Genomic DNA, 115,343 nt, shown 5'->3' with positions numbered 1-115,343 from the left:
TGCAGTTGCCAGCTTGCGATACCCCAGGGAATTCAGGCCACCGCGCGGGAATGCCAGGTAGCGCACTTCGATACCGCGCTTGTTCAGCTCGGGCACATCCTGGTGCAGCTTGCGGCAGTAACCGCAGTCCACATCGGTAAATACATAAACGCTTGCCTTGGTTTCACCTTTTGGGGAGAAGACAATCATATCTTCTGTATCAAGGGCGCCCATAACCGCAGCGCGGCGCGTCGCTCTACGCTGCTCGGAAAGGTTGGCAACACCGCCAGCCTTCACCTGATAGAGATCGCCGTAAACAAAGTGATTACCATCAGCAGAGACGAACAGGGTCGTGTTGCCATCATCGACATCCACTTCGTAAAGCCCCTCAATTGGACTCTCCCGCACCTCTCCATAGGTTGCTTTGGGATTACTCGCCTCAAGGCGTGTCTTGATGGTTTTTACAACGTTGGTATCGACTTCTGCCAACGCTGCAGAGCCCACCAGACTGAGTAGCGCGCCAGCGATTGCCAGCGGCTTCTTGATAAGCGTCATTACCAATTGCTCCTTAAATTCTCATTGGGCTTCGACTTAATCATCGGCCTTCAGTTCCAGCCAGTATGGCAGCTCTTTGCCGCTGCGAACCTAATTGGCACGTTTTAACATATCCAGTCACCTTGGACTACGCAAAACACCGCAAGACGTGAGCGCTTTAGCGAAATTGACTGTATCCCCGCGCCAGGGCAAGCCCGTGTCCATTTATGTCAGTTAAGGCAAGCAGACCCAATGAGGGGCACCAAATATGCTGCTCGTAACCCACATACAAAAAAGGCCGAAGCGTACGCTTCGGCCTTTTTCTGCGATCAAGGAGAGCTTAGTTGAGCTTCTCTTTGATACGTGCAGCTTTACCAGTCAGGCTGCGGAGGTAGTACAGCTTGGCCTGACGCACGTCACCGCGACGCTTAACCTTGAGGCTGTCAACCATCGGGCTGTGAGTCTGGAAAGTACGCTCAACGCCAACACCGTGGGAAATTTTACGCACGGTGAAGGAGGAGTTCAGACCACGGTTGCGCTTACCGATAACCACGCCTTCGAACGCCTGCAGACGCTCACGGTTGCCCTCTTTTACTTTTACCTGAACGATTACAGTGTCGCCCGGTGCGAAGGGAGGTACTTCGCTCTTCAGCTGTTCCTGCTCCAGCTGCTGGATAATTTTGTTAGTCATTTGGATCGCTCCCAAATACAGATTGTGTAGCTTCTCAGCTAGTTCACCGAACTACTCGCGCCTCCCGGCGAATTCGGCCTCAATTTTCTTCGAGCTTCTGTTCCCGCTGGATCTCATCCAGCAACAACTTCTGCTCATCGCTCAACTCCAACCCTTGCAATAAGTCCGGGCGTCGCTGTTGCGTGCGCGCCAATGCCTGCTTCAGGCGCCAGCGGCGTATTCTTTCATGGTTGCCGGAAAGCAAAACTTCCGGTACCGCTACTCCCCGATATTGCTCCGGTCGGGTGTAGTGTGGGCAGTCCAGCAGGCCAGAGGAGAAAGAGTCCTCAACCGCCGATTGGTTGTGTCCAAGTGCGCCGGGAATCAAGCGGGTAATAGCATCCACCATCACCATAGCAGCCAGTTCGCCACCGCTGAGGACATAGTCACCAATGGACCACTCCTCGTCGATCATAGATTCGACGATACGCTCATCCACACCTTCATAGCGCCCCGCCAACAACACCAGGTTGCCAGCTGCAGACAGCTGCTCCACTCCACCCTGATCGAGCTGTCGACCCTGGGGAGACATGTAGATACTGCGTACAGATTCACCATCTTCACCAGCCCAAGCTCGAGCAGCCTCGAGAGCCTGGTAAAGAGGCTCAGCTAACATCACCATTCCCGGTCCGCCGCCGTAAGGGCGATCGTCCACAGTCCGGTGCCTGTCACTGGTAAAGTCCCGAGGATTCCAACAGCGAACTTCTAATAGGCCATCTTTCACAGCCCGTCCACTGACGCCATACTCGGTCAATGCGGCAAACATTTCCGGAAAAATGCTTACCAGAGCGATTCGTTTTGTCATCGCTCCTACGCCTTAAAAAGCCGGGTCCCAGTCGACGGTTATTACACCGACTTCCAGGTCAATATTGGTAATAAACTGATCAGGTAGATAGGGAATCAAGCGCTCGCGCTTATCCGCTCCACCGCGCACCACCATTACATCGTTGGCGCCAGTTTCCATCATGCGAGCGACGGTACCAAAGTCGTGATCTTCGCCATCGAAATGGCTGACAACCTTTAACCCTTCGAGCTGGTGCCAGTAATACTCACCATGCTCAAGCTCAGGCATCAGTTCACGAGCTACAGCAATATCGCGCTGGCAAAGTCGAGCCGCCAAATCGCGGTCATCAATGCCTTTCACATGTACAATCAAGCCCTTGCCGTGACGCTTACCAGCGTCAATTTCGAGAGCTTCCCAACCTTTCGGCCCCTGCAAGCGCCAATTAGGGAACTGCAGGATGTTGTCCATCGGCTCGGTATAGGAGTGAACCTTGACCCAGCCGCGCACACCATAAACGGTAGTAACGCGCCCAACCGTGACCAACTCTTCGGAAGGTTTTCCGTTATCTGTCACAGGAGCACCACTTACGCGCAAATTAAGCAGATTCTTTCAGAAGCTTGCCGACGCGGTCAGAAACCTGTGCGCCACGACCCAGCCAGAAATCAACACGCTCGCGATCAACACGCAGACGCTCTTCCTGACCACGGGCAACCGGGTTGAAGAAACCAACACGTTCAATAAAACGACCGTCGCGAGATTTGCGGCTGTCGGTAACGGTCAGATGATAAAATGGGCGCTTTTTAGCACCACCACGGGCCAAACGAATGGTTACCATGTAACTTTCCTATAGGTTCAACACTAGGCAACCGCACTAAGCAGTCACCACAACAACTTTTTACCGGCAGCAGGGCCGGCAGAAAGGCGGCGTATTCTAATGTACCACCCCAGATTTGTATAGGGTCGCCAAGCCGCCCGGAGAACCGCGGTTCTCTACTTCTTTTTGAGGCCCGGTGGCAGGCCTCCAGGCATACCACCCATGCCGCCCATACCACCGCCCATACCGGGCAGGCCGCCGAGTCCGCGCATCATTTTGCCCATGCCGCCGCCTTTGAGCTTCTTCATCATCTTGCCCATCTGCTTGTGCTGCTTGAGCAGGCGATTCAAGTCCTGCAGCTGGGTGCCGGAACCGGCAACGATACGGCGCTTGCGCGAACCGTTAAGAAGGTCAGGATTGCGGCGCTCGGCCGGCGTCATGGAGGAAATCAGGGCATCCATACGCTTAAATTCTTTGCCCATATCGGCCTGTTGTGCAGCCTGCGCTACACCGCCCATGCCGGGCATTTTCTCCAACAGGGAGCCAAAGCCACCCATGTTTTGCATTTGCTGCAACTGATCGCGCAGGTCTTCCAGGTCAAAGCCTTTACCCTTCTGGACCTTCTTAACCAGCTTTTCGGCTTTCTCTTTGTCAATCTTCTGCTCTGCTTCTTCAATCAGAGACAGAATGTCACCCATACCCAGGATACGGGAGGCGATACGATCCGGGTGGAAGGTTTCCAGGGCGTCGGTCTTTTCACCAACACCGATAAACTTGATTGGCTTACCGGTGACGTGACGCACGGAGAGAGCGGCACCACCACGGGCATCGCCATCGGCCTTGGTGAGAATCACACCGGTCAGCGGCAGTGCATCATTAAAGGCACTTGCGGTATTTACCGCATCCTGACCGATCATTGCGTCGATCACGAACAGGGTTTCCGCCGGGTCCAACTCGCTGTGCAGCTCACGGATCTCATCCATCAGCTCGGAGTCCACATGCAGTCGACCAGCGGTATCCACAATCAGCACATCGGCAAATTGTTTACGGGCAGCGTCCACAGCACCCTTGGCAATATCCAGCGGTTTCTGCTCAGCTGTAGAGGGGTAAAACTGTGCCCCCACTTCACCGGCCAAGGTCTCCAGCTGCTTGATAGCGGCGGGGCGGTAGACGTCCGCACTCACCACCATGACTTTTTTCTTTTCACGCTCCTGCAGGTATTTGGCCAGCTTGGCCACACTGGTGGTTTTACCAGCGCCCTGGAGGCCCGCCATCAGGATTACCGCCGGAGGTTGCACGGCGAGGTTGAGAGGCTCTGCAGCCGCACCCATCACCTTAACCAGCTCATCCTGAACAATCTTGACGAACTGCTGGCCCGGGTTGAGAGCCTTGCTAACCTTCTGTCCTACCGCAGCGGTGCGCACTTGCTGAACAAATGCCTTAACCACTGGCAGAGCGACATCCGCCTCCAACAGCGCCTTGCGCACTTCGCGCAAAGTATCGCGGATATTGTCATCCGTAAGGCGCGCTTTACCGGTAACTTTCTTTAAGGCCGCCGATAAGCGGTCACTCAGGTTATCGAACATAAATTCGTCTCGATCTCTCCGTTTACGGACTCAACCCCAGTGCGGAGGGGCGCGAAATTAGGGGGGAGCAAACTGCAACTCCCTCTCTGAGGCGCGGCAGTATAGCCCAGGTCTCGCCACAGCCGAAATATCGCAAGTCTTCCTTGTTTCAACTGGCTATGACACACTCCTGCCCTAACGCAATAATGAAGACACGGATTTACCCATGGCGGCTTTCGCCCACTGGACAGCTATCGCTCTCTACCTGGCCACAACCATAGTTGCAGGTGCGGCTCTGGCCCGAAAACAACAGCCGAATTCCAAACTGCTTCTCAGCCTTTTGGCGGGTGCACTTGTCACCCACGGAATATCCCTGGGACACGTTCTCTTTTCACCCGAAGGCTATCGCTTTGACCTGCTGGCAATGCTCTCGCTGATTGCCTGGGTAGTTAACTTTCTATTATTGATCCTGGCCGTTGGCCGGCCACTTACGCTACTTATTCTTATTTTCGCACCAGTGGGAGCCGCCACTGAATTTGCCGCATCCCATATTTGGGGCACCGTAACGCCACATCAACAAATCTCTGCCGGCATTGCGGTACACGCTCTATTGTCTATTTCTGCCTATTCGCTGCTGACCCTGGCTACCCTTCAGGCGATCTATCTTTATTACCTTAACCAGCAACTGCACAACCACAGGCCGGTAGGCGCCACCCGTCTTCTGCCACCATTGCAGAGCATGGAATCACTGCTGTTTGGCCTGATCACTTTCGGGCAACTACTGCTCACCGCCTCCCTGCTGACCGGTTTCGTCTTTGTTGGCAATTTGTTTGAAGAGGGGCCAATACACAAAACCATCCTCTCTATGGTCGCCTGGGTTCTTTACACCATACTCCTATGGGGACACTGGAGGTTGGGCTGGAGAGGCAATACCGCTGTGCGTTGGACCTTAAGCGCTTTCGCCGCCCTACTACTTGCCTATTTTGGTAGTAAGCTGGTTATGGAAGTCATTCTCCAGCGCGGGTAATCGAATATACGACTGCAAAGCTTGCGGAGGTCGGCAATATGTTCCAATATCTCCGCTTGGAAATAAAAAGAGTTCTCCCTTGAACGAGATGCCCACGGGCCTGCTATTCGGTTTGCTGGCCCTATTGATACTGATATCCGCCTTCTTCTCCAGCTCCGAAACCAGCATGATGGCGCTTAACCGCTATCGTCTGCGGCACCAAGCCAAAAGCGGGCACCGCGGGGCAAAGCGCGCCACCGAGCTACTCGCACGCCCGGACAAGCTGATCGGTTCAATTCTAATCGGCAACAATCTCGTTAACGTTCTTGTGTCTGTAATCGCCGGCTCGGTATTCGCGCAAATTTATGGAGAAATACTCACCACCATAGTCTTAACTCTTGCCCTGCTGATTTTTGCTGAGGTCACACCAAAGACTATTGCCGCTCTACACCCGGAAAAAATTGCTTTCCCCGCCTCATTTATTTTGCGCCCACTGCAATGGCTGCTCACTCCCCTGGTGCTGTTGATTGGTGGCATATCCAACGGCCTGGCGCGTATGTTGGGAGTCGAAACAAAAGCGAATAGCGAAGCGGAACACCTGGCCCCCGAAGAACTCCGAACCGTTGTATTCGAATCAGGCGCCCTGCTTCCCAGCAAGCACAAGGGCATGTTGCTCAACGTGCTGGACCTGGACCAGGCAACCGTTGAAGACATCATGATTCCGCGCAATGAAGTCATGGGCGTTGACCTGGAAAACAGCGCCGAACAGATCCTGCAGCAGCTAGCGGAAAGTTCCTACACTCGCCTCCCCGTATATCGCGGTGACATCAATCGAGTAGTAGGCATACTTCACCTGCGAAAAGCGGCGCAGATACTGCGCGACGGACCGGAAAATTTAACAGCAGAGCGGCTCCACTCCTTCACCGATGAACCTTACTTCGTACCCGAGGCAACACCACTCCCCACACTGCTGATGAACTTCCAGAAAACCAAGCGCCGCATGGGGCTGGTAGTTGATGAGTACGGAGAGGTAATGGGTATCGTTACCCTAGAAGATCTGCTGGAGGAAATTGTCGGCGACTTCACCGCAAGTCCAGTACCCAGCGATGACGAGGAGATAGTCGCCATAGAAGATGGCTGGTACATGATCGAAGGCGGCACTTCTATTCGCGATATTAATCGTACCCTGGGCTGGGAACTGCCCACTGACGGGCCAAAAACTTTTAACGGCCTGGCAATGGAACACTTGGAGAGCATCCCCGACGGCAATATCAGCCTGTACATCCTCAATTACCTGGTGGAAATTGAGGAGGTCTCAGACAAGATGATTACCCGGGCCAGAATCAAGCGAATCGATAAATAGCGCTACAACCGTTTATCTCTCAACCTCTTCTAGCAAGCGCCTTACCGGTGCAAAGCTGGTGCGGTGTATTGGAGTGGGCCCCTGCAACTGTAAAGCTTCCATATGCGCCTTGGTGGGATACCCTTTATGACCTGCAAGGCCGTAACCGGGATATTCAGAGTCCAGCACCACCATTTCCCTATCACGGGTCACCTTAGCCAAAATAGATGCCGCCCCAATTGCAGCGACACGACCATCGCCCTTTACAACGGTATCGCAAGGGTAATCCCAGTTCGGTTTTTTATTGCCATCCACCAACACAAATTCAGGCTGCACGGATAGCTGTGCAACTGCACGATGCATCGCCAGTAAACTTGCCTGCAAAATATTTAGCTGGTCAATTTCCTCAACTGTTGCACGAGCTATGGAGTAACTGAGTGCTCGCTCACAAATCTCATCAAATAACTGCTCGCGCTTTTTTTCAGTCAGCTTTTTGGAGTCTGCAAGCCCGGCAATTGGCTTGCCGGGATCAAGGATCACAGCAGCTGCAACCACATCACCAGCTAAAGGGCCGCGCCCAACCTCATCGACACCTGCAATCAAATCACCCTTGAAAGGGCAGACATAGGGGGGCAATTCTGTTTTACTACTCATAATTTATTACTACTCGGCAGATTCCGGCTTAGCTTCCAGTAGCCCCACCACGGCATCGGCAGCCCGCTCAGAAGCATTTCGCCTCAACTGTTGATGCATCTCGAAAAACTCGCGCTCTAAATGATCCCCAAGAAGCGGGTCTTCAAAGTACTGCATCACTGCCGCACCAAGATTCTCTGGAATGGCATCATTCTGCAAAATTTCTGGCACCAGTTCTTTTTGGGCTAATAAATTTGGTAGCGAAACCCATGGGGTGTGCAGCATCCGTGAGACGATCAATGACGTCAACCTGCCCAGCTTATAGGTAACGACCATGGGCTTTTTAAGCAACATTGTCTCTAGGGTTGCTGTACCCGATGCAATGAGCACACAGTCTGCCGCAGAAACGGCTCGTCTCGATTGCCCCTCAAGTAAAGTAATAGGGAGTTCTGGATAATCTTTTAGCTGCTCTTGAATCTCATCCATACGCTGCTTGTTAGCAGCGGGAATAACAAATTTAATATCCGAGTGACGCTGGTGGCACCATCGGGCCGTCTGCAGAAACAACGGCCCCAGCATGCGAACCTCACCTCCACGGCTGCCAGGCAAAAGGGCAATTACCCGGTCGTCTTTCTCAAAGCCCAATGCTTTGCGTTCGCCGGCGACATCCACTTGCAGGGGAATTTCATCAGCCAAAGGGTGGCCAACAAAGGTCACCGGTACTTGGTTATCTCGGTAGAAATTCGCTTCAAATGGAAGCAGGGTCAACATGTGGTCGACAGCCCGCGCAATCTTTTTAATTCGACCCTGCCGCCAGGCCCAAACCGAAGGACTGACATAATGGACGGTGGGGATACCCTCAGCCTTGAGTGCAGCCTCAAGAGTCAATGTAAAGTCCGGGGAATCTATACCAATAAATAGATCGGGCGGGCTATCAGTAAAGTGGCGACGGAGAGATCTGCGGATTTTCAACAGTTCCGGAAGGCGCTTCAAAGGCTCTACCAGCCCCATTACCGACAGCCGCTCCATAGGAAATAAACTTTTAGCACCCAGTTCCAGCATGCGCGGCCCGGCAATCCCCCCAAACTCTACATTGGGAAGCCGAGTTTTTAATGCGGCCATTAAACCAGAACCGAGGATATCTCCTGACGCCTCACCGACAACGATACCAATTCGTATCGGCTTATTTTTTTCTGACACGCCTATATCCCTCCTCTTGGGGAGCTGTTTATGTTGGAATTAAATGGGAGTTGCATAAAGTGCAATCGGAGCTGCACAAAACAGCTCCAAAGAGAAGTGAATTAGCGAACAATGCCGCGAGTGGAAGACTGCAAAGACTCTATCCACGGCTGAATAACTGGAGATTGTTCGCGCAACTCCATCAAGGCCTGCAGCGCCTCTTGCATAGTGAGACCGCGACGATAAACGGTCTTGTAAGCCTTATTGATCAGGGCAATATCTTCTCTAGAAAAGCCCCGTCTGCGCAGCCCTTCTGAGTTAATGGTCTTTGCTTCGGCAGGGTTTCCGGCAACCATAACATAAGCAGGAACGTCTTTACCGATAGCAGCGCCCATTCCCAGGAAAGCATGCTCTCCCACAGTACAGTTCTGGTGAACCAAACTATAACCACTCAGAATCGCCCAGTCCTTAACAACAACATGACCGGCCAAACCACAGTTATTCACCATAATAGTGTGATTACCAACGACGCTATCGTGGCCAATATGGGCATAGGCCATGATCAGGTTTTCGTCACCAATAGTGGTCTCACCTCGGTCCTGAACGGTACCACGGTGGATCGTAACCCCCTCGCGAATCACGTTATTATCGCCAATAACGAGTGTCGTCTCTTCACCACGATACTTTTTGTCCGGGGTATCCTGCCCTACGGAAGCAAACTGGTAGATTCGGTTGTTCTTCCCCAGTTTGGTCGGCCCACTAAGCACCACATGAGAGGCAATATCACAGCCATCACCTATCTCTACGCCGGCTCCAACAATGGTGTAAGCACCAATACTCACCCCGGAACCAATTACTGCCGTAGAGTCGACAATAGCTGTAGGGTGGATACTTGTCTGCATTCTGGGATCTACTCCTCGGCATTAATCGTACTGGGTAACCTGTACCCTTAAAAACAAAGGCTACCCGGAAAATCCTGAACCTAACTCTCCAGCGAGCTTTACAGAATTACTGAACCTTTTTCACGGCACATAGGATATCAACAGAAGCCGCCAGCTCGCCATCAACACTGGCTTTACAAGCGAATTTCCAGATATTTCTGCGAACAGATACCGCTTCAGACTCGAGCTCAAGGCGATCACCCGGGATCACCTGACGCTTAAAGCGCGCCTTATCAACCCCACCGAACAGATACAGATATCCATCTTCCGGTTTTTTGCCAAACGTTTTAAAGCCGAGGATTCCCGAGACCTGAGCCAGGGCTTCAACAATCATCACTCCCGGGAAAATAGGCATTTCCGGAAAGTGGCCATTAAAAACTTCTTCATTTCCAGAAATGTTTTTATAGCCCTTTATATACTTCCCTTCTTCGAGTTCTACTACACGATCCACCAACAAAAAAGGATAACGGTGCGGCAGATACTCGCGAATTTCACGTACATCCATCATTCCAAATGCCCCCAGAAACCACTTCGGGGCGTAAAACGCCCCGAAAACAACAAAGCCAAATTAATTAATAACTAAAGTTCAATCGTCTGTCCCACTCTTTTGGGACAATGCCTGAACCTGTTTTTCCAAATCTTTCAATCTGCGCGCCATTTGATCCAACTGACCAAAACGCACAGCATTACGACGCCAGGTAGAACTATCGGCAAAGGATAGCGCTCCAGAGTAGCTACCAGTATCCTTTATCGACTTAGTAACAAACGTGTTACCCGACACCTGACTGCCATCTGCAATCGTTATGTGTCCGTTAATACGGCTACAGCCACCGAGAAGACAATGCTTCCCTATCTCAGCACTACCGGCAATTACGGCACACCCAGCTATGGCCGTGTAGTCACCAATCTTCACATTGTGCGCGATTTGGACCAGATTGTCGATCTTGACTCCTCGCCCAATCACCGTATCGCCCAAAGCCCCACGGTCTATACAGGTATTGGCTCCAATTTCCACATCTTCGCCAATTTGCACTCCACCAAGCTGGTGAATTTTCACCCAGCTGCCTTTATTGGGTGCAAACCCGAAACCATCGGCTCCAATAACCGTCTGGCTGTGAATAATACCGTGTGCACCGATAGAGCAGTTATGATGAAAAACAACGCCGGCATACAGGCGTGTTCCTGCACCGACTAAACTGCCCTCGCCAACATAGCAGTTAGCACCAACAATCGCTCCAGGCTCCAATTTTGCGAAGGCCTCGACCACAGAGCCGGGTCCCACGCTGACACCAGCACCAATCTCTGCCGTAGGGTGAACTACTGCAGAGGGGTGAATACCAATGGGGGCTTCGGGAGTTGTATCGAACAGGGCTGTTGCTCGAGCAAAGGCCAGGTAGGGGTCCGCAACACATAAAGCCGTTACCGGGCACTCTTCAACAAACTCTTCCGACACCAGCACTGCGGCGGCCTTGGTCGTTTTCAGAAAGCGTCGATAATTGGGACTTGCGAGGAAAGCCAAGTGCTCTGCACCGGCATCCTGCAGTGTATTTAAACCCTGAACTTTTTGATTGGAATCTGAACCGGGCGCCAACCGCAAGTCGGCCCCCAGCTCTTGCGCCAACTGGGCAAGAGAAAAGCTATCTTTCATAGAAGGCTATCGACTTACTTGGCTGCGTTCATACGCTTAACAACAGCCTCTGTCAAGTCGACGCTGGGGCTTACATAGTAGGCAGTATTGGAATCGAGCACTACGTCAAGCTTCTGCTCTTTAATCAGTGCGTCCAGGGCATCTCTGGCCTTTGGTCCCATAGAAGCCTGGATCTCTTGACCCACTTGAGCTTCCATTGCACGCAATTTTTTCACCGTTGTCTCAAAATCTGAGCGCTGGAAATTCATCTTGCGCTGGTACTCAGTCTTTTGCTCATCGGACCAGGTCACACTATTTTTCTTGGCATCTTCAGCCATTTTTTGCAGTTCAGAACGAATTGACTCGGCACTGCTCTGCAGCTTCGAATATTCAGAGCTGGTCTTCAGGGAGTTTACTTTGGTCTTAGCTGCATCAGTGCTCATGATCGCAGCCTGTAGGTTAAGTACCGCGACCTTGGTTTGCGCCAGCGCTGCGCCGGACAAGGTCATACCTGCAAGTAATACTGCAACAATTTTTACATTCTTAAGCACGTCGGTCTCTCCAATAGATTTTATTTTAATTGCGCTGATATACGCCTAATTCATTTTATCTGACAAATTTAGAAGCTGTTACCCAGAGTGAACTGGAATACTTCCACATCGTCATCATCATTTTTCTTGAGGGCTTTCGCCAAGCTAAATGTCAGCGGGCCAAAACCGGTAATCCAGGTCAAGCCTATCCCCGCAGAGACATTCATCTTACCAAAGTCCACATCGTAACAGTTGATTTGGGTATCACCACAGTTGGTATCGAATACATTACCCGCGTCAACAAAGAAAGCGGTTTGTAAGGAGCGCTGATCTTTAACAAAGGGCAATGGGAATATAACTTCTGCACTACCCTCAACTAAGATATTTCCACCAGCGGGGTCGGCATCAGCGCCAAAATCAGTAACAAGTAGATCCCCATCAGAGTCTACTAAATAACAATATTCGGTAATTTCTCCATCCGCCGTCGCACAGGGCAAGGTGCCATCCACCTGGCCTTCGTAATTAAGTCCGGAGAGAAATTCAGCCGGGCTTGAACGAGGGCCCAGAGTGTTGCGTTCAAAGCCGCGCACTGAGCCAAAACCACCGGCATAGAAGTTCTTAAAGAACGGCAGCTCATCAAGATCCCCAAAACCATCACCATAGCCCAAACGCGTACGTAAACGCAGAGTCAAACTCTTCGTTAATGGACGGAAATACTGGCCGGTATACACAAGCTTATAATACTCAAGGTCACTACCCGGAAGCGTAAACTCGAGAGATAGATTCTGGGACGCACCTCGCGTTGCCAAAATACCTCGATTCAAGGTAGAACGCGCATAAGAAGCTGTTAATCCAAGATTATTAAACGCATCCCCATAGCGATCAATAAAACCATTAGCGGTAGGGAAAAGATCCTCCATCGCAGTCATGGAGAGATCAGCTGTAACTCCATTTTCTTCATCTAAAAGGATTTGCTCGTAATCATCTAAAGTAACGGTTTTGGTAACCCCATCCACAGGAGTAGGAGAAGTTACTATTTCTTGAACGGAAGAACTCGAAGCTGACAATTCCAGGTGACTGAAATTAATATTCAAGCCGACACGGGAAATTTCTGACATCGGGTAACCAAAATTAACGCCACCGCCATAAGTCGTAGTGTTGTAATCAGAGAGGTTAACCTCAGAGTAATCGTTCTCTGTATAGAAAACATTAAAGCCCCGACTCACACCATCCGGTGTGAAATATGGGTCGAGGTAAGAGAAATTAACAGAGGTCTGGTAAGTAGAAGCATTTAACCCAATACCTACGGATTTACCCGTACCTAACCAGTTATTTTCCTGGACATTGGCTCCCAGTACCAAGCCACTGCTCTGGGCCCAGCCTATAGTGCCGCCGATAGAGCCTGAGGGTTGCTCTTCAACCGTGTATTCAACATCAATTTGGTCAGAAGTACCCGGCACCTCACTGGTTTCCACCTCTACTTCCTTGAAGTAACCCAGGCGCTCAAGGCGGACTTTAGACTGCTCTATACGGGCAGAGGAAGCAGAAGCTGACTCCATCTGACGCATCTCGCGGCGCAAAACCTCATCCGTAGTGCGAGTATTACCTCGGAAATTAATTCGGCGAACGTAAGCCCGCTTGCCGGGGTTGATAAAGAAGGTAATTTTTACCGTTTTCTCTTCTTTATTCGGCTCGGGGATGCCATTAACCTCAGCAAAGGTATAGCCCTCATTCCCCAGGCGCTTGGTAATATAATCCGAGGTTGTTGTCATGCGAACCTGGGAGAAGGTCTGCCCTTCCCGCACCAGTAGCAAGCGCTTAACTTCTTCCTCTGGAACTACAGGATCACCGGCCAGGTCCACTTCACTAATGGTATAAACATCGCCCTCAAACACATTGACGGTGATAAATACACTCTCTTTATCGGGGCTCAGGGAAACCTGTGTGGAATCAATTTTAAAATCCAGGTACCCACGATCCAGGTAATAGGATTCGAGACGCTCCAGGTCGCCGGTCAATTTCTCTCGGGAATACTTGTCATCACTGCGCAACCACGACAACCAGCCGGTGGTTTGCAGCTCAAAAATCTCTCCAAGCTCTTCATCGGAGAACGCTTTATTGCCGACAATATTGATGTGCTTAATTGCGGCTACTGAGCCTTCATCAACAATTACGCGAAGCTCAACCTGGTTGCGCGGCAACTCTTTTACTTCAGTTTTAACACTGGCGTCATAGCGTCCCTGGCCAACATATTGACGCTGCAGCTCCTGAGCCAACCCCTCAAGGGTTGCGCGCTTGAAGATCTGCCCCTCTGAAAGGCCATTCTCCTGCATGCCTTTCAACAAGTCTTCTGTTGCAATCGCCTTGTTACCCGTAATTTCAATCTTGGAAATTGCAGGTCGCTCGCGCACAGTGATAACCAGGACACCATTCTCCTGGCCAATTTGAATATCCTCAAAGTAACCAGTGCGAAACAGCGCCCGAGTGGCACTCTGAATTTCCAGAGTCTCCACCTCATCCCCCACTCGCACAGGGAGAGCTGAGAATACGGTACCGGCAGAGACGCGCTGCAGCCCTTCCACACGGATGTCATCAACTACAAATGACTGTGCTAAAGCACTGAGAGGCAGTGCCAGACTAAGAGAAGCCGCTTTCAGGAAATGTTTCATCTACTAATTCCAGGTGTTTTTATTCGCAATCCAGGAGTTACAGCGCCAACTAGCGCCCCGCTCCCCCAGAATCAGAGGGTTGCCCCTCTACCATGTAATCAACATCGGGCCGGTCTGAGGTGCCGGACACCTTAGTTGTTTCAACTTTCACTACCTTCAAGTATCCAAGGCGCTCAAGACGCACTTTGGATTGCTCTATACGCGCAGAGGAAGCCAAAGCTGACTCCATCTGGCGCAGTTCACGCCGCAAGACTTCATCTGCGGTGCGAGTGTTCCCGCGAAAACTAATACGTCGCACATAAGTGCGCTTTCCCGGATCAATAAAGAAGGTAATTTTTACTGTACTCTCGTCTTCATTGGCCTCAGGAACACCATTCACTTCGGCAAAAGCGTAACCTTTGTTGCCCAAGCGTTTAGCAATATAGTCTGAAGTGGTCGTCACCCTCGCTTGGGAAAACCGCTGACCTTCTCGCACCAATAGCAGGCGGTTGATTTCCTCCTCCGCTACTATCGGGTTTCCAGCAATTTCCACCTCACTAACCGTGTAAACACCACCCTCAACCACGTTAATAGTAATGAATACACTCTTCTTGTCCGGCCCTAGAGATACCTGAGCCGAATCAATCTGGAAACCAAGATATCCACGATCCAGGTAATAGGACTTTAAGCGCTCCAAATCACCAGTGAGTTTCTCACTAGAATACTTATCATCGCTGCGCAACCAAGAGAGCCAGCCAGTAGTTTTAAGCTCAAAAATCTCTTCCAGCTCTTTATCAGAAAAGGCTCGATTTCCTACGATATTAATATGTTTTATCGCAGCAACAGCCCCTTCATCGACAGCAACCCGTAGTTCAACCTGGTTGCGTGGCAGCTCCTTGAGCTCCGCTTTAACACTGGCGCCATATCGACCCTGCGCCACGTACTGGCGTTCAAACTCCTGGGTCAACCCCCTGAGGGTCGAACGCTTTAGGATCTGGCCTTCGGCGAGACCGTATTCCTTCATCGCCTTCAGTAGATCCTCAGTGGCAATCGCCTTGTTCCCGGATATATCTATCTTTGATATAGCCGGTCGTTCTCTCACGGTAATAACAAGAACGCTGTTTTCGTGGCCAATCTGAATATCTTCAAAAAAACCAGTGCGAAACAATACTCGGGTTGCATCCTGAATCTCGCCAGGCTCAACTTCGTCGCCTACCCGAATCGGAAGCGCTGAAAAAACTGTACCTGCAGAAACCCGCTGTAACCCGTCTACTCGGATATCGCTGAGAACGAACGACTGTGCCAAAGCGCTGAGAGGCAGCACCAGGCCCAGAAAGATCGCTTTCAGCAAATACTTCATACCGCTTCCGAGTCGCTTTTACTCACAACACAATCGTGCCAAGACAAAACGTCTCACACGTATAAAAATCTCACTCACATTATCAGCCCGGAAAAAAGCCAATCCAGGGCACTACAAACGTAAAATATCGTTGTACAGAGCCAACCCCATAATGCAGAGCACCAGGGCCATGCCCACCTGTAAACCAATCACCTGCACCCTCTCTGACACAGGGGACCCCTTGATCGCCTCAATACCGTAGTAAAGGAGGTGACCACCATCGAGTACCGGGATAGGCAACAGATTGAGTACACCAAGACTAATACTGAGCAACGCCAGCAATGACAGGAAAGACTGCCATCCCGCTTCCGCGGAAGTACCCGCCACTTTAGCAATGGTAATGGGGCCACTCAAGTTTTTGGTCGAAAGTTGACCAAATAATAGTTTCTTCAAACTATTCAGGGTAAAGACTGTTTTATCCCAGGTCTCCTGCAAGCCCTTTACTAAAGCGCCGCCCACCCCATAGTGGTAAATCCGTACTCGATCATCCGGCCAAGTCTCTGATACCGGCTGCACTCCGACCTGCCCTATGGTTTCACCGCTGTCCAGCTTGATCTCCGCCGGTGTTACGGACACCGTCAGCGGTTCGCCTCCACGCTCGACAGTGATATCCATTGGAACACCAGCGCGGGCTCTCACATAATCGGTCCAGCTTTGAAAAGATGAAAAGTCACGGCCATCGGTCGAGACAATCTTGTCTCCAGCCTTTAGTCCAGCTGAGGCTGCCGGGCTTCCCTCCACCACATTATGAAGAGTCATACTCACCGGTGGAGTCCAGAGCTGCAGTCCAATCTCCCCGAGCGGATCGGGAACTTCACGGCCGGCAAGCCAGCGATTGATATCCGCCACCATATGGTATTCGAGGTTGGAATCCGGATAGCGCACAGAGAATTCTATGGTGCCACTATCACCCAGGCGGTTTGCCAGGCGCCAATTGAGGGCCTGCCAAGTAGGGGTAGCCTCACCATCAACAGCAACAATTTCCTGCCCGGACTCAAGGCCTGCCGACGCAGCAATACTCCCGGGCTCAACGGATTTCACAATAGGAACCGGGCCCGCTGTTCCACCGAGGAACACAGCCCAGAAAAAGACTACCGCCAAAAGAAAGTTAGCGGCAGGGCCGGCAGCGGCAATCGCCATCCTCGCCCATACGCTCTTGCGGTTAAACGCCTGATCCAGCTCTTCAGCCGCTACAGGCCCCTCGCGCTCATCGAGCATTTTTACGTAACCACCGAGGGGGATAGCGGAAATAGTGAATTCGGTACCGTGGCGATCATAGCGGGAGATCAACCGGCGGCCGAACCCCACAGAAAAGCGTAGCACCTTAACACCACATAGACGTGCTACAAGAAAGTGCCCAAACTCGTGGAAAGATACCAGTACACCGAGAGCCACCAAGGCCCAGATTACCGTCTGAATTAGATCCATACTCAGCTACAACTTCTTGTCATACGCAATTTAGCGGCCATTATACGCCGGGCAATGTGTTTAGAGGGCGGCAAGCGCCTGCTTGGCCAGTTCTCGCGCATTGAAATCAATGGCTTCGACTGCCTCGAGCCCCGACAGTTCAACAACGGGAGCCCTATTCATCACTTTTTCTATCACCAATGCAATATCAGTAAATGCTAAACGCCCCTCCAAGAAGGCTTCTACTGCAATTTCATTCGCTGCATTTAAGACTGTTGGAGCACTTTTTCCCTCATTTACAGCCTCTCGCGCCAAACGCAGACAAGGAAAACGATTAAAATCCGGGGCCTCAAAATCCAGCCTGCCTTGCGCAATCAGGTCCAAAGCTGGCACCCCTGCATCAATGCGCTGGGGAAAAGCCAGGGCATGGGCAATAGGCGTGCGCATATCCGGATTACCCATCTGCGCCAGTAAAGAGCCATCCCGGTACTGTACCATCGAGTGAATAATACTCTGGGGGTGCACGACTATCTCAATCTGCTCAGGGCGCGCATTAAACAAATAGCACGCTTCTATAAATTCGAGCCCTTTATTCATCATTGTGGCGGAGTCAACAGAAATCTTCCGGCCCATCGACCAATTGGGGTGTGCACAAGCTTCATCCGGCGTCACCGCCCCCAACTCATTCGCAGCCCGTGTGCGAAATGGCCCGCCCGAACCCGTAAGCAGTATTTTTTCCACGCCCGCAGCTTCGAGATCCTCACAGGGGAATGGCAAACATTGAAAGATTGCATTGTGCTCACTATCAATCGGCAATAGTTGCGCACCACTCTTATTCAAGGCCCTCTGAAATATTGGGCCCGCCATAACAAGCGCCTCCTTGTTCGCCAGCAACACTTTCTTGCCCGCGTCTGCTGCCGCCAAGGTTGGGCGTAATCCCGCAGCTCCTACGATCGCCGCCATGACTGTATCGACCTGAGTATCGGAGGCAACACGACACAAGCCCTCCACCCCACTGAGGACTTCCGTATCCACTTCATCGCCAAGCAGTACTCGCAACTCTTCAGTTCGCGCCTCATCGACAACAACAGCATATTGAGGATTAAACCTCCGACACTGCTGAGCAAGGTCGGCAACCCTTTCACGGGCGGTAAGGGCAAAAACAGAATATTTTTCCGGGTGTCGCGCCAACACATCCAGGGTGCTCACACCGATCGAACCAGTGGAGCCGAGAACGGTAATTTGTTGCGGGGGAATTACTTGCATAGGCCCTTTTCGTACCTCTGATAGCAATATTGCTGCCACCAAACAATTGCACGCCCAGCATTAAGCTGGGCGCTAGCGAATAAAACACAAAGCTGGAGCGGAAACGCCTCTACAAGTATTTCGGCAGCTCGCTCGCAAGTGCGGCCATCGTAAACACTGGAAGAGCCGCGGAAAGGCTATCTATCCGATCGAGGATGCCACCGTGCCCCGGTAACATATGACTACTGTCCTTAACCCCTCTGTGCCTCTTAAACATGCTCTCCACCAGGTCCCCAATAACTGAAGCCAGTGCAGTAACCAAGACACCAAAAGTGAATAAGACAGTATTTTTCAGTGGAAGCTCAAATAGGTAGGAAGTTACGAGGGCCAAAATCAAGCAAGCACCCAAGCCACCGAAAAAGCCCTCCCAGGACTTGCCCGGACTAACTTCTCTAGCCAACTTCCGCTTACCAAACTTGCGGCCGACAAAATAAGCACCGACATCCGCCGCTGCAACGATCGCTACCACATAAAGAACCAGCCAGGCGCCGTGATCCAAGCCCCGCAAAACTACCAGTGACAACCAGGTTGGAACTAACACAACAAGGCCTATCAGGCCGCGTACCCACCGGTTGCCCCACAGAGCAGCACTGGACGGGTAGCTCTGCACCCACAAGAAAGCGAGCGCCCACCAACCACAGGCCACGGCCAGAATCTGGCGGCCGCGGTCGATATCTGGATCATCAAAATTCATTGAAAAGACGTATTGAGCCGTGACCATTAGGGTTAACCCCAATGCGGCCAAAAAAACGAAGCGCAAGGCTCGATTCAAATTCGAGAGGTTGGCCCACTCCCAGCCCGCCAGCAAGATAACCGCCACAAATATCAGTGAAAACCACTGCATTGGAAGTAAAAACAATACCCCCATAAACAGTGCCAATAGCACCAAAGCAGTAATTATTCTTTGTTTTAGCACCGCAAACCCCTTTGTTAGTAACTTGACCACTCTGTCTGGATACTCTGTACAGATCAAGAGCGTGTCGGCAAAGATTTCCAACCAATTTGTATCGCAAGCCTGGCGCCGCAGACTTGCCCGGATCACGCCTGAGCGATCGCGTCATCCCCCTCCGCGCGACCGCCGAAGCGGCGATCACGTAACTCATATTCTGCGATAGCCTTATCCAGCTCGGCTTCGTCAAAGTCGGGCCAAAGCGTATCAGTAAAATAGAACTCACTGTAAGCGGCCTGCCAGAGAATAAAGTTGCTAATACGCTGCTCACCGCTGGAGCGGATCAAAAGGTCTACCGGTGGCAGATCTTGAAGTCGTACGTACTTACCAAGTACATCCTCAGTAATCGACTCTGGGGAGCGCGTACCATCGGCAACCTCTTGAGCCAATCTGCGGGCCGCCTGAGCTATATCCCAGCGCCCGCCGTAATCAGCAGCAATTATCAGGTCGCCCTCAGTCCCTTCGCGGGTGATATCTTCCGCTTCGGCTATAGCGCGCTGCAAGCGTGGAGAAAATCGGTCCCGTCGACCAATAACTCTCAGGCGAACCCCCTCCTCCCGCATCCGCCGGGCCTCTTTGCGCAAATAGGAATTAAACAGGCTCATCAGCAGCTCGACCTCCTTCGGAGGGCGCTGCCAGTTCTCGCTGGAGAAGGCGAACAGAGTAAGCGCTTTAACGCCGCGAGCTTTACAAGCTGAAAGCAGGTCGCGGATACGCTCGACACCAGCCTTGTGGCCGGCTGAAGGGGAAAGGCCCTTTCGGGCAGCCCAGCGCCCATTGCCATCCATAATAATGGCGATGTGACGTGGGCCGGGAGCATGTAGCTCGGTACCACCGATGCTCATTAAATTTCCATCAGATCTTTTTCTTTCGCTGCCAGTGCTTTGTCCACATCAGCGACAAACTGATCGGTAATTTTCTGAATGTCGTCACTTGCGCGACGCTCATCGTCCTCAGAAATTTCCTTATCCTTAACCAGTGATTTCACGTCCGCCAGCGCATCGCGACGAATATTGCGAATGGAAACCCGCGCGGTCTCTGCCTCACTTTTTGCCTGACGAGTGAAGTTCTTGCGAGTCTCTTCGGTCAGCATAGGCATTGGAATACGGATAACCGCACCAGCTGTGCTGGGGTTGAGGCCCAAATCGGACTTCATAATGGCCTTTTCGATGTCCGGGACCAGGTTTTTCTCCCAGGGAGTTACGGAGAGAGTGCGCGCATCCTCAACAGTAACATTGGCAACCTGAGATAACGGAGTATCAGAACCGTAATAGGAAACGTGGATGCCATCGAGAATACTCGGGTGTGCACGGCCGGTGCGAATCTTGTTGAAATTTCCAGCCAGGGCATCAAGTGCCTTACCCATACGAGCTTTCGCGTCTGTTTTTATATCTTCAATCACGATTTCACTTCCTCTTCAATTAAGGTGCCTTCCACGCCGCCAACCACAATATTCAACAGCGCCCCGCTCTTATCCATGCGGAATACACGTACAGGCATATTGTGCTCGCGACACAGGCAGATAGCGGTCAAATCCATCACGCCGAGCTTCTTGTCGAGAACCTCATCGTAAGTCAACTGGTCATAGCGAGTTGCTGTCGGGTCGAGCTTGGGATCAGCAGAGTAGACGCCATCGACCTTGGTGGCCTTCAAAACCAGCTCAGCCTCAATTTCGATACCACGCAGGCAAGCTGCAGAATCAGTGGTAAAGAAAGGGTTGCCGGTACCGGCAGCAAAAATCAGAACTTCGCCACGCTCCAGGTAGCGAATAGCCGCACGGCGATCGTAGTGATCGACAATACCGCTCATTTGAATCGAGGACATCACTCTTGAGGAGATGTCAGATCTTTCCAGGGCATCGCGCAGCGCCAGGGCGTTCATTACCGTGGCCAGCATTCCCATGTGATCACCGGTCACACGATCGAGGCCGGCCGCACTCAGCGCAGCGCCACGGAACAGGTTACCACCGCCAACAACCAGGCCCACCTGGACCCCGATACCAACCAGCTGCCCAATTTCCAGGGCCATTTTGTCCAGCACCTTGGGACTGATACCGAAACCCTGATCACCCATCAGCTCTTCGCCGCTGAGCTTTAACAAAATTCTCTTATACTTGCGGTCTTTAATACCGGGCATTCGTTAGTCCCCTTCAATGTACCTGTTAGTGGCCAGGCCTTGCCGCTGAACATTACAACAATTTCAGTCATTTACACAGAGGGGTGCTCCACTGTGGGCAAGAAACCCCAGCGGAAGCACCCCACTGCGATTGAGTGCCCGAGGGCACCCAATAATATGCGATTAAGAAGAGGACTTAACCTGGGCCGCAACTTCCGCTGCGAAATCCACCTCTTCCTTCTCGATACCTTCACCCACTTCGTAGCGAACAAAGGAAACCACATCGGCACCGGCATCTTTAACCAGTTTGCCAATGCTTACGTCCGGGTTCTTAACAAAAGGCTGCTCTACCAAGCTGTTCTCTTTCAGGAACTTCTTGATGCGGCCACCCATCATTTTCTCTACGATTTCAGCCGGCTTGCCTTCCATATCCGGCTGAGCCTTGATGATGTCCTTTTCTTTTTCCAGGACGTCAGCAGGCATATCTTCCGGCTTGTTCACCTGCGGGTTAACCGCAGTCACGTGCATGGCAACATCTTTAGCCAGCTCGATCTCTCCACCGCTCAGAGCTACCAGGGCAGCGATGCGGTTGTTGGAGTGAACGTAAGCACCTACAACTGGAGCTTCAACCAGCTCGATACGACGCACGCCGATGTTCTCACCGATTTTCTGAACCAGTGCTTCACGAGCAGCTTCCAGCTCGCCTTCCATCAGGGCAGCTACGTCTTGCTGGCGATCGGCAAATGCCTTCTCCACAACCTTGGCAACAAACGCCTGGAAGTTTTCATCGCGAGCAACGAAGTCAGTCTCGGAGTTCACTTCAACCAGTACGCCGTAGCTGCCATCTTCTGCAACTTTAGCGGCAACAACGCCGTCAGCAGCGGTGCGGCCAGCTTTCTTAGCGGCCTTCAGGCCGGAGGCTTTGCGCAGGTCTTCAATCGCCTTTTCGATGTCACCATCAGCAGCCGTCAGAGCTTTCTTACACTCCATCATCGGCAGGCCGGTACGCTCGCGCAGTTCTTTTACCATAGACGCGGTAATCGCCATGATTCAATCCTCGGGGTTCTGTCACTAAAAATTAGAAAAAAGGGGCCGTAATTCGGGCCCCTTTTTGAGTTCGCAGTGTAAAACGACTGTGTTACACCACTTAGCCCTGCAAATTACTCTGCAGCGGCTTCGTCATCGTTAGCTTCGACGTACTCGTCCTTCGCAACGGTGTTACCAGCTTCTGCAGCGCCAGCAAGTACTGCGTCGGCTACAGCTGTGGTGTACAGCTTGATTGCGCGGATAGCGTCGTCGTTACCGGGGATCACGTAATCAACACCAGCGGGATCGCTGTTGGTGTCGACAACACCGATTACGGGGATACCCAGCTTGTTAGCTTCCTGGATAGCGATGCGCTCATGCTCAACGTCGATTACGAAGATCGCGTCAGGCAGGCCACCCATATCCTTGATACCACCGATGGAGCGCTCAAGCTTATCCATGGCACGGGTACGCATCAGAGCTTCTTTCTTGGTCAGCTTCTCGAAAGTACCGTCCTGAGACTGGGCTTCCAGCTCACGGAAACGCTTGATGGAAGCGCGGATGGTTTTGTAGTTGGTGAGCATACCACCCAGCCAGCGGTTGCTGACGTAAGGCTGACCACAACGCTCTGCCTGCTCTTTGATAGACTTCTGTGCAGCACGCTTGGTGCCAACAAACATAATCTTTTTCTTTTGAGCAGTCATGCCCTTGATGATCTGCAGGGCTTCGTTGAAAGCCGGTACAGTGTGCTCAAGGTTGATGATGTGAATCTTGTTGCGGGCACCAAAGATGAATTGACCCATCTTCGGGTTCCAGTAGCGGGTCTGGTGACCAAAGTGAACACCAGCCTGCAGCATATCGCGCATACTTACTTGCGGCATAATAAACCTCTATATATACGGGTTAGTCCTCCACGTATCCCATGCGTCAACCCCTTTCAGGGCACCCAGACACATGTGTCGATGCGTGTGCGGCTTTTACTCGCCCAGGGAGCATCCCCAGGCGGCGCGCTTTATACCACAAGTGCACCCCATAGTGAAGAATTGGCGCCGATTTCGCGCAAATGATCACGCCTCAATGCTATTGGCGGGACGCCTGAGCCATCCTTGCGCCAATAGCGGCAAAATGTGTCCTACAGCCAGCAATCCGCTACAATAGCCCGCCTCTTGGGCGCTACCCGCCCCAACCCAGAAACAAAGGATACGCATGACCTCAGCCATTAAGACCCCAGAACAAATCGCCAAGATGCGCACCGCAGGCCGCCTCGCCGCAGAGGTGCTGGAAATGATTGGCGAGTATGTCGTTCCAGGAGTCACTACCGAAGAACTGGATCGACGCTGCCACGAACACATCGTGAAGGTACAGAAAGCGATCCCGGCCTGCCTCGGTTATCGCGGCTTCCCAAAATCTATCTGCACTTCCGTCAACGAAGTGGTCTGTCACGGTATCCCCTCCGAGAGCAAAATTCTCAAGAAGGGCGACATCATTAATATCGATGTGACCGTTATCAAAGATGGCTGGTACGGTGACACCAGCAAGATGTTCTTTGCCGGCAAGCCCGCCGCCCACGCTGAACGCCTGGTACAAATCACCCAGGAGTGCATGTACAAGGCCATCGAAATTGTCCGCCCCGGCACTACCCTCGGCGATATTGGCCACGTCATCCAGCAGCACGCTGAGAAAAACTATTACTCAGTGGTACGCGACTTCTGCGGACACGGCATCGGCGATGTCTTCCATGAAGACCCACAAATTCTTCACTACGGTCAGCCGGGAACTGGTGAAGTGCTCAAAGAGGGCATGACCTTCACCATTGAACCCATGATTAACGCAGGCAAAGCGGCCACGCGCGTGCTGGGAGATGGCTGGACTGCGGTAACCAAGGACCGCCGTCTCTCTGCCCAATGGGAACATACCATGGCAGTGACTAGCGACGGGGTAGAAGTACTCACAGCACGTAGCGAGGAGAACTTCTAAAGCCGTACTGACAGTGCCGCGAGGAATAATTGCAATACTCGCGGCACCATAGTAGCGAATCTCCGCAAACCGAACCCAAGCCGCCCCCACCTGCGGCAGCCCAAGAGCCAAACGGACTTCCCATGCAGCCGGTCAGCCCTCCCTACTTTGAACGCCCCCTGTTTTTCTTTGATCAGTCTCGTTTTCGCAGGGATTTAAGCTCCGGCGACAAACCCACTCTGGAGATATTCAAAGATGCTGTCGGCGCAGCCGAACGGCAAATGGCAGAGCGTTTTCGCGAGGGAGAGGACGTTGTCACACTGGTACACGAGCGCGCCCTGTTTGTGGACTGCCTTCTGCATTACGCCTGGCACCAGTTCGAGTGGAGAGACGGTATAGGGCTTCTCGCTGTGGGCGGCTACGGGCGCGGAGAGCTACACCCCCACTCCGATATCGATTTACTCATCCTCTCCAACGATCACCCAACCCCGGATACCATCGACAACATAGAGCGCCTGGTGGCCTTTTTATGGGACCTGGGCTTGGATATCGGCCACTCCGTACGAAATATCGAAGAGTGCCTGGAGCTGGCCGCGAAGGACATCACCGTGGCCACCAACCTCACTGAATCCCGCACAGTTGTCGGTGACAGCACTGTTGGCGAGCAACTAACTGCACAAATGGAACACAAAAGGCTCTGGCCTACCGAAGAATTCTTCAAAGCCAAGCTCGCCGAACAGAAAAAGCGGCACAGCAATCAGCAGGCTGCTGAATATATTCTCGAGCCCAATATTAAGAACTCTCCCGGGGGCCTGAGGGATATCCAGACAATTGCCTGGGTTGCCAAATATTTTTTCCAAGTGCGCACCCTGAAGCAACTGCAGGGAAAGGCATTTTTTACCGAGGAAGAGTTCGCCATATTACAGTCCGGGGAAACCTTCCTCTGGCGTGTGCGCTACGGCTTACACCTGCTCGCCGGCCGTGCGGAAGAGCGACTGCTGTTTGACTACCAGCGAGAACTGGCGAAGCAATTCGGTTATGTAGATAGCGACACCCAGCTCGCCGTTGAGCAGTTTATGCACAACTACTACCGCATCGTGATGGCACTGCAGGAATTGAACGATGTACTTCTCCAATATCTCGGCGAAGCCATCCTTCAGCGCAAAGGCAGCCAACTGGTCATTCCGCTAAATGAGCGATTCCAGCTGCGCGACGGCAATATTGAGGTTACCCACCCCCAGGTATTTAACCAGGAGCCCTCGGCCCTGCTAGAGATCTTCGTGCTGATGGCCAACAACCCGGATATTAGCGGAGTACGGGCCTCCACCATCCGCCTGATTCGCGAGCACCGACACCTGATCGACGACCAGTTCCGCGCAGATCCGAAAAATACCCAGTTGTTTATGCAGCTGCTTCGCTCGCCCCGGGGCTTGTCAACCCAGCTATCCCGAATGACCCGCTACCGCATTCTCGGGCGATACCTACCAGAATTTGGGCAAGTAACCGGGCAAATGCAGCACGACTTATTCCATATCTACACCGTGGACGCCCACACTTTGCAAGTTGTGCGCAATATGCGCAGCTTCCGGAGCCCCGAGGCGCGGGAAAAATTCCCGATTGCAGCGGAAATTCTCGAGCGCATGCGCCAACCGGAACTGCTGTATATCGCCGGTCTCTACCACGATATCGCCAAAGGGCGCGGTGGCGACCACTCCAAGCTGGGCGTTGTGGATGCGGCGGAATTCTGCCAGCGCCACCACCTGCCCGCCCGCGACCGGCGTCTGGTTTGCTGGCTGGTAGAAAAGCATCTATTGATGAGCCAGGTTTCACAGAAGCAGGACATCAGTGATCCCGAAGTCGTGCACGCTTTCGCCCGCGAGATGGGTGACCGCGAACACCTGGACTACCTGTACGCCCTCACAGTCGCAGATATCAATGCCACCAACCCGGAGCTCTGGAACAGCTGGCGGGCCAGCTTGATGCGCCAGCTCTACCAGGCCACCCGGCATGCCCTGCGCCGAGGCCTGGAAAACCCCATCGACCGGGAAGAAATTATCGAGGAAACCCGCTGCCAGGCAATGGAAAAACTGGACGCTATGGGACTTCCGCAAGTTTCGGTGGAAAATATCTGGGCGCAAATGGGGGATGATTATTTTGTTCGCGAGACCGCTGACAATATCACCTGGCACACTTCGGCCATCCACGATCTGCACAGCAGCCCCGACACCAGCCAAAAAGACACCCTGGTTTTAACGCGAAACTCAGGGCCTGGCGAGCACGACGGCGCTACCCAGGTTTTTGTCTACACACCTGATAGAGCCAACGTATTTGCCGCAGCGGTTACCGGGCTGGATATGCTCAACCTGAACGTTCACGATGCGCGCCTGTACAATTCTGCCTCCGGTTATACGCTGGATACTTTTTACGTGCTGGATGAAGCGGGCCAACCGCTACTGGACGAACCCCAGCGCCTAGCGCAGATTCGCGACACACTACAGCAGGAATTAGCCCTGGTTGAGGACTACTCAAAGATCATTCAGCGACGTACGCCCCGCCGCCTTAAAATGTTTGAATTGAAGAGCCAGGCTCATCTCTCAACTGAACCCGGCGATCATTACAGCACCCTGGAAATTACCAGTGCCGACAGACCCGGCTTGCTGGCCCGCATCGCGCGAATTTTTATTTCCCACGATCTGCGCCTGCACAATGCAAAAATTTCGACACTCGGCGAACGAGTCGAAGATATTTTTCACATTACCGACGCCGAGGGATCACCACTTACCGACATCGAGGCCAACGGCGCACTGGAAAAAGCCATTTGCCTGGAACTGAACAACCAAGACGCCTAACAGAAAAAAAGCCCGAGGCCCGCTCACGACCATGAACCCAAATCTGGAACAGCTGCAGCCCTATCCATTTACCAAGCTGCAAGCCCTGAAAGAGGGCCTCCAAGCGGCGGACAAGCCGCATATTGCACTGTCCATCGGTGAGCCCAAGCATGCGCCACCGGAGTTTGTCAGTGCAGAGCTTGTTCGACACCTGGACAAGCTTGCCGCCTACCCACTGACCAAGGGAATAGAGCCCCTGCGGCAGGCGATCGCCAATTGGCTGAGCCAGCGTTTTCAGCTATCCAATGTGAGCGCAGATAGCCAGGTGCTGCCGGTCAACGGGACCCGGGAAGCACTTTTTGCATTCGCCCAGGCGACCGTTTCCGCAGGCAGCAAAGTCCTGATGCCCAATCCCTTCTACCAGATCTATGAGGGCGCGGCCCTTCTCGCCGGGGCGCAGCCGCACTTTATTAACTGTGTAGCAGAAAACCAATTCAAACCAGATTTCACCTCGGTGCCGGAATCGGTTTGGCAGCAATGCGAATTACTTTACCTCTGCTCTCCCGGCAACCCCACCGGCGCTCTTCTCGAAGCTGAAGATTTTAAACAGCTGATAGAGAGGGCAGACCGCTACGATTTCACCATCGCCTCCGATGAATGTTATTCGGAGCTGTATTTTGACGAGTCATCACCGCCGGTAGGACTATTACAGGCCTGCGAGGAAATCGGGCGAACAGACTTTCGCCGCTGTGTAGTATTCCACAGCCTATCAAAGCGCTCGAACTTACCCGGGCTTCGCTCGGGCTTCGTCGCCGGTGATGCCGATCTACTGCAAAAGTTTTTGCTCTATCGAACTTACCACGGCTGCGCCATGCCGCTGCCCAATCAACATGCTTCGATCGCAGCCTGGCAGGATGAGGAACACGTCCGCCAGAATCGCTCGCTTTACAGTAAAAAGTTTTCTTCAGTTCTCGAAATTCTCGACGGCTGCCTCGAGGTACAACAGCCACAGGCAAGCTTTTACCTGTGGCCCAAGGTCGGGGATGGTGAGCGTTTTGCCAGGGAACTCTATGAGGCGCAAAATATCACGGTACTTCCCGGTGCATTTCTCGCCCGCGATAGCATCGGCTTGAACCCTGGTCGCGAGTATGTGCGTCTGGCACTGGTAGCGACACTGCAAGAGTGCATCGACGCAGCGCACCGTATAAAGGCATTTTGCAGGTAAGGCCAACTCACTTTTCAAGAACAACTGACAACTCGAGCACATACAGGAACTCCACGCCCAGGCATATCTTAACAATGGCAGTAAAAAATCTACTCAAGCAAGAGCGCGTTACTTATATTTTACAGCGCCTGGAGGAACTCTACCCGGAAACTCCCGTTCCTCTCGATCACAAAGACTCCTATACCCTGTTGGTTGCGGTACTCCTATCCGCGCAATGCACCGATGAGCGTGTCAACCAGATAACCCCTGCGCTCTGGCAGCTGGCAGACAACCCTAGCGATATGGCGCAGGTCCCGGTAGAGGAGATCCAAAAAGTCATTCGCCCCTGTGGCCTCTCACCGCAAAAATCCAAAGCCATCAGCAAGCTCTCGCAGATCCTGATCAACGAATACCACGGCGAAGTGCCCGAGAATATGGCCGCGCTGGAGACCCTACCCGGGGTCGGACACAAGACGGCGAGCGTGGTTATGTCACAGGCTTTTGGGCACCCGGCGTTTCCCGTCGATACTCACATTCACAGATTGGCCCAACGCTGGGGCCTGACGAATGGCAAAAATGTCACCCAGACGGAAAAAGACCTGAAGCGGCTGTTCCCAAGAGACAAGTGGAATAAATTGCACCTGCAGATTATTTTCTACGGTCGCGAGTTCTGCTCTGCACGGGGCTGCGACGGCACCGTCTGTGAAATCTGCACAACCTGCTACCCCAACCGTAAAAACCCCAAGAAAACCCAAAAGGCGTAACCGTGATTACTCTGTACGGCATTAAAAACTGTGACACCGTAAAAAAAGCCCGCAAATGGCTGGAGAAAAATGGAGTCGATTATCGCTTTCACGATTTTCGCGTAGACGGCATGGAAGATGTCCCCCTTCAAGCATGGCTGGATAAATTTGGCTGGCAAGAGGTCCTGAATCGCCGCTCAACGAGCTGGCGTGAACTGAGCGATGAACAGAAAAACGAAATGGACAATGCACTCGCCTTAGATCTGGCCAGTGCGACCCCTACCTTAATCAAACGCCCGGTCACCACCACCTCAAAGGAAACCCTTTTCGGTTTTAAAGAGGCGACCTTCGAACAACTGCAAAGCTAGTCGAATTAGGAGAAAACCACCATGAGCAATATTTACAGCATCGGTTTTGGTGTCGGCACCTGTAACAGCAAGGGCGACTGGCTCGAAGTTTACTACCCCAAACCCCTGTTTAAACCTAGCGCAGAAATCGCTAACGCGGTTACTGAAACTCTCGGCGTGGCAGAGGGAAATCACAGTCTGCCTCTGGACTCCACCCAACTACAGAAATTAGCCGATGCTCTCCACAGTGCAGGCGCCGCTGACCAGGCGGAAATCCTGCAGCAATTCGCCAATTCCCAAAGACCACTCGCAGTAGTTATTTTGGCTACTGACGAAGCCCCGCAGTCCGTGCCGGAGGCCTACCTAAAGCTACATCTTCTCTCCCACCGCCTGGTAAAACCCCACGAGACCAAACTCGACGGTATTTTTGGCAAGCTGGTTAATGTCGCTTGGACCAACCAGGGAGCCATTGATCTCGAGGAATTACCGCAGCGACAACTGGATGCAAGACTCAAAGGTGAATACCTGGATGTCTCCTGCGTGGATAAATTCCCCAAAATGACCAACTACGTAGTACCGGCTGGGGTTCGTATCGCACACACCGCTCGAGTGCGCCTGGGCGCATACCTTGGGGAAGGCACCACAATCATGCACGAGGGCTTTGTTAACTTTAATGCTGGCACCGAAGGGCCCGGTATGATTGAAGGCCGTATTTCCGCCGGGGTATTTGTCGGCGCCGGTTCCGATCTCGGTGGCAGCAGCTCCACCATGGGCACGCTTTCCGGCGGCGGGAATATCGTTATCTCGGTAGGCGATAACTGCCTACTCGGCGCTAATGCCGGCATCGGCATTCCCCTTGGCGACCGCTGCACAGTAGAAGCGGGGCTCTACATTACCGCTGGAACTAAAATCGCCCTGCTCGATGACAGCGGCAAGCTGGTAGAGCACATCAAGGCCAGAGACCTGGCCGGAAAATCCGATTTACTATTCCGCCGCAACTCCACTAATGGTGCAGTGGAATGTCTCACCAACAAGAGTGCTATCGAGCTCAATGAAGCTCTACACAGCAATTAAAATTGCACGGTGCGGAACTTCAGTTCCGCACCGATGCACCCCACCCCTCTAGCCGCTTCTTTGCGGCCCATCTCCCTATACAAGGAAAGCCCAAGTGACTCCCACCCTCCAACTCGCTTTCGACCTGATTCGCCGCCGCTCTGTTACCCCAGAAGATGCGGGGTGTATGGACCTTATGATCCAGCGCCTGGAAAAAATAGGATTCCAGGTAACAAAATTGCGCAGAGACGACACCGATAATTTTTGGGCTGTACGCGATGGCTCTAGTGAAGGCTCCCTACTCGCCTTTGCCGGACACACCGATGTGGTACCCACAGGCCCAGAAGAAAACTGGAGCTGCCCGCCCTTCGAGCCTGAAATTCGCGACGGTTTTCTATATGGCCGCGGTGCGGCGGACATGAAGGGTTCCCTGGCAGCCATGGTGGTTGCCTGTGAGGAGTTCGTTGCGGCACACCCAGACCACAGTGGTCGCATAGCATTTCTGATCACCAGCGACGAAGAGGGCCCCGCAACAAACGGCACCGTTAAGGTTGTCGAGTGGCTCGAGGAGCAGAGAGAAAAGATTGACTGCTGTATCGTCGGCGAGCCATCCAGTAGTGAGCGGGTTGGCGATATCATCAAAAATGGGCGCAGGGGCTCACTCGGTCTGGAACTAAAAGTTCTCGGCACCCAGGGCCATGTAGCCTACCCTCACCTGGCCGAGAACCCGATACATACCCTGGCCCCTGCTCTCGCTGAACTCGCTGCCGAAGAGTGGGACCTGGGGAATGAATTCTTCCCCGCAACCAGCTTCCAGGTTTCCAATATCAATGGCGGCACCGGTGCAACCAATGTTATTCCCGGCGAAGTGGATTTACTCTGCAATTGGCGTTTTTCCACTGAATTAACCGCCGAAGATCTTGAGACCCGGGCCCGCGCAATCCTGGATAAGCACAACCTCAAGTATGAAGCGAACTATAAATTATCCGGATTGCCTTTTCTCACTGCCGCAGGCCCACTGGTTCAGGCAACCCAGCAGGCAATTCTCACCATCACCGGGGAAAAAACGGAGCTATCGACCGCCGGCGGCACTTCCGATGGCCGCTTTATTGCCCCTACCGGAGCCCAGGTCGTAGAACTGGGACCAGTAAATGCCACTATCCATAAAGTGGACGAAAGGGTTGAGGCCGACCACTTGGATATCCTTAAAGATATTTATCGGGAAGTCTTAAAAGAGTTACTCACTTAAATTAATCCGACTCAACCTAGAGGCTCATAAGGGCGAAAGCTCAAAGTATTCTTTTGAGAGGCCCCGGCTTTCATGGCTGGGGCAGTAAAACTCCAGTAGGTTTATCTTGCCAAAAACTGGCTACCTCTTGAATATTACTATTCAGCGTATTTGCCAACTCTGCCAATACAACATCCCATTGCTCCAGACCGTGCAGGGTGGCTCGGGCCGACACAATTTATCGAGAGCAACATCTATCGCCAAGTTGGATTAGACTACTAAATGAGTTGCGGCAGAGATACTTAGTGAATCGCGCCGACGACCACCAACCGCTCACTGATTCTCGAGTCGCGCGGCTCCTGCCACCAACTCGAGCCCTCGAGAAAGACGCCATGAAAAGCGTAATCAAGTTGGACCCGCACAACCCAAGTGGCGAAGGCCTTGAGTCCTGGGCTGTCATCCCTCCCTCTTTTCTTACCGGCCCGACACCTATCCAGCGAGGGTATAAAGCCTTTGAGCGCAACGGCCTCTGCACTGGGACCTGGGATTGCTCTGGCGGAAGCAGCACAGGGCTCAATCCCTATCCACTCTTTGAGTTCATGCTTCTGATCGAGGGCCACGTCGGCATTATCGACGAAACAGGACACAAAGAAGTTATCTCTGCTGGAGAGCCGTTTTTCCTCCCGCAAGGCCTTAATTGCGCATGGGACATGCCGGTATACTACCGCAAGTACTTTATCAATTTATTCAATGATGAGTATCCTGCAGAGACTGATCCGTCTAAGCTGAGAGTCGTGCGCCCGCTTCCAAACATTTCAGAAGACGACTGCAAAGAGACCAGTCTCAGCACTCTAGAGCCACACCAAGCCCGGCATCTGGCATACGAGTCTGGTGATGGCAGGATCCAGGTCGGCACATTAATATCCGGCCCTTGTCGTTGCGATATCACAGATTTCAGTCGGAGCGAGCTGATATGTATGCTGGAGGGGTCGGTACGGGTCACAACGTCAAACGGCGAGGAGGCCTTCCACGCCGGCGACAGCTTCTTCGCACCATTGAATGCCCCGGTAGGGTGGCACGCCGACAAACCTTTTCGCGCATTCTTTTGCGCAGTCTGGCCCTGAGCATCAATGGATCACATCGATGACTGTCCTCATCTTTGGCGGCTCAGGAAACGTTGGCCGGGCCCTCATTCCGATCTTATATGCGAGTGGAGCAAAGATCCGGGTCGCCACACGATCGACTGCCTATGCCGCAAGTCTCCCCGATGATATTGATACAGTCATTGCCGATATGGACGATCCTTCCACCCTGAGGTCCGCATTTAAGGGAGTTGAGAGTGTCTTTCTTCTCATCGCAAATAGTCCCAAGGAGACTCATCAAGGCCTCTCCACACTGGCGATCGCCGCTGAATCACCCCCCAGGCACATCGTTTATCTATCGAGCGATCTTGCAGTTCGCGCACCGATGATTCCCCATGCGGGTGGAAAATTCGCCATTGAAACAGCGCTGCGAGCAAGTGGGATCGCGCACACGATACTACGGCCCACCTACTTCGCTCAGAATGATCTTGTTCAGAAGGATGTGATCACTGCAGGTGCTTATGCAACGCCGTTGGGGCCCCACCCGGTTGCACGCATCGATACCCGTGATGTTGCGCTCGCAGCAGCTACAGCACTCTTAGACATAAGGGCGAAGAACGAAGTATTTCTTTTGTCGAGTTTGGATGCCCCTAACGGCAATGAAACCGCTGCACTCTGGTCCATAGCACTTGGTCGCGCCGTCATCTACCCTGACCTAACGCCGGAAGACTTTGCCAACAGCATCGAAACCATGGTGCCTCCGTGGCTGAATTTCGATCTTCTGGTCATGCATCGCTGGTTCAAAACAAACGGCCACCCAATCCATCAGGAAGATCTCGAGGCTCAAGCCGCACTTTTGCCGCAAGGTCCGCGAAGCTATCGAAGTTTCGTAGAGGAAACGGCCAACACATGGCAGAGTGAAACCTAAAGCCACCAAGTACCGTAGCTCACCTCCTTTTCAATACAGCCGCTATTATCGTAGGGGTAGGTCGCCCTTTGTGCCATTAGCCCAATACACACCCAGATCCCATTAGTACCGTGCCCACCAGAATTGTGGTTACCGAATTAGAACCCGAAAAACTACTATTCGCACAGTGTGACGAAATGGTTGGGGTCGACCAGTTTGATACTCTCAAAGATATTTATCGGAAAGTACTAACAGAGCTACCATTTCGATTAACTTGGCTTAGTTTGCGGGCTCAAAAAAGGAGAAAGTATAAAGTTTGCTTTTGACTTGCCCCAACTTTCCTCACTGGGAAAGTAAAACACCAAAAGGTTTATACGCCAAATAAACTGACTATTCTCTCAATACTGCATTTCAGCGTATTTATCCCTTCTGGCACAATCCCTTCGATATGCTGAATCCAACAATAAAAAGGAGCTCACGGACCATGGATAGGTTTATAACGTTTATCGCTGCGGCAGTTATAGCAAGCCCGGCATTTTCCACCCACGCAAATACAAATGAACATTCACCCAATTTTAGCTACGAGGATATTTTCGACCTGGAGTACGCCAGCGACCCACAGTTTGGCACTAACGATAAAAATATTTATTACGTACGCAACTCCCTGAACAAAATGGCAGATACCACAAGGGCAAACCTCTGGTATATCAGCGATGATGGCAAAGATCATCGCCCCCTAACTTCAGGAGATTTTCACGACCTCTCGCTACATCTATCTCCAGATGGAAAAACCATTGCCTTTATCAGCGACAGGAGTGGAAAGCCCCAGATACATTTGTTGTGGCTGGACAATGGTAAAAGTGAGCAAATTTCCCATCTACCCAAAGCCCCATCAAATATCCAGTGGTCCCACGATGGTCAGCATATAGCCTTCACCATGTTCGTGCCCGAGAACAAACCGCTGCCAGTGGAGCTTCCCACACCACCAGAAGGGGGCGAGTGGGAGGAAACACCTCAGTTTATCGACAAGAGCTTGTATCGCATTGAGGGCCAGGGATACTTAGAGCAGGGTAATTCACAGGTTTTCATGATTTCCCGTGAAGGAGGCACTCCCCGTCAGCTCACTAGTGGGGACTACGAGCACAACAGCCAACTCAGCTGGGGCAAAAATAATAAGGCCATTTACTTTTCAGCAAATCGCCACCCAAATCATGAAATTGAACTGCTGGATTCAGAAATTTACAAGGTAAATATCAACGATGGAAATATTGAGCAAGTAACCGAGAGATTTGGCCCCGATTTTCAACCTCAAATCTCACCCGACGGAAGAAAGCTGGCATATTTAGGCTATGAAGATCAGCGGTTTTCCTACCACCAAAACACTTTGCGAGTGATCGACCTCGCTAGTGGAAAAAACCAGCTAATAAAAACTGCCAGCGATCGTAGCGTTTCCGATTTTCAGTGGCTCGCTGACAGTAAGCGTATTGCTTACAGCTATGACGATCATGGCTCAACCAAAATTGCCATTAAGAAAATTGGCGGAAAGGAAACCTTGATAGCGGATGACGCCGGTGGACTGACACTAGGCGCGCCCTATAGTTTTTCAGATTTTGCTGTCTCCAAACGTGGAAACGTAGTTTATACACAAACCACACCTCAAGTTCCCGCAGAACTTGCAATTTCTCGTGGCGGCAAGATAAAAATTCTCACGGCGATCAACAGTGATTTGATACCTCTACGCAATATGGCCCATGTGGAAGAGATCAACTATAAATCCAGCTTCGATGGTCGCAATATCCAAGGCTGGATAGTCTACCCCCCAAATTTCGACCCCCAAAATAAATACCCCCTGTTACTTGAGATTCACGGTGGCCCACTATCTAACTACGGCCCGCGCTTTTCTGCCGAAATGCAACTATTTGCCGCCGCAGGCTATGTCGTGCTCTACACTAACCCTCGCGGCTCTACCAGCTACGGCAATGAGTTTGCCAACCTGATCCATCACAACTTCCCTAGCCAGGATTACGATGACCTAATGGCAGGTGTCGATGCAGTTATCGCCCAAGGCTATATCGATGAGGATCAATTATTTGTCACAGGTGGGAGTGCCGGCGGCACACTGACAGCCTGGATTATCGGTAAAACTGAACGATTTAGGGCTGCGGTAGTTGTCGCACCGGTAATCAATTGGGAGAGCTTTGTTCTAACTGCCGACTACTCCAAAATATTTACTCGCTACTGGTTTTCCGGGATGCCTTGGGAGGCCCCCGAGGAGTATCGACGCCGCTCTCCACTCACATATATTGGCAATGTCACTACACCGACCATGCTGTTGACTGGAGAAAACGATTATCGTACCCCAATATCTGAGACCGAACAGTTTTACCAAGCACTAAAGTTAAATGATGTAGAGGCAGCTATGGTGCGCCTTCCAAACACATCCCATAACTTTTCCGATAGACCCAGCAAGAGAATCTCTAAAGTAGCTTCGACCCTCTACTGGTTCGATCAACACAAACCCGATAGAGAAAATGAAAGCGAGGACTTGGCAACCAACTAATTCAAAATTTTACAGGTATATTCGGCCAAATAACGGAGTAGCAGGTCAGCCACCCTGTTGCTCCATCACAGATTATCCCGTCGAGCACACCAGTCAACGGATCACTCCCTTTGTCCCCCCTTCCTCAGGTATCCTCTAGGAAACAAGAAGGAGGAGCCTAAAGATCATGAACCGGCTAATAAAAATTGTCGCAACGATGTTTATCGCCAGCCCTGCGCTCGCTGATAACCAACTACCCAATTTTAGTTACGAGGATGTATTTAACCTCGAATACGCGAGTAGCCCTCAGTTCAGCAGTGACGGGAAAAGTATTTATTACGTCCGCAACTCAATGAACAAAATGAAAGACGGCAAGCGCGCGAACCTTTGGCGTATCGGTACCGATGGCAAAGATCACCGCCCTCTGACCTCTGGAGACTACTCCGATTACTCCCCACAGCTATCCCCAGACGGGAAGACCATCGCTTTTATCAGCACCCGCAGTGGCAGCCCGCAGATCCACCTGCTGTGGTTAGATAATGGCCAGAATCTGCAGATTACTCACCTGCCAAAATCCCCCTCCAATATCCAGTGGTCACGGGATGGTAAGCAAATAGCTTTCACTATGTTCGTACCGGAAAGCAAACCTCTGCCAGTAAAGCTCCCCAGTGCCCCGGAAGGCGCAGAGTGGGCTAAGCCACCACAGTTTATCGACAGCAGCATTTATCGTTCAGATGGCATGGGCTATTTAAAGCAGGGGCATATACAGGTTTTTGTGATCCCTCGAGAGGGCGGTACCCCTCGCCAACTTACCGAAGGCGAGTACGATCACCACAGCAGTCTCGCCTGGAGTAAAAATAACGATGCAATTTACTTCTCAGCCAATCGTCATCCCGATCACGAAATCGAGCTGATGAACTCGGAAATTTACAAGGTGAGCCTACAAAACGGCAGTATCGAGCAAATTACCGAACGTTATGGTCCCGACCTTCACCCGCAGATGTCTCCAGATGGTACGAAGCTGGCCTATTTAGGCTTTGAGGATCAAAAGCTCGGATACCAACAACATACTCTGCGCGTCCTGGATCTCAATAGCGGGAAGTCCCGTAAAATAAAAACTGCCAAGGATCGCAGCATCTCCAACTTCCACTGGCTGGGCGATAGCAAGCGAATTGCCTATAGCTACGACGATCACGGCTCCACCAAAATTGCCATCAAGAAAATTGGTTCCAGCGAAACCCTAATGGCCAGCGACGCTGGAGGCCTTTCACTGGGACGCCCATACTCCAGTGCCAATTTTGCAGTCTCCAAACGCGGGGACATCGCCTACACACAAACGACCCCTCAGAATCCCGCCGAACTGGCTCTAGCGCGCAACGGCAAAACCCAGGCACTCACCGAGCTCAATGGCGACCTGATGCCACTGCGCGAGATGGCAAATATTGAGGAGATCAACTACAAATCGAGCTTTGATGGCCGAGATGTTCAGGGCTGGGTCGCTTACCCACCCAATTTCGACCCCGAGAAGAAGTATCCCCTTCTATTGGAAATTCACGGTGGTCCCTTCTCTAATTACGGCCCCAGATTTGCCGCCGAAGTCCAGTTATTTGCCGCTGCTGGTTATGTTGTTCTGTACACTAACCCCCGTGGCTCCACCAGCTACGGCCATGAATTTGCCAACTTAATTCACCATAACTACCCGAGCCAGGATTACGACGACCTGATCTCTGGCGTCGACGCTGTAATTTCTCAAGGTTATATTGATGAAGAGCAGTTGTTTGTTACTGGTGGCAGTGGCGGAGGCACATTGACAGCCTGGATCATTGGCAAAACTGACCGTTTTAGGGCCGCTGTTGTCGCCAAGCCTGTCATCAACTGGGAAAGCTTTGTCTTAACTGCCGATTATTCCAGGTTCTTTACCAGCTATTGGTTCTCAGGGATGCCCTGGGAGAATCCTGAGGAATACCGCCGTCGCTCACCGCTCACCTATGTCGGAAACGTTACCACTCCCACTATGCTCTTAACCGGGGAAGAGGACTACCGCACACCGATGTCAGAAACAGAACAGTTTTATCAAGCACTAAAACTTAATGACGTTGACGCTGCCATGGTTCGCATTCCAGGGGCATCCCACAGTATCGCTGCCAGGCCAAGTCAGTTAGTGGCAAAAGTTGCATCGATTTTATATTGGTTTGATCAATATAAATCTGAACGAGAGAGTGAAGACTTAGCAATTAATTAGGACTTTTGCACCAATTTAGTCAACTCTTCAGGGCTGGCTCTAAGGAGCCGCCTTCTTTCCCCTGTTTCACTTGCCCGATCTAACGCATAATCAGTACTGCAAAATACAAGGACGAAATTATGCGTAAAATTCTGTTTTTACTTCTTATGTGGCCGACTTTCGTTTTCTCAAGCCTGGTACCGCTTGAAAAGCTTATACGACATGCAGATATTGAAGAAGTTAAAATATCTCCAACGGGCTCACATCTAGCAATAAGAAAGATGCATGAAGGTGAGCGAATACTAGTATTCATGTCTATCGATTCATCAGAATTCACCGGCTTTGTTCGATTTAGAGGCAAGGAGGAAGTTGGTGATTTTTATTGGGCAAATAATGAGAGGGTTGTGATTGAAGTAATGTCACGAAAGGCAGATCTTGAGGCTCCTGTCAGTTATGGATCTCTTTATGCTGTTAATTATGATGGTTCTAAAAGGAAAACAATTTTCGGGCACCTTGCCGGCGAGCGTCAAACTGGAACCCGGTTCAAAAAGGCTGTGTCAACCTATGCCCATGCAACTATTATCGACCCCCTTCCCCAAAAGAAAAAGGAGATACTTATCTCTACCTTTCCCTGGAAAAATGACTGGGAGTCCAAAGGAGAGGTTATCAGACTTGACATATATACGGGGCTGAAAAAAAGCTCTATCGGATTACCGCAAATTTTCGGCCGTGCTTACACTGACGGTTCAGGCAAACTTCTCTATGCTGATGGTACCGATAAAAGTGGAAGGCCTCAGTTATTTTTTCGGGAAAAAAGTGAGTGGCATAGAGTAAAAAATACTGCTTTAGACAGCGCTACTCCGATAGGCTTTAATCCTGAGACAGGTGAATCATACTTAAAAATTACTCGAAACTCACAGACTCAAGCTTTAATCAAGCTAAAACCTGGCTCCGAAACTTTCTCTCAAATTTTTCAACATGAAAAGTCGGATATAGACGACATCATTTATTATCCAAACTCATATAAACCTCTAGGTGTATACCTGCAACCTGATTATCCCACAGAGCACTTTTTTGATGAAGGCGACGGCTTTGCTCCACTTTTTAGAGGATTGAAAAAGGCTTTTCAAGGATTCCATATAGCTTTCACAAGCTTTACAACCGATGGTTCTTTTGGCGTATTAAAAGTACATGGCGATCGCCTACCGGGAGATTACTATCTTGTCAACATGAAATCTAAATCCGTCGATTTCCTAGCAACATCCGCTGAGTGGCTACAACCAGACCAACTAAATCCAATGCTCGCTGATAGCTTCACCACAGAAGACGGCCTGCAAGTGGGCACTTATCTTACCTTTCCACAAGGCTCAAATAAATCACACCCGATGGTTGTATTACCTCACGGAGGTCCCCATGAACGTGATTATTGGGAGTATGATCGCAATGCGCAAATTCTGTCTCAAAATGGATATCTTGTACTTCAAGTTAACTTTCGTGGCTCCACGGGTTATGGCCAGGGATTTTATTCAGCAGGACTCAAGGAGTGGGGAGGAAAAATTCAACAAGATATTGCCGACGCCGTTCATTGGGCCATAGAGAAAGGATATGCAGACCCTGATCGAATTTGCATCTATGGCACTAGCTTTGGGGGTTATTCGGCTCTGATGAATCCTATCCGCAACCCTGATTTATACCAATGTGCTGTAGGTTATGTAGGCGTATACGATTTGGAGATGTTGTACACAAAAGGGGATGTTAAGAGAAGAGATCGAGGCATTGCTTACCTTAAAAAGACACTCAGTAAAGATAAGGACTTTCTAAAAGTCAACTCTCCTGTACACAATGCCGGCAAACTTAATTTGCCAGTTTTCTTGATTCATGGAGAGGAAGACGAGCGAGCCCCCATTGAGCATGCAGAAATGCTAGTAAAGGAATTTAGAAAAGAAAAAAAACCGATTAAAACTCTATTTGTGAAAAATGAAGGACACGGCTTTTATACCGAAGAAAATAGAATGAAACTCTATACAGAACTATTAGAATTCCTAGATCAACATATTGGTGTTGGGGCTAGCGAAACGCAATCTAGCGAAGGGTAAAGAGTTCAATTAAAATGTAGCCCCAGTTAATTTAGGGGCTACATATTTTCAGTTGCTCAGTCACCTCAAGCAGGCTACCCACTCAACCGTGATCGCGATACGCCTTCCACTTCTTCATATGACGATCCTTTTTTTCAGCCTTCAGGGTTTCCAGCTTAGCGAGCTGCTCATCTGTTAATACAGATTCAAATTGAGTGCGCATCTGGTTGCGGCTCTGCATTTTAGCGACTTCCAGTTTGCCAATCTTGGCCCCCAGGCTTGCCAGTGTCTGCTGATCGGCACCGGAACGTATTGCTTCACGCAACTCTTCATACGCTTTGTGCATTTCTTCGCGCTTAGCTATTTTTCCTTCACGGTTGGACTCGCGAAGCTCCTTCAGTTGATCCTTTTGAGCTTCCGTCAGGTCCAGCTCTTTAGCAATTTTTTCTGGTCCATGGCCGCGACCTTCCATACGTCCTTTACCATCACATGCCATACCAACGGCTGGTACTGCTACAACGCCAGCCAAAGCCAAACTACCTACTACAGTTTTCCAGTTTTTCATCGTTCAACCCTCTCGTTTGCATTCAGTAAGTACATAGTAAGTGGGCGCCGTGTAAACGGGGGATAACTGTGGTAAACCTTTGTTAAGAACTCACAACAAGCGCTTTTTATAATAAATACAGTTTACAAAATGCACCGACTGTAAAAAAATTTTCAAATTAATGGTTGTGAAGGGAAATAAAAGAGAGGGATAGAATTTAAGTTAGAAATTTAATCCGGAAGTTATACAGGCCTGACTAGTATAACTTCCACAAGATCAAAATCGTTTTAATGGAGAGCGGCTGAGGAGGGATTTTGTTTCGTATCCACATCTTCCAGTGAGTGAGTCAGAACAAAGTAATAAACAACCTGTTCGCGCCCCTGGACTTCTGCTATCAGGTCAAAGTTGTACTCTCCCCGCTCCCCGGGAGAAATACGCACAGCGGCTATATGTTCAGGCTCAATAAACAGCTCGGCGACGGGTCGTTTACCGCGCATTACCTGAACCAACTTGGTACGGGCATCTTCAGCGGTGAAGCGCCAGTGGTAGTCATCATCATCGTATACTACCGAATCACTACTTCCGGCCCTGACGATGCAATTTGTATGCTCTGCCAGCCAGGGCCAAAACTCGCTGAACAACAGGGAGCTTTTCATAGCGAATCAGTCATCCAACTCAAGAACATCACTATCAAGCGCAAGCTCTTCAGCTATTTGCCGACACCAGCGATTCAGCCGCTCTGTGGTCATCTCTTCCTGCTGGTCTTCATCAATAGCCAGGCCGACAAACTTTGCTTCACCTTCGACTTCAGCTTTTGAGGCTTCATACTCGTAGCCTTCAGTGGACCAGTGACCGACTATAGTGGCTCCTTTTTCCACAATAACATCGTGGAGCATGCCCATCGCATCCAAGAAATAGTCGCCGTACCCAAATTGGTCTCCCAGGCCAAATAAAGCGACGGTCTTTCCGCTAAAATCGATTTCCTGCACATCCTCCCAGAACTCTTCCCAGTCAGATTGAATCTGACCAAAGTCCCAGGTAGGGATTCCAAAGATAAGATACTGATAATTAGCAATATCCAACTGGGTGACATCGGCAATATCAAACAGGTCTACATTGTCTTCGCCAAGGCGGGCGCGGATGCGCAAAGCTACAGACTCGGTATTACCCTCATCACTGCCATAGAACAAGCCGATTTTACTCACAGTCAACCCTCTCCGCCCAGTCCGGGCCGCTACATACTAAATTACAAGGCGGCGTATTCTCCCAGCAATAACCGGGCTCAGCAAGTTACCTATCTGATCAGGTTTCGGCAGGCATAAAGAAAAATGCCCCCGGGGCAGCGGGGGCTAAGGGTTATGAACCTGCTGGGCCTTGGGGAAGGGTGCACCCAGCGGATCGCACAAGGAGTCTTTGGTTGGGGGGCCTAGGACTCTGAATCCTGGCTTGCAGAGCTTTCATCGCGCCGTTTCATTTGGCGCGCTTTGCGCTCACTCTTTAGCTGCTCTAGCTTGGCCTTCTGCTCATCAGTCAGAATGGCCTTAAACTGTTCTTTCATTTCGTTGCGGTTCTGCATCTCCAGAAGCTTTAGCTTGCCTAGCTCTTCGCCCAATTGATCCAGTGTCGCCTGGTCAGCGCCCGACTCAATCGCCGCATTTAATTCCTTGCGCAGCTCGATCATTTGCTCGCGCTGTGCCATTCTCGCCTCTCGGTTGCTCTCCCGGTTGGCCTTTAACTGTGCCTGCTGGCCTTCGGTCAACTCAAGCTGGCGGACCATATATTCAAATCCGCGCCCCTGACCACCTTCACCACCGCCGAAAGCAAGTGCCGCAGGGGCAACCAGAACACCTATCAAGGCCAAGCTTCCCATTGCTTGTTTCCAGTGTTTCATTCCTACTTCCTCATGTTCGCGTTCAGTGACTACATAGTAAGCCCAGCTTGTGTAAACGGGGGAAAACGCCGGTAAACATTTGTTAAGAACGGTAAAAAGCCCTATCGCCAGCGGTAACCAGCGCCAGCGCTTTGCATATAATGGCCACACAGAAACTGAGAGAACGCCATGAGCCGCATCCTTTTAATCGACGATGACACCGAACTCACCGACTTGCTAAGGGAGTACCTTACCGGAGAGGGTTTTCAAGTAACCGCAGCCAATGATGGTGGCCGGGGACTAGAACTCGCTCAGAGCGAGAGCTTTGACGCTCTGGTTCTGGACGTCATGCTGCCCGTTCACAATGGCTTTGAAGTACTGCGCAAACTTAGGGAGGAGGCTTCAGCAGCAAGCCGCTCCCTACCGGTTTTGATGCTTACTGCAAAAGGGGACACTGTGGATCGTATCGTCGGCCTGGAAATGGGTGCCGACGACTACCTGCCCAAACCCTGCAATCCCAGGGAATTGGCGGCCCGACTGCGCGCAGTACTCCGCCGCGGACGAGTCGAAGCTGAAGAGAGCGACGACACTCTTAGCAGCGGCCAGATTCGACTACTGCCTGCAGAGCATCAGGGTTATTGGAACGACCAGGCTTTGGCTCTGACCGGCGCAGAGTTCGCCGTGCTCAAGGTACTGGTTCAGCATGCCGGCGAAGTGGTTGGCAAAGAGGTTCTCACTGAAAGTGCCCTTGGCCGTAAGCTGATGCCCTACGACCGCTCCATTGATGTCCATGTCAGTAACATTCGCAAGAAGCTCGCGGATAAAGGTGCCAGCCGCGACCTAATTATCAATATCCGAGGTGCCGGATACATGCTCACCCAGAGCAAGCAGTAGGTTTTCCACGATGCGCAGTCTCTTCTGGAAAATGTTCTTTGGGGCCTGGATCACCGCCATGGTGATGGTTGTAGCCGCCATTTACATTACCCACTTCGGTGAATTCGGCGATCCCCGACAAGAGGAACGCTGGGAGGGCCCCGCCCTATTTCGCGAGGTCATGCGAAATATGCGAATCGCCCGCCGTCACGGTCCCGAACAATTCCAGCACTGGCTCGAGAAAGCCCCCAAAAAAGTCAAACGGCGGGTTTATGCGGTTGATCAACAAGGCAACGACATCCTCGGTCGCGAAGTGCCATCAAATATGGGCTCGTTGATCGACAGTCTTGATTACCGCAATCGCGAAGCTCACAAACTGGTAAATAACAAGCCCACTGTAGGCTTCTTTCTACCACTGCGCACCGGAGACCCCCTGCGTATCGTCGTCGTTGCTGGGGATAGCAAGGAAGGCCTATTGCTGCGCTTCCTGTGGCGCAACTTTTGGCCGATGTTACTGCTTTCCATGATCGCCTCGGGCCTAGCCTGCTACTGGTTGGCCCGCTACCTGAGCCGCCCTCTTGAACAGTTGCGCGCCGCCACCAAGCGCGTGGCTGCCGGCGAACTGGACTACCGCGTGACTCCATCCCTGAAGTCTCGGAATGATGAACTGACTGACCTGGCCCTGGACTTCGATTCTATGACTGCCCAGCTTCAGGAGTCGATGTCCGAGCAGCGTCGCCTGATCAAGGATGTCTCTCACGAACTGCGCTCGCCATTAGCGCGCCTGCAAGTGGCATTGGCCATCGCCCGCCAAAAGCAAATTAACGGGCTCGATACAGAACTGGATAAAATCGGCAAGGCAGCGGATTACCTGGAAGATATTATTGCCGACGTGCTATCACTTCCTATTAGCAGCCAGGAGCAGCGCCCCCTGGATGACGTAGTGGAAGTAAATGCCCTGATAAGCGCCCTGGCGGAAGACCTCCACAGCGAAGCTGCTGACAAAGACCTATCCTTTGAAATTCGTTCCGAAGGGGAAGAGCTCCTTGTCGCAACCCGGGGCAGCTCCCTGACCGCTGCCCTGGAGAACATCCTGCGCAACGCAATCAAGTACAGTCCCGAGCACGGCCGGGTCAAGGTGTCGATTAAAGAATCCTCAGAATCCTGCACTATCTCAGTCATTGACTCAGGTTCCGGCGTGGCAGATGAGGAATTGGAGGCTATTTTCCGCCCCTTCTATCGCACAGATAGTGCACGCACCCGGGAAAGTGGTGGCTTTGGACTGGGACTCGCTATCGCCCAGCGCACCATCCTACATCACCAGGGAAGCATCAGCGCCAAAAACAGTCGGGATGCGGGCCTGTGTGTTGAGATTAAGCTCCCCCTGCTACATATTGCCGACGATTAAGCATCGCAGCAGCTAATATAAGCATCTCTACCGCCAGAGTTTTCTGGCGGTTGCTTCCTTGCACCCGCAAATAGCAAAGGAACCCGCTATGCGCTGGATTATTTATATTCTTATTGCCTTGGTAATTCTCGTGCTCGCGGGATATTTATTCCCACGCGAAGTCACTGTTCATCGCAGCGTATTTATCAACAAACCGCCACAAGTGGTTTTCCCCTACGTTAATAATTTCCACAAATTCAACGAGTGGTCCCCATGGCGCCATATCGACCCCTCGGTACTCTATGAGTACAGCGGTCCCCTGGAAGGCGTCGGCGCCAAAATGAGTTGGCGCGGCGAAAACTCCAAAGCCGGAAGCGGTAGTCAAACTATCTTCGCCAGCAAGCGAGATTCTGTAGTCGCCACCAAGCTGGATTTTGGTGATGGCAGCCAGGCCACGGCAGAATTCCAGCTGGAACCAAAGGATGGCGGCACCCTTCTTACCTGGAACTTCCACAGCGATACCGGCGGTGGTCCCAGAGAACGCTGGATGGGCTTGGCAGTGAAAAAAATGGTGGGAGAGTCTTATGAACAAGGGTTGGAAAAACTTAAAAACCTGGTTGAAACAGCACCGGAAAATAGCACCTCCGACGGAACCTCCACCGATTCAGTTTCAGATATTCCATCCGATGTAGATGATGCAATGGGTGATGGCCCTCAGGGTGTCCCCAGTGAACTGCGAGACCAGAATGAAGAGGAAGCAGGAGAAACACCGGAAAACCAGCAGTAACACTCAGCAATTAAGAGTAGCGATTACTGAAATACAAAAAAGCCCGCAATTTGCGGGCTTTTTCTGTTTAAACCGACTTCGGTCGATTGCGTCGCGCGGCTGGCGCCGGTGACTTGCGCAACTTCCTGCGCTGGCGCTCCAGGTTTTGTTTCTCACCCTGGGTCAATGGGCGCTGGCCCAGTTTCGGCATTCCCGCCGTTACGCAGAGGTCATCGATCTCGCGGGGCTCCATCTCAATCCACTGCCCGACGCGCACATGGGAGGGAATAAAGACGCTGCCGTAGCGCACACGCTTCAAGCGGCTAACTCTAACTCCCTGGGACTCCCACAGACGACGCACCTCGCGGTTGCGGCCCTCCATCACTACGCAGTAGAACCAGCGGTTTTTACCTTCACCACCACTCTCTACGATGTCGGTAAAGCGCGCCGACCCATCATCCAACAACACGCCCTTGAGCAGACGCCGCCTCATTTCCTCATCCACATCACCCTGGATTCGAACCAAGTATTCGCGGTCGATTACCGAGGAGGGATGCATTAATTTATTGGCCAGCTCTCCGCTATTGGTAAACAGCAGCAAACCACTGGTATTGAAATCCAGGCGCCCAACAGAAATCCAGCGGCCGGTTTTCAGTCTCGGCAGGCGATCGTAGACCGTCGGGCGGCCTTCCGGGTCGTGGCGGGAGCATATTTCTCCAACCGGTTTGTTGTAGAGTATTACCCGGCAGCGATTCTGCTCTGCCGAAGGCAGCCGGCTACCATCAAACTCGATAAGATCCGCGTCAGTTACGCGCTCGCCAAGCTCCGCCACTTTTCCATTTACGGTTACGCGGCCCGCATCAATTGCGCGCTCCATTTCACGGCGCGAACCGAGGCCGGTGCGCGCTAATACTTTCTGTAATTTCTCGCCTGCTGGCGGGGTACCATCACTCATGGGGTGGTGCTTTCCACTTGTACTACTTCTTTGGAATCTTCATCGACATCAGCATTTGCCTCCACCGACTCCTCGGCGACCTCTTCAGCTGTGTCGTCTTCGGCAAACATACTGCTGGGTGGTAACGTTGCCGTTAGAGAGTTCTCGCTCTCTTCTTCTGCTTGCAGCGATTCAGCGCTGCTTCCCTCATCACTGTGAAGTTCACTCTCTTCACTTAGATCAACATTTACATCCAACTCCGAATTACCTTCAGAGTCTTCCTGCTCCATTTCCCACTGGATCTCTGCTGCCGCAGTTTCCACTGGGTCTTCCTCTGCATCCGTCTCGGCGGGCGCTACTTCGCGGTCTACTTCGGACTCGGACTCGGCGCCTGATGCTTCAGCAGCAACTTCCTCAGCCAAAGCTTCTACCAGGGCATCGTCTATATCTTCATGTTCGGCCGCAGTGGCTTCAGTAGAGGGTTCTGCCTCGGAGCCTCGCTCTGACTCAGAGTCTTCCGAAGCACTATTGTCCACCTCGGACTCCCCCTCCTCGGGAACCGGCTCTGGAGGCAAACCTTCCTGTTCCAGAATCTGGTTCAGACTCTCGATATCGCGGATCTCCGCCAGAGTCGGCAAATCATCCAGGGTGCTCAAATTAAAATAATCGAGAAACTCCCGGGTTGTTGCGTAGAGAGACGGCTTACCGGGCACATCCCGCTGCCCCACAACTTTAATCCAACCGCGCTCCAGCAGGGTTTTAACAATATGCGAGCTCACCGCAACGCCGCGGATATCCTCGATATCACCACGGGTTACCGGCTGTCGATAAGCGATAATGGCGAGGGTCTCCAAGGTTGCACGGGAATACCGTTGCGCCTTTTCCTCCCACAGCCGATTCACCCATGGAGCCAGGTCTTCCGGCACTTGAAAACGCCAACCACTCGCGACTTTCTTCAGTTCAAACCCTCGGTCAGCACAACTCTGGGCGATTTCTTCAAGCACATCTCTCAGGGTAGTCTTGGAGGGTTGCTCTTCCTCGTCCAGCAAAGACAACAGTTTTTCTTCACTGAGAGGCTGGCCCGCGGCCAACAGGGCGCCTTCGACGATTTTGCGCAGTAATTCGGGGGCGATTGTCATCTTCTATTTTCTAACTCGAATACATTTCCGACGCTTTATCCAAGGCCTCTACAGCGTCCTCTGGATCTTCAACCTCTTCGAGAATCTGGTCCTCAGGCTCGCTGTCAGCACCGTCTTCGCTTTCACTGCTGTGGGTAGCAGCGCGAGCGCGCACGTGGATCGGGCCAAAAGCTTCATTCTGCACCAGCTCCACCAGTGACTCTTTTACCAGCTCCATCACTGCCAGGAAGGTCACTACGACACCGAGGCGACCCTCCTCAACGGTAAACAGGCTTACAAAGGGCACAAACTGGCCGTGGCGGATCTTATCCAGCACCTGGGTCATACGCTCGCGGGTGGACAACTTCTCCCGCTCAACCTGGTGGCTCTCAAACATATCCGCACGCCGCAGCACATCAGCCAGGGCGACCAGGACTTCTTTCAAGTCAATTTCAGGGTCGGGGCGTGTGATACTGCGATCGGGAGCCTCTGCATTGGCCTGATGGACATCCCGGCCAACACGGGGGATTTCATCGAGATCCTCAGCCGCAGTTTTGAAACGCTCATACTCCTGCAAACGGCGAATCAGAGCCGCCCGGGGGTCCTCGCCTTCTTCCTCCTCCGCTTCAGGCGGTCGCGGCAACAACATCCGCGACTTTATTTCCGCCAACATAGCGGCCATTACCAGATACTCGGCGGCCAAGTCAAAGCGAATTGCCGTCATCATCTCCACATACGCCATATATTGATGGGTAATGTCGGAGACGTTGATCTCGAGAATATCCAGGTTTTGGCGGCGAATCAGGTATAGCAGGAGATCCAGAGGCCCCTCGAAAGCCTCCAGAACAACTTCCAAAGCATCTGGTGGAATAAAGAGATCCTGCGGGAGGTCGTTAAAGATTTCGCCCTGCACCAAAGCCAGGGGGGAATCCTCATCCGAGTCCTGGCCCTGCGATTCTGCATCGCCAGCCTGGGCAGGAGCTTCATCATCGCTCGCCGCAACCTCGGCCAGCACTTGCTCCTCGACCTCTGCTAGTAACTCATCACTGGACACCCTGCCCCACCCTCAATCGTGCAAACGCGCGATTATACACGGCGCCGCAGCTTTCAGCCGAGTATTTCGTCAGTTGCCCCACATCCCTGACGAATCAGTTGGGGCTCATCACCCGTCAGGTCGATCACGGTGGTGGGCTCCAACCCGCAGAAACCGCCATCGATAACCAACTCCACCTGGTGCTCCAGGGTATCGCGGATATCGTAAGGTTCGGTTAGGGGTTGTTCTTCGCCGGGCATAATCAGGCTACAGCTCATCAACGGCTCACCCAATTCTTCAATCAGGGCCAGGGCGATGGGATTATCCGGCACGCGAATACCGATGGTCTTGCGCTTCGGATGAATTAACCTGCGCGGCACTTCGGCGGTCGCCGGCATAATAAAGGTATAGGAACCCGGCGTATGATTCTTTAACAGCCTAAACATCTGGTTGTCGACCTTGGCATAGGTCGCCAGCTCCGATAGGTCTCGGCACATCAATGTGAAGTTGTGCTGCTTGTCCAGCTGGCGCACTCCTCGAATGCGCTCAACCGCCAGCTTCTCTCCCAGTCGACAGCCTATGGCGTAAGCTGAATCGGTGGGAAAAACAATAACGCCCCCTTGGGCGACGATCTCTGCTGCCTGAGTGATCAGGCGGCCTTGAGGATTATCCGGATGAATCTGAAAAAACTGCGCCACAAAGCCCCCCAAAAGCCTTACCGATTGAAAATACCTCACTGCCATCCACCAGGCTTAAAGCCGGACGATGGCCCCCAATTCACAAGCCAGAATTAGGGCAGCGAAACGTGACCCCGCTGTTCCCGGTGCAGAGTGTGCCACAGATTCCACACCGGCTCGACGTCTGCGGGCAACCTGACACAACCCAATTCACGCCAGGGCTGCTCCGGCTGGTGAAAATCACTGCCAAGAGAGCAGTATGGCATCGATTTGCCCGCCGCTTCCGCGGCCGAGAGTAACAATTTTTTTAACTCTCGGGTCTGTGTCGGGTTTTGCCGACCGCACAGCAGCTCCACCGCATCCCCATTTTTTTCAAGAAAAGCTCCCAGCAGTCGCAATAACTGGGTGCGGGTCAATCCGTACTTAAGCGGGTGGGCCAATACCGCACAACCGCCGGCACTGTGAATAGTAGCGATGGTCTCACCCAACTGGGGCCACTCAACTTTCACATCTCCTACTTTGCCAGCCCCCAGGTAACGCTTAAACGCCTTACCGGTATCATCTATATGCCCAGCTTCCACCAGCCATCGTGCAAAATGGGGTCTACCCAGTACCGAGTCGCCCGCCAGGGCGCGCCCACCCTCCAAGGCACCGCTAAAGCCACGCTTTTCCAGCTTTTCCGCGATACGCTCTGCCCGCTCCTCGCGCAACTGCTCACGCAGCTGAATGGCTTCTTGCAGAGGCCCCGATTCGGGATTGATGTTCAGACCTACAATATGTACTGGTCTGCGCCCCCAAAGACTGGAGAACTCAATCCCCGCCACCACATCTACGCCCAAACAGTCACCTTCCTGTTGAGCCTCAGGCACACCATCCACCGTATCGTGGTCGGTCAGGGCGAGCATCGTCACACCTTGGGATTTCGCTCTCAACACCAGCTGCGCAGGACTTAAAATACCGTCAGACGCGGTACTGTGGCAGTGCAGATCTACCAGGTCTGTATTCAAATCGGCTGAAAGGGTCTTCAACAACAGGCTCTCACTCAGTTCGACGATGAAAAAGATCGCCATATCCGTCTTTTCAGGAACAATCGCCCTATTGCGCTGTCTATGCGGCACTCGGCGTTTTCAGGGATAAGGCCCGAACTAGCAGTCACTCACAGGTGACTCGCCAGGGCCGAAGTCTGACAGTAGTTTTGTCAGCGGGGAAATTGAACGGGCTATCAGCCCCATCAGTTTCCAGCGGGCATTATCACCGGAATTGAGTATGACCGAAACGAATTCGACCACGACATCTCCCGAGAAGCCTAAAAAGGAAGGGTTTCTCAGCAATATCGCCTTCAATGTCATTATTCCGACATTGATACTGACCAAACTTTCCGGGGATGACTGGTTGGGCCCAACCTGGGCATTGATAGTGGCCCTGGCCTTCCCACTGGGTTATGGCCTTCGCGACCTGCTGCGCCTGGGCAAGGTCAATTTCTTCTCAGCCCTCGGATTTATTGGCATCCTGCTCACTGGCGGCATCAGCTTGCTCAAGCTGGACCCGCAGTATATTGCGATTAAGGAAGCTGCAATCCCTGGCCTACTGGGTGTTGCCACGGCACTATCCGTTTATACCCGCTGGCCGCTGGTCAAAACCCTGCTTTACAACGATCAAATTCTGAATACGACAAAAATCGCCGAGTCATTACAGGCCAATGGTAACCAGCCAGCCTTCGACCGCACCTTGCGCCAGACTTCGTGGATCGTTGCCGGGTCATTCTTTTTCTCCTCGGCACTGAATTACATTCTCGCCAAAATGATCGTTACCAGCCCGCCGGGCACAGAGGCCTATAACACCGAACTTGGCGAAATGACCGCCTATGGATATCTGGTTATTGCGATCCCATCAACCCTGATTCTGATGGGTGCACTCTTTTTCCTGTTCTCCCGTATCGGCAAGCTGACCGGGTTGAAACTGGAAGAAGTGATGGTTGCGCAATAACACCTTAAAAAAACTAACAAGAGCATTAAAAACAATGTGGTACGCAATCATCAGTGAAGATGTTAGCGATAGTCTCCCTTTACGCAAAAAAGCCCGCGCCGGTCATTTGGCCCGGCTCAACCTTCTAAAAGATGAAGGCCGCCTCCTGGCCGCCGGCCCAAACCCCAGCATCGACAGCGAAGAGCCCGGTGAAGCTGGCTTTACCGGCAGCCTGGTAATTGCTGAGTTCCCCTCTTTGGAAGAGGCCAAAGCCTGGGCTGACAGTGACCCCTATATCGAAGCTGGCGTCTATGCATCGGTTACAGTCAAGCCCTACAAGCTTGTACTGCCCTGATAAAAACTCTAACTAACAAGCTGCATCACAATGAAGAAATTACTGTCCGGTGTGCTCGCTGTAGCGCTGTTGAACTCAGCACCAGCAGCACTTGCAGCGGAGACCCGCTATATTACCGACCAACTTCACGTGCCCATGCGCTCTGGCAAAGGCAATGAATTCCGGATTCTGCACCGCGGCCTGGCCAGTGGTACCGAGCTGGCTCTGCTCGAAGATGCCGCCTCGGACGGCTGGGCAAAAGTGCGCACCCCCAACGGCACTGAGGGCTGGATCAGACGCCAATACCTTGTCAGTGAGCCCGTGGCAAAACTAAAGCTGGCAACCGCAGAAGCCAACCTGGCCCGCTTTGAAAAAATGGAAGGTAATCTGGGGGGTGAAGTTCGCCGGTTGGAGACAGAAAACGGCGAACTGAATAGCGCCCTGACCTCTGCCCAGCAGCAGAGCCAGGAATTGGCCGCCGAACTCAAGAGCCTGAAGTCCCTTTCTGCCGACGCAATTTCGCTCAACGATCGCCATCAAAAGCTCCTGCATCAGTACGAGTTGCTGAAACAGGAAAAAAGCATGGCGGAAGCGGAAATTCAGCGCCTATCCGGTAGCGATGCCCGCAAATGGCAATTGTATGGTGCCCTATCCGTTGCATTAGGCGCTATTCTGGCGATGATTGCCCCCCATGTGCGCCCGCGCAAACGCAATTCCGAGTGGGCCAACTGATCTCCCTCGCTACAACCAAAATCGCTTACTATACGACTGCGGGAGTGCTGAGAAGCACCCCGCAGGCAGCGATACCCAAATATTTATCCTTTCTCTTTATCCATACGCTGACACAGTAGTAAACCGATTGACCCCGGACATTCAAAGGACACGGATGATGCGTAAGTTACTCACTTTTCTTTTTTGTACTCTGTTCAGTCTTCCAATATTTGCTCAAAACCCTCAGGTGGAGCTTAAGACCGACTTGGGCATTATTCGCGTCGAGCTGTTCCCCAAGAAAGCTCCTGTCACAGTAGAGAATTTCCTCACCTATACCGATAGCGGCTTCTATGATGGCATTATTTTTCACCGCGTTGTGCCAGGATTTGTCGTCCAGGCTGGGGGCTTCACTTTCGACTTCCAGAAGAAAGAAACTCGCGACGCTATCGCCAATGAATCAGCTAACGGACTGCAAAACCTGCGCGGCACTCTCTCCATGGCACGGACCAACAACCCCGATAGCGCCACGTCTCAGTTTTTTATAAACCTAGTCGATAACACCCGCCTGGATGCCAGCGAGAACAAGCCTGGCTACGCGGTTTTTGGCAAGGTTATCGAGGGTATGGATATCGTAGAAAAAATCGAACAGGAACCCCGCGGCCTCTATCGCCAACACCCAGAGGCCCCCAACATTCCAATCCGCATACTTTCAGCAAAACGAGTTACCTCCAGCGACAACAGTGTCGCTGAACACAGCAAGGGAGAATAAGCAGTGATAGCTCTCAGTGTAAACCTCAATAAAATCGCCTTAATTCGCAATTCCCGCGAAGGCAACTTTCCCGATGTGGTCGCCCACGGGCGCACTTGCCTCGACGCCGGAGCCCAGGGGCTGACCGTACACCCCCGTCCAGACCAACGACATATTCGCCCCGGCGACGTGCGCGACCTGGCAGAACTCTGCGCCAGCCGCAAGAACATAGAATTCAACGTTGAAGGCAACCCCTTCGCCGCTCCCCTGGGGGACTACCCCGGCCTCATACCACTGGTTTTGGAAACCAAACCAGACCAATGCACTTTGGTTCCCGACACCAATGATCAGCTCACGTCTGATCACGGCTTTGACCTCAAGCAAGATGGCGATCGATTAGTTCCGATAATTGATCAACTTAAAAATGCCGGAATACGTGTCAGTCTGTTTATGGATCCAGACCTGGACCAAATCAGCCTGGCCAAACAGGTCGGTGCTGACCGTATTGAACTCTACACAGGCCCCTATGCCGAAGCCGTAACCAAACAGAGCCCAGAGCTGGAAACAATTTTTTCTGCCCACTGTGCCGCCGCTGAGCACGCACATCAGTTGGGGCTGGGGATTAATGCCGGCCATGACCTCAACCTGGTTAACCTACCGCGCTATCGCACATTACCGGGCTTGCAGGAAGTCTCCATAGGCCACGCCTTTACTGTCGATGCTATCAGCATGGGCCTGGAGAATGCCGTTAACGCCTACGTCGACTGCCTCGCTGGTAGCTGATGCAAAGCCTCAATATTATTGGCGCAGGTCGCCTTGGTAAAACCCTGGGGCGGCTGTGGCAGGAGAGCGGTGTATTTGGGGTGCAGTCAATTTATAACCGCAGTCTCGAGAGTGGACAAAGTGCCTGTCGATTTATCGGTGCAGGCAATGCTGTTGATTCCCTCTCAGCAATGCCGTCAGCAGACCTATGGCTGATTGGTTGTATCGATAGTGAAATCGCTATATTTGCGCAGAGGCTTGCCGATAGCGGGCTGGTCGATGAGCGCACTATTATATTCCACTGCAGTGGCGCTCTCAGCTCTAAAGAACTAGCCCCCTTGGGACCCGCCCTGGTTGCCAGTGCCCACCCGGTCCACAGTTTTGCCGAACCGGAAACCTCGCTGCAAACATTTGCCAAAACCAGCGTCGCTGTCGAAGGGGATAGTCATGCGGTAGAGGTTATTTCTGCGGCTTTTGCAGCCATTGGCTGTGAAACACTGGCTATTGATCCCCTTAACAAGTCTCTGTACCACGCTGGGTCAGTGATCGCCTCCAACTACCTCACCACCCTAATGGACCTGAGTTTACAGAGCTTTGCAGCCGCCGGCATAGAGCGGGACAGCGCTCTTCGCCTGCTGGCGCCGATTGTTTCACAGACCCTGCAAAACAATTTGACGCTGGGACCAGAGAGGTCGCTGACAGGCCCCATTGCCAGGGGGGATGTGGAAACCGTTGGTGCCCAGGTGGAAAGCCTTGCTTCAGTAGATAGCCAACTGGCACTTTGCTATCGCCATCTGGGCCTCGCCTGTGTAGAGTTGGCGCGGCGCGGCTCGCTCTCACCTGAGAGCGCAGCCAGATTGATCGAACTGCTGAGTGAGCCAACGCGGTGAAAGACTCCTCCGAATACCTGGAAAAAAAAGCCTTCTTCGATAGCCTCCTTACAATTTATGGGCGCAAGCCTGTACTCGAGGCTCTCGAGGATTTATCTGTACCCGTCCATAAATTACATCTGGCCAGCAGCAACCGGCGCGACCAGCTAATCCAGCGAATGGAAACCCTGGCGGAAGAGCGTCAGATTGAAATTGCTTACTGGGATCGCAAGGGCCTGTCCCGGATTTCGAAGAATTCCCGTCAGGACCAAGGTGTAGCCCTCGACCTGGCCCTGCCACACTACGGCAGAGCGGAGGACTTTTTACAGAAGGTTGCAGCCCCAGAGCACAAAAACACCTATGAACTTCTGGCCCTGGATGGCATAACCAACCCTCAAAACCTGGGCATGATTATTCGCTCAGCCTGTGCCGGCGGCATTGATGGAATCATCCTGCCAAAGAAAGGCTGTGCACAGATAGACCCCCTCGTTATCAAAGCCAGCACAGGCACCCTGTTTAAAACCCGGGTTTTGCGCTGTGACAAATTGGCAGCTACCCTGGGGGAGTTCCGCGAAGCGGGGGCTCAGGTTTGCGGGCTGTCATCCCACGCCCAGACGACCTTAAAAGAGGTCTCCAGTAAAGTCTCCACAATTTTTGTGCTGGGCAATGAAACCCGCGGTGTTAGCGATGCCGTCGCAGCTCAGTGCAATGAACTGGTGCGTATCCCCATGCAAAACGATGTGGAAAGCTTGAATGTGGCGGTCACGGCCGCACTAATTAGCTTCCGTCGAGAAATCTAACTCTGCCCCTGTGGGAGGTGCCCGCCTCCCACTCCCTCAACTTATCCCACGAGTTCAATCCCAATCTAACCAGGATTATCCACTACCCACAGATTCTGTGGATATCTCTGTGACTAACTTAGAGTAGTAGGCCGCAAAGGCCCGCCATTTGGTCTATGTGACAATATGAAGAAAAAATAAACAACCCGGGAAACGCTCAAAAAATCAACGAGTTAGAGAAAACTTAGCTAAGCGTTTAGCGACAATCCGTACCAATTAAAGATCGAATAGAGAGAAGGGGCCGTTGTGGAAAATGAGACGCGAAGCCCAAAACAAAAAAAGAAAGGGGTGCTAAGCACCCCCTCTCGATTCTGCAGTTACTCCCACTCAATTGTCGCGGGAGGCTTGCTGGAAACGTCGTAGACCACACGAGAGATGTGCTCTATCTCATTGATAATGCGGTTCGAAACCTTCTCAATCAGCTCATAGGGGAGATGCGCCCAACGCGCTGTCATAAAGTCCACAGTCTCTACCGCGCGAAGAGCAACCACGTATTCATATCGACGGCCATCACCGACAACACCCACAGATTTTACCGGAAGGAATACGGCAAAGGCCTGGCTGGTCTTGTGATACCAATCGGCGTTGTGCAGCTCCTCGATAAAGATCGCATCTGCCTCTCGCAGAATATCGGCATACTCCCGCTTTACCTCACCGAGAATCCGCACGCCCAGACCCGGTCCCGGGAAAGGGTGACGGTAAACCATGTCGTAAGGCAGGCCCAGCTCCAGGCCGATCTTACGAACCTCGTCTTTGAACAGTTCACGCAGGGGCTCTACCAGCTCAAACTGCATATCCTCTGGTAAACCGCCCACATTGTGGTGAGACTTAATCACATGGGCCTTGCCGGTTTTTGCGGCGGCAGACTCAATAACGTCTGGGTAAATAGTGCCCTGAGCCAGGAATTTCACGTCCTGTAACTTGGAAGCTTCGCGATCAAAAATCTCAATAAAGGTATTACCAATGATTTTGCGCTTGGCCTCAGGGTCTTTTTCACCTTGGAGGCGCCCAAGGAAATCCTCTTCCGCATCAGAACGGATAACGCGGACGCCCATATTGTCGGCGAACATCTGCATTACCTGGTCGCCTTCGTTTTTACGCAGAAGGCCATTATCTACAAATACGCAGGTCAGCTGATCGCCAATAGCCTTGTGCAGCAAAGCGGCTACCACAGAGCTGTCGACACCACCGGATAAACCGAGCAGCACCTTGCCCTCGCCCACCTGATCGCGGACTTTAGCAATAGAGTCTTCAATAATGTTCGCGGGAGTCCAGAGCTTCTCACACCCGCAAATATCAATCACAAAGTGCTCATAAATACGCATGCCTTGCAGGGTATGAGTCACTTCCGGGTGGAACTGTACACCGAAGAAATTCTTCTCAGCGTGGTACATACCGGCAATTGGGCAGGAATCGGTGGAAGCCAGCAGTTCAAAGCCCTCAGGCATCGCCACTACCTTGTCGCCGTGACTCATCCAAACATCCAGTAGGGAACTGCCATCATCAGCGATATGATCTTTGATATCGCTCAACAGGTTGGATTGGCCTTCAACTTTTACCTGGGCATAGCCGAATTCGCGAATATCGCTGCCCTGTACGGTGCCTCCAAGCTGATGGGCCATGGTCTGCATGCCATAGCAAATGCCCAGTACCGGCACGCCCAGGTTATAAACCGCTTCCGGCGCGCGCGGGGAGCCCTCCTCCGGTACCGACTCGGGGCCGCCGGCGAGAATAATGCCCTTGGGCTGATACTCACGAATTTCCTCTTCGGTCATATCGAAAGCGCGAATTTCAGAAAATACGCCTAGCTCGCGGACACGGCGGGCAATCAATTGTGTGTACTGGGACCCGAAGTCGAGAATGAGTATTCGGCTGGAATGGATATCTTGGCTCATGACTTACTCGATAACTGGATTAAATAACGGCAAACGGACCTTAAAGGTCCGTTTGCTGCTTGTTCCGTCTAAATTTTTTCACCTGGAGAAGGTCGAAGGCTTAGCGTCGGCCCACCGGGTAGTTGGGGGCTTCTTTGGTAATTTGAACGTCGTGGACATGGGACTCACCCATACCGGCTGCCGTGACCCGCACAAACTCAGGACGAGTGCGCATGGTCTCAATATCAACACTGCCGGTGTAACCCATGGCTGAACGCAAACCACCCATCATCTGGTGAACAATGGCTGACAGCGGGCCTTTATAAGGCACTCGACCTTCGATACCTTCCGGCACCAGTTTTTCAGCGCCCTTGCTCGCATCCTGGAAATAGCGATCGGAAGAACCCTGGGTGCGAGACATAGCACCGAGAGAACCCATCCCACGATAGGACTTGTAAGTACGGCCCTGATAGAGCTCAACTTCGCCCGGCGCCTCTTCGGTACCGGCGAACATGGAACCCATCATAACTGATGAGGCGCCGGCAACAATTGCCTTGGAGATATCGCCGGAGTAACGGATACCACCGTCGGCGATCATGGGCACACCAAATTCTTTAAGGGCTGTGGCAACCTCTGCAATTGCCGTCACCTGGGGTACGCCGATACCCGTTACGATACGGGTGGTACAGATAGAACCCGGGCCAATACCCACTTTAACCGCATCCGCACCGGCCTCAACCAGTGCACGCGCTGCATCAGCCGTAGCAATGTTGCCACCGATCACGTCCACCTGGGGGTGCATTTCCTTAATGCGGCGCACGCGCTCGATCACGTTGCGGGAGTGACCGTGGGCGGTATCTACTACCAGCACATCAACGCCGGCTTCTACCAATGCAGCTACGCGATCATCGGTGTCCGGGCTGGTGCCCACAGACGCGCCCACACGCAGGCGACCGTCGGAATCCTTACAGGAGTTCGGGTACTGCTCTGCTTTGTTAAAGTCTTTAACAGTAATCAGGCCGCGCAACTCAAAGTTGTCGTTAACCACCAGTACCTTTTCGATACGGTGTTTATGCAGCAGTTCGCGTACTTCGTCGGAGCTCGCATCTTCGTGGGCCGTCACCAGACGCTCTTTCGGCGTCATGATGCTGGCGACACTGACATCGAGATCAGTTAAGAAGCGAACGTCGCGGCTGGTAACGATACCTACCAAATCGCCACGATCCATTACCGGCACACCGGAAATATTGTGGTGACTGGTCAGCGCGATCAACTCGCGCACAGTGGCATCGGACTCAATAGTAATAGGGTCTTTTACAACACCGGCTTCAAACTTCTTCACCGCGCGAACGGCAAGAGCTTGCTCTTCTATCGACATACTTTTGTGAATAATGCCGATACCCCCTTCCTGGGCCAACGCAATGGCCAGGCGAGCTTCCGTCACTGTATCCATAGCAGCGGACACAATGGGGATGTTCAGGGTAATGTTGCGGGAGAGTTGGGTTTTTAAACTCACATCCTTGGCCGTGACCTCGGAATATCCGGGCACAAGTAGGACGTCGTCAAAAGTGAGGGCTTCGCGCGCGATGCGCAGATTGGATTCAGACATTGTTGACACTCAAACCTCGAATAGGCGGGATTGGGTATCGGCGCGATTATACCTCTACGCGCCCAAAGCGCAAACATCAATTTGCAGAAAAACGGATTTGTACAGTAAAGCTCTTTACCTATCAGGGCGATACTGCAATATTGCTCCGCCCAATACGCCCGACGAGATTCACCGATGCAGACAATTCCCCCTAGTCAAAATGCCAAGCGCAGCGTGCTGTCGGTCAGTGACCTGAATCGGGAAGTTAAACATCTTCTGGAAAGCAGTGTACCCCTTCTATGGATCAGTGGAGAGATTTCCAATTTTTCCATACCCAGCTCCGGGCACTGGTATTTTAGCCTTAAAGATGCGCGGGCCCAGGTGCGCTGCGCCATGTTTCGCGGTCGCAATCGCAGTGTCGCCTTTCGGCCGCAAAATGGTCGCGAGGTTTTAATCCGGGCCAGGGTGAGCCTGTACGAAGGGCGCGGAGAATTTCAGTTAATCGTTGAGCATATGGAGGAGGCCGGCTTTGGCGCCCTGATGCGCCAGCTGGAACAGCTCAAAGCAAAACTGAATGCTGAGGGCCTGTTCGAAACAAGCAGAAAACGCTCTCTTCCGTTTTTGCCAACCAATATCGGCATTGTCACTTCGCCGACAGGCGCGGCAATACGGGATATGATTCACGTATTGGGCAGGAGACACCCTTCTGCACAAATTGAAATCTGGCCGGTAGCCGTTCAAGGTCAGGGTGCCGCTCAGCAAATCGCGGCAGCGATTGAAAAAGCGGGCCGCAGTGGTCGCCACGATTTATTAATTGTCGGTCGCGGCGGAGGTTCCCTGGAAGACCTGTGGTCTTTTAATGAAGAGATTGTCGCCCGCGCACTGGCCGCAAGTCCTATTCCCACTATTTCTGCAGTCGGCCACGAAACCGATACGACTATTGCAGATTTAGCCGCAGACCTGCGCGCACCCACTCCTTCTGCCGCAGCGGAAATAGCCAGCGCCAATGCTGCAGAAATTTTACAGCGGCTTGACCAGGTCCAGCGCAGATTGCACCGCGCCATGGACAACCAGCTGAAGCATTTATCTCAACAGGTTCAATTGCGACGCAACCGTTTGCGCCACCCCAAGGAGCAGCTCCTCAACCAGGCCCAGCGCCTGGATCATTTGGAGATGCGCCTGGTAGCAGCTTGCCAACAGCAAATCCAAAGTCGCAAATCCCAATTGGATTCCGCCTCCAGAGCTTTTGCCCACAACCTACCGACACGCCGACTCGACAACAGTAGAAAGCAGTTAATCCAACTCAAGGGAAACCTGGAGCGTGCGATGCAACTGATATTACAGCGCGGCAGCGACAAACTCTCCCACGGGGCCCAATTACTACAAAACATCAGTCCCCTGGCAGTATTGCAGCGAGGCTACGCCATTGTTCTGGATTCAGAAAATCGCGCAATTCGCGATAGTTCAGAACTGGATACCGACCAGCAAGTCCATGTTAAGCTGGCCAAAGGGAACTTCACTGCAGAAGTTAAAACCATCGAAAACTGATTTCTTTAACAATTAAAGAGCGCAAATCAAGCGACACTATAATGGTTGAGGTAAAGTGCCTTCGGAGCAATATATGGATAGTGAATCTACTGCTATCCACCTCAACCAGTGGACCTTGATACTACTTTCAGCACTACTGCTTGCCCTTGCGGCCTGCACGGAACCAGATCGTGAATCTGGAGTAGCCGAATCAGTCACCATGTCAGCTGCCGAAGCGCAGGATGCCGACAAGCGATCAGGGCAACTGCCTGAAGTAACCCCCGCTAAAGAACAGCAAGTCAACTACATCGAAACCGGTGACCTTAGGGACATAAGAAAACACGGCACAATTCGGTTCGTTAATTTAACCGGTGCTTCCGAGGACCTGCTACCTCGTGACGATGTGGTGAGTCTCCGTCACTTCGAACTGGCCAACAAACTGGCAAAACAGTTAAAGCTGGAACCCAAGTGGATAAAAGCTGAAACGCCCGATGACGCGGTGCAAATGCTGATCGATGGCCAGGCAGATGTAATCGCCTATAACCTGACTGTCACTGACGCCCGTGAAGAAATTATTGACTTCACGGTTCCTCTTCGCCATTCGCGGTTAGTACTCGTCACTGGTCCAGAGGGTCCAGATATTTCAGATGCGAGCAAATTAAAGGACCTGGAATTTATTATCCCCGCCGGCTCCTCTATTAAAGAAACTGCAGAGCAACTTGTTGCCGAAAATCCAAACTCAAACCTAACTATTCAAGAAATTGATATCAATGGTAACCGGGATACACTGTTAGATATCATTAACGGTCAAAAGAACCGCGTTGCTATTTTGGAAGATTTTTCAGCCCAGGATTTGCGCAATTACCGCGATGACATGCGGATTGGTGCAGATGTATCTGAAGTACAAAATATTGCCTGGGGCGTACGCAAAGACTCCAAACGCCTGCATACCACTCTCGATAATTTTTTGACCCGCAACCTGGTTAAATCCCAGGAAGAACGCATTACCGATTGGAAGGGTATTAAAAAATCGGGGGTAATCAGGCTACTCACTTACAATGGGCCGACAACCTATTTCTTATGGAAAGGGGTATTAATGGGGTTTGACTACGACCTGGCCCAGGCTTTTGCCAATAAGCACAAACTCCAGCTCCAGGTTATTGTTGTCCCCTACGAAGAAGACCTTGCCGACTGGTTGAGGGCAGGTCGCGGTGACTTTGCCGGGGCCGAACTCAATATTACCAGTGCCCGTGAAGACCAGGGCATGGTATTCACCAAGCCCTATGTCGAATCCACAGACCAAATCGTCAGTGGTAAAGGCAGCCCCCCTATTACCCAGATTCAGGATCTTAATGGCCGTAAATTAACTCTACGCGCCTATTCATCATTTATTGAAACCGCTGAAACACTGAAAGAAGCAGGTATTGATGTCGATATCCGTGTGGCGCCGCCAGATATTTCCCAGTCACAAATCTTCTCATTAATCGCCGACGGGCTGGTAGATGCGACTATATCCCACTCCGGTCGAGCCAAGATTGAGGCATCCGTTCAGCCACAACTGGTACTCGGAACTCTTATCGGTGACCCGCGTCCACAGGGCTGGATGGTATTAAGACAAAATTGGCACCTGTTACAGAACTTGAATAAGTTCTTGAAAAATTACAGAAAAACGAGCCAGTATCAAAAACAATACCAGGCTTATTTTGAGCCGAACAAACGATTTACCCAGCGAGTAAGTTCCCGGGTAATACCGGGAGAAAACCTCTCTCCTTACGATGAGTTGGTGAAGGAATCCGCCTTTAAATACGATTTTGATTGGCGCATGATCGTCGCGCAGATGTGGCAAGAGAGCAATTTCAACCCTAAAGCCGTATCTCCAGTTGGCGCGCAGGGATTGATGCAGGTAATGCCTGCCACAGCCGAGGAAATGGGATTTCCTCCGCCGCTGTTCGAACCTGAAAGAGGTATTAAAGCGGGGGTAAAATATATGGATTGGGTGCGAGATCGCTTCAATCCCGCTTTGCCAACCGTAAATAAACTCTGGTTTACTCTCGCTTCCTACAATGCAGGATACGGCCACTTACTCGATGCCCAACGGCTGGCTAAAGAATTGGGACTGGATCCCAATGTGTGGTTCGACAATGTGGAAGTCGCCATGCTGAAACTGGCCCAGCCCCAATACTTTAAACGGGCGAGATACGGCTATGTGAGAGGCTCCGAGCCCGTGCAGTATGTACGCAATATCAGCAATCTCTACAAAGCCTATGTGGAAATGATGAGCGATGATGTGACAGTCCGCCCACCTCTGCGACGCCTGCCCGGCAAAATCTATTGTGAACCCGGGGATGTGCCTGAGGGCGTTATTCAGCGGATACCCACTTACTCCTCGCCCTAGGCAGCCACAAGTCCTCACAAGGTTAAAACGATTTTTCCGGTGATAGTGCCGGACTCCAGTAATTTATGGGCCTCAACCGCCTGATGCAGAGGAAACTCAGCGGCTAGTTGCGGCCGCACTTTACCCGCTTCAATTAGCGGCCAAACCTTTTGTTCCAGCGATTTCGCAATACCGGCTTTCACTTCTGGCGAGCGCGCCCTCAGAGTTGAGCCGGTCAATGTAAGTCGTTTCAACATCACCGGCATCATATTTACTTCTACTTTAGCGCCAGCCAGGTAGGCAATATTCACGATTCTGCCGTCGTTAGCGGCCACACGAATATTGCTATTGATATAGCTACCGCCCACCATATCCAAGATAACATCAGCTCCGTGATCATCTGTCCTCTCGCGCACAACGGAAACAAAATCTTCATCCCGATAGTTAATCGCCTTCTCCGCTCCCAAAGCCACACAGGCTGCGCATTTATCTTCTGTTCCCGCAGTAGTGAAAACCCGGGCTCCCATTTGATGGGCCAGCTGGATCGCCGTGGTGCCAATGCCAGAGGAACCACCATGGATTAAAATCACCTCGCCCGGTTTTAAACCGGCGCGGTCAAATACATTAGTCCATACGGTGAAAAAAGTTTCCGGCAATGCTGCTGCCTCAACAAGACTAAGGCCTGCGGGGACCGGGAGGCATTGTCCCTCTGGAGCTACTGCATACTCTGCGTAGCCTCCACCATTGGTCAGGGCACAAACTTTATCCCCCACCTGCCAGCACACAACTTTTTCCCCGACTTCAACAACCTCACCAGCCACTTCCAGTCCCAATACCGACGATGCCCCGGGAGGTGCCGGATAAAGCCCTTGGCGCTGCACAAGATCAGGACGATTAACCCCAGCTGCGGCTACACGGATAAGGACTTCGTCTGCGCCGGGAGCAGGCTTATTCATCTCCTGCAATTGCATGACTTCAGGCCCACCAAATGTAGGCAGATCAATAAACCGCATATTTTTCCCCTTTATAGGCTCACTTTTATTGCCACGCCAACTACACAAGAGTACCAAAAATCATCAAGCAATTTTTACTCAACACGCAACCCAATAAAAAACGGCCAGCCCCATCACAACCTTTAATTGTGAAAAGGAACTGGCCGTTTCGAAGTTTGTTAACTTAAAAATATACCCTTTAAGCTAGCAATTTTTAGCTGTAGCTACAGTTCGTAGAGAAATTCAACCCCCATAACACGACCTTTATTCAGTGGGGTAAAGCTGGCACCGATACCGCCTAGTTTCACTGGCAGCTGGGTATCATTGGCCTCATTCACTTCATCAAGCATATTTTTGCCGAATAAAGAAACTGTATATTGGCCGCTATCAGGGGTAAATCCAATACTGAAGTCGAGCATTTCTACTTCAGACAGCATACCCTTGTTATCATCCGTATATGGCGCTTCATCGCGATGATTGTAGTTAATGCGGGAAGTCAGGGTTCCGAGAGAGCCCAGGGACAGGTCATGCACCAACCCTACACCATAAGTCCAAGGTGCCAGGCGAGGAATCTCTAGACCCAGGTCTTTATCATCCACAACACCATCAAAATTCAGGTCACCCAGTACCTTATCGTAATCGCCATCCACATAACCCACATTGAAGGTAAATAGCAGGTTGTCACTCAGTGCCGCCATCGCCTCCAATTCCGCTCCGCGAATAGTGGCATCAGCGGTATTGCGGATAATCTGGGCCACACCAGACAATGCATCAGCGAGATTCTCCTCCCGCTGCATATCATCAATAGTGTTGTGGAATACCGCCATATTGGTGCGCAAACGGCCATCCAGCCAATCTACCTTGGCCCCAACTTCAAAGCTGCTTTGCTCTTCCTGGTCCGTTACCTGCGGGGTGTAGGGCATCCCTGTAGTCGGATCTATACCTGCATTGCGGAAGTTGTATCCTCCACTACGGAATCCCTTAGTCCAGAATGTGTAGAGCTGCGTCTCGTCTGACACAGTCCACTGCAAGCCAACTTTGGGAGTAAAGGCATTCCAGCTTTCACTATCTTCAAAGTCGTAGGCAGCACAACCGTCCAGCGTACAGAGATTCAGTGGAATAGAGGCAATCTTCGCCTCTTTCTCCTCACTCGAGTAGCGTCCACCAAGCGTTAGCACCCAAGCTTCGTCCAAGTCGATATCAGCCTGGGTAAAGAACCCATAAGTACTGTGATCCTGCACACCACCACCGGTCCAATCGAAAATGCCGCCTTCACCGTCGGCCAGTAAACGATTTTCCAAGTAGGTTACATCCTGGGAGAACCAATAGACGCCGGCAGTGATGGCCGTACGACCGAAGCGGCCGGCATAGCGCAACTCATTACTCAACTGGCTCTGGTCCACGCTTGAGTCCGCATGGAAACCGACAAAAGGCAGGGAGTCAATATCCCCCAAGCCCCGCGCCTCATATTCACGCCAAGCCAGGATATTTGTGATGGTACCATCACCGAATTCAACATCTTTATTAAACTCAGTAATGATCTGGGTCCACTCATCTTTTTGATAACCCTCTTCGTCCTGGGCTACCTCAAAAGAGTCCTCACTATTGTCCCAATCAGGAATACCGTAAGCCTCAGCAATCTGGGTCGCGCTGGGATAGGCAATAAAACCGTTTCCAGTATCAACTACATAAGGTTCATTGCCACGGTTTTGAGCGACAACTCCATCGGAGTCCATGCGCCCGTGCTCCATCCGCACAAGCAGTTCTGCCGTTTCATTGAGTTGAACACTAAAGCTTGGGCGAATAAACCAGCTGTCAGAGGCACCGGCATTATCATTGCCGGTGGCAACATTTTCGAACCAGCCACGGTCATCGTTGTAATAAACGGTCAGACGGCCGTTAACATCGTCAGAGATGGCACCATTGATTGAACCCGCAGTCACCACATCCAGATTGTCCGTTGTGGACACCTTGAAGCGAGCAGAGAACTCATCGGTTGGGCGCGCTGTTTTAACAACGACAGCACCACCGGTAACATTACGGCCAAATAATAGGCCCTGGGGACCACGGAGAACTTCGATACCCTCCAGATCAAACACATCGGTAACAACACCCGCATTCACACCGAGGTACATACCATCGACAAAGACCCCAACAGTGGGATCAATTGATGGAATAGAGCTATTCACTCCAAGACCTCGAACAGTGAAATTTGCCGTATTTTTTACAGTACCCACATCCTCCAGCTGGACATTGGGCATTTTGAAAGAAAGGCTTTGTAAATCCTTAGTTTGCAGAGCCTCCAGTTGGTCACCGGAATAAGCGGTAGCCGCTACCGGAACATTCTGAAGTAATTCTGCGTCTGCACGCTTACGGGCTGTTACCTGCACTTCTTCCATAAGGGTGCCGACTGCTCCCTCTGCGGCAAAACTGGGGCTAATACCACTGGCTAACCAAAGAGTTGCTACGGAACAGGCGGAAAGCAGAGCAGAGTGCTGCTTGGGTTTTGACGGACTTCCCATGTTTTCTCTCCATTGTTTTATTTTTTTTATGTACAACAACGGACTTATCGCAATCGGTACTGCCTGGCCCCACCGCTCTACCTCTATAAAGAGGCTCCGACTAAGTGAAGCTCCGATTCAAGACCGCGCTGATAAAGATGCACAGATTTCGTTGTGAATCTGTGACATGGACAGGTTACAGGCTCGCAACCGTGTGTGGAAGTCTATTTAACGTAAATGTCTGTAAAAATAACTCAATTAGTCTGGAAAGTTCTTTCAACTTGAAGAAAAAAATTAATGGGAATGGAAAAAATAAAATTATGCACTGTTTAAGGGCGATACCCTAAGTTGCCCTTTTACATAGAAAATTGATTATTTTCAAAAAAGCCAATGACAATATGTATCTAAACCACCCCAAAAACACAAAACTTTTTGTCTATTTTAAATTATTACATTCTCAGCTCTTTTAGTTCAGCCTGAAAATGCCCTTCGATATTTCAGGTTACCGGCAATTCAAAACTAATAAACTCAACTAACCTGGTACATTTAAATACATTAAATTTGACCAGTGGGTCTACCTGGAAAATAAATTTCCATTAAAGCCAGGAGCTATTTCGGCGCAATAGAAGTGTCATCACCACCCGCAGCCACATGGGAAAGTATTTCATTTATTTCCGCTGCATCGAGGGTTTCTTTTTCCAAAAGAGCCCCAGCCAATGCATCTAATTTTTTGCGATTTTTTGTCAGCAACTGATCTACTTTCATCTCAATACCGCTGATCAAAGCAATAATTTCGTCATCAATAATCTCTGAGGTGTGTTCGCTGAAGTCCTTCTGCTGGGCCATCTCGCGCCCCAGGAATATATGCTCCTCTCCCCGGCGGAAAGCAACGGGGCCTAATTTTTCACTCATCCCCCAGTGCGTCACCATGTGACGGGCCAGTCGCGTCGCCTGCTTTAAATCTGCCTCTGCACCAGTGCTCACCTCCTTGAATACCACCCGCTCAGCGACCCTCCCTCCAAGCATTACGCCGATACGATCGCGGAGATAACTGACCTGCATACTGTGATGCTCTTCGGTGGGAATCTGCTCGGTAGCGCCGAGACTGTGCCCCCTGGGGATAATAGTCGCCTTCTCCAAGGGGTCTGCATTGGGCAATAGCGTTGCTACCAGCGCGTGTCCCGCTTCGTGGTATGCGATAATCCGCTTGTCCTCTTCACTGATAACCATTTCGCGCTCGCCACCGAGAACCACTTTATCCCTCGCCCTCAATAAACAATCCATATCCACCGCAGACTTATCTTCTCTCCCTGCCAACAGTGCGGCCTCATTAATCAGGTTTTCCAGATCCGCTCCGGCAAAACCTGCAGTAAGAGCCGCGAGCCGCTCCAGATCCACCTTGCCGTGCAATGGGACATCGCGGGAATGAATCTCAAGAATTTCCTTGCGTGCGGCCTTGTCTGGAAGGTCCAGAGTAATTTTTCGGTCAAAGCGCCCTGGTCTTAGCAGCGCCGCATCGAGAACGTCGGGCCTGTTGGTTGCCGCAACCACCACCACCGCTTCCTGGGGATCAAAGCCATCCATCTCACCAAGAATCTGGTTGAGCGTCTGCTCCCGCTCATCGTGTCCACCACCAACACCCGTCCCCCGCGCCCGGCCGACGGAATCAATCTCATCGATAAAAATAATTGAAGGAGCATCTTTCTTGGCTTCGGCAAACATATCCCGCACACGGGAAGCGCCCACCCCTACAAACATCTCAATAAACTCAGAGCCACTAATACTGAAAAATGGCGCTTCACTCTCACCGGCCAGCGCTTTCGCCATCAGGGTTTTGCCAGTGCCGGGAGGGCCCATCAGTAAAATGCCCCGGGGGATCTTCGCTCCGAGCTTGCGATAGTGCTCCGGGTTCTTGAGGTACCCCGCCACTTCTTGCAGATCCTTTTTCGCATTAGCCAGCCCAGCCACATCATCGAAAGTCACTTGGGACTCGCTGCGCTCAAACCGCTTTGCTGGTGATCGAGCAAAGCCGAAGGGACTGCCGGGAGCCCCACTGGCCATCTTTTCCTGCATTCGCCGCCCCATCCAAACCAGGAGCCCAATAATCAGTATCCAGGGCAGAAGCAGAATCAACATCCGCTGCATAAAGCCCCCTCCCGGAGACTCTGCCAGGATTTCCACCTTCTCCTTTTCCAGAAGGGGCAGCAGTTCGGGGTCTTGAACGGAAGGTAAAATGGTTGTGAAGTGCTCCGACGGTGGAGCCTTTTTTTCTTTCTCGCCAGTGCTTGACGCCGGCAGCTTGCCCGCCTCCGGCTTAAAAGTGCCGCTGACTCTATCTCCCTCGATAACCACGCTGGCAACTTTGCCTTCGGCGACCTCTTTCTTAAAGTCACTGTAAGCTAGCTCAGTCCGCTTGCCAGAAAGCTGCCCGTTAGTGCAGTACTGTACAGTCAGTATTAAAAGGAAAATCCATAGGAAGTACTGAAGCCAATTCAGTGGCCCTTGCGGCACCGGCTTTCCCGATAGCGGTGAAGGAGACTCCCCCTGCGGCAGCTTTCGCTCTTGGTCCTGCTCGTCCGCCATATTTTCTCACTATATCTCTGGAGAAGCCTGCCGCCGGACGATAGACCGGACCTGGCAGTGGGCAATGGAAAAGGTGCGAATCATCGGAATCCCGGTAGAGAGTAATGAGTATAGTTCGCCGCCAATCACACCGAGGAATTTAATGCCTCGCCCCAAGATCACTGGCGCAATTGGTACTCAAGGCAGTATTTTTCAAAGTAAGGCTTGCAAATTGAGGAAAGGCACGGCAGAATTCGCGCCCTGTCGAGACTGGTCGACCGCTCCCAGAGGGCCCCAGAAACTCGATAAGTTGCGGATTTTTAAGGATTTTTTTCAAAAAGAGGTTGACGGCAACGAATCAACTCTCTATAGTTCGCACCCATAACGACGCGCTCGTAGCTCAGCTGGATAGAGTACCTGGCTACGAACCAGGCGGTCGGAGGTTCGAATCCTCCCGAGCGCGCCATACAAAGAAAAGGGCTTACATCTCACGACGTAAGCCCTTTTTTGTTTTGGCTCAAATTAAACTGGGCAATCACTCAAAGCTTGCACATTCAACCAGCCTTTTTTATACCCTTCGCTGCTACCTGATTGATACCTTAACACCTCTTCCATTACTAGCTCCTGACCCTCCCATATTGGTATTGGCGCAAACTCTTCACTGGCGGACTTCAATTGTCCTCAGCGCTAATCAAAAATTTTGCACGCTATCTACCGACCAAGAACAGCCGCTACCACATCATCACTAGCTGGTGTTATTGAGTGATCATCATGATCGAAAATCCTCCCCCTTACATTGAGCCACCACTAACACGAGCCATGAAGTTGCATGTGGATTTGTTATTAGATACTCATCAAGACTTTAGGCCTCTACTTTGTGGTCACCTTCCGGGGGCGGGAAGTCGCAGGTTACGCCGAAAACTTAAGCTTAAGTCCTCACAAGATTCAAAAGTGGAATCTAGGGCGCAACGCATCCCGACTAACTTACTCTCTTTATAATGTGAAGTAGCAGGGATTAACTTGGCTGAAGTGCATGAAGTTGAATTACGATGTCACTTTACACAGGTCTCATTCCCTCCATCTATAGCTCGACTCTCTACTCAACTACCAAAAGACTGCCAATCAAATATTAAACGTACATTTGAAATGTGTCTTTCATGTGTGGAAAAACTAGGAAGCTATTATTTGAAAGCAATTTCACACCCTTGATACATCTAATTGCCTCAGAAGACGATCCATAAAGCCCTAATTTTATTTCACCATCATCGATCATATAGCTCTCTAGGTTTCAACGGTTTTATCCTCTTTAAATTCACATACACTACACAGGTGAGTCCGGATATGAATACCTAGCTTACCCATTTGAGGGTGAGGCTTTGTTGAGATAATTTCAAATGTATTATTTGCGCACTTTGGACATTTAACCCCATCCGCAGACTTTAATTTATGAACTTCATCCTTAAGCTCTGCATTTTCCACCATGAGATCAGAAACTTTCAGTTTGAAATCTGACAATTCGAGACTCAAATCAGCAACCAAATTTTTGATCTCTGCATCTTCAATATTTTTGGCAATATCTCTTAACCGAGATGAAATATTCAACATGTGAACTATTCCAGACAAAACATCAGCCATAACCTTCCTCCTTAAAAGTCCGCTCTAGAACCTCTGAGGCAGACAATTTCATCAACTAAATTCACACCCCAAAATTAAGCTTTTGCTCACACAAAAAACTTGGAGATTAAGCACCAACCCCTTGAAGATAAACTCTGCCCTTATAACTTTCAATAACATTAACGATTAGATCAGATGCAAGCCCTTGAACTAGAAAGCTAAAGTCATCAATATCTTTTTGTACTACTGGAATCGCATAATCTCCATGAGCAATTGCATTCCTGAACAATAAAAGCTTATTTAAACTATCATTGTAGTCATCATCCAAGCAGTTAATCCGCAATTTCTTTAAAATGGAATTAGTTACTTTCAAGTTGGCATTCGATTCAGTATTGACTTTCGTATTAAAAACGACCCTTCTTTGATACATTCCATAAAGATCTTTAGATATTTTTGTGATAGTTTGGAAATTTGTTTTCGAACTCTTAAATTTAACAAGCTGATCTGTTTGATAAGAAATATAATTATCATGCAGCGCACAAAATGTCAGCTCCTCCCTATTGATCTCTTGTAGATAAAGTGAAACCACCTTTTTAAGAAACCCTTCCCACTGGGCGTAAATACTTAAAACTGCCTGCTTTATCAGGAAAATCTTATGCTCCTCATGCATAGAGTAGCGCACATGGATAGTCTTACACTTATACATTTGACTGTAGAGATCATCAATTTCAGAGGCTAATAAATCTTCTAAGTTACTCATACTGCGAGAAAATCTCTAACGCTCGTTTTATACGCTTTTTAGTTCGTTCCTTGTAATTTGATGCAGTTCCCGTTGCCTGCTTAAACGCCTCATCCGACTTCAAAGATTGAATCACCTCTTCCAACTTTTCCTGACTTACAGTTTCATAATAGTCAATATTTTCCGCGACCCCATTAAAAACCCCATCATATAGGCTCGTTGACAGCTGACCATTCAAACCATTTAAAACGTTCCTGCCTAGAGGTCTGACAACCTCTACGACCCGGTTGAAAATGTTTATTTTCTCACCGTATTCAACCGCCCCTTTTGTCGCAAGCCTCATATACTCGGTCATATGTTCTTGCAAGTTTTTCTGAATACCCTGTGAATTTTTAAACAAGGAAAAGAAGCGGAGTACCAGCTCGTCCATGTAAAGCTCATCTTTTTGCTTTTGAGTCGGCTGGATAATAGTTTGGAACGTCTGGTTTACTGCCAGATCCTTAATTAAATTAGTAAATTCAGGAGAGATACCTCTAAATATACAGTTTCTTATTTCTTGCTCTGCGAGGGGAGTGCCGCCAGTATTCAATCTATTAAAAAGCTCGTATCGCATATCATAATTACTATCCCACCTCACCACTTCTATACGACAAACTGATCGTTTAAGATTTAGCTGAAATTTAGTCGGGAGCTCAGCTATCTTTAGCCCTTCAAGCGATCCAACTACATCACCGGGGATCATTTCCCAGTTATTTTTCTCGGGAGTATGTTTCAACATTCCAAAGAATGACAATATCGTAGAGAGCCTTTGAAGACCATCTACAATCTCCCACTTCCCATCTGAATCCTCTGCAACAAATATCGACGGAATTGGAATACCTAACAAAATAGACTCAATGAAACGAGTTTTTTGATAACTATCCCAACGAAATAGACGCTGAAATTCTGGGTCAATTACCAACTCACCGTTTGAGTACATATTCATCAATTCACCAAATGACATGTCAAGACGGTCAGCAGAAAGGCTGTTTCTTCCATTCAGAATTTCTTGCTCTAAATCACTCATTTTTTCTTTTCCAATTTTCCTTGCACAAGAGTTAGTTTTTTAACACTACGATAGACGTCAAGCTTAAACCCTATAGAAGCATAAAAACCCTTATTAGGGCGTCAACCTTACTTTAAAAATCCATTTTCTACTATATGTATAGAAAAATACCCCATGGTAATTTTTCTTTGGATCGATATACTTACCGCTATCCACTATATTATGCGCACCTATACAACCCCAGCACACATTATGAAATTGCCATCGCTGCAATATATCTATATCCAGCCAGGTGGCTGACGACTCTCTACTGAATCGGCGACATTTACCAGCATGCCTGCATCGGCTTGTAGAGTCTTGGTTGTTACGTATAAGCTAGACATTAGATCGGCAGTATCATTGATCTATACGTTGTTCTGATTATCGAGTACAGCAATGATGTATTTAGATATCGCAACTGCTTGGGCACCGCCAGTGATAGGCTAGGTACTTTGCGTAACATTACGCGCGCAATAGTGGTCGTCATCGATGCTATAGGCAAACTGCCAGGCTTCGAATGAGTGCAGATTACAGAGTGAACTTGAGAGAAGAGAAGAATTGAAGCACCCTCCTTGGCGCCTTCGCAGCCAGGCCTACAGCAGACTGTAATCGACGGACTGCTATTCATTAACGCCTCAGAGAATAAAGCTCCCACCCACGCAGAGCAACAGCAAGGCAAACAAGCGCTTAAGCAATCGCGGAGATAACTTGTGAGCCAGGCGCGCTCCAAAACGGGCGAAGAACATGCTGGTGATGGCGATACCAACCATGGCTGGCAGGTAGATAAAACCAAAACTCCACTGCGGCAGTTCAGGTTGCTGCCAACCAATAGCCACAAAACTCAGAGCGCCGACGGCAGCAATCGGCAGACCACAGGCTGAGGAAGTTGCCACTGCTTGCTGCATCGGCACGCTGCGCCAGGTTAGAAAGGGTACTGTCAGTGTGCCGCCGCCGATGCCAAAGATGGCAGAGGCCCAGCCTGTTACCCCGCCGGCCGCTGTCAGCCCCAGCTTGCCGGGAACAGCGCGACTGGCCTTGGGCTTAAGCTCCAGTGCCATTTGAATGGCAATGGTGATAGCAAATACACCGATAATCTTTTGCAGCATCGGCCCCTGGATAGCTGCCGCTGTGAAGGAGCCAAGACTTGCACCGAGAAGAATACCCAGGCTCATCCAGGCAAAAGTTGGCCATAGCACCGCGCCTTTGCGCTGATGCTCCAGAACCGAGTTAATCGAAGTAAAGACAATAGTCGCTAGCGAAGTGCCCACCGCCAAGTGGGTCAGCACATGCGGATCGATACCCTGGGCAGTAAAACTGAATACCAGCACAGGTACGATGATGATGCCACCACCGACACCAAACAAGCCGGCCAGCACCCCAGCCACAGCTCCCAGCAACAGGTAGAGTAGAAATTCCATAAATTCCTCGAATTGATTGATACGGGTTCCTTCTGGAAGCAGGCGATGGGGCCGCATGTCCGCAACCCGTTGCTCACATGTATTACCCGGCTGGGGCCACCGCAGTAAGGTTGCGATATTGGCCTTTGAAATACAGAAGTGGCTGCCTGGCAGCAGCTTTTTGTAGGTTTAACGCCTTCACCTCACCAATCACAATCAGGTGATCTCCGGCGGCGTGTTCAGCATGAATTTCGCAATCAAGCCAGTGTAGGCTGCCGGCGATAATGGGATTCCCCAGCGGCGATTCCTGCCATTCGACCTCGCTCCATTTGTCCGCGCCTTGACGAGCAAATTGGTTGGAAATCTTGACCTGATCATCCGACAGGATATTGACCGAAAATCGGCCTGCCTGGCGAATTTTGGGGTAGCTGTACGAGCTCGACATAACGCTGAATGACACTAATGGCGGGTTCGTCGATACGCTATAAAACGACTGGCAGGTGAAGCCTATCGGCTCACCTTCACAGTGCGATGCGATCACCGTAATACCGGAGGCGTAATGCCCCAGCGCTTCGCGAAAGCGCAATGGTTCTATAGCTGTACTGGAAAGTGACATGGGGACACCTAAATATTGTAGACAGCTAAACCGAGAGCTCTCTTCGAACAATTTCTGCACCTGCACTTAACGCATTGAGCTTACCGTTTGCAACTTGGCGGGATAGAGGCGCCATACCACAGTTCGTACAGGGATAGAGATCCTTAGCATCCACATACTTGAGTGCTTTTCGTATGGTATCGGCTACTTCCTCCGGTATTTCAATCGTGTTGCTTGCCACATCAATAGCGCCCACCATCACTTTTTTACCACGAATAAGCTCAAGGAGATCCATTGGGACATGGGAGTTGTGGCACTCGAGCGAAATCAGATCGATATTGGATTTTTGCAGTTTTGGAAACGCTTCTTCATATTGCCTCCACTCTGACCCCAGAGTTTTCTTCCAGTCTGTATTGGCTTTGATGCCGTAGCCGTAGCAAATATGTACGGCAGTTTGGCATTTCAGCCCCTCAATGGCTTTTTCTAAAGTGGCAATCCCCCAGTCATTCACCTCATCAAAAAACACATTAAATGCGGGCTCATCAAATTGAATAATATCAACACCAGCAGCCTCTAACTCACGCGCTTCCTGATTGAGAATTTTGGCAAATTCCCAGGCGAGCTTTTCGCGGCTTTTGTAGTGGCTATCGTAGAGAGTATCAATCATTGTCATGGGGCCAGGTAATGCCCACTTGATAGCTTGACTGGTTTGCTTGCGTAGAAACTTGGCATCTTGAACAAACACTGGTTGTTGACGAGATACTTCGCCAACAACTGTCGGTACACTCGCTTCATAGCGATTGCGGATTTTAACGGTTTCCCGCTTCTCGAAGTCAACGCCGTTGAGGTGCTCGATAAATGTGGTCACAAAATGCTGGCGGGTTTGCTCCCCGTCACTAACGATATCGATACCGGCTTGTTGTTGCTCTTGTAAGGTCAGGCGCAAGGCATCCTGCTTACCCTCATGTAATTGATCGCCCTGTAATTTCCAGGGAGACCAAAGTTTCTCAGACTCTGCGAGCCAGGATGGTTTGGGCAAGCTTCCAGCGCTTGAAGTTGGCAATAGGCGATTCATGAAAAATAATCTTATCTATATTTGTTAATTAAAGCGCGTAATTAGCGGCCCACTGATCAAGGATACTTCTGTATGGCTTGATAAATTGTTCTTCAGTAAACTTCCCTTGCTTTATAGCCAGCTGGCTACGCTCTTCCCGGTCATAAACAATTTTAGTCAGTGAATAATCCTGGTGCTTCAAGCTGGGCTGATAGCAGGTCCCCGCTACAGAATTTGCATTGTATATTTCAGGTCGATATATCTTTTGAAAGGTCTCCATCGTGCTGATAGTGCCAATAAGCTCAAGATTCGTATAATCACCAAGCAAATCACCTTGGAAGTAAAAAGCCAAAGGGGCAACACTATCCGGCGGCATAAAATAGCGAACCTGCAAACCCATTTTCTCAAAATACTCGTCAGTTAAAGAGTATTCGTCCTGCCGATACTCAACACCGAGTACGGGGTGCTGATTTTCAGTTCGATGATAAGTCTTACTGCTCGATACACTCAGACAAATAACAGGGGGCTTGCTGAAGTTATCCTTGTAGGCACTTGAATTCAGGAACGATTGAAAAATTTTCCCGTGAAGATCGCCATAACCTTCAGGAAGGCTAAACTTGTCTTGCTTCTTGTTATGCTCCAACAACAACACGCTGAAATCATAATCCCGCACATATGAAGAAAAGTTGTTTCCTACTATGCCCTCAATCCGTTGATTGTTTTTATGATCAACAATATTCGTCTTCAACACTTCAATGGTAGGAAAGGCTTCTCCGTTGCCTTCAATATCAATATCAACGGAAATAATATCCAGCTCTACAGAGTAACGATCTGCACTAGGGTTGTCCCAATGCGCCAAGGCATTGAAACGACGATCAATCATTCTCAAGGTGTTGAGCAAGTTATCCCGACGGCTCTCCCCTCTCGCCAAGTTCGCAAAATTGGTGGTGATCCGCGTGCTATCCGCTGGACGATAGTTTTCATCAAAGCGTAAGTTCTTGATGCTGAATGCAAACTCTTTATTCATTGCGGCCTGGTATCCTGATTCCTAAGGCAAAAACTGAGTTCTTTGCTTGGTGATTGACATTGCCAGGCAGGATAAGCCTCTTTATAAATGAACAAAAATGGTATATTTTCAACTATCCATTAATTTTACTCATGGTTTTCTCAGGTAAAGCTATGCTAGAGCGCACGCACTTAACAATAATTCAGGCCGTAGACCATCACGGTTCGCTAACCGCTGCGGCCAAGCACCTTTGCCTAACCCAGTCGGCGCTGAGTCACACGGTACGCAAGCTGGAACAGAACCTCGGGGCCCCTATCTGGTTGCGTGAGGGCCGCAGCTTGCGCTTGACCCAGGCTGGTGAATATCTGCTTGGATTGGCCAACCGTGTCCTGCCACAACTGGAACATGCTGAGAGCAAGCTAAAGCAAATGGCTCAAGGTGAGCGCGGTACCCTGCGTATCGGTATGGAATGCCACCCCTGCTATCAGTGGTTACTGAAAGTAGTGTCGCCATTTCTGGAAGATTGGCCGGACGTGGATGTGGATGTTAAGCAGAAATTCCAGTTTGGAGGTCTCGGCGCTTTACTGGGTTACGAAATCGACCTGCTAGTTACCCCTGACCCTTTCTATAAAGCCGGACTGCGCTTCGATCCTGTATTTGACTACGAGCAGGTGCTGGTAGTCCCTCGCGATCACCCGATGGCAAAGCGAAAGTACCTGACAGCAGAAGACCTACGGGATCAGGTGTTGTTAACTTACCCCGTGCCGCCGGACCGCCTGGATATCTATACCCAGTTTCTCAACCCTGCGGGCGTGGTGCCACTGCGCCACAAGACCAGTGAAACTACCGATATCATGTTACAGATGGTGGCCAGCGGCCGCGGGGTCGCGGCCCTGCCGCGCTGGCTTGCAGAGGAGTACTCTACCAAGCTGGCGCTATCGGTGGTGCGCCTCGGACGACAGGGTATTGCCAAACAGATTTTCTTAGGAACTCGTGAAGACGACAGCGAAGTTGAATACCTGAGCGCTTTTATTAAACTGGCCAGAGGTTATGAGCACTCAGAAACTGGGAAATAAGACCGATAAGATTTATCGATAACCCCGCAAGAGTTCATTAAGCAGCAAGTTTCTATTTGCCGACAACGAACTAGATGCAGTAGGTCCGAACCCGTCCCACTACACCAAACAAGAAAGGCCTAAATCATAAGATCCAGGCCCCTTCTTTCTCGATTAATTGTTCCGCAGTTTCAGGCTATCTACTTACAAATATCCTGCTTTTGCACCACATCGTATTTCTGCAATAGGGCTTTGTAGCGGCCACTGCTGCACAGCTCTGCCAGCCCGCGATTAAAGTCATCTCGCACTTTTTCATCGCGGAAACCGACTCGAAAGTCTGTCATCATCGGGAATATCTGGAATAGGTCAACCTGAGCCATGGTATGACCCATTTTATTGCTGTAGTACTTAAATAGCTCCATATCAACCACGGCGACCGCATCTGGCATTTTCCAGAATTGGGCAACCAGGTCACGAGCTGTTGGCGCCTGCATAACATTCTGTTTCTGGGTGCCATTGGGCCCAAACATTTTTTCAAATTCGGGCCCAAGATCCATGGGAGCTCCCTGCCAAGTGATCACTTTCTTACCCGCAAGATCTGCAATACTGCCAATCTTCATTTCTGCACTGGCTTTGGCAATGGCATAGTTGGCAAAGCTGATCATATTGTTCGAGTAAAATAGGCCATCATTCTTCTTGAGTACATTCACCGCTGCCTGAACCATACCCTGCTCAAGTGCTGGAGCCGTCTCCGCAAACCCCATCTGTACGAACTCCAACTTATAGCCAGGGAGAGCTTGCCGAACGATATCTATTTCCAAACCACTGGTCGCACCGTCAATCACATAGGGCGGAGCATCCCCGGCGATCGCCACTTTTAACGGGGTTTCACCGGACTGGGCCAGCACCTGGGTACAGACTCCAAACATCAAGATAAGAAGGGCCAATAGCGAACGCATAAGCTTCTCCACAGTGACAGGAAAATCACCCAGACGCTCTAAGTGTTGGCAGACATCCCCCATTTATCAAGCTTCGCTTCCGCATAACTCTATCCATCCGAAACCTTGAATTCGGCAGTAAACTCCCCATTCTAAAACCAGGCAAATAGTAATTTGCTGCAACTGGGGCATACCGGGTAAAACAGAGATACATGAGATTGCCGATATTCTGATTGAGAATGAAACAAAGCTGCATCAGTTCGAGATACGCAAAGACCCTGAAGTCATTAGCAGGCTACTAAGCCCTGATTTTATAGAGGTAGGGAAATCCGGGCGGACCTTTGATTTCAAGGCAATAGTGCGATCAATGCAACAGGAGGAAAATACGGGCTGGGAAATTCACAGCCAAAACTATGAATGCATTCCTCTCTCTGACACAGTCATTATGCTGTTGTATAAATCTGCACGGCGAGGCCAACTAGGGGAGTACAAGGGGTTTTGTAAGCGATCATCTATTTGGGTTAGAAGTAAAGGGCAGTGGCAAATGAAATTTCACCAGGGGACTCCCTGCCAAGAATTTAAGCTGGAAGATAATATCTCATGCAAACAACCGGCATTTAAGCTGTGAGTGCTTTTATCGCAATTATCCTGCTGGCCCTGGCGATATGGCTGGTTCCCCACTTCTACCGACAGTGGCGCATTTTTTACCTGCGCTCACAACCCTTAACACGGGAACAGCTACAACTCATTAGGGAAAATCTTCCTCTCTATCACTACCTTAACTCCAATCAACAGCAAGAGTTATGCAGTAATATCGCCCTATTTCTCCACGGCAAAGAGTTTGTCGGTTGCGAGGGGCTTCAGGTCAATGAACGCATGAAGGTGGCTATCGCTGCCCATGCCTGCCTACTCCTATTGGGCCGCAAGAATGAATGCTACCCCAACCTTTACAGCCTGTTGCTCTACCCGGACACCTATGTCGCTCACGAAACACGTCGGGAAGGCTATATAGAAACAGCCAGGCACAGTGCCCGTGAAGGGGAGGCACATTATCGTGGACCCGTAGTCCTCTCCTGGGGAGACCTGGAGAAAGATTTACAATCGCCTGAACGGGGCCACAATGTCGCCCTGCACGAGTTCGCCCACAAAGTCGATGAAGAGGATGGTTACTTTGATGGCCGCCCTCTATTTGAAAGCAGTGATGAAGGGGCCGCCTGGGCTGAGGTTATGAGCCGGGAATTCCACCGCTTGAGACAAAGAGCTGAATTCGGTGAGTTTCCTGGTGATACACCCTCTGTGCTCGATTTATACGGCGCCCAGTCTCCCGCTGAGTTCTTTGCTGTAGCAACAGAAAGTTTCTATACGATCCCAACGGCTATGCACGCCTTACACCCGGAGCTCTATAAGGAGTTAAGTCATTTCTATCGAATTGATCCCGCCGAACTAATACGCGGAAAAAGTACCGTGGCCTGACAAATACGCTACCAGTCCGGTTTCTGTCCTCCTGCTATGCTTATTTCGTGCACCAGCGGAGTTGGAATAGTGGCCAATACGCATTGTTTAAGATTCGCTCTTGTGGGATTGGTTGTTCTTTTGGCCATGACTCAACCGGCCACAGCAGATATCGCCACAAACCAACAGGATGCAAAGGCTCTGATAGAGCGCCTTGAAAAACTGTATCTCAAGGGCCCTACTCCTGTCTTTGTTCTACAGCTGGAAAAAAATACTCTACCGGACGCTAAGTTACAGGCTTTCGCAATGGAGCAACGCCTTATTAACTTATCGGACTTGAGAAGTAATGCACTATCTCTGCATCGTTTTGGTGGCTTACCGGGACATAGTACCAGAGCATTTTTTACTCGAATTACGACAGCAGAAATTCAAGCTAATACCCTGTTACCTAACCTAATTCAAGCATTGGGCATCTCACCCGAGCAGATCGCCCAATACCAACCACTCGCAGGTGCCCAAGCCTATCCAGCCTATACTACCTGGCTAGCCAACTACGCTACACCCGCCGAAATTGCCGCTGCCCTGTTAATCAACTTTCAGAGTTTTGGCAAAAATGCTGAGCGCGTTGCAAAAGCTCTCAAACAAAATAAACGCTTTACCAATGAACAGCTCAGTTTCTTAATGACTTTTAGCCAACTTCCAGAAGGGTTCAGGGAACAGGCTATCGATATAATTGCAAGAGGACTAGCTTCAGGTGTTCGAGAAAATGATATTGCCATTCGCGTGCGGTTAATCCAAGCCTATGAGCGGGAGTTTTGGCGGGCATTTGAAACAAGCAACATTCGCAATTAGTACGATAACTCAAATCCTCCAACTTTCCGACATTACTTAACCGCCAAAGAAATACCTAAAATTCTTGACCAACCTAGTAAAAACTACTTTTATTCGTTCAAGCCGAAAGAACTTCCCCTATTACGAAATATATTGTAGACAATGAAAAAAATGGATTTCACAATACTTATATGGGAAGAAAAGGCGGACTTAAAAATGAGCGAATATGCAGAATTCAAAGATGAAAACTTCAGGTTATTAGTCTTGGATAAGTTGATGTACCATTATAAGATAATACAGCCTGAATTCGATATTTTTCAGTTTGCCGATAGTTACACCAAAAGAAATATAGATATAGAAGAAGAAGGGTACGAGCCTATCCCCGAAGCTCTCGACCACTTCCGGTCCATTCCAATTAAGAAAGAATGGCTAAACGATATTACTGACCTTCATCAGGATGGGGGTGGCCATATCTGGTTACAAATCATTCCCTTCTGGTGTGGAACTACTGACGACTTTGATATCCATTCCACCGAAGACACAAACCTCCTACCAAACCTGAAAAAGCTCATACTTTTCTACAATGAAGAAAATCCAGAAATTTTAGAAGATTTCAAAAGAAAAGGCATAGAGGCCAAATGGGTATAACTCTAAAAAATTACTATCAGGCAAAAAATATTTAAATTCTAACCAATATCGTATATCAGTCCGCCCTTTACTTGAAACTAATGTTCTGAGTTTGAGATACCGCCAAGCAGCGACAAAGTAAACCTCAGATGTGAAAATTTTGACTTTCCTCACTTCCAATTGAGTACAGATATTACTTATAGTACACGCAAAATCTGGAACTAATTTAGAAAACACTACTCTATAGCCCCGCAAAAGATCACATCAGCAAGGATTAGTTTGTGAAACGTATTATTTCTTTAGTATCAGCCTCTCTAGTTTGTGTATCATGTGCCACAGTGAAGACAGTTAACCCTAAGAATAATCAGGTAGATATCACTCATAGAGGCCACAAAAGCTATTGCGAAAGTATTCCAAGAGTTTATAGCGGAACCTCTTACTCCTTTTGCTTGCTAAATAGCGAACCCAGTCAGACTGTAAATACTGGATCAACTATCAACCGTGTTCCACTGGTAGCTATAGATGCTGTTTTTTCTGTAGCCGCTGATACCGTTGTTTTGCCGTATACCGTAGTGACTCAGGCGAAGCATGGTAATATCGAAGTAAACTGATATGCTCCACCTGTAGATTAACAATTTTAAAGTAGTTATTAATAAGCCCAACTGAAAAGTCTCTCTTTTAACCACAGAAAAATATTTTTATTGGGAACAGGCCGCGATCACTGATTTTGTCTTACTTTCAAATCCATGATCCGGCCTCTAGCTGCCCCTAGGCTAAAAGCAAAACTAAACAAATTAAATAATATTGATTATTAGGTGGACAAAATTTCTTGGACTTGCCAGAACCAAAATGCCTGCACTATCGTCCCTCCACCTACATATCACACAATTAAAAAGCAATTGGTTGCCTGAAGAATATATGTACAATATGAAAGGCAGACAGCTCCCACCTGCCTCCAAACAACAACAAACAAAGACCAAGAGACATCATTTATAGCTCTCTTTAACTGTCTTATGTTCCAACCTCAAAGTAACAAGAACCCTTAGAGAGAAAACGCTATAGAACTCACTAACTTTGGAGATAACAAATTGCGATATCCAGCAATAGACATCACTAGAGGTATATTAGTAATTATTATGGCCCTCGATCATACTCGAGATTATTGGACTTCGACTCAGTTTGACCCATTGGACCTATCCCAATCCTCCATCGCTTTGTTTTTAACTCGTTGGATCACGCATATATGTGCCCCTGGATTTATATTTCTTACAGGATTGAGTGCCTACTTTCACGGTAAAAAACTTAACTCCAAGCCGGAGTTGGCAAAATTCTTAATACTTCGAGGGTTAGTACTAGTTATCCTCGAACTAACCTTGGTAAACCTCTCTTGGCAGTTTGCTTATAATTACGCTTTTGTACAGGTAATCTGGGCCCTGGGCGTATCCATGATCATACTGGCGGGCTTAATCTATTTGCCAATGATATGGACCACCATCGTTTGCCTGGCCGTAATATCCTTACATGGATACCTGAATGATGACTTCATGCGCCAGCTATTAGGTGGCTATGAATGGCTTTGGATTCTTGCGCATGTACGCACTAGTTTTAGACTTTTCGAGTTCAACACCGGTATTTTTGCTGCTTACAATATTATTCCCCTCTTTGCTCTTATGTACCTTGGCTATGTATTTGGGCCTCTTTACGAGATGGCAAACAAGCAACGAGTGCGTCTACTAATAACAACAGCAACTGCGCTATCAATTATATTTATTGCAGTTAGACTAATAGGCTTTGGCGACCCCAATGATTGGAATTCACAGCAGGGGCTTCCGGGCTTTATCAACACCGCCAAATACCCAATGTCGTTCAGCTATATCCTTATGACAATGAGTATAGTTTTCTTGATCATGGCTATCGTTGAAAATCGGCAAAACCGAATACTGGATGTATTGCTCCTCTTTGGGCAGGCCTCATTGTTCTTCTATTTACTCCATGTCCCAGTGATCAATCTGTCCGCACATCTATGGAGCTACTTAGAGTTTGGAGTAGCAACCAATTTCTTCAACGGCCCCAAAGTATGGCCTGAGGGCTACACACCTAACTTACTGAGAACCTATACTTACTGGATTGCTCTGATAGCGATACTTTACTATCCCTGCAAGAAATATCTTCAAAAGAAAAAAGAAAGTGGATCGGTGATATACTCCTACGTATAACTCTCGGCACAACTTTATTTCGCATATTAAAAATTCTACTCTGGGGTGAGCAAAGCCCCAGAGTTACCTCCCAATCAGGACGATATAGATGTTGCAAAAAATAGACCAATGGATTGATCAAATACTGATAGACTTCAAAGAAGAGAGACAATCTTGCGCAAGGTTCACAGAGAAGTTTTCAGGGTATTATACGGAAGAATTTCTTAGCAAAAGCTACTTTGTAGTGGTTGATAATATTCCAAAACCGAGGTTTCCCGAGCTCTACCAGGCTGGCCTGGGTGACTTTGTCGACATGGAAGTAGCCGGTATCACTTACAAAGATACCTACTTTGTCAAAACACCTTTTGCTGCGGACATTTCCCTCCATTTCCATGAGTTAGTCCATGTCCACCAATGGTCTCTCTTGGGAGCAGAGTCATTTATCAAACGTTATATCAGTGAAATGCAGACCTACGGCTACAACGGTGCACCTCTGGAAAAAATGGCCTACAGCCTGCAAGATAGATTTATGGACAATTGCACTCCAACAGATGTTTTAAGTTACATTCAGAATCATTTGTAAGTACTCAATGATCATTGGACTTCATCTATAAAAAGGTTACCTTCTGGATAAGTGAAAGTGACCTTTGTGCTACCAGCCAAAATTGATCTTATTGACAGGCTAAACATTTCTACTAAAGCCTGATCATCAAGACACAAACTATAATTTATTAAGTTTTATAGTTTGCAAGCTCCACACCATGCTACAAGCAACCCGACTCTTCCTGATTTTTGCTGCCCTATCCACCTTAAATCTGGCATCAGCAACAACATGTAAGCCCATATTCAATCACCAAGATGACAAAGTGGCCAAAAACAATCGCTGCACCAAAATCAGCTTTCAACCAAGTAATACGGAAGGATCTGCTGTTATTATTATGGATGAGGACACCAAAGGCTCCTGCGCTTATACATCTGCGGTTCTATGCGGGAATACCGAGATTAGAATGAAAGATATTTCTGCAATTGACTTTAAGGTTGACGTGCCTCCAGGTAAGTGCGGCGCTAAAGAGTGGATTGCCGTTTATATGTTTCCCTGGTGTGAACAACCCGGTGGATGTTGGGCCGGGGGGCAGCGGGAAGTCGATTTTGTAGAAACAACAGGCTCCAATGATCCGGGAGGTTTCGCTTCCAATTGGGGAGGGCTTCCCAAACAGGCGGCGTGGACAAGCCAAACAGGTCCCCTACAGGTGAAGAGTGGTGCCCTACAGCATATAACTTTTACATCCAGGAAAATCATATCGGGTGAAGCTAGTGGAACCTATCAATGGGATATAAGAGTGTGTGAAGCATCTGCGTCCAAGTGCGATCATTCAAATCAGCTTTGGCATGCCTACCGGGAAAAGGGGCCTGCAATTTTTGATGAATCCATGATGATCGTGATCGACAACTGGGGCGTCAACAATCCACCCCAGCCAGGTTGCACGTTAAAAATAACGGATATGCTAATCACCAAATATTAACGATGCTTCTTACAACGATAGGGGGTTAGTGGCGAAAACCCTAATAATCTTTTTTCCACTGTAACTCTACACTACCGGAACCGCTGTCACCGTCATCGGCACTTTTAAACTCCAGGTTGAGGTTATCCCGAAGTTCTATTTGCATCTCCGCCTGCCATGGACTGAGAGGATCGGTACTTCTCTGTAATTCCACATAAATTCGATTGGTAATATATTTGCCCAAGCTCAATGCGTACTCATCACCTTCGTCTCCCTCCTCCTGCTCAATATTGAGTGTATCCAGGTGCAACAGCTCGCGTGTCTTGGCGATAGGATCCAATACCGCTCGACCCGACTGCAAACTGCGTACGACACTAACTAAACGAACAGCTTGTAAAGGTGAAATATCTGATAATGACTTCCCAAAAAGCAACTGCGCCAGAATTTCATCCTGAGAGGCCGAGGGGTCAGAGGTAAATGTAATATCCAAGTCCGCAGCAGTGCCTGATATCTGCGCGGTTATTTCTCCATCGCTATATTCATAGACACCTTCAACCAGGATAGCGACCTCATTATTCTCGAAGCGAATTTCTCCATCTTCCAGATCAAATTTCTTACCGAATAAATCAAAGCTGCCGCGAACAATTGTTAATTCGCCGGAGGCTTTTGGCTTATCTGCGGTGCCTCGAATATCCACCACGCCGCGCAATTGGGAATTTAAGCCAAGTCCGCGCACATAGGATTGTTGGTCCAAAACAATCTCTACATCCAATCCAATTTTGCTAAACAAGGGAGAAGATCGCTGCACCTGTGGGCCATCGACCTGAACTTCCACCACCTGGATTTCTGGAACACTGCTGCCGATCCATTGCTCAATCTGTACAGCCAGCGGCTTCAAAGTGAATCGCCCGGTAATTTCTGCATCCTGGGTTGAGCCCGACAAACGGGCATCACCGGATATTGCACCGCGTACTCCCGGTGAGTTCAGCAAGTGGGCCCGACTGAGGCTTAATACGATATCAAAACTGGGCGAGCTATCCGGAAGTAAAAAGACCGCCCCTCCCAGATTTATCCGCCCACCATCACCATCGGTAGCGCTTCCTCGTACAATCCGCCACTCCTCAGGAGACAGCTGCGCGTAGAAGTTAATATCCGCAATGCGAGTATGGCTCGGTCGGTGCTCATAGCGACCATTACTCAATTCGATATCGCCGGTTAATAGAGGACGCTGCCAATTTCCGGTACCGTCAACATTGAAACTGAGCAAACCGCGCATACGGTGGACACGGGGATCAATATATTCCGCAATCACTGACAAATCGGCCATACCGCGCCCCTGCAATTGAAAGGGCACATTTCGCAGGCCACCAGTTTGATTATTCTCAGCAAATAGTTGCTCGAAGATCGGCGCAATCAAGACACTTACTTGGCTATTTACCGCGTTGCTACCGCCGTGTTGGGCAATCAGGGATGCATCCAGCTCTCCATTCTCTGTCTGCCAATCCAATACTATCGAAAGCGGTTGAACCTGGATTCCGCGCTGCCCTCGCCCCAGGGCTTCTCCAGTAGCGCGCAACTCCCCTTGGAATTCAGGCTGCTTGGGACTTCCACCAATACTGGCATAAAGGCTGACATCACCATTACCCGCCCTACCGCTGGAAAAACTATTCGCCAAATCCGATAGATCACCCTGGCCGCGCAACTCTAAATCCAGTCGCTCTGCATTCAAGCTACCCAGTATCGATAATTGGTTGCGACCCGCCCATAGCAGCTCGATACCATCAGTTACCAGGCTCCTGTCTGCATAGTCCAAAGTACCCTGTACATGCCAGGGCTCCAGATGAAATTCTCCCTGGGCGATCAGGTTGGCTTTAATCTGCGGGTTTGAAATAGCCCCATCAACCCTGCCATCCAAGCTCAACTCCCCTTCAAGGGAGTTAGGGAGAGAGAGACCGACAATATCTACCAGGAACAGCGGTAGATTGCGCGCGCCCATATCAATTTGTAATCGGTCTTGCCGAGGTTCGATAGAACCATCGGCCTGCAGCAATGCCACCCCCACCCGACCCAGCTGCTGGGCATCTTCAGCGAGGGCTGTCAGGCGGCTTTGGCTCTGTAGGGGCTCCGGCTCCCCTTTATCAAAACCTGAGGCAATCACGGGGGACTGAGGGCCTCTGCTTGAGGATGAACCAAACTGGTTGCCATTGCCGTTGGTAAATAACTCCAATCGCAGGTCACTGACCTCTATCAGGTCCATATCGCCACTGGCTTCCCCTTTTAAGTTAAAGGGGTAATCCTGCGCGACGCCATTGGAATCCAGTAAAATACTTACCTGGGGATTACTCCACTCCCCCTGGACCGTTACTTCGGAAGATCCCCCTAGGCTTACCCCCTCTGCTGCGGCAACTCCAAGGTCATCGCGCAAACTGATATTTTTGCCGTCGATCTGCCCGTGTAAATCCAGCTGCTTCTGTTCAATATCAAGCTGACCGATCACTTCCAGATTTAGCTTCTCACCGGTAAACACCAATTCATCAATGGTCAGCGCGTGCAGGTTTCCACTTATCGCCGCCGACAACTCACCCTGTAAGTCGTGGTAAACACTCACTGCACTCAGGGACAAATTGAGGTTTGGGTTTTTCCATGAGCCGATGGCCTCAACACGCAACTGGTGCAAGGTGCCGGATAAAGCAGTGGGGATATCTACCCTATCAGCCCGGGGTAGCGAAGCTGCAAGCCGGCGAATTTCTTCAACTCCCAACTCATCAATCTCTCCCACCAAATCCAGTGCTTTCAAATTCATATCTACACTACCGAGCACTTCGATCCGTGCACCGGCAAAGTGTAAAGACAAGGCTTGCAAGTCAATCACACCTGCCTGGGTATCGACCCGGCCTTCCAATTGCAGGGGCTGCTGCCGATAGCTGCTTTCCACTTGTAAGCTGCCATTAATATTCGGCTGTTGCAGGGAGCCCTGCACTGAAAAATCTGCGCTGAGCCAACCACTGTCCAGGATATCCTGCCAAGGGCGGGAAAGCGTTAGCGGGATTTGATTGAGATTAACTGTCCCATTGACACCGTCCGCGCTAATGTTGCCTTTAATCGTACTGCGCCGCTCATCCACTCGCAGCCAAATCCCCGTTGAAGATAAGCGCCAGGGGTTAATATCGGCTTCGATACTCCCTGTCAGATCCAGCTGATGTTCTGCTAGAGGAGCTGCGATCGAATTAATATCCAGCAGCAGTTTTTCACCCTGCTTACGCAGGGATAATTCGCCGCGAGCATCCAATACCTGATTTTCCGGCAGATGCAGCTGTCGGCTGACAAACCCCTGGCCCACCTCACTGGTAGAGAAATCGATTACAAAGCGCTCGCCCTGCATCCGGCCATTTACAGTGAGATTAAACTCGGAACCATTCAGCTCACTCACTTCGATAAATAGCTGCGCCGGTTTATCCTGCCAGCGGTATTGGGCGTCAGCCTGAATAGCAACAGGGGGAATCCCCGTCAACCGGCTGTCCACCAATTGCAGGCGAGCTATATCCAGCTGCGCCAAACGAAACCCAGGAACTAGCAACTCCCAAGTAGTCGATGGCTGCTCCTCACTGACAACTTCAACCTCCTCTTCGCCGGAATCTGCCAGCGCAGAGAGAAGTTCATTGAGGATATTCAGGTTGAGCAGTAAATCTTTGGCCCCCACTCGCTCGATATCGATGGGATTTCGGGACAAGCTGTTGAGATTAACTTCCAGGTCCTGGGCTTCGGCAAGCGTATTAGCTCGATAGTCAATTCTCAGTCGCTCGAAAAACCAAAATCCTAATTTTTCACTGCGAATTCCCTCTGCCTCAATTTCGAGGTCGTCCACCAGTTGCTCGGCAGCGTAAAAAGCCCCACGAGTAAGGCCGACGCGCCCCGGTTCCGTGCTGAGGAAATAGATAGCGGACATCAGGAGGAACAGACAAATGCCTGTTACCAGGGAACCCCCAGCACCCAGAGAGCGCCAGAGCCCACGCAGGAAAGCACCCACCCAGTGGGCAACGCCCAGCGCAAACAGGCCCAACCAGCGCATCAGAATGCCTGCCCCAAGCTCACATACACCTGATAGCGATCATCGATGCCCTCACGGCGATCGAGAGGAAAGGCGATGTCCATGCGGATAGGGGCAAAGGAGGTGATATAGCGCACGCCAAAACCCGTTCCCCAAAACAGGTCGGAAAACTTGGGCGCTGCGTCCTCATAGGCATTGCCGCCATCGAGAAAAATCACACCTCCCCAGGTATCCGTAAAACGAAAACGGCCCTCAAAAGAAATCTCGCTAAGTCCCCGACCACCGATAGCATCGGAGAGGGTTTCCTCACCCTCATCATTAATCTCAACAAGTCGCGGACCCAACTCCTGGTAACCATAACCCCGCACGGAGCCACCGCCACCGGCATAAAAGCGCTCATCCGCAGGCAGCTCAAGATTCGACTCTCCTGTAATTGCCCCGGCTTTCAACCTTATTGCCAAGGTGGGCTTATAACGCCAGTCATCGGCTGTTTTATACGCAGTGAGCTGTAGGGTATTTTTAATAAAGGTGGTGTTGGTATTTCTAAGATCGATATAGGGTTTTACTTCCAACGCAGAAGTGGCGCCACGGCGGGCATCCAGGGGTTTGTCTGTCGTGTTTAATTTAAAGCCCAAGGGGAAAGCTAACAGCGTGTAGTTTTCATCGGGATCATCTGCTTCAACTGCCCCTTCCACCTTCTCGTCCACTTCACTGAATTTCAGCTCAGCGCCACCACTCAGCGTGCGATGCTTACTGATTTTTCTCGATACCAGTGCACTGAATGTCAGGGACTCTGAACGGTAGGAATCAACATCCTCTCCTTCCAAAGCAATACTGGCGGTCAAGCGTTGCTTGTCATGGAAGAAACGGGGAATAGTGAGCTTGCCTTCCAGGGTTTGCTTTACCTCGTTCAGCTTACTTTCGACTTCAATTTTTTCCCCACGATGGAAAACATTGCGGTGTTCCCAGGCTGCTGAAATACCGGCTCCCTCATCGGAGGTGTACCCCACCCCCAAGGTTATGGTGCGGTGATTGCGCTCCTGAATAACAAAAGTAACATCCACCAACCCATCGTAGGGTTCAGAAACTTCAGTATTCACATTGGCAATTAAGTTGGTGCGCAGCAGACGCAACTGCGCAGCATCCAGTTTACTGCGGCTGAAGCAATCTCCGGATTTAATCTTGACCTTATCCAACAGGTAGTCCTCTTCGATAGAGGTGACTCCTTCAATGCGGACTTGGCCAACATGGACTTCGGGACTGGGGGCCACCCGATATTCCAGTCTCGCAGCAGCTTCCCGGTGAATCACCGTTGCCTGGTAGCTGACATCCACATTCAGCAGACAGGCATTTTCATTGAGGTACTTGGTAATTTTTTCTACGCCCTCAAGTACCTTGCTGGCAATCAGGGGATCTCCAACATGGATAGGTAAGCCGCTAAAGCCTGCCCGCAAACCGGCCGGCATATTAATATCCAGGCTCTTGATATGGTACTGGGGGCCGGGAGTGACACTATAGAAAATTTGGTTGCCAGAAACAGACTCATACACAGTGGCATCATAATATCCCTGCGCACGCAGTAATTTTTCCAGGTTACCCCGCTCATAGTGCGCAATATCCGCCGGATCATCGTAGTTTTCCAGAGCACTACTGTTCTTGCGCAACTCGTTGAGTTCGGAGGTCAATTTTTCCTGCAGCTGAGGATCGCCCTGCACCAGCAGGGTAAAACCCGGCAAGCGATCAAAAAATGGGATGGCTGCTGCCAGCTGCATTGGCAGCGCTAGAAGGGCAACAAGTAGGGAGACAAAGAGAATTCGCAAGATCTTTATCCAATGTCAGTAGCGGCTACTCCGCAAAAAATCCGGGTATCCGTTCCCTCCGTAGGCTGGAATATCCAGCTGATGACAACAGCTGGGATAATTAAATCGACTTATTGAGCAGCCAATAAGCCGATTCGGCGTTTGGGACTTCTATGGCTGTGTGCCTTGGCTGGGCATTAAGGGATTACAATCCTGGATAATCACCCGCCCTTCCAGAATATTTCCTTTGGAATACTCCGTGAAAATACACTGGTTAGTTTTGGGGTTATAATTCTCGATCCACAAATTATCTTCTTTCCAGGTGGCGCCGATATGGCGGTACCCATCGGGCACAGAGATACGCATGACCCCGCCAAAACGCTTCACGAAAACCTGCTCATAGTGAAAGTAGTAGGCAAGCCAGCCGCCAACAAAGAAAACCGCAGCCACGATTGCGCCGATCTTAAGGCTGCCCAGGCGACTGCCGATAAAAAGAGAAGCAATAACCAGGGCAATCACCGCTGCCCAGTACAAATAAGTAACCATGACTGTTTTTCTACCGTAAATTATTGGTGTTTATAAAGTGAAGGGTAGCGCAGAACCGCAGCAAACTAAATGGCGCCGGGTTACGCTCCCTTACTCCTAAGGAGCCTCTGAATAACTCCGTAATGCCTCTGCGGGCCTTGAAGGTTGCAGATGTTAGGCGCAGCTCGCCGCGAATGGCCGTAGCCCTTTGCAAGAGCTGCAACGCAGCAGCTGTGGCCTTCAAGGCCCGCCCTTCGGGGCATGCAGAGCGATCCACACTCCGCGTTGCGACCTCTTGAAAGGTCTAGACATTCCTGCGAAGCCGCGCCTTGATTGTGAACCGCTCTGCATGCCAGAGGTATCACGGAGTTGTTCAGAGGCTCCCTAACTTACTCCTCTGCCAACTCCGGCAGCTTTTCAAATAGCGATAAGGCTTCAGGGTTGGCCAGGGCCTCCTTATTTTTAACCGGCTTACCCTCCACCACATTGCGCACAGCCAGTTCCACAATCTTACCGCTGATAGTTTTAGGAATATCCGCCACCTGGATCACCTTTGCCGGTACATGGCGAGGCGTGGTATTGGCGCGAATCGTGGAGCGGATTTTCTGGGTCAGATCCTCGTCCAGTACAATACCCTCTCGCAAAACCACAAACAGCACTACCCGTACATCGTCGTGCCAGGGCTGCCCGATACAGATACTATCGAGCACCTCCTCGACTTTCTCCACCTGGCGGTAAATCTCTGCGGTTCCGATACGCACACCGCCGGGATTAAGTACTGCATCGGAGCGGCCATAGATCACAACACCACCGTGTGCCGTAATCTCGGCATAGTCCCCATGCGCCCACACACCAGGCCAATTTTCAAAGTAAGCACCGCGGTACTTGGCTCCATCTGGATCGTTCCAGAAACCAATCGGCATACAGGGGAAGGATTTGGAGCAAACCAGCTCCCCTTTCTCTTCAACCACTGCACTGCCTGTATCATTCCAGACTTCCACCGCCATACCCAAGCCGCGACACTGCAACTCTCCGGCATATACCGGTAGAGTTGGGTTGCCAAGGGCAAAGCAAGACACAATATCGGTGCCACCGGAAATAGAGGATAAGCAGAGATCTGCTTTTATATCTCTGTAGACATAGCGAAAGCCTTCGTGGGCCAGCGGAGAGCCTGTGGAGAGCACCGCACGCAATTTCTCCAGTTTGTGGGTCTCCCGGGGTTTGCAGCCACTCTTCTCCAGCGCAGCAATATATTTGGCACTGGTGCCAAACAGACTGATTCCCTCTTCATCGGTCATATCCCATAGACTTTGGGATGAAGGGTAGAAAGGTGAGCCATCAAACAGCACCAGAGTCGCCCCACAAGCCAAGCCACTCACCAGCCAGTTCCACATCATCCAGCCACAGGTGGTGAAGTAGAAAAGTGTATCCTCACGCCGCAGATCGCCATGCAAGCGATGCTCCTTCAGGTGCTGGAGCAAAGTGCCCCCCACTCCGTGGACGATGCACTTGGGTACACCAGTAGTACCTGAGGAGTACATGATGTACAGGGGGTGATTAAATTCGGTTTGTACAAAGGAGAGTTCTTGAGCGGGCGCCGCAGCTTCAAAAGCTTGCAGTAGTACCGCCTTACCCAGCGGCTCTGCCGCTAGTACCTGAGCAGTTTCCTCTTCTGAGCGAGCAACCGGCACCACTACCAAAGTTTCTATGGATTCGATTCGCTGCATGATCTCGCGCAGACGCGGCAGTGAATCAATAACCTTGCCGTTATAGAAGTATCCTTCACAGGCAAATAGCACTTTCGGCTGCACCTGGCCAAAGCGGTCAAATACTCCATTGATACCAAAGTCTGGTGAGCAGGAGGTCCAGATAGCCCCGAGGCTGGTGGTGGCCAGCATGGCCACTACGGTATCGATCACATTGGGCATAAAGCCCGCTACCCGGTCTCCCTCAACAACGCCTTGGGCAACGAGGGCCGCTGACAGGCGCTCCACCCGATCATACAGCTCCTTGTAGCTCAGCTCGCGGCGGCTACCGTTCTCCAGGCGCTCGACCAGGGCAGCCTTGTCATCGCGAAAACGCAGCAGGTTCTCAGCAAAGTTCAGGCGTGCCTGTGGAAACCACTGCGCACCGAGCATTGAATCGTTACTGAGTGTCTCATCACCCTTATCTGCAGCAATGACTCCGGTGTAATCCCACAACTCCCGCCAGAAAGCTTCGCGATTATCTACAGACCATTGGTATAAGGCCGCGTAATCATTGAGATCCAGCTGGTATTGCTGGTTGACCCTGCGACGAAATTCATCCATCTGGGTGGCGGCAATAGCCTCTGCGCTGGGTTGCCAGAGCGGTTGGGAGTTGTCCTTCATTTCAACAGACCTTGTGGCTCATTATTGTGTTTTCGAATCGCCCTCTCGGGCACAAGGGGAGCAATCATGCCCTGCCCCACCACTTAAAACTATTTTAATCTTTTTTAGATTTGTTAAATAAAAGTTAACATAGCCAAATCTATCAACTCCCCAGGAATCTGCCGCTGTGAGTGCCACAATCAAACAACTACGCGCCTTTGTCACAGTGGCCCGCAGCCGCAGTCTGGCCCAGGCCAGTGCTCAGTTGCACATTTCCCAGCCAGCCCTGTCCATTGCCATCCGCAATCTGGAGGATGCGACTGGCGGCCCTCTTTTCAGTCGAGAAGCCCGCCAACTCACTCTCACCCCAGAGGGCGAGGAATTCCTCTCCCGCGCCGAACAACTATTGCACAACTGGGATCAATCCTTGGATGCGGTACAGCAGGCCTTTCGTCTGGAGCGAGGGCAGTTGCGCCTAGCAGTAATTCCCGCCTATGCGCTCAACCAACTCCCCCAATTATTAGCCAATTTTCACCGCCAACACCCACAAATCAATATCCTGCTGGAAGATGTGGTGATGGAGCGAGTAACCCAAGCGGTACAAGATGGCCGGGCAGAGCTGGGCATCAGTTTTCGCCCCGAGGATTTAGGCGGGCTTGAGTTTGTGCCCCTACACAGGGATCGTTTTATCGCAGTCATGCCACCCCAGCACCCCCTCAGCGAAAAAGGAAAAGTGCGCTGGAGTGACCTGGCCAGTTTTCCTTTTATAGCTATGAACCGCGGCTCAGCTGTGAGGCGCTGGACCGATGAGGCCTTCGGGCAAAGTGGCAAAGGCGTTCACTATATCTGCGAAGCTAATCAACTAAGCACAATCGGCCAGTTAGTACGTGCGGGAATGGGGATTAGTGCAGTACCGAGCTTGTGTGAAACACAGGTTCGGGAATATGGGCTGGAATCCCTGCCGCTATCGGCACCAGTAGTGAGCCAGGAGGTGGGGATATTATTAAAGAGCCGAGGCACCTTGTCGGCACCAGCAACCGCGTTTTTATCCGCGATTACTGGTTGAGGTCGATAAAAGTGCCTCTACTTATTTGAGCGACTAGTGACTGCTGGTTGCGCGCAGCATCCAAGCTGTTTTCTCGTGAACTCTCATACGATCAGATACCAAAGCAACTGTGGACTCATCTTCTCCCGCCTGGGCATCTTTTAAAACTTCACGACAGGTTTTGATCACCTGCTCATGCCCTTTAGTGAGAATTTTTACCATTTCTTCCGCCGGTGGTACCTCAACAACTTCTTTGATGGAGCTGAGTTGGGCAAAAGCCTGGTAAGTACCGGGAGCGGAAACCCCGAGGGTACGAATGCGCTCGGCAATATCATCCACTGCAGTGGCCAGCTCAGTGTAATGCTCTTCAAACATCAGGTGTAATTCGCGGAACAGAGGCCCAGTAACATTCCAGTGGAAGTTGTGGGTTTGCAGGTAAAGGGTGTAGCTATCTGCCAACAAATGTTTCAAACCGGCAGCAATCTTTTCCCGATCCTTTTCACTGATACCAATATCGATTTTTTTCATAATACAAATCCCTCTTCCAAAAACTGTTGTCACCGAAATGGTTATAAGGCCATTTTGGTACCTTTATTCACTTCTCACAAGCTATCGAGCCAATAGCTTATTTATATAGACAAGTAAGATTTATAAGGTACAAAAATGGCGTGAATTTTAACCCGGCTATTGGAAGAAAATTTTGCGACAAGACATTGCCAATAAGGGACTATCCAAATAAAACTATTTATCGAGACCCCCGCTGAAAACACAAGAAGTCAGGCACTACAAACCGGGCAATTACTATGGCTCGGCAGCTGCAAAGTTTGCAGAGCTAAGGTTTCCGTCTCGATTAAGTGCAATTTATTCAAGCTCGATACCGGCAAATCCATCAGGTATTTCATGGCCTCCAGAGCCTGCATGCTACCAACTACCCCCAGCGCAGGGCCGATCACACCTGCTGTAGAGCAGTTCTGGACTTCAGCCTGCTCCTGGGGCGGAAACAGGCAGGCATAACAGGGACCTTTTCCTTCAGAAAAATCAAAACTAATCAGCTGGCCGGAAAACCCCTGCACCGATGCCATTACCACCGGACACCCGGCCTGATAACAAACCCGGTTGATCGTATGGCGGATTTCCAGGTTATCGGTGCAGTCCAACACCAGATCCACCTGTTTTACCTGCTCGCGCAGCCAGGATTCATTCGCCATTTGGCTGTGGGGGTGAATGCGAATAGTTGGATTGGCTGCAGCCAATTGTTGTGCAGCCACCATGGCTTTGGATTTTCCCTGGTGATTGGTTTTATACAAAACCTGGCGCTGTAAATTGGAGAGATCGATATGATCACCATCCACCAGGTGCAGCTCTCCAATACCGGCTGCGGCCAGATACATCGCTGCCGGGCTGCCGAGCCCACCTAAACCAACAATCATAATTCGAGCAGAAGACAGTTTTTTCTGCCCTTCTTCACCCACCTGGGGCAACATTATTTGGCGACTGTAACGCTGTAATTCCTTACTACTTAACATGGCTCTACTTCCGCATGCTTACCTTTCAACAGGACATTAAAATCGGCAACCGCCTGCTTGTAATCTTCCGCTTGAGTAATAGCGCTGACCACGGCGATACTGCCAACGCCACTAGCGACAACCTCACTGGCCCGCTGCATATTAATACCACCAATTGCCACGAGTGGATAATCGGGCAATAGTGCCGCCATTCGTGCAAGTTTCTGCACGCCCTGCAACTGATCCGACATATCCTTGGTGTTGGTCGCATAAATTGCACCAATCGCCAAGTAGCTGGGGCGATAACGGTAGGCCAATAGTAATTCATAGAAGCCGTGGGTACTGATACCCAGCTTCAATCCTGCCGCTTGAATTGCTCTGAGATCAGCAGACTGCAAATCCTCCTGGCCCAAATGCACGCCGTAGGCACCGCACTCAATCGCCAACTGCCAGTAGTCATTGATAAACAGGCGCAGGTTATACGTCCTGCCAATAGCCACTGCACGCTCAATCTGTGCGCGCAGGTCCCCACCCGGATTCTTTATTCGCAGCTGTAAAGTACGCACCCCCAGCTCAGCAAGGCGCTGCAACCACTCCACTGTACCCACTACCGGATATAAACCCAATGCTTGAGAGTCTGTTTGGGCAAACCCTTGAACAAGAGGCTGGGCCGCACCAAAACCATAATCCAGCGCACGCTCTTCTCCCGGCACTAAAATCTCCGGGAAGTCGATTAAATCCAGGGGCCAGCCACAGTGGCCTACAGGTCCAGCACCAGCGCCGATATGTGCATTATTTCCCCGGCGCAAGCCCCGCTGTACATAGGCTTTACCCACAACGCAGGCATCTCGCAACGGGTAGCCCAAAGCGCGACAAGCGGTAATAGCGGAGGACAGAGTGCAGCCAGTGCCATGTGTGCCTGCACTGGACACTTCCCGACCAATAAACCAATCGGCCTTTTCACCATCCCACAGTAAGTCGGAAACTTCTCCCGCACGCAATTGCGTATGGCCGCCGGTAACTAAAATTGCAGTACCGCCGTGGGCGTGCAACTGACGCGCAGCTTGCACAATAGATTCCGCACCAGTGACACTGGCTCCGGTAAGCCATTCCAATTCATGTAAATTGGGAGTGACCAGATCACACTGTGGCATCAACTGAGCCAACACCGTTGCGGTAATACTTCCTTCGGTGAGCCCGGCTCCATTGGTAGCAACAGCAACCGGGTCGTAAATAACCGGAACCGGCTGCACCGCTTGCAGCTGGCGCAGGAAATCTGCCACCGCAACAACTTGTTCAGCATTCGCTAGCAGACCGATTTTAATTGCGGCAGGAAATAGATCCCGCTGTAAAGCCTGTAACTGAGAACCCAAGACCTCTAGGGAAACTGCATTAATTGCAGTAACTTCCACCGTATTCTGTGCAGTATTGGCCGTGATAGCACTGCAACCATGGCAACCGAGGTCGGCAAAAGTCAGCAGGTCCGCCTGAATACCGGCGCCACCGCCGGAGTCACTGCCGGCAATGGTCCAGACAATTGGCTTTTTCAATTGGAGTTGATCGCGCATAAAAATACTAATCCTGCAATATGCTCTCTGCCTGCTGCCAGAAAGGCATATCCAGGGTGGGGGTGCTGGGGCTGGCAGTTTGACGCCTGAGCATCAAGCCGGCATTAAAGGCGGCGCGCCCGGATTCCACAGCCAGTTTAAAAGCATTAGCCATCAGTACCGGATCCTGGGCTTTTGCAATCGCGGTATTCAATAACACCGCATCAAAGCCCATCTCTAGTGCTTCTGCCGCCTGTGATGGCGCACCGATTCCGGCGTCAATAATAAGCGGTACATCACTCAAACGCTCGCGCAGTGTTTGCAGGTTATATTTATTGAGCAGGCCCTGCCCGGTACCGATGGGAGCCCCCCAGGGCATTAATACCTCGCAACCCACATCCAAAAGTTTTCGACACAGAACCAGGTCATCTGTGCAATAAGGCAAAACCTTGAAGCCTAACTGAATTAATTCCCGCGCAGCTTCTACCAGACCAAAGGGGTCTGGCTGCAAATTGTAATCATCACCAATCACTTCCAGCTTGAGCCAATCGGTCTGGAAAATTTCCTTGGACATTTTTGCCAGTTCCACCGCTTCTCGCGGCGATTTACAACCGGCGGTATTGGGCAACAACTGACAACCGGACTCGCGAATATAATCCCAAAATCGATTGTCCTGCTGCTGTGCCGGATTTTGCCGGCGAAGAGACAAAGTAATAATTTCCGAAGCTGAGGCTTGCACGGATTCGCGCATAATCGCTGGGGAGGGATACAGGGCGGTGCCCACCAAAAGCCGGCTGTTAAATGTTTTTCCGTAAAGTGTTAATAGATCGCTCACCTTTACCCCCCCACTACCGGAGCAACAATATCCAGGCTATCGCCGTTATTTATCTGTGTATTGCTATATTCCGTACGGGGAATAAATCCACCGTTGATCGCAACGGCAAATGTTTCTCCGCGATAGCCGAGCTGCTGTAAAAGCGCAGAGAGTTTTAGCGGGGGTTCAAGGCGCTGTGTTTCCCCATTAATTAGTACCTGCATCAAACCACCTGTAACAGTTGTTGTGCCACTTGATTCTCCACTTGCTCCACTACTGCCGGCGCTAAAAGATAACCGTGACGGTAAAGGCCATTCACCCTAATCAGCCCATCCTCGCTGTGAATATAAGGCATATTATCCATAGTGGCGGGGCGACAATTTACGCGGGTCTCAACAATACGAGCCTCGGCAAAAGCCGGGTTGAGGGAGTAAAGCGCGGAAGACAATTCCATACTGGAGCGCACGGAAATGGGCGACTGGTCTTCGCTCTCAATTTCCGTAGCACCAATTACTGTGCGCCCATCGCTTCGGGGTACGGCATAGAGCTTATAGCGCGGGTGGAGCAGTCGCACTGGACGCTGCAAAACCACTTCCCGGGATTCCACCACCATCACCTCACCACGGACACCGCGTAAGCCTTCAATCTGCCCCTTGGCACCGAGACCACGGCAGTCGATCACGCAATCAAATTGTTCGCACTCCGAGTTCACAGAGATATACCCGGCTTCGCAATTTACCTTGCTTTGCTCTCGCAGAGTGACTGCACCTCGGCGCAATACGCTGAGTAACGCGGGCAGTAGGCGGTGATTATTGATATCCGCCTCACCCCGCAGGTAAAGCCCCTGTTCAAAGCCGTGTAAGGAGGGCTCTAATTTCGCTAAAGTATTGCAATCGAGAGGCTGCACCTGCTCCCTGGCAGACTCGCCCAACTTGCCCTGCAGCTCTCGCAGGAATTGCAGCAGCTCACTTTTATCCTTGCCGTGAGCAACCAGCACTGAGCCCGCTCGGCGGTATTCCACGTCCCGCCCACTCTGCTCCTCCAGCTGCCGAGCCCACTCAGACCAAAGCTCAAGGCTTTTCAGCCCCAGGTTGTAAACCTGTTTATCGCTGTGCACCAATTCCGATAGTGGTGAGATCATTCCCGCTGCCGTCCAGCAGGCTCCCCCGACTGGTGCCGACAGATCACCCGCTTCAAACAGGGTAATATCCAGTTCCCGTTGGCAGAGCCGCCAGGCGAGCAAGCGACCTAACAGGCCGCCACCGGCAATAGCTACTTTGGCTTTGGTTTCGCTTGTCACAGACCACCTATCTTCGCAAATCCAAATCGACACCCGGCGATAAGCTCTACGCACTCGCCGTACTTTTGCTATCCGATTCTTGGGGGAGAGGACTCTCCCCCAAAATACTCATCAGCCCTTGTGATAAATCTCGCTACCCATGTCCTTAAATTTAATCGACATTTCCTCCATGCCCTGTGCCGCTTCCTGCTTGGCCGCATAATCGCGCACATCCTGGGTAATTTTCATGGAGCAGAATTTCGGGCCGCACATGGAGCAGAAGTGAGCTACCTTGCCGGATTCCTTTGGCAAGGTTTCATCGTGATAGGTGCGTGCCCGCTCCGGGTCCAAGCCGAGATTGAACTGATCTTCCCAACGGAATTCAAAGCGGGCTTTTGACAGGGCGTCATCGCGCTTCTGTGCCCGCGGATGCCCTTTGGCCAAGTCTGCGGCATGAGCCGCAATCTTATAGGCCATAAGGCCCTCTTTAACATCCTCTTTATTGGGTAGACCCAGGTGCTCTTTGGGGGTCACATAGCAGAGCATGGCGCAACCGTAGGTGCCGATAAGTGCAGCGCCGATGCCGGAAGTAATGTGGTCGTAGCCGGGAGCAATATCCGTGGTCAATGGACCTAGAGTGTAGAAAGGTGCGCCGTGGCAGTGCTTCAGCTGCTCATCCATATTTTCTTTGATCTTATGGATAGCCACATGGCCGGGGCCTTCGATCATCGTCTGAACATCGTGCTTCCAGGCAATTTCAGTCAGCTCGCCAAGCGTGTGCAGCTCGCCAAACTGGGCTTCATCGTTAGCATCCGCAATTGAGCCCGGGCGCAGGCCATCGCCGAGACTAAAGCTCACATCGTAAGCCTTCATAATCTCGCAGATTTCCTCGAAGTGGGTATAGAGGAAATTCTCTTTATGATGGGCGAGGCACCACTTGGCCATAATGGAACCACCGCGAGAGACAATCCCGGTCATACGTTTGGCAGTGAGCGGCACATAGCGCAAAAGCACGCCAGCATGAATAGTGAAGTAATCCACCCCCTGCTCCGCCTGCTCAATCAAGGTGTCGCGGAACACATCCCAGTTAAGATCTTCAGCAATTCCGTTTACTTTCTCCAGCGCCTGGTAAATCGGCACAGTACCGATGGGCACTGGCGAGTTTCGCAGAATCCACTCGCGGGTTTCGTGGATATTGGCACCGGTAGACAGATCCATCACCGTGTCCGCGCCCCACTTGGTAGACCAAACCAGTTTCTCCACTTCCTCTTCAATGGAAGAAGTCACAGCAGAATTACCAATATTTGCATTCACCTTGCACAGGAAGTTGCGCCCGATAATCATCGGCTCCACTTCCGGGTGATTAATATTCGCCGGGATAATTGCCCGCCCTTCTGCAACTTCCCGGCGCACAAATTCCGGCGTGATTTGCTCGGGGATGTAAATACCATCACGTGCCTTCTGGTATTCACTTTCACTCATTTCCGCTGCCAACTTGGCTCGCCCCATATTTTCGCGCACTGCAATAAATTCCATCTCTGGGGTAATAATGCCGCGGCGGGCATAGTGCATCTGAGATACATTCTGTCCCGGTTTGGCCCGGCGAGGGCTGGGAAGGTTTTCAAAGCGGATATGATCCAGCCCCTGGTCCGCCATACGCTTCTGGCTGTAGGCCGCTTGGCGAGAGTCCAGCAGTTCCGTATCTCTGCGGGCCTCTATCCAGCCCTGGCGCAACTTGGGCAGCCCTTCCCGTACGTCCACTTTAAAATTGGGCTCGGAATAGGGGCCCGAAGTGTCGTAAATGGTGAGGGGCTCATTGGGTTCAAACACCGGATTCTCTGCATCCCCCCCTACCAAACTATCTCCCAGACAGATCTGACGAGCACCAACCTGGATGTCGGCAGTTTCACCGGGCAAATACACCTTGCTCGAGTTGGGGAAAGACTGAACCGTGAGGTTCTCAAGAAATTCTTTAGCGGAATCGCGACTGGCAGCGCGGGAGGACTTTCCGGCTTTACCGGATTGTTCAATGATCTCAGACATGCGTAACCTTAAAACCTGGGAATTTAAAGGTCGCAGCATCCAGGGCACATACAAAGAGAAAAGACGCCAAGCTGTAACAAAACAGGCGACTTCAGATCTTGTTCCCTACGCGGGGGTTACCCCGATCAGGTTCAACGGATCTCGCAACAGCGATCTCAGCCCACAGGCACTCCGACAAGTAGAGCGCAGTATAGTGGAAGCACCAGAAGAAGAACAGATGGCATAAAACTGTGCCAGAAAAACTAAAGCTTTGAAACGCCAATAAAGTAATCAATGCTCTTGGCGACAAAACTCCAACAGACTTCAATTTATTGATAACTGACCAAAGGGTCTCAAGCATTCACCACCCACAATATCTGAGTGCGTCCTACACTCCTTCTCGTTTACCGGAGCAGTGAATAAAACGATAACAACTTACGGCGAAAGTCGGTGTGGGAGAAAATACAATGTTGAATAAATATGGAGTTCTAGTAACGCTCTGTTTGGGCATCTTGTCGATACAGCCAGCAATGGCAGCCCCCTCCAAGTCTGTTGCTGCGGGTGACAGTATTACCATGGCATTCGGTGCAGACTGTACCCGCAATAAGTATTTCTGGGACCTGTTTTGTCTTCTCGGCGGAGACCAACCCGAGCATTCCTGGTTTGACGGCGACGACAATTCAGTGGAGAGTGTTCACGATAAATATAAAGTTAACTACCCCAATATGGCTGCCAATAAAAGCGCAGCGGAATCCGGTGCTGAGATGCGTAGTGGAGGCGACAATTTCTCCACTCAAGCCGATCGGATTCTATCCCAAAGTAATTTACCTGATCATGTCGAGGTAGTATTGGGTGGTAATGACATCTGTAACCGGGAATGCGTCGATCCAGCCAACTGTAACGATCCACTCTACACCGATAGCGAGTGGCGCTCGGCAGTTCAAGCTGGACTGGACAAATTAGTCGATGGTCTCCCAAACGGCTCAACGATAGTACTCGGCTCAGTACCACGAGTACACGATCTCCGGGCAGCGGGTCTGGATAAGCAAAGCGGTAATTCCCGCGTAGATTGCGAGAGTGTCTGGTCGACTTTCGGAATCTGCCGAATTGCAACAAATGGCGGCTCGATGAATGGAGAGAGCTTTGCTACTCGTTATAACGGAATAGCCGCAGCCCAACAACGTTATAACGAAATCCTTGTTGAGGAAGCAGAAAGTTACAATGGAATGAATGGGGTAGAAGTTGTTGCTGAATATACCGGCGAGAGTGAATTAAATGCCGGGACTTTTCAATTCAATAAAGACGATATTGATGGTGGAGATTGTTTCCACCCAAGCATTCAAGGGCAAAATGTTGTCGCTGACCTACTGTGGCAAGGAAATCCAGATAAATAAGTAACTTTTACTGCTCGGTAAATTCAGGGCTCGCGATAAAGTACCGCGGGCCCTAATCAATTCACTTACCTAAATCCTCATCAAAGTAAGCACTCTCTTCAACCACATACTGCAATCTATGCGGCAAACCCTTTCTCATAAAGGCGACATCAATTACTTTTCCACTGGCAAGAGCACTCCTCACCCCATTCCAGTCACAAGAGAAAATAGTCCCTTAAGCTAATTGAGAGCGATCTCGTAAAACCAGTTTATTCAAATTTTACTAGCCCGCACATACTATAACCTCGACAAACCACTCAGGCCACCATGAACCTAGAAGATTATTTATCCGAATTAAACAAGTATGAAAATCGGTTTAGTGAAAGTTTCTTTTACAATAAACACCAAGCCTTCCATAAGCAATTATGGACAAGAAATTAATACACTTAAGGCTCAAGGAGAAGCACCTGAATTATTCTTGATCTCGACTGCTGGGACAAATGGATATGCAGTCAATATATGAACGATCTACTCAGATCTACTACAATTATTCTACGATACCCAACTGAAACTCCATAGTTGGAATTAGTGGTACAACTATCACCATGGACAATCACGTTGTGCTGTGTCTACCGCTCAATACTACTTTCTAATTTTACCTACAGCCTATTAACCTCTGAAACCGGATGAACAATCTCGCTACTTCAGCAACAGGCGCCCTTGTGAAAAAATCTGCTTTAGTACATATCTTGTATTTTTTAATAAAAAAAGCAGCAACCATAAATAATTTAATGGAAGAGCAATACTACTTAGCCTATAGAAAAATCCCACTTCAACCCCATGACTGATTCGCATAATTTAATAAGTCAAGATCAATATGTTTTGAAAAAATTTTCTAAAATAAAAGAATTAAAAAGAATACAGCTCATTGTCGGTGGCTTTGGCTTTATAGGCCAATACTTGACGTGGGGATTATTAAGAAAAGGCTTCAATGTAGTTTTGATTGCTCGAAGTAATATCCACAATCGACTCGAACAACTCAAGCAAAAAAATAGCGCTGTCAATCCTATTTATAAGCTCACAGAGAATGACTTCAATCGGCTTACAATCATATCAGGTGACTTGAACAAACCCAGCTTGGGGCTGTCTTCTACATCTTACAGCCAGTTATGCTCCTTACACATTGACTCCATATGGAATTGTGCAGCAGATATGCGTTACAGCTTTAGCAATCTGCAGCAAAGTATGAATACTAACGTCAATGGTGTAAAGCGACTCATTGACATCGCGGTAACAACCAGATGTCGACTCAATCAAATATCGACTAGCTTTATTGGTGGTAAAGACTACGCCAACGGGGAGAGAATCGAGGAGACCCTCTATCAGCCAAAAGAGTTTTTTAACGCCTATGATTACACTAAAAATATGGCAGAGAACTTAATCGCGGCATCCAAAAACCTACAGTATACGATTTACAGGCCTACGATTGTTTTAGGTGACTCAGTGACCGGCTATACAAATTCCCAGTCCGGCTACTATGAATATGTGAAGCTGCTAAATCGATTAAAAGAAAAAAATGTAAAACTACCCATTCATTTAAAATATCTTTCAGGTCGACCCATTAACATTATCCCTGTAGATGTTTGTTGCGATGCGATATTAAACATCTCAGACAACCATGAAACCACAGCAAGTCAATATTTTAACATTGCAGATTCCAAGCCAATGACAATCGATGATTTTGTTCAATTTAATCGGATTTACTTTAATCTAGACCTAAGACAGCTCCAAGATGATCACACAGCATTAAATAACTTGTCTGAATTGGAAAAGCGCCTACTTAAGATCATTAATAGAATGCAAAACGGTCCCTTTTTGAACAGTGACTTTAGATTTTGTAGTAAAAATAGCCAAAGAGTATTAGGCCACCCGGTACAAAACCAATGGTGCAATAGCAATAGCTACCTAACCAAGATTGTGGACTACTTTTTAAACCAAACAAGTTATTGAAACAACCCCCCAATCAAACATATCATGAATAGCCCCAATGACATATTACAATCCACTTACGCAAACAGAATCAGTTACTCCGGCCCAAATGAAGACTCCAGATCCGAATTAAAAGCCTTAAATATAAATGAAAACGACAATATTTTATGTGTTACTGGCGGCGGAGATCGCGTATTAAGCCTCTTGTTAGACAAACCTAAAAAAATAACCGCAATCGATCTAAACCCTTGCCAAAACCACCTCTTAGAACTTAAAAAAGCCGGAATACAGGAGTTAAATTATGAGAATTTCCTGAAATTTATAGGGATTCTTCCATGCAATAAAAGATTGCATACTTACAACAAAGTAAAACATCACCTCTCAAAAGAAGCAGAATCATTTTGGACAGAAAATACAAAAACAATCAAGAGGGGAGCTATCTTCGAAGGAGCCTTTGAGAAACACTTTAAATTGATTAGTGCCATCATTAAAACTATTCGCCCAAGCAAGATAAGAACGTTAGTCACATTCAAGAACATTGAAGAGCAACGTAAATTTGTTGAGCAAAAATGGAATACCCCAGCCTGGAAACACTTTTTGCACTTTCTAACCAGCGAGTCTATCTTCAGGCTTTTCCTGAAAGATCCCGGATTCTACCAGCATGTCCCTCAACAAGTATCGATTCCCAAGTATTTGATAAGCAGGATGGATCACTCCCTAATGAACCACCTGATCCTTGAAAATTTCTTTATGACTTTCTTATTAACAGGAAAATATAACCCAGAACATGGACTACCTTTATATTTAGAGAAAAAAAATTATCCGGCAATAAAGGATGCATTAAATAACTCCATCATAGAAACAGTAACATCACCACTAGAAACATATTTAGATCGACTAGAAACCAAGATTGACAAATTTTCGATTTCTGACGTTTCCGCTTATCTCAACGAAGAAAACTTCATTTCCCTACTAAACTCAATACACTCAGCTGGCAATGAAAACTGTATATTATGTATGCGCCACTTTATTACAAAGAGAAGAATTCCCGATCTTTTTAAAAGTAAGTTTATATTTGATCCGGCCTTAGAAGAAGAGCTGGGCAATAGTGATATGTCTTTTGTTTACAGCTTTAACGTTGGCGTAAAATGCACCAACTAGCTTTTCTCACTATTTCAACCATCATCACCAATGTTTCACTATTACACAAATTGAGTTAGCAACTGCTTTTAGACTACCCTCCTGAAATTTAAGCCTGCAACATTGATAAACTAGGCAGCTTTTTAATTGAATGGTTCTTTTAACATCAAAGCCCCCAAAATAAACACTCCAACTTGCCGGACAAGGGGTATTGGCCTTGCGGAACTGTTTTTAACAACTGTCCTGCTAGCTACGTTATCACCATTTATACAACCCTAGTGATGACCAACGCCCCCTCGTACAACTGGCTATTTTGACTTTTCTTCAAAGTAGCCAAGCTCTTCAACCACATACTGTAATCGGTGTGGCAGACCTTTCCTCATAAAAGCTACATCTATTACCTTTCCACTGGCAAGGGCACTCCACAACCCATTTTGACCACTGTGAACCCAACTATCGTTGACTCTCAATAGCACATCATTATCCTCAAACCCCAACGCAGTAAAAAATTCATTGCCAGCCACACCCTCCAGACGTATCAAATGGTGCCCTTCAACTTCTAATTCCGCCTTGGTAAACTTGGCCTCTAAGGATTCGCGCTGCTCAAGCTGTTTCGATAGCCACTCTTGTCCAAGAGTCAACACTCCCGCAGGCTCAATTAATTTTTTTCCTTTCTCACCATGAGGCTGTTCAATGCGCTGGCGCAGCTCCTCAGTGTGCTGACGAGAATAAGTTAAAGACACCCTATTACCTTCCTCCCCTTGAAGCAATAAACGCTCCAGTGTGCCCTGATTGTTAATAACAGCATAGTTACCCTCCAAACTTCTCAAGGAAACATCTTTGAGAAGTGGCTGTCCCAAGGAATAATATCGAGCCTTCTGCCCCTCTACTTCTACTAGAGCTTTAGACTTACTTTCTATGCTCGACTCACTAATACCCAATAGTGCAAGAGGAAGATTCGTTACGGGAAGTCTATTTTTACTATTTCTCTGTTGCTCCCAGGTATGCTTTTGTTTTTGATCTATATTAAGTTTCGCCAACTCCCTTTCTACCCAATAAGAATACTGCTCAAAGGATCGCTTCCCCTTTAAGTAGAGCCCATTGATAAAAACCACCGGTACGTTTTTGAGCCCCAGCTGTAAAGCTGTTTCTTGATCCTTGAGGACTAGCGCCCTGTAACTTTCACCTTCTACACAACTTGCAAAGTAAGCGCTATCAACTGACAAGTGCTTGGCCGTCTGAATGTATGCGCTACCTCCTAAATTTGGAGTTCTTGCATAAAGGGCATCGTGGTACTCCCAGAAAGTATCTTGATCCCCAGCACATCGAGCGGAAACTGCCGCCCTAACGCCCTCGCGGTGAAACTTTAAGGGAAAATCAAAATTAACCTGCCGCACCCAACCAGGATATTCATTTAGTAACTGCCTCAGTACAGGCTGGAAAGACTTACAGTGAGGAGACTGAAAAGAACAAAAAACGGCTACTGTTACAGGCGCTTCAGGATTACCACGTACAGCCCTTTTCTCATAGGAGAGCTCTATACGCGGCGGCTTAGGAACAGGCAGAAGAATTTCAACATCTGTACCAGCCTCTGAGGTGTCAGAAATAAATTCATGAAGCTTATTCAGGCGCAGCTTGTGTTCCATCTCCGCGATATCGTACAAAACAAACTGAAGATCTCTGTCCAGTTCTTGTACAGTAACTTCCTTCCCGCCTATTCTCGCAGCGACAGCATGCTGATCAGCTACCCTCCCCTCTACAATCGCTTTCTTGTCCTCGGTGCAACCATTAATTACACCCAAACTCCCGGAAACCATTAAAATTATTAAAATGCGTCCTAGCCCATTCACTGGCAATTCTCCTTTTACCGGTTTTGACCAATCTTACCGCCCAATTCTCATTTCAGTCTCTTACATCGACATTTGTCGCTGCTGCAATCAAAGAATGGGAACTAGACAAGCTTTTTGGCACCAGAGCCAACAATCTAGAGGTAGAAGAAACAATTGTTTCCCACTGAAAAAGCTGGGGAAAGAATGAGGATGCTCTAGAAAGGTGCCACATGCACCCATGAAGCAAATCTATCCATTAAACTTTCCAGGCACAACGAGGTCTAAGCTGCACTAGTCCCAAAATTCATTATCACATTTCCCGCTGACTAAGGTTGAAGAAAACTAATTTGTGGCAAACCTCAATTTTGCCTCTCCGAAATGAAACCGGGCCGCTATTGCGGCCCGGTAGATATCAAAGTCGTGATCACGCCACCTTATTCACATCGAGAATCATCTGGCGAGTTAACACACAGGTCGTAGGCGCATGAGAATTGAAAGCGACTACTTGCGCCAGCGCCCGAACTGCCTTCTTGCGCTGGAACATTAACCGTAACCTTTACGAAATCAGCCCCCTCTGGTACGGCGCCATTAGGAGCATTCACGGTGATGTCAACTATGCTAGGCCCTTGGGCGCTAGTATTTCCAACTGCCCAGGCCTCAGGCCACACTTCGCAATAATCCGATTCAATATTAACCGTCGTCCCCAGAGGTAAGCGGCCGTTGTAAATATCAGAAAGATAGAAATTTACTGTTCCAGTTTCATCGCTAGAAATATCGATATGAGGCTGATCAAGGAAATCACCAGCAGCGGTTTCAAATATCCCGTATGGCTGATCTCCCGAAACCAGGAGCTCTACCTGCTTACGTACATGAATCAGCTCTTTAGAGCAACTTCCATCTGCCTCAGCCTCATCTGAACAGAGAACACCATTGTAAATGCCATTACCCTGATCGTAGACTCCATTATTGTTCAAATCAGCAGGCCAGTCTTCATCGCCAGCCACCTCGGGGCAATCTGGGTAGCAACTACCAGCGTTGCCAGAGTTCCCGAACTCTCCATCTTCATTGTGGTCCAAAAATGCCTCTGGTAAATCGGTAAAGTCTTCGCCAGTATCAAAGCGTCCATTACCGTTGGCATCAGTAAAAGTTTCTTGCCCAAACGCATATGCGAGAATTGTTGAGCGAGCTCCATACGGCTGCCCTAAAGACACCGGGCATGGAGCACCCAAAAACCCAGTTTCGGGGCAGATCGTGTTATTAATGGTTCGAACCGAATGGGTTTGACCGTCAACACCAACAAATGTATAGGACTCGGGCTTGCGGGGGTCCTGACTAGTCCAATCTACTGAGCAGTTGCCATCAATCGTGGTGCAAGATCCAGTTATACGTCCATACTCTGTTGTAAAAGTAATTGCAGTTCCATCGGGAACCTTATTATTAAAGGCATCACCAGCGTAAACAGTAATTGTTGAGGTTGCGCCGTTAAAGGTATCGCCACCTGGGTTTAAAACAGTAGCAGCCACATCAAAAGAATTTTGGTCAGGGATACCTACAGAGACCACCAACTCATCAGATACGGTGGATGCAACCTCCTCCCCATCGACGGTTATGGAGGCTACTACTGAAACCGGCGTCGCCACAGTACCAGAAGAAACCAGTGCCGTTACTTCACCATCCGCATTAGTCGTACCGGAATCGTTAGTAAGAGTTGCATCACCTACTTCTGTGGACAAAGCAAAATTAACTTCAACTCCACTTATTGGCAGGTCATCCATGCTTAAAACCTGAAAAAGCAGCGTTGATGTTTCCTTACCGCCAGTACCTTTAATAGAGATTATCCTAGGATCTGCGCCTACAAACTCAATAGAGCCAACCTCTGCAGCCTTCACATCAAGCTTTCCGCTAGCCGATATGCTCGGATAATTCACTAATGCTGCCGTAATACTATCCTCACCCTCACAGCCCGCAGCCGTATATGTTGAGGTAGCCTTACCTTCTATAGTCGTAACCGGGGAGTCAAGGGTTGCAACAGCTGGTAGACTCAAACTGCAATTGCTTGAGAATTCCACTTCCATTCGCTTCGAGTAGAGGTCGCCATCAGGACCTTGTACGTAGACGCTAACAGGCGTGGTGCCTCTAGAGGATAAATTCTGGACAGTAATATCCAGCTCACCAGTTACAAACTGCTGATTGCCATCTAAATAACCCAATTGCAATTCGGGCTCTTGAACTGTGAATGTGAGCGGCGAGTAAGGGTTCTGATCCGTACTGGTGCTATCATAGGTTACAATAACTTCTCCAGCACTCCCTACTTCCTGCCCTTCAACATCCAACTCTAAAGTTGCAACGCCACTGTCATTAGTCGTCACAACTCCACTACTAGGGGTCAACTCACCTAAAGTTGTTGTGACTGTAATATTGTCAGAAGCAACAGGATCTCCATTGTCAAGTTTGACCGTAACTTGGACAAGCACCGGCTCTTCTGGATTTGGATTTTGGAGAATCTCACCAGTTTCTAAGTCACGTAGCTCGACATCAATGCTATAAGAGACTGGTTCCGGCGTGGTACCGCCATCATCGCCACCGGCACTACCACCGCCGCCGCAAGCGGTCAGTGAAACAGCAACGGTCATCAATAGAAGCCATCGCAAAATTGATTGGTACAGCGTAAGAATGTGCATCTAAATTTCCTTCAATATTTTTAGCGCCCAGCGGCAGTAGCCATCATCTCTCAATCGGGTATTTATAGTTTTTCCCGATATGGCTTAATGCGTCTTTAGCCATCATCGACTACTCACCCAAGCCAGAAGTCAACTTTTGCACCTATGGTATCTAGCGCAAGAGTTGCTCAAAAAAGCATCATCTCAGTGAGCAAGAAGAGGCAACGGGCGACTATCCAGAATCAATGGAATAAAATCAAGTTTTTTACATCCATCTTGCACCATTGTTCTATAAAAAATTGACCGCTAAGAAATTAATGTGATTTATAAATTTTTTCCTTGAATTTTCTTGATACAAGTCAGAGCTTTTAGATTGTTAATCAGCTATTGAACGTGCCGAGATCTACGTTGTATAGCGAGCAAAACTCAGCATGTTGGGGCGGGGCTTTTCTATTTTCTTTATTTTTTGAAATATTTTCAGCCATAAAAAAAGGGCCACCCTGTTGGGTGGCCCTTTCGGATTAGAAGCCTGACGATGACCTACTCTCACATGGGGAAGCCCCACACTACCATCGGCGATGTTGCGTTTCACTTCTGAGTTCGGCAAGGGATCAGGTGGTTCCACAACTCTATTGTCGTCAGGCAAACTGGCTTGGGTTGGCATTGGTCTTATAAGCAAAGTGCTTGGCCTGCCGTGTTATCGCTGTTTGCCTCGGTCATTATTGACCGGCGATAACCCCAAATAAGTCGGTAAAACAATCTGTAGTAATACACCGCAAGCGATCGTATGTCTCTAACTCACAATCCGCTAGCTTAGCTAGTCGTTAGTAACCATCTCTGTTGTATGGTCAAGCCGCACGGGCAATTAGTACTGGTTAGCTCAACGCCTCACAACGCTTCCACACCCAGCCTATCAACGTGGTAGTCTTCCACGGCCCTTCAGGAGGCTCAAGGCCTCAGGGAGATCTTATCTTGAAGGAGGCTTCCCGCTTAGATGCTTTCAGCGGTTATCCCGTCCGAACATAGCTACCCGGCAATGCCACTGGCGTGACAACCGGAACACCAGAGGTTCGTTCACTCCGGTCCTCTCGTACTAGGAGCAACTCTTCTCAAATCTCCAACGCCCACGGCAGATAGGGACCGAACTGTCTCACGACGTTCTAAACCCAGCTCGCGTACCACTTTAAATGGCGAACAGCCATACCCTTGGGACCGGCTTCAGCCCCAGGATGTGATGAGCCGACATCGAGGTGCCAAACACCGCCGTCGATGTGAACTCTTGGGCGGTATCAGCCTGTTATCCCCGGAGTACCTTTTATCCGTTGAGCGATGGCCCTTCCATACAGAACCACCGGATCACTATGACCTACTTTCGTACCTGCTCGACATGTCTGTCTCGCAGTCAAGCGCACTTATACCATTATGCTCATTGCATGATTTCCGACCATGCTGAGTGCACCTTCGTACTCCTCCGTTACTCTTTGGGAGGAGACCGCCCCAGTCAAACTACCCACCATACACTGTCCTCGATCCGGATAACGGACCAGAGTTAGAACCTCAAACATACCAGGGTGGTATTTCAAGGACGGCTCCACAACAACTAGCGTCGCTGCTTCAAAGCCTCCCACCTATCCTACACAAATAGGCTCAAAGTTCAGTGCAAAGCTGTAGTAAAGGTTCACGGGGTCTTTCCGTCTAGCCGCGGGTACACTGCATCTTAACAGCGATTTCAATTTCACTGAGTCTCTGGTGGAGACAGCGTGGCCATCGTTACGCCATTCGTGCAGGTCGGAACTTACCCGACAAGGAATTTCGCTACCTTAGGACCGTTATAGTTACGGCCGCCGTTTACCGGGGCTTCGATCAAGAGCTTCGCCGAAGCTAACCCCATCAATTAACCTTCCGGCACCGGGCAGGCGTCACACCCTATACGTCCTCTTACGAGTTTGCAGAGTGCTATGTTTTTAATAAACAGTCGCAGCCACCTGGTCACTTCGACCGGCCTCAGCTTAGGGAGCAAGTCCCATCACCAAAACCGGCGTACCTTCTCCCGAAGTTACGGTACCATTTTGCCTAGTTCCTTCACCAGAGTTCTCTCAAGCGCCTTGGTATTCTCTACCTGACCACCTGTGTCGGTTTAGAGTACGATTCACTATTACCTGAAGCTTAGAAGTTTTTCCTGGAAGCAGGGCATCAACCACTTCACCCACTAAGTGGGCTTCGTCATCAGTTCTCAGCCTTAGGGACCCGGATTTGCCTAAGTCCCCAGCCTACAACCTTAAACATGGACAACCAATCGCCATGCTGGCCTAGCCTTCTCCGTCACTCCGTCGCAGTAATAGCGAGTACAGGAATATTAACCTGTTTCCCATCGACTACGGCTTTCGCCCTCGCCTTAGGGGTCGACTAACCCTGTCCCGATTAGCGTTGGACAGGAACCCTTGGTCTTCCGGCGGGGAGGTTTTTCACCTCCCTTATCGTTACTCATGTCAGCATTCGCACTTGTGATACCTCCAGCAGACCTCCCGATCCACCTTCAACGGCTTACACAACGCTCCTCTACCATGCTCCTAAGAGCATCCGCAGCTTCGGTTATCAGTTTGAGCCCCGGTATATCTTCCGCGCAGGCCGACTCGACTAGTGAGCTATTACGCTTTCTTTAAAGGATGGCTGCTTCTAAGCCAACCTCCTAGCTGTCTGGGCCTTCCCACATCGTTTCCCACTTAACTGATATTTGGGACCTTAGCTGGCGGTCTGGGTTGTTTCCCTTTCCACGACGGACGTTAGCACCCGCCGTGTGTCTCCCGCGATTGCACTCCTCGGTATTCGGAGTTTGCATGGGGTTGGTAAGTCGGGATGACCCCCTAGCCCAAACAGTGCTCTACCCCCGAGGGTGAGACGCGAGGCGCTACCTAAATAGCTTTCGAGGAGAACCAGCTATCTCCCGGCTTGATTAGCCTTTCACTCCGATCCACAGGTCATCCCCTAATTTTTCAACATTAGTGGGTTCGGTCCTCCAGTTGATGTTACTCAACCTTCAACCTGCCCATGGATAGATCGCCGGGTTTCGGGTCTATTGCCTGCAACTAAACGCCCTATTAAGACTCGATTTCTCTACGGCTCCCCTAAGCGGTTAACCTTGCTACAGACAATAAGTCGCTGACCCATTATACAAAAGGTACGCAGTCACCCCGAAGGGCTCCTACTGCTTGTACGTATACGGTTTCAGGTTCTATTTCACTCCCCTCTCCGGGGTTCTTTTCGCCTTTCCCTCACGGTACTGGTTCACTATCGGTCAGCTGGGAGTATTTAGCCTTGGAGGATGGTCCCCCCATATTCAGTCAAGATAACACGTGTCCCGACCTACTCGATTTCACTCTAAATGCCTTTTCGTGTACGGGGCTATCACCCTGTATCGCGGTACTTTCCAGAACCTTCCACTAAAACATAAAGAGCTTAAGGGCTAATCCCCGTTCGCTCGCCGCTACTAAGGGAATCTCGGTTGATTTCTTTTCCTCCGGGTACTTAGATGTTTCAGTTCCCCGGGTTCGCCTCCATAACCTATGTATTCAGTTATGGATACTCCTAAAAGGAGTGGGTTTCCCCATTCGGACATTCTAGGATCAAAGCTTGTGTGCCAGCTCCCCTAGACTTTTCGCAGGCTCCTACGTCCTTCATCGCCTCCAGCTGCCAAGGCATCCACCGTATACGCTTAGTCGCTTGACCATACAACACAAACGACTACTAACGACTTTTAACATCCAGGTAAAATCCTGGACGCCGGATT

General features: G+C 50.2%; 97 protein-coding genes, 1 tRNA gene, 2 rRNA genes, 1 pseudogene and 1 riboswitch (1 of these 102 cut by a window edge). Of the genes and pseudogenes, 41 read left to right on the top strand and 60 right to left on the bottom strand.

The features are described from left to right. The 6 genes from ACJJIN_RS01140 to ffh all read right to left on the bottom strand — a co-directional run. Nucleotides 1-534 carry the 5' portion of a DsbC family protein gene (locus ACJJIN_RS01140; protein ID WP_282933659.1) on the bottom strand. 216 nt of this gene lie to the left of the window's left edge, so 534 of the gene's 750 nt are visible here — the first part of the coding sequence; its start codon is at nucleotides 532-534; its stop codon lies beyond the left edge, outside the window. A 319-nt stretch (nucleotides 535-853) separates the two neighbouring features. Next, nucleotides 854-1,210 carry a 50S ribosomal protein L19 gene (rplS, locus tag ACJJIN_RS01135; protein WP_282934563.1) on the bottom strand — a complete coding sequence of 119 codons (357 nt, stop codon included), beginning with the start codon at nucleotides 1,208-1,210 and terminating at the stop codon, nucleotides 854-856. 73 nt (nucleotides 1,211-1,283) lie between these two features. Continuing rightward, entirely contained in the window at nucleotides 1,284-2,048 is a 765-nt protein-coding gene (trmD, locus tag ACJJIN_RS01130; protein WP_413662806.1) for a tRNA (guanosine(37)-N1)-methyltransferase TrmD, read from the bottom strand. Between the two features lie 12 nt (nucleotides 2,049-2,060). Next, complete coding sequence (gene rimM, locus ACJJIN_RS01125; protein ID WP_108735295.1) at nucleotides 2,061-2,600, bottom strand: ribosome maturation factor RimM; 540 nt, start codon at nucleotides 2,598-2,600, stop codon at nucleotides 2,061-2,063. A gap of 22 nt (nucleotides 2,601-2,622) precedes the next feature. Continuing rightward, complete coding sequence (rpsP, locus tag ACJJIN_RS01120; RefSeq protein WP_108733998.1) at nucleotides 2,623-2,862, bottom strand: 30S ribosomal protein S16; 240 nt, start codon at nucleotides 2,860-2,862, stop codon at nucleotides 2,623-2,625. A gap of 155 nt (nucleotides 2,863-3,017) precedes the next feature. Next, on the bottom strand, nucleotides 3,018-4,427 hold the full coding sequence (ffh, locus tag ACJJIN_RS01115; protein WP_444896544.1) for a signal recognition particle protein: 1,410 nt from the start codon (nucleotides 4,425-4,427) through the stop codon (nucleotides 3,018-3,020). A 205-nt stretch (nucleotides 4,428-4,632) separates the two neighbouring features. Here ffh and ACJJIN_RS01110 point away from each other — a divergent pair, with 205 nt between their 5' ends. After that, the gene (locus tag ACJJIN_RS01110; protein WP_444896543.1) at nucleotides 4,633-5,433 is read left to right on the top strand and encodes a cytochrome C assembly family protein; all 801 of its coding nucleotides are present in this window, start codon (nucleotides 4,633-4,635) and stop codon (nucleotides 5,431-5,433) included. Between the two features lie 79 nt (nucleotides 5,434-5,512). Beyond that, nucleotides 5,513-6,775, top strand: coding sequence for an HlyC/CorC family transporter (locus ACJJIN_RS01105; protein WP_444896542.1), 1,263 nt, complete (start codon nucleotides 5,513-5,515; stop codon nucleotides 6,773-6,775). Between the two features lie 12 nt (nucleotides 6,776-6,787). On the opposite strand, the gene rnhB is transcribed toward ACJJIN_RS01105, so the two are convergent. The 16 genes and pseudogenes from rnhB to rpsB all read right to left on the bottom strand — a co-directional run bounded on the left by rnhB (nucleotide 6,788) and on the right by rpsB (nucleotide 23,394). Continuing rightward, a complete protein-coding gene (gene rnhB, locus ACJJIN_RS01100; protein WP_444896541.1) occupies nucleotides 6,788-7,408 on the bottom strand; it encodes a ribonuclease HII in 621 nt (206 codons plus the stop codon). 9 nt (nucleotides 7,409-7,417) lie between these two features. Then, entirely contained in the window at nucleotides 7,418-8,587 is a 1,170-nt protein-coding gene (gene lpxB, locus ACJJIN_RS01095; RefSeq protein WP_444896540.1) for a lipid-A-disaccharide synthase, read from the bottom strand. Between the two features lie 101 nt (nucleotides 8,588-8,688). Next, on the bottom strand, nucleotides 8,689-9,468 hold the full coding sequence (gene lpxA, locus ACJJIN_RS01090; protein WP_444896539.1) for an acyl-ACP--UDP-N-acetylglucosamine O-acyltransferase: 780 nt from the start codon (nucleotides 9,466-9,468) through the stop codon (nucleotides 8,689-8,691). 106 nt (nucleotides 9,469-9,574) lie between these two features. Next, the gene (gene fabZ / locus ACJJIN_RS01085; RefSeq protein ID WP_108734005.1) at nucleotides 9,575-10,015 is read right to left on the bottom strand and encodes a 3-hydroxyacyl-ACP dehydratase FabZ; all 441 of its coding nucleotides are present in this window, start codon (nucleotides 10,013-10,015) and stop codon (nucleotides 9,575-9,577) included. Between the two features lie 78 nt (nucleotides 10,016-10,093). Beyond that, entirely contained in the window at nucleotides 10,094-11,155 is a 1,062-nt protein-coding gene (lpxD, locus tag ACJJIN_RS01080) for a UDP-3-O-(3-hydroxymyristoyl)glucosamine N-acyltransferase (RefSeq protein WP_444896538.1), read from the bottom strand. 14 nt (nucleotides 11,156-11,169) lie between these two features. Next, the gene (locus ACJJIN_RS01075; RefSeq protein WP_413662813.1) at nucleotides 11,170-11,685 is read right to left on the bottom strand and encodes an OmpH/Skp family outer membrane protein; all 516 of its coding nucleotides are present in this window, start codon (nucleotides 11,683-11,685) and stop codon (nucleotides 11,170-11,172) included. A gap of 68 nt (nucleotides 11,686-11,753) precedes the next feature. Continuing rightward, entirely contained in the window at nucleotides 11,754-14,333 is a 2,580-nt protein-coding gene (gene bamA, locus ACJJIN_RS01070; RefSeq protein WP_444896537.1) for an outer membrane protein assembly factor BamA, read from the bottom strand. 61 nt (nucleotides 14,334-14,394) lie between these two features. Further along, nucleotides 14,395-15,672 (bottom strand): annotated as a pseudogene (gene bamA, locus ACJJIN_RS01065) (outer membrane protein assembly factor BamA); the annotation flags it as partial. A 111-nt stretch (nucleotides 15,673-15,783) separates the two neighbouring features. Beyond that, the gene (rseP, locus tag ACJJIN_RS01060; protein WP_282933671.1) at nucleotides 15,784-17,139 is read right to left on the bottom strand and encodes an RIP metalloprotease RseP; all 1,356 of its coding nucleotides are present in this window, start codon (nucleotides 17,137-17,139) and stop codon (nucleotides 15,784-15,786) included. 60 nt (nucleotides 17,140-17,199) lie between these two features. Then, nucleotides 17,200-18,384, bottom strand: a complete 1,185-nt coding sequence (gene ispC, locus ACJJIN_RS01055) for a 1-deoxy-D-xylulose-5-phosphate reductoisomerase (RefSeq protein WP_444896536.1) — start codon at nucleotides 18,382-18,384, stop codon at nucleotides 17,200-17,202. 109 nt (nucleotides 18,385-18,493) lie between these two features. Beyond that, nucleotides 18,494-19,339: a phosphatidate cytidylyltransferase gene (locus ACJJIN_RS01050; protein ID WP_444896535.1), complete on the bottom strand. Its 846-nt coding sequence runs from the start codon at nucleotides 19,337-19,339 to the stop codon at nucleotides 18,494-18,496. Between the two features lie 122 nt (nucleotides 19,340-19,461). Then, on the bottom strand, nucleotides 19,462-20,217 hold the full coding sequence (gene uppS / locus ACJJIN_RS01045) for a polyprenyl diphosphate synthase (RefSeq protein ID WP_444896534.1): 756 nt from the start codon (nucleotides 20,215-20,217) through the stop codon (nucleotides 19,462-19,464). After that, entirely contained in the window at nucleotides 20,217-20,774 is a 558-nt protein-coding gene (gene frr / locus ACJJIN_RS01040) for a ribosome recycling factor (protein ID WP_282933674.1), read from the bottom strand. Before frr ends, uppS begins: the two co-directional genes overlap by 1 nt. Further along, nucleotides 20,771-21,508, bottom strand: coding sequence for a UMP kinase (gene pyrH, locus ACJJIN_RS01035; RefSeq protein ID WP_282933675.1), 738 nt, complete (start codon nucleotides 21,506-21,508; stop codon nucleotides 20,771-20,773). Before pyrH ends, frr begins: the two co-directional genes overlap by 4 nt. Nucleotides 21,509-21,670: 162 nt before the next feature. Continuing rightward, nucleotides 21,671-22,534 (bottom strand): translation elongation factor Ts, encoded by an 864-nt coding sequence (tsf, locus tag ACJJIN_RS01030; protein ID WP_444896533.1) that lies wholly within the window; start codon nucleotides 22,532-22,534, stop codon nucleotides 21,671-21,673. 113 nt (nucleotides 22,535-22,647) lie between these two features. Next, nucleotides 22,648-23,394 carry a 30S ribosomal protein S2 gene (gene rpsB, locus ACJJIN_RS01025; RefSeq protein WP_282933677.1) on the bottom strand — a complete coding sequence of 249 codons (747 nt, stop codon included), beginning with the start codon at nucleotides 23,392-23,394 and terminating at the stop codon, nucleotides 22,648-22,650. 325 nt (nucleotides 23,395-23,719) lie between these two features. On the opposite strand from rpsB, the gene map reads away from it, so the two are divergent. From map to dapE, 7 genes are all read left to right on the top strand, one after another. Then, nucleotides 23,720-24,490: a type I methionyl aminopeptidase gene (gene map, locus ACJJIN_RS01020; protein ID WP_282933678.1), complete on the top strand. Its 771-nt coding sequence runs from the start codon at nucleotides 23,720-23,722 to the stop codon at nucleotides 24,488-24,490. A gap of 122 nt (nucleotides 24,491-24,612) precedes the next feature. Beyond that, entirely contained in the window at nucleotides 24,613-27,318 is a 2,706-nt protein-coding gene (locus ACJJIN_RS01015; RefSeq protein ID WP_444896532.1) for a [protein-PII] uridylyltransferase, read from the top strand. Nucleotides 27,319-27,349: 31 nt separating this feature from the next. Next, nucleotides 27,350-28,522, top strand: a complete 1,173-nt coding sequence (gene dapC / locus ACJJIN_RS01010; RefSeq protein WP_444896531.1) for a succinyldiaminopimelate transaminase — start codon at nucleotides 27,350-27,352, stop codon at nucleotides 28,520-28,522. Between the two features lie 74 nt (nucleotides 28,523-28,596). Further along, nucleotides 28,597-29,265, top strand: coding sequence for an endonuclease III (gene nth / locus ACJJIN_RS01005; protein WP_444896530.1), 669 nt, complete (start codon nucleotides 28,597-28,599; stop codon nucleotides 29,263-29,265). Nucleotides 29,266-29,267: 2 nt separating this feature from the next. Further along, nucleotides 29,268-29,612 (top strand): ArsC family reductase, encoded by a 345-nt coding sequence (locus tag ACJJIN_RS01000; RefSeq protein WP_108734022.1) that lies wholly within the window; start codon nucleotides 29,268-29,270, stop codon nucleotides 29,610-29,612. A 21-nt stretch (nucleotides 29,613-29,633) separates the two neighbouring features. Beyond that, the gene (gene dapD / locus ACJJIN_RS00995; protein WP_444893179.1) at nucleotides 29,634-30,665 is read left to right on the top strand and encodes a 2,3,4,5-tetrahydropyridine-2,6-dicarboxylate N-succinyltransferase; all 1,032 of its coding nucleotides are present in this window, start codon (nucleotides 29,634-29,636) and stop codon (nucleotides 30,663-30,665) included. Between the two features lie 94 nt (nucleotides 30,666-30,759). Beyond that, nucleotides 30,760-31,893, top strand: a complete 1,134-nt coding sequence (dapE, locus tag ACJJIN_RS00990) for a succinyl-diaminopimelate desuccinylase (protein ID WP_444896529.1) — start codon at nucleotides 30,760-30,762, stop codon at nucleotides 31,891-31,893. A 70-nt stretch (nucleotides 31,894-31,963) separates the two neighbouring features. Here the strand turns inward: dapE and ACJJIN_RS00985 are convergent, their stop codons facing one another. Further along, on the bottom strand, nucleotides 31,964-32,107 hold the full coding sequence (locus ACJJIN_RS00985) for a hypothetical protein (protein ID WP_413662825.1): 144 nt from the start codon (nucleotides 32,105-32,107) through the stop codon (nucleotides 31,964-31,966). 157 nt (nucleotides 32,108-32,264) lie between these two features. Between ACJJIN_RS00985 and ACJJIN_RS00980 the strand changes: the two genes are divergently transcribed. The 5 genes from ACJJIN_RS00980 to ACJJIN_RS00960 all read left to right on the top strand — a co-directional run bounded on the left by ACJJIN_RS00980 (nucleotide 32,265) and on the right by ACJJIN_RS00960 (nucleotide 40,717). Further along, nucleotides 32,265-32,996 carry a cupin domain-containing protein gene (locus ACJJIN_RS00980; RefSeq protein WP_444896528.1) on the top strand — a complete coding sequence of 244 codons (732 nt, stop codon included), beginning with the start codon at nucleotides 32,265-32,267 and terminating at the stop codon, nucleotides 32,994-32,996. Between the two features lie 19 nt (nucleotides 32,997-33,015). Beyond that, nucleotides 33,016-33,882 (top strand): SDR family oxidoreductase, encoded by an 867-nt coding sequence (locus ACJJIN_RS00975; RefSeq protein WP_444896527.1) that lies wholly within the window; start codon nucleotides 33,016-33,018, stop codon nucleotides 33,880-33,882. Nucleotides 33,883-34,345: 463 nt separating this feature from the next. Further along, nucleotides 34,346-36,421: a S9 family peptidase gene (locus ACJJIN_RS00970; protein ID WP_444896526.1), complete on the top strand. Its 2,076-nt coding sequence runs from the start codon at nucleotides 34,346-34,348 to the stop codon at nucleotides 36,419-36,421. Between the two features lie 166 nt (nucleotides 36,422-36,587). Further along, complete coding sequence (locus tag ACJJIN_RS00965; protein WP_444896525.1) at nucleotides 36,588-38,642, top strand: alpha/beta hydrolase family protein; 2,055 nt, start codon at nucleotides 36,588-36,590, stop codon at nucleotides 38,640-38,642. Nucleotides 38,643-38,761: 119 nt separating this feature from the next. Beyond that, nucleotides 38,762-40,717 carry an alpha/beta hydrolase family protein gene (locus ACJJIN_RS00960; RefSeq protein ID WP_444896524.1) on the top strand — a complete coding sequence of 652 codons (1,956 nt, stop codon included), beginning with the start codon at nucleotides 38,762-38,764 and terminating at the stop codon, nucleotides 40,715-40,717. Nucleotides 40,718-40,799: 82 nt separating this feature from the next. Here ACJJIN_RS00960 and ACJJIN_RS00955 read toward each other — a convergent pair whose 3' ends face one another. From ACJJIN_RS00955 to ACJJIN_RS00940, 4 genes are all read right to left on the bottom strand, one after another. Then, nucleotides 40,800-41,261, bottom strand: a complete 462-nt coding sequence (locus ACJJIN_RS00955) for a Spy/CpxP family protein refolding chaperone (protein ID WP_444896523.1) — start codon at nucleotides 41,259-41,261, stop codon at nucleotides 40,800-40,802. A gap of 266 nt (nucleotides 41,262-41,527) precedes the next feature. After that, nucleotides 41,528-41,896 carry a hypothetical protein gene (locus tag ACJJIN_RS00950; RefSeq protein WP_413662832.1) on the bottom strand — a complete coding sequence of 123 codons (369 nt, stop codon included), beginning with the start codon at nucleotides 41,894-41,896 and terminating at the stop codon, nucleotides 41,528-41,530. A gap of 6 nt (nucleotides 41,897-41,902) precedes the next feature. Beyond that, nucleotides 41,903-42,445 carry a flavodoxin gene (locus ACJJIN_RS00945; RefSeq protein ID WP_413662833.1) on the bottom strand — a complete coding sequence of 181 codons (543 nt, stop codon included), beginning with the start codon at nucleotides 42,443-42,445 and terminating at the stop codon, nucleotides 41,903-41,905. 221 nt (nucleotides 42,446-42,666) lie between these two features. Continuing rightward, entirely contained in the window at nucleotides 42,667-43,131 is a 465-nt protein-coding gene (locus ACJJIN_RS00940) for a Spy/CpxP family protein refolding chaperone (protein ID WP_413662834.1), read from the bottom strand. A gap of 168 nt (nucleotides 43,132-43,299) precedes the next feature. Between ACJJIN_RS00940 and ACJJIN_RS00935 the strand changes: the two genes are divergently transcribed. The 3 genes from ACJJIN_RS00935 to ACJJIN_RS00925 all read left to right on the top strand — a co-directional run bounded on the left by ACJJIN_RS00935 (nucleotide 43,300) and on the right by ACJJIN_RS00925 (nucleotide 46,157). Further along, the gene (locus tag ACJJIN_RS00935; RefSeq protein WP_413662835.1) at nucleotides 43,300-44,004 is read left to right on the top strand and encodes a response regulator; all 705 of its coding nucleotides are present in this window, start codon (nucleotides 43,300-43,302) and stop codon (nucleotides 44,002-44,004) included. Between the two features lie 10 nt (nucleotides 44,005-44,014). Continuing rightward, nucleotides 44,015-45,391, top strand: a complete 1,377-nt coding sequence (locus tag ACJJIN_RS00930; RefSeq protein ID WP_413662836.1) for an ATP-binding protein — start codon at nucleotides 44,015-44,017, stop codon at nucleotides 45,389-45,391. An 88-nt stretch (nucleotides 45,392-45,479) separates the two neighbouring features. Beyond that, entirely contained in the window at nucleotides 45,480-46,157 is a 678-nt protein-coding gene (locus ACJJIN_RS00925; protein WP_413662837.1) for an SRPBCC family protein, read from the top strand. 67 nt (nucleotides 46,158-46,224) lie between these two features. Here ACJJIN_RS00925 and rluB read toward each other — a convergent pair whose 3' ends face one another. The 5 genes from rluB to ACJJIN_RS00900 all read right to left on the bottom strand — a co-directional run bounded on the left by rluB (nucleotide 46,225) and on the right by ACJJIN_RS00900 (nucleotide 50,968). Next, entirely contained in the window at nucleotides 46,225-47,091 is an 867-nt protein-coding gene (gene rluB / locus ACJJIN_RS00920; protein WP_413662838.1) for a 23S rRNA pseudouridine(2605) synthase RluB, read from the bottom strand. Further along, nucleotides 47,088-48,209 carry an SMC-Scp complex subunit ScpB gene (gene scpB / locus ACJJIN_RS00915; protein WP_413662839.1) on the bottom strand — a complete coding sequence of 374 codons (1,122 nt, stop codon included), beginning with the start codon at nucleotides 48,207-48,209 and terminating at the stop codon, nucleotides 47,088-47,090. The genes rluB and scpB overlap by 4 nt, the downstream gene beginning before the upstream one ends. 10 nt (nucleotides 48,210-48,219) lie before the next feature. Further along, nucleotides 48,220-49,242: a segregation and condensation protein A gene (locus tag ACJJIN_RS00910; RefSeq protein ID WP_413662840.1), complete on the bottom strand. Its 1,023-nt coding sequence runs from the start codon at nucleotides 49,240-49,242 to the stop codon at nucleotides 48,220-48,222. Between the two features lie 53 nt (nucleotides 49,243-49,295). After that, complete coding sequence (locus ACJJIN_RS00905) at nucleotides 49,296-49,919, bottom strand: L-threonylcarbamoyladenylate synthase (protein ID WP_282933701.1); 624 nt, start codon at nucleotides 49,917-49,919, stop codon at nucleotides 49,296-49,298. Between the two features lie 92 nt (nucleotides 49,920-50,011). Beyond that, on the bottom strand, nucleotides 50,012-50,968 hold the full coding sequence (locus ACJJIN_RS00900) for a PHP domain-containing protein (RefSeq protein ID WP_444896522.1): 957 nt from the start codon (nucleotides 50,966-50,968) through the stop codon (nucleotides 50,012-50,014). Between the two features lie 196 nt (nucleotides 50,969-51,164). Between ACJJIN_RS00900 and ACJJIN_RS00895 the strand changes: the two genes are divergently transcribed. The 7 genes from ACJJIN_RS00895 (at nucleotide 51,165) to rlmB (ending at nucleotide 56,087) form a co-directional block, all read left to right on the top strand. After that, a complete protein-coding gene (locus tag ACJJIN_RS00895) occupies nucleotides 51,165-51,884 on the top strand; it encodes a VC0807 family protein (RefSeq protein ID WP_282933704.1) in 720 nt (239 codons plus the stop codon). A 34-nt stretch (nucleotides 51,885-51,918) separates the two neighbouring features. After that, complete coding sequence (locus ACJJIN_RS00890; protein WP_108734042.1) at nucleotides 51,919-52,218, top strand: YciI family protein; 300 nt, start codon at nucleotides 51,919-51,921, stop codon at nucleotides 52,216-52,218. Nucleotides 52,219-52,248: 30 nt separating this feature from the next. Next, complete coding sequence (locus tag ACJJIN_RS00885) at nucleotides 52,249-52,929, top strand: TIGR04211 family SH3 domain-containing protein (protein ID WP_444896521.1); 681 nt, start codon at nucleotides 52,249-52,251, stop codon at nucleotides 52,927-52,929. A 157-nt stretch (nucleotides 52,930-53,086) separates the two neighbouring features. Next, a complete protein-coding gene (locus ACJJIN_RS00880; protein WP_444898217.1) occupies nucleotides 53,087-53,677 on the top strand; it encodes a peptidylprolyl isomerase in 591 nt (196 codons plus the stop codon). Between the two features lie 3 nt (nucleotides 53,678-53,680). Next, entirely contained in the window at nucleotides 53,681-54,439 is a 759-nt protein-coding gene (locus ACJJIN_RS00875) for a pyridoxine 5'-phosphate synthase (RefSeq protein WP_444896520.1), read from the top strand. Beyond that, a complete protein-coding gene (locus ACJJIN_RS00870; protein ID WP_444896519.1) occupies nucleotides 54,439-55,308 on the top strand; it encodes a Rossmann-like and DUF2520 domain-containing protein in 870 nt (289 codons plus the stop codon). Before ACJJIN_RS00875 ends, ACJJIN_RS00870 begins: the two co-directional genes overlap by 1 nt. Continuing rightward, a complete protein-coding gene (rlmB, locus tag ACJJIN_RS00865) occupies nucleotides 55,305-56,087 on the top strand; it encodes a 23S rRNA (guanosine(2251)-2'-O)-methyltransferase RlmB (protein WP_282933708.1) in 783 nt (260 codons plus the stop codon). The genes ACJJIN_RS00870 and rlmB overlap by 4 nt, the downstream gene beginning before the upstream one ends. Before the next feature lie 356 nt (nucleotides 56,088-56,443). Here rlmB and guaA read toward each other — a convergent pair whose 3' ends face one another. Both guaA and guaB read right to left on the bottom strand, forming a co-directional pair. Then, complete coding sequence (gene guaA / locus ACJJIN_RS00860) at nucleotides 56,444-58,021, bottom strand: glutamine-hydrolyzing GMP synthase (RefSeq protein WP_444893162.1); 1,578 nt, start codon at nucleotides 58,019-58,021, stop codon at nucleotides 56,444-56,446. 100 nt (nucleotides 58,022-58,121) lie between these two features. Further along, the gene (gene guaB / locus ACJJIN_RS00855; protein ID WP_108734048.1) at nucleotides 58,122-59,609 is read right to left on the bottom strand and encodes an IMP dehydrogenase; all 1,488 of its coding nucleotides are present in this window, start codon (nucleotides 59,607-59,609) and stop codon (nucleotides 58,122-58,124) included. 174 nt (nucleotides 59,610-59,783) lie between these two features. Here guaB and xseA point away from each other — a divergent pair, with 174 nt between their 5' ends. Next, nucleotides 59,784-61,136: an exodeoxyribonuclease VII large subunit gene (xseA, locus tag ACJJIN_RS00850; RefSeq protein ID WP_444896518.1), complete on the top strand. Its 1,353-nt coding sequence runs from the start codon at nucleotides 59,784-59,786 to the stop codon at nucleotides 61,134-61,136. A gap of 73 nt (nucleotides 61,137-61,209) precedes the next feature. Continuing rightward, nucleotides 61,210-63,510, top strand: coding sequence for a transporter substrate-binding domain-containing protein (locus ACJJIN_RS00845; protein WP_444896517.1), 2,301 nt, complete (start codon nucleotides 61,210-61,212; stop codon nucleotides 63,508-63,510). A 14-nt stretch (nucleotides 63,511-63,524) separates the two neighbouring features. Here ACJJIN_RS00845 and ACJJIN_RS00840 read toward each other — a convergent pair whose 3' ends face one another. The 3 genes from ACJJIN_RS00840 to ftsH all read right to left on the bottom strand — a co-directional run bounded on the left by ACJJIN_RS00840 (nucleotide 63,525) and on the right by ftsH (nucleotide 69,565). Continuing rightward, nucleotides 63,525-64,502: an NAD(P)H-quinone oxidoreductase gene (locus ACJJIN_RS00840; protein WP_444896516.1), complete on the bottom strand. Its 978-nt coding sequence runs from the start codon at nucleotides 64,500-64,502 to the stop codon at nucleotides 63,525-63,527. Between the two features lie 203 nt (nucleotides 64,503-64,705). Further along, a complete protein-coding gene (locus ACJJIN_RS00835; RefSeq protein WP_444896515.1) occupies nucleotides 64,706-67,003 on the bottom strand; it encodes a TonB-dependent receptor in 2,298 nt (765 codons plus the stop codon). A 588-nt stretch (nucleotides 67,004-67,591) separates the two neighbouring features. Continuing rightward, nucleotides 67,592-69,565, bottom strand: a complete 1,974-nt coding sequence (ftsH, locus tag ACJJIN_RS00830; RefSeq protein WP_444896514.1) for an ATP-dependent zinc metalloprotease FtsH — start codon at nucleotides 69,563-69,565, stop codon at nucleotides 67,592-67,594. Between the two features lie 368 nt (nucleotides 69,566-69,933). On the opposite strand from ftsH, the gene ACJJIN_RS00825 reads away from it, so the two are divergent. After that, nucleotides 69,934-70,010, top strand: a tRNA-Arg gene (locus ACJJIN_RS00825). A gap of 815 nt (nucleotides 70,011-70,825) precedes the next feature. Here ACJJIN_RS00825 and ACJJIN_RS00820 read toward each other — a convergent pair. The 7 genes from ACJJIN_RS00820 to ACJJIN_RS00790 form a co-directional block, all read right to left on the bottom strand. After that, on the bottom strand, nucleotides 70,826-71,179 hold the full coding sequence (locus ACJJIN_RS00820; protein WP_444896513.1) for a hypothetical protein: 354 nt from the start codon (nucleotides 71,177-71,179) through the stop codon (nucleotides 70,826-70,828). 106 nt (nucleotides 71,180-71,285) lie between these two features. Continuing rightward, nucleotides 71,286-71,918, bottom strand: a complete 633-nt coding sequence (locus ACJJIN_RS00815; protein WP_444896512.1) for an MAE_28990/MAE_18760 family HEPN-like nuclease — start codon at nucleotides 71,916-71,918, stop codon at nucleotides 71,286-71,288. Further along, the gene (locus tag ACJJIN_RS00810; protein ID WP_444896511.1) at nucleotides 71,911-72,963 is read right to left on the bottom strand and encodes a DUF262 domain-containing protein; all 1,053 of its coding nucleotides are present in this window, start codon (nucleotides 72,961-72,963) and stop codon (nucleotides 71,911-71,913) included. The genes ACJJIN_RS00815 and ACJJIN_RS00810 overlap by 8 nt, the downstream gene beginning before the upstream one ends. Nucleotides 72,964-73,616: 653 nt before the next feature. Further along, the gene (locus tag ACJJIN_RS00805) at nucleotides 73,617-74,456 is read right to left on the bottom strand and encodes a sulfite exporter TauE/SafE family protein (protein ID WP_444896510.1); all 840 of its coding nucleotides are present in this window, start codon (nucleotides 74,454-74,456) and stop codon (nucleotides 73,617-73,619) included. A gap of 25 nt (nucleotides 74,457-74,481) precedes the next feature. Next, the gene (locus tag ACJJIN_RS00800; RefSeq protein WP_444896509.1) at nucleotides 74,482-74,994 is read right to left on the bottom strand and encodes a flavin reductase family protein; all 513 of its coding nucleotides are present in this window, start codon (nucleotides 74,992-74,994) and stop codon (nucleotides 74,482-74,484) included. Nucleotides 74,995-75,019: 25 nt separating this feature from the next. Then, a complete protein-coding gene (locus ACJJIN_RS00795) occupies nucleotides 75,020-76,048 on the bottom strand; it encodes a methionine synthase (RefSeq protein WP_444896508.1) in 1,029 nt (342 codons plus the stop codon). Between the two features lie 28 nt (nucleotides 76,049-76,076). After that, the gene (locus tag ACJJIN_RS00790) at nucleotides 76,077-77,054 is read right to left on the bottom strand and encodes a DUF1852 domain-containing protein (RefSeq protein ID WP_444896507.1); all 978 of its coding nucleotides are present in this window, start codon (nucleotides 77,052-77,054) and stop codon (nucleotides 76,077-76,079) included. 152 nt (nucleotides 77,055-77,206) lie between these two features. Here ACJJIN_RS00790 and ACJJIN_RS00785 point away from each other — a divergent pair, with 152 nt between their 5' ends. Next, nucleotides 77,207-78,109: a LysR family transcriptional regulator gene (locus ACJJIN_RS00785; RefSeq protein WP_444896506.1), complete on the top strand. Its 903-nt coding sequence runs from the start codon at nucleotides 77,207-77,209 to the stop codon at nucleotides 78,107-78,109. Between the two features lie 179 nt (nucleotides 78,110-78,288). On the opposite strand, the gene ACJJIN_RS00780 is transcribed toward ACJJIN_RS00785, so the two are convergent. Further along, nucleotides 78,289-79,047 (bottom strand): substrate-binding periplasmic protein, encoded by a 759-nt coding sequence (locus tag ACJJIN_RS00780; RefSeq protein WP_444896505.1) that lies wholly within the window; start codon nucleotides 79,045-79,047, stop codon nucleotides 78,289-78,291. Nucleotides 79,048-79,192: 145 nt separating this feature from the next. Here ACJJIN_RS00780 and ACJJIN_RS00775 point away from each other — a divergent pair, with 145 nt between their 5' ends. The 8 genes from ACJJIN_RS00775 (at nucleotide 79,193) to ACJJIN_RS00740 (ending at nucleotide 85,654) form a co-directional block, all read left to right on the top strand. Next, a complete protein-coding gene (locus tag ACJJIN_RS00775; protein WP_444898216.1) occupies nucleotides 79,193-79,654 on the top strand; it encodes a nuclear transport factor 2 family protein in 462 nt (153 codons plus the stop codon). Beyond that, a complete protein-coding gene (locus ACJJIN_RS00770) occupies nucleotides 79,651-80,499 on the top strand; it encodes a M90 family metallopeptidase (RefSeq protein WP_444896504.1) in 849 nt (282 codons plus the stop codon). Before ACJJIN_RS00775 ends, ACJJIN_RS00770 begins: the two co-directional genes overlap by 4 nt. Before the next feature lie 126 nt (nucleotides 80,500-80,625). Then, entirely contained in the window at nucleotides 80,626-81,330 is a 705-nt protein-coding gene (locus tag ACJJIN_RS00765) for a thiaminase II/PqqC family protein (RefSeq protein ID WP_444896503.1), read from the top strand. 141 nt (nucleotides 81,331-81,471) lie between these two features. Further along, complete coding sequence (locus ACJJIN_RS00760) at nucleotides 81,472-81,957, top strand: DUF6892 domain-containing protein (protein ID WP_444896502.1); 486 nt, start codon at nucleotides 81,472-81,474, stop codon at nucleotides 81,955-81,957. Nucleotides 81,958-82,217: 260 nt separating this feature from the next. After that, complete coding sequence (locus ACJJIN_RS00755; protein ID WP_413662864.1) at nucleotides 82,218-82,547, top strand: YceK/YidQ family lipoprotein; 330 nt, start codon at nucleotides 82,218-82,220, stop codon at nucleotides 82,545-82,547. A gap of 477 nt (nucleotides 82,548-83,024) precedes the next feature. Continuing rightward, nucleotides 83,025-84,152 carry an acetyltransferase domain-containing protein gene (locus ACJJIN_RS00750; protein WP_444896501.1) on the top strand — a complete coding sequence of 376 codons (1,128 nt, stop codon included), beginning with the start codon at nucleotides 83,025-83,027 and terminating at the stop codon, nucleotides 84,150-84,152. Nucleotides 84,153-84,240: 88 nt separating this feature from the next. After that, nucleotides 84,241-84,714, top strand: coding sequence for a hypothetical protein (locus ACJJIN_RS00745; RefSeq protein WP_444896500.1), 474 nt, complete (start codon nucleotides 84,241-84,243; stop codon nucleotides 84,712-84,714). A 178-nt stretch (nucleotides 84,715-84,892) separates the two neighbouring features. Continuing rightward, a complete protein-coding gene (locus tag ACJJIN_RS00740; protein ID WP_444896499.1) occupies nucleotides 84,893-85,654 on the top strand; it encodes a hypothetical protein in 762 nt (253 codons plus the stop codon). A gap of 40 nt (nucleotides 85,655-85,694) precedes the next feature. Here ACJJIN_RS00740 and ACJJIN_RS00735 read toward each other — a convergent pair whose 3' ends face one another. The 4 genes from ACJJIN_RS00735 to ACJJIN_RS00720 all read right to left on the bottom strand — a co-directional run bounded on the left by ACJJIN_RS00735 (nucleotide 85,695) and on the right by ACJJIN_RS00720 (nucleotide 94,374). Next, entirely contained in the window at nucleotides 85,695-89,702 is a 4,008-nt protein-coding gene (locus tag ACJJIN_RS00735; RefSeq protein ID WP_444896498.1) for a translocation/assembly module TamB domain-containing protein, read from the bottom strand. Beyond that, entirely contained in the window at nucleotides 89,702-91,501 is a 1,800-nt protein-coding gene (locus ACJJIN_RS00730; protein ID WP_444896497.1) for an autotransporter assembly complex protein TamA, read from the bottom strand. The genes ACJJIN_RS00735 and ACJJIN_RS00730 overlap by 1 nt, the downstream gene beginning before the upstream one ends. 150 nt (nucleotides 91,502-91,651) lie before the next feature. Further along, complete coding sequence (locus tag ACJJIN_RS00725; RefSeq protein ID WP_108734070.1) at nucleotides 91,652-92,026, bottom strand: hypothetical protein; 375 nt, start codon at nucleotides 92,024-92,026, stop codon at nucleotides 91,652-91,654. Nucleotides 92,027-92,394: 368 nt separating this feature from the next. Then, nucleotides 92,395-94,374 (bottom strand): acetoacetate--CoA ligase, encoded by a 1,980-nt coding sequence (locus ACJJIN_RS00720; protein WP_444896496.1) that lies wholly within the window; start codon nucleotides 94,372-94,374, stop codon nucleotides 92,395-92,397. A 166-nt stretch (nucleotides 94,375-94,540) separates the two neighbouring features. On the opposite strand from ACJJIN_RS00720, the gene ACJJIN_RS00715 reads away from it, so the two are divergent. Then, on the top strand, nucleotides 94,541-95,419 hold the full coding sequence (locus ACJJIN_RS00715; RefSeq protein ID WP_444896495.1) for a LysR family transcriptional regulator: 879 nt from the start codon (nucleotides 94,541-94,543) through the stop codon (nucleotides 95,417-95,419). A 33-nt stretch (nucleotides 95,420-95,452) separates the two neighbouring features. Here ACJJIN_RS00715 and ACJJIN_RS00710 read toward each other — a convergent pair whose 3' ends face one another. The 7 genes from ACJJIN_RS00710 to thiC all read right to left on the bottom strand — a co-directional run bounded on the left by ACJJIN_RS00710 (nucleotide 95,453) and on the right by thiC (nucleotide 102,586). Further along, nucleotides 95,453-95,926, bottom strand: a complete 474-nt coding sequence (locus tag ACJJIN_RS00710) for a Dps family protein (RefSeq protein ID WP_108734073.1) — start codon at nucleotides 95,924-95,926, stop codon at nucleotides 95,453-95,455. Nucleotides 95,927-96,174: 248 nt separating this feature from the next. Continuing rightward, nucleotides 96,175-96,924 (bottom strand): HesA/MoeB/ThiF family protein, encoded by a 750-nt coding sequence (locus ACJJIN_RS00705; RefSeq protein WP_444896494.1) that lies wholly within the window; start codon nucleotides 96,922-96,924, stop codon nucleotides 96,175-96,177. Continuing rightward, the gene (thiE, locus tag ACJJIN_RS00700; protein WP_444896493.1) at nucleotides 96,918-98,471 is read right to left on the bottom strand and encodes a thiamine phosphate synthase; all 1,554 of its coding nucleotides are present in this window, start codon (nucleotides 98,469-98,471) and stop codon (nucleotides 96,918-96,920) included. The genes ACJJIN_RS00705 and thiE overlap by 7 nt, the downstream gene beginning before the upstream one ends. 7 nt (nucleotides 98,472-98,478) lie before the next feature. Further along, complete coding sequence (locus tag ACJJIN_RS00695; protein ID WP_444896492.1) at nucleotides 98,479-99,285, bottom strand: thiazole synthase; 807 nt, start codon at nucleotides 99,283-99,285, stop codon at nucleotides 98,479-98,481. A gap of 2 nt (nucleotides 99,286-99,287) precedes the next feature. Then, nucleotides 99,288-99,488: a sulfur carrier protein ThiS gene (gene thiS / locus ACJJIN_RS00690; protein WP_444896491.1), complete on the bottom strand. Its 201-nt coding sequence runs from the start codon at nucleotides 99,486-99,488 to the stop codon at nucleotides 99,288-99,290. Beyond that, nucleotides 99,488-100,564, bottom strand: coding sequence for a glycine oxidase ThiO (thiO, locus tag ACJJIN_RS00685; protein WP_444896490.1), 1,077 nt, complete (start codon nucleotides 100,562-100,564; stop codon nucleotides 99,488-99,490). Before thiO ends, thiS begins: the two co-directional genes overlap by 1 nt. A gap of 111 nt (nucleotides 100,565-100,675) precedes the next feature. Continuing rightward, nucleotides 100,676-102,586 carry a phosphomethylpyrimidine synthase ThiC gene (thiC, locus tag ACJJIN_RS00680; protein WP_444896489.1) on the bottom strand — a complete coding sequence of 637 codons (1,911 nt, stop codon included), beginning with the start codon at nucleotides 102,584-102,586 and terminating at the stop codon, nucleotides 100,676-100,678. A gap of 85 nt (nucleotides 102,587-102,671) precedes the next feature. After that, nucleotides 102,672-102,770: riboswitch (TPP riboswitch) on the bottom strand. A gap of 262 nt (nucleotides 102,771-103,032) precedes the next feature. Between thiC and ACJJIN_RS00675 the strand changes: the two genes are divergently transcribed. The 4 genes from ACJJIN_RS00675 (at nucleotide 103,033) to ACJJIN_RS00660 (ending at nucleotide 107,088) form a co-directional block, all read left to right on the top strand. Continuing rightward, nucleotides 103,033-103,959, top strand: coding sequence for an SGNH/GDSL hydrolase family protein (locus ACJJIN_RS00675; protein WP_444896488.1), 927 nt, complete (start codon nucleotides 103,033-103,035; stop codon nucleotides 103,957-103,959). Nucleotides 103,960-104,660: 701 nt separating this feature from the next. Beyond that, a complete protein-coding gene (locus ACJJIN_RS00670; RefSeq protein ID WP_444896487.1) occupies nucleotides 104,661-104,786 on the top strand; it encodes a hypothetical protein in 126 nt (41 codons plus the stop codon). Nucleotides 104,787-104,820: 34 nt separating this feature from the next. Further along, nucleotides 104,821-105,948 carry an SDR family oxidoreductase gene (locus tag ACJJIN_RS00665; RefSeq protein ID WP_444896486.1) on the top strand — a complete coding sequence of 376 codons (1,128 nt, stop codon included), beginning with the start codon at nucleotides 104,821-104,823 and terminating at the stop codon, nucleotides 105,946-105,948. A gap of 24 nt (nucleotides 105,949-105,972) precedes the next feature. After that, complete coding sequence (locus ACJJIN_RS00660) at nucleotides 105,973-107,088, top strand: DUF3419 family protein (protein WP_444896485.1); 1,116 nt, start codon at nucleotides 105,973-105,975, stop codon at nucleotides 107,086-107,088. A 287-nt stretch (nucleotides 107,089-107,375) separates the two neighbouring features. Here the strand turns inward: ACJJIN_RS00660 and ACJJIN_RS00655 are convergent, their stop codons facing one another. The 4 genes from ACJJIN_RS00655 to ACJJIN_RS00640 all read right to left on the bottom strand — a co-directional run bounded on the left by ACJJIN_RS00655 (nucleotide 107,376) and on the right by ACJJIN_RS00640 (nucleotide 115,282). Continuing rightward, a complete protein-coding gene (locus ACJJIN_RS00655) occupies nucleotides 107,376-108,917 on the bottom strand; it encodes a thioredoxin domain-containing protein (RefSeq protein WP_444896484.1) in 1,542 nt (513 codons plus the stop codon). A gap of 413 nt (nucleotides 108,918-109,330) precedes the next feature. After that, entirely contained in the window at nucleotides 109,331-111,577 is a 2,247-nt protein-coding gene (locus ACJJIN_RS00650) for a hypothetical protein (RefSeq protein WP_444896483.1), read from the bottom strand. A gap of 506 nt (nucleotides 111,578-112,083) precedes the next feature. Next, nucleotides 112,084-112,199 (bottom strand): 5S ribosomal RNA (rrf, locus tag ACJJIN_RS00645). A 201-nt stretch (nucleotides 112,200-112,400) separates the two neighbouring features. Beyond that, nucleotides 112,401-115,282 (bottom strand): 23S ribosomal RNA (locus ACJJIN_RS00640). Nucleotides 115,283-115,343 lie beyond the last annotated feature (61 nt).

Source organism: Microbulbifer maximicatervae (SeqCode), assembly GCF_052467505.1.
Note: the sequence above shows the minus strand (reverse complement) of the source record. Positions and strands in the feature narration are given on the sequence as shown.

What these genes read in the sequence shown, in the direction of transcription:
- ACJJIN_RS01015 (WP_444896532.1), top strand. Translation starts at nt 24,613, where the DNA reads ATGCAGCCGGTCAGCCCTCCCTACTTTGAACGCCCCCTGTTTTTCTTT.
- ACJJIN_RS00890 (WP_108734042.1), top strand. Translation starts at nt 51,919, where the DNA reads ATGTGGTACGCAATCATCAGTGAAGATGTTAGCGATAGTCTCCCTTTA.
- ACJJIN_RS00765 (WP_444896503.1), top strand. Translation starts at nt 80,626, where the DNA reads ATGACTCAACCGGCCACAGCAGATATCGCCACAAACCAACAGGATGCA.
- ACJJIN_RS00840 (WP_444896516.1), bottom strand. Translation starts at nt 64,502, where the DNA reads ATGCGGTTTATTGATCTGCCTACATTTGGTGGGCCTGAAGTCATGCAA.
- ACJJIN_RS00870 (WP_444896519.1), top strand. Translation starts at nt 54,439, where the DNA reads ATGCAAAGCCTCAATATTATTGGCGCAGGTCGCCTTGGTAAAACCCTG.
- rnhB (WP_444896541.1), bottom strand. Translation starts at nt 7,408, where the DNA reads ATGAGTAGTAAAACAGAATTGCCCCCCTATGTCTGCCCTTTCAAGGGT.
- ACJJIN_RS00950 (WP_413662832.1), bottom strand. Translation starts at nt 41,896, where the DNA reads ATGAAAAGCTCCCTGTTGTTCAGCGAGTTTTGGCCCTGGCTGGCAGAG.
- ACJJIN_RS00975 (WP_444896527.1), top strand. Translation starts at nt 33,016, where the DNA reads ATGACTGTCCTCATCTTTGGCGGCTCAGGAAACGTTGGCCGGGCCCTC.
- ACJJIN_RS00720 (WP_444896496.1), bottom strand. Translation starts at nt 94,374, where the DNA reads ATGAAGGACAACTCCCAACCGCTCTGGCAACCCAGCGCAGAGGCTATT.
- ACJJIN_RS00925 (WP_413662837.1), top strand. Translation starts at nt 45,480, where the DNA reads ATGCGCTGGATTATTTATATTCTTATTGCCTTGGTAATTCTCGTGCTC.
- ACJJIN_RS01110 (WP_444896543.1), top strand. Translation starts at nt 4,633, where the DNA reads ATGGCGGCTTTCGCCCACTGGACAGCTATCGCTCTCTACCTGGCCACA.
- ACJJIN_RS00820 (WP_444896513.1), bottom strand. Translation starts at nt 71,179, where the DNA reads ATGGCTGATGTTTTGTCTGGAATAGTTCACATGTTGAATATTTCATCT.
- thiS (WP_444896491.1), bottom strand. Translation starts at nt 99,488, where the DNA reads ATGCAGGTACTAATTAATGGGGAAACACAGCGCCTTGAACCCCCGCTA.
- guaB (WP_108734048.1), bottom strand. Translation starts at nt 59,609, where the DNA reads ATGTCTGAATCCAATCTGCGCATCGCGCGCGAAGCCCTCACTTTTGAC.
- bamA (WP_444896537.1), bottom strand. Translation starts at nt 14,333, where the DNA reads ATGAAACATTTCCTGAAAGCGGCTTCTCTTAGTCTGGCACTGCCTCTC.
- ACJJIN_RS00845 (WP_444896517.1), top strand. Translation starts at nt 61,210, where the DNA reads ATGGATAGTGAATCTACTGCTATCCACCTCAACCAGTGGACCTTGATA.
- ACJJIN_RS00790 (WP_444896507.1), bottom strand. Translation starts at nt 77,054, where the DNA reads ATGAATAAAGAGTTTGCATTCAGCATCAAGAACTTACGCTTTGATGAA.
- ACJJIN_RS00705 (WP_444896494.1), bottom strand. Translation starts at nt 96,924, where the DNA reads ATGTTAAGTAGTAAGGAATTACAGCGTTACAGTCGCCAAATAATGTTG.
- ACJJIN_RS00900 (WP_444896522.1), bottom strand. Translation starts at nt 50,968, where the DNA reads ATGGCGATCTTTTTCATCGTCGAACTGAGTGAGAGCCTGTTGTTGAAG.
- ACJJIN_RS00805 (WP_444896510.1), bottom strand. Translation starts at nt 74,456, where the DNA reads ATGCGGCCCCATCGCCTGCTTCCAGAAGGAACCCGTATCAATCAATTC.
- ACJJIN_RS00885 (WP_444896521.1), top strand. Translation starts at nt 52,249, where the DNA reads ATGAAGAAATTACTGTCCGGTGTGCTCGCTGTAGCGCTGTTGAACTCA.
- rpsP (WP_108733998.1), bottom strand. Translation starts at nt 2,862, where the DNA reads ATGGTAACCATTCGTTTGGCCCGTGGTGGTGCTAAAAAGCGCCCATTT.
- thiE (WP_444896493.1), bottom strand. Translation starts at nt 98,471, where the DNA reads ATGCGCGATCAACTCCAATTGAAAAAGCCAATTGTCTGGACCATTGCC.
- trmD (WP_413662806.1), bottom strand. Translation starts at nt 2,048, where the DNA reads ATGACAAAACGAATCGCTCTGGTAAGCATTTTTCCGGAAATGTTTGCC.
- nth (WP_444896530.1), top strand. Translation starts at nt 28,597, where the DNA reads ATGGCAGTAAAAAATCTACTCAAGCAAGAGCGCGTTACTTATATTTTA.
- ftsH (WP_444896514.1), bottom strand. Translation starts at nt 69,565, where the DNA reads ATGGCGGACGAGCAGGACCAAGAGCGAAAGCTGCCGCAGGGGGAGTCT.
- ACJJIN_RS00935 (WP_413662835.1), top strand. Translation starts at nt 43,300, where the DNA reads ATGAGCCGCATCCTTTTAATCGACGATGACACCGAACTCACCGACTTG.
- lpxD (WP_444896538.1), bottom strand. Translation starts at nt 11,155, where the DNA reads ATGAAAGATAGCTTTTCTCTTGCCCAGTTGGCGCAAGAGCTGGGGGCC.
- map (WP_282933678.1), top strand. Translation starts at nt 23,720, where the DNA reads ATGACCTCAGCCATTAAGACCCCAGAACAAATCGCCAAGATGCGCACC.
- ACJJIN_RS00740 (WP_444896499.1), top strand. Translation starts at nt 84,893, where the DNA reads ATGCTACAAGCAACCCGACTCTTCCTGATTTTTGCTGCCCTATCCACC.
- dapC (WP_444896531.1), top strand. Translation starts at nt 27,350, where the DNA reads ATGAACCCAAATCTGGAACAGCTGCAGCCCTATCCATTTACCAAGCTG.
- xseA (WP_444896518.1), top strand. Translation starts at nt 59,784, where the DNA reads ATGCAGACAATTCCCCCTAGTCAAAATGCCAAGCGCAGCGTGCTGTCG.
- ACJJIN_RS00785 (WP_444896506.1), top strand. Translation starts at nt 77,207, where the DNA reads ATGCTAGAGCGCACGCACTTAACAATAATTCAGGCCGTAGACCATCAC.
- ACJJIN_RS00735 (WP_444896498.1), bottom strand. Translation starts at nt 89,702, where the DNA reads ATGCGCTGGTTGGGCCTGTTTGCGCTGGGCGTTGCCCACTGGGTGGGT.
- ACJJIN_RS00955 (WP_444896523.1), bottom strand. Translation starts at nt 41,261, where the DNA reads ATGAAAAACTGGAAAACTGTAGTAGGTAGTTTGGCTTTGGCTGGCGTT.
- ispC (WP_444896536.1), bottom strand. Translation starts at nt 18,384, where the DNA reads ATGCAAGTAATTCCCCCGCAACAAATTACCGTTCTCGGCTCCACTGGT.
- ACJJIN_RS00880 (WP_444898217.1), top strand. Translation starts at nt 53,087, where the DNA reads ATGCGTAAGTTACTCACTTTTCTTTTTTGTACTCTGTTCAGTCTTCCA.
- ACJJIN_RS00675 (WP_444896488.1), top strand. Translation starts at nt 103,033, where the DNA reads ATGTTGAATAAATATGGAGTTCTAGTAACGCTCTGTTTGGGCATCTTG.
- ACJJIN_RS00960 (WP_444896524.1), top strand. Translation starts at nt 38,762, where the DNA reads ATGCGTAAAATTCTGTTTTTACTTCTTATGTGGCCGACTTTCGTTTTC.
- ACJJIN_RS00970 (WP_444896526.1), top strand. Translation starts at nt 34,346, where the DNA reads ATGGATAGGTTTATAACGTTTATCGCTGCGGCAGTTATAGCAAGCCCG.
- ACJJIN_RS00710 (WP_108734073.1), bottom strand. Translation starts at nt 95,926, where the DNA reads ATGAAAAAAATCGATATTGGTATCAGTGAAAAGGATCGGGAAAAGATT.
- ACJJIN_RS00650 (WP_444896483.1), bottom strand. Translation starts at nt 111,577, where the DNA reads ATGCACATTCTTACGCTGTACCAATCAATTTTGCGATGGCTTCTATTG.
- tsf (WP_444896533.1), bottom strand. Translation starts at nt 22,534, where the DNA reads ATGGCGATTACCGCGTCTATGGTAAAAGAACTGCGCGAGCGTACCGGC.
- ACJJIN_RS00660 (WP_444896485.1), top strand. Translation starts at nt 105,973, where the DNA reads ATGAATAGCCCCAATGACATATTACAATCCACTTACGCAAACAGAATC.
- ACJJIN_RS00835 (WP_444896515.1), bottom strand. Translation starts at nt 67,003, where the DNA reads ATGGGAAGTCCGTCAAAACCCAAGCAGCACTCTGCTCTGCTTTCCGCC.
- rseP (WP_282933671.1), bottom strand. Translation starts at nt 17,139, where the DNA reads ATGGATCTAATTCAGACGGTAATCTGGGCCTTGGTGGCTCTCGGTGTA.
- thiC (WP_444896489.1), bottom strand. Translation starts at nt 102,586, where the DNA reads ATGTCTGAGATCATTGAACAATCCGGTAAAGCCGGAAAGTCCTCCCGC.
- ACJJIN_RS00760 (WP_444896502.1), top strand. Translation starts at nt 81,472, where the DNA reads ATGAAAAAAATGGATTTCACAATACTTATATGGGAAGAAAAGGCGGAC.
- lpxA (WP_444896539.1), bottom strand. Translation starts at nt 9,468, where the DNA reads ATGCAGACAAGTATCCACCCTACAGCTATTGTCGACTCTACGGCAGTA.
- ACJJIN_RS00940 (WP_413662834.1), bottom strand. Translation starts at nt 43,131, where the DNA reads ATGAAACACTGGAAACAAGCAATGGGAAGCTTGGCCTTGATAGGTGTT.
- ACJJIN_RS00980 (WP_444896528.1), top strand. Translation starts at nt 32,265, where the DNA reads ATGAAAAGCGTAATCAAGTTGGACCCGCACAACCCAAGTGGCGAAGGC.
- pyrH (WP_282933675.1), bottom strand. Translation starts at nt 21,508, where the DNA reads ATGCCCGGTATTAAAGACCGCAAGTATAAGAGAATTTTGTTAAAGCTC.
- guaA (WP_444893162.1), bottom strand. Translation starts at nt 58,021, where the DNA reads ATGAGCCAAGATATCCATTCCAGCCGAATACTCATTCTCGACTTCGGG.
- ACJJIN_RS00795 (WP_444896508.1), bottom strand. Translation starts at nt 76,048, where the DNA reads ATGAATCGCCTATTGCCAACTTCAAGCGCTGGAAGCTTGCCCAAACCA.
- ffh (WP_444896544.1), bottom strand. Translation starts at nt 4,427, where the DNA reads ATGTTCGATAACCTGAGTGACCGCTTATCGGCGGCCTTAAAGAAAGTT.
- ACJJIN_RS00815 (WP_444896512.1), bottom strand. Translation starts at nt 71,918, where the DNA reads ATGAGTAACTTAGAAGATTTATTAGCCTCTGAAATTGATGATCTCTAC.
- fabZ (WP_108734005.1), bottom strand. Translation starts at nt 10,015, where the DNA reads ATGATGGATGTACGTGAAATTCGCGAGTATCTGCCGCACCGTTATCCT.
- ACJJIN_RS00800 (WP_444896509.1), bottom strand. Translation starts at nt 74,994, where the DNA reads ATGTCACTTTCCAGTACAGCTATAGAACCATTGCGCTTTCGCGAAGCG.
- ACJJIN_RS00930 (WP_413662836.1), top strand. Translation starts at nt 44,015, where the DNA reads ATGCGCAGTCTCTTCTGGAAAATGTTCTTTGGGGCCTGGATCACCGCC.
- ACJJIN_RS00725 (WP_108734070.1), bottom strand. Translation starts at nt 92,026, where the DNA reads ATGGTTACTTATTTGTACTGGGCAGCGGTGATTGCCCTGGTTATTGCT.
- scpB (WP_413662839.1), bottom strand. Translation starts at nt 48,209, where the DNA reads ATGACAATCGCCCCCGAATTACTGCGCAAAATCGTCGAAGGCGCCCTG.
- ACJJIN_RS00965 (WP_444896525.1), top strand. Translation starts at nt 36,588, where the DNA reads ATGAACCGGCTAATAAAAATTGTCGCAACGATGTTTATCGCCAGCCCT.
- rpsB (WP_282933677.1), bottom strand. Translation starts at nt 23,394, where the DNA reads ATGCCGCAAGTAAGTATGCGCGATATGCTGCAGGCTGGTGTTCACTTT.
- ACJJIN_RS00745 (WP_444896500.1), top strand. Translation starts at nt 84,241, where the DNA reads ATGTTGCAAAAAATAGACCAATGGATTGATCAAATACTGATAGACTTC.
- uppS (WP_444896534.1), bottom strand. Translation starts at nt 20,217, where the DNA reads ATGAGCATCGGTGGTACCGAGCTACATGCTCCCGGCCCACGTCACATC.
- dapD (WP_444893179.1), top strand. Translation starts at nt 29,634, where the DNA reads ATGAGCAATATTTACAGCATCGGTTTTGGTGTCGGCACCTGTAACAGC.
- ACJJIN_RS00780 (WP_444896505.1), bottom strand. Translation starts at nt 79,047, where the DNA reads ATGCGTTCGCTATTGGCCCTTCTTATCTTGATGTTTGGAGTCTGTACC.
- ACJJIN_RS00895 (WP_282933704.1), top strand. Translation starts at nt 51,165, where the DNA reads ATGACCGAAACGAATTCGACCACGACATCTCCCGAGAAGCCTAAAAAG.
- ACJJIN_RS00810 (WP_444896511.1), bottom strand. Translation starts at nt 72,963, where the DNA reads ATGAGTGATTTAGAGCAAGAAATTCTGAATGGAAGAAACAGCCTTTCT.
- rluB (WP_413662838.1), bottom strand. Translation starts at nt 47,091, where the DNA reads ATGAGTGATGGTACCCCGCCAGCAGGCGAGAAATTACAGAAAGTATTA.